Annotated in this window: 111 protein-coding genes and 1 tRNA gene (1 of these 112 running past the window's edge); 53 read left to right on the top strand and 59 right to left on the bottom strand. The window is 33.5% G+C overall.

The annotated features are described in order from the left end of the window. The 5 genes from AACZ41_RS04960 to AACZ41_RS04940 all read right to left on the bottom strand — a co-directional run. On the bottom strand, nt 1-904 hold the 5' portion of the coding sequence (locus AACZ41_RS04960; protein ID WP_339627225.1) for a glycosyltransferase. It extends 260 nt beyond the left edge of the window; 904 of the gene's 1,164 nt are visible here — the first part of the coding sequence; its start codon is at nt 902-904; its stop codon lies beyond the left edge, outside the window. A gap of 301 nt (nt 905-1,205) precedes the next feature. Beyond that, nucleotides 1,206-3,416 (bottom strand): hypothetical protein, encoded by a 2,211-nt coding sequence (locus tag AACZ41_RS04955; protein ID WP_339627223.1) that lies wholly within the window; start codon nt 3,414-3,416, stop codon nt 1,206-1,208. Nucleotides 3,417-3,635: 219 nt separating this feature from the next. Further along, on the bottom strand, nt 3,636-5,147 hold the full coding sequence (locus AACZ41_RS04950; RefSeq protein ID WP_339627221.1) for a DEAD/DEAH box helicase: 1,512 nt from the start codon (nt 5,145-5,147) through the stop codon (nt 3,636-3,638). Nucleotides 5,148-5,244: 97 nt separating this feature from the next. Beyond that, nucleotides 5,245-6,174 (bottom strand): glyoxylate/hydroxypyruvate reductase A, encoded by a 930-nt coding sequence (locus AACZ41_RS04945; protein WP_339627219.1) that lies wholly within the window; start codon nt 6,172-6,174, stop codon nt 5,245-5,247. A gap of 3 nt (nt 6,175-6,177) precedes the next feature. Next, nucleotides 6,178-6,687, bottom strand: coding sequence for a DUF6155 family protein (locus AACZ41_RS04940; RefSeq protein ID WP_339627217.1), 510 nt, complete (start codon nt 6,685-6,687; stop codon nt 6,178-6,180). Between the two features lie 172 nt (nt 6,688-6,859). Between AACZ41_RS04940 and AACZ41_RS04935 the strand changes: the two genes are divergently transcribed. Both AACZ41_RS04935 and AACZ41_RS04930 read left to right on the top strand, forming a co-directional pair. After that, entirely contained in the window at nt 6,860-7,723 is an 864-nt protein-coding gene (locus AACZ41_RS04935; RefSeq protein WP_079513021.1) for an RNA polymerase sigma factor RpoD/SigA, read from the top strand. Nucleotides 7,724-8,586: 863 nt separating this feature from the next. Next, nucleotides 8,587-9,798, top strand: coding sequence for a hypothetical protein (locus AACZ41_RS04930; protein ID WP_339627211.1), 1,212 nt, complete (start codon nt 8,587-8,589; stop codon nt 9,796-9,798). Nucleotides 9,799-9,848: 50 nt separating this feature from the next. On the opposite strand, the gene AACZ41_RS04925 is transcribed toward AACZ41_RS04930, so the two are convergent. Genes AACZ41_RS04925 through AACZ41_RS04900 form a run of 6 tightly spaced genes read right to left on the bottom strand, consistent with a single transcriptional unit; the run spans nt 9,849 to nt 19,470 of the window. Continuing rightward, the gene (locus AACZ41_RS04925) at nt 9,849-11,186 is read right to left on the bottom strand and encodes a YaiO family outer membrane beta-barrel protein (RefSeq protein ID WP_339627209.1); all 1,338 of its coding nucleotides are present in this window, start codon (nt 11,184-11,186) and stop codon (nt 9,849-9,851) included. Continuing rightward, nucleotides 11,186-13,567 carry a sulfatase-like hydrolase/transferase gene (locus AACZ41_RS04920; RefSeq protein WP_339627207.1) on the bottom strand — a complete coding sequence of 794 codons (2,382 nt, stop codon included), beginning with the start codon at nt 13,565-13,567 and terminating at the stop codon, nt 11,186-11,188. Before AACZ41_RS04920 ends, AACZ41_RS04925 begins: the two co-directional genes overlap by 1 nt. 8 nt (nt 13,568-13,575) lie before the next feature. Beyond that, entirely contained in the window at nt 13,576-15,006 is a 1,431-nt protein-coding gene (locus AACZ41_RS04915) for a glycosyltransferase (RefSeq protein WP_339627205.1), read from the bottom strand. Continuing rightward, a complete protein-coding gene (locus AACZ41_RS04910; protein ID WP_339627203.1) occupies nt 14,999-17,326 on the bottom strand; it encodes a hypothetical protein in 2,328 nt (775 codons plus the stop codon). The genes AACZ41_RS04915 and AACZ41_RS04910 overlap by 8 nt, the downstream gene beginning before the upstream one ends. Before the next feature lie 13 nt (nt 17,327-17,339). Continuing rightward, nucleotides 17,340-17,708, bottom strand: coding sequence for a response regulator transcription factor (locus AACZ41_RS04905; protein WP_339627201.1), 369 nt, complete (start codon nt 17,706-17,708; stop codon nt 17,340-17,342). A gap of 1 nt (nt 17,709) precedes the next feature. After that, the gene (locus tag AACZ41_RS04900) at nt 17,710-19,470 is read right to left on the bottom strand and encodes an ATP-binding protein (RefSeq protein WP_339627199.1); all 1,761 of its coding nucleotides are present in this window, start codon (nt 19,468-19,470) and stop codon (nt 17,710-17,712) included. A gap of 143 nt (nt 19,471-19,613) precedes the next feature. Between AACZ41_RS04900 and AACZ41_RS04895 the strand changes: the two genes are divergently transcribed. After that, nucleotides 19,614-20,903: a dipeptidase gene (locus AACZ41_RS04895; protein ID WP_339627197.1), complete on the top strand. Its 1,290-nt coding sequence runs from the start codon at nt 19,614-19,616 to the stop codon at nt 20,901-20,903. Here AACZ41_RS04895 and AACZ41_RS04890 read toward each other — a convergent pair. Continuing rightward, nucleotides 20,900-21,304, bottom strand: a complete 405-nt coding sequence (locus tag AACZ41_RS04890) for a hotdog domain-containing protein (protein WP_339627195.1) — start codon at nt 21,302-21,304, stop codon at nt 20,900-20,902. The genes AACZ41_RS04895 and AACZ41_RS04890 overlap by 4 nt on opposite strands. A gap of 278 nt (nt 21,305-21,582) precedes the next feature. Here AACZ41_RS04890 and AACZ41_RS04885 point away from each other — a divergent pair, with 278 nt between their 5' ends. Further along, nucleotides 21,583-21,987, top strand: a complete 405-nt coding sequence (locus tag AACZ41_RS04885; protein WP_339627193.1) for a glyoxalase — start codon at nt 21,583-21,585, stop codon at nt 21,985-21,987. Here the strand turns inward: AACZ41_RS04885 and AACZ41_RS04880 are convergent. Continuing rightward, nucleotides 21,979-22,659 (bottom strand): DUF2461 domain-containing protein, encoded by a 681-nt coding sequence (locus AACZ41_RS04880; RefSeq protein ID WP_339627191.1) that lies wholly within the window; start codon nt 22,657-22,659, stop codon nt 21,979-21,981. The genes AACZ41_RS04885 and AACZ41_RS04880 overlap by 9 nt on opposite strands. Nucleotides 22,660-22,753: 94 nt before the next feature. Between AACZ41_RS04880 and epsC the strand changes: the two genes are divergently transcribed. Continuing rightward, nucleotides 22,754-23,545: a serine O-acetyltransferase EpsC gene (epsC, locus tag AACZ41_RS04875; protein WP_339627189.1), complete on the top strand. Its 792-nt coding sequence runs from the start codon at nt 22,754-22,756 to the stop codon at nt 23,543-23,545. Continuing rightward, nucleotides 23,538-24,422, top strand: coding sequence for a cysteine synthase CysM (cysM, locus tag AACZ41_RS04870; protein ID WP_339627187.1), 885 nt, complete (start codon nt 23,538-23,540; stop codon nt 24,420-24,422). The genes epsC and cysM overlap by 8 nt, the downstream gene beginning before the upstream one ends. 98 nt (nt 24,423-24,520) lie before the next feature. Here cysM and corA read toward each other — a convergent pair whose 3' ends face one another. Both corA and AACZ41_RS04860 read right to left on the bottom strand, forming a co-directional pair. After that, a complete protein-coding gene (gene corA, locus AACZ41_RS04865; RefSeq protein ID WP_339627185.1) occupies nt 24,521-25,615 on the bottom strand; it encodes a magnesium/cobalt transporter CorA in 1,095 nt (364 codons plus the stop codon). Between the two features lie 34 nt (nt 25,616-25,649). Next, a complete protein-coding gene (locus tag AACZ41_RS04860) occupies nt 25,650-26,435 on the bottom strand; it encodes a tRNA pseudouridine(38-40) synthase TruA (protein ID WP_339627183.1) in 786 nt (261 codons plus the stop codon). Nucleotides 26,436-26,782: 347 nt separating this feature from the next. On the opposite strand from AACZ41_RS04860, the gene AACZ41_RS04855 reads away from it, so the two are divergent. Further along, a complete protein-coding gene (locus AACZ41_RS04855; RefSeq protein WP_339627180.1) occupies nt 26,783-27,265 on the top strand; it encodes a hypothetical protein in 483 nt (160 codons plus the stop codon). A gap of 48 nt (nt 27,266-27,313) precedes the next feature. Here AACZ41_RS04855 and AACZ41_RS04850 read toward each other — a convergent pair whose 3' ends face one another. The 3 genes from AACZ41_RS04850 to AACZ41_RS04840 form a co-directional block, all read right to left on the bottom strand. Then, nucleotides 27,314-28,783: a magnesium chelatase gene (locus AACZ41_RS04850; protein WP_339627178.1), complete on the bottom strand. Its 1,470-nt coding sequence runs from the start codon at nt 28,781-28,783 to the stop codon at nt 27,314-27,316. 7 nt (nt 28,784-28,790) lie between these two features. Continuing rightward, nucleotides 28,791-29,204 carry a hypothetical protein gene (locus AACZ41_RS04845; protein ID WP_339627176.1) on the bottom strand — a complete coding sequence of 138 codons (414 nt, stop codon included), beginning with the start codon at nt 29,202-29,204 and terminating at the stop codon, nt 28,791-28,793. A 104-nt stretch (nt 29,205-29,308) separates the two neighbouring features. After that, nucleotides 29,309-30,460: a VWA domain-containing protein gene (locus tag AACZ41_RS04840; RefSeq protein WP_339627174.1), complete on the bottom strand. Its 1,152-nt coding sequence runs from the start codon at nt 30,458-30,460 to the stop codon at nt 29,309-29,311. A 413-nt stretch (nt 30,461-30,873) separates the two neighbouring features. Here AACZ41_RS04840 and AACZ41_RS04835 point away from each other — a divergent pair, with 413 nt between their 5' ends. The 3 genes from AACZ41_RS04835 to AACZ41_RS04825 all read left to right on the top strand — a co-directional run bounded on the left by AACZ41_RS04835 (nt 30,874) and on the right by AACZ41_RS04825 (nt 32,949). Continuing rightward, entirely contained in the window at nt 30,874-31,632 is a 759-nt protein-coding gene (locus AACZ41_RS04835; RefSeq protein WP_339627172.1) for a DUF1853 family protein, read from the top strand. 165 nt (nt 31,633-31,797) lie between these two features. After that, on the top strand, nt 31,798-32,211 hold the full coding sequence (locus AACZ41_RS04830; RefSeq protein ID WP_339627169.1) for a GNAT family N-acetyltransferase: 414 nt from the start codon (nt 31,798-31,800) through the stop codon (nt 32,209-32,211). A gap of 9 nt (nt 32,212-32,220) precedes the next feature. Next, nucleotides 32,221-32,949 (top strand): class I SAM-dependent methyltransferase, encoded by a 729-nt coding sequence (locus tag AACZ41_RS04825; protein WP_339627167.1) that lies wholly within the window; start codon nt 32,221-32,223, stop codon nt 32,947-32,949. Between the two features lie 22 nt (nt 32,950-32,971). Here the strand turns inward: AACZ41_RS04825 and hisIE are convergent, their stop codons facing one another. From hisIE to AACZ41_RS04720, 21 genes are all read right to left on the bottom strand, one after another. Beyond that, nucleotides 32,972-33,580: a bifunctional phosphoribosyl-AMP cyclohydrolase/phosphoribosyl-ATP diphosphatase HisIE gene (hisIE, locus tag AACZ41_RS04820; RefSeq protein ID WP_339627165.1), complete on the bottom strand. Its 609-nt coding sequence runs from the start codon at nt 33,578-33,580 to the stop codon at nt 32,972-32,974. A 51-nt stretch (nt 33,581-33,631) separates the two neighbouring features. Continuing rightward, nucleotides 33,632-34,333 (bottom strand): aspartate/glutamate racemase family protein, encoded by a 702-nt coding sequence (locus tag AACZ41_RS04815; RefSeq protein WP_339627163.1) that lies wholly within the window; start codon nt 34,331-34,333, stop codon nt 33,632-33,634. Between the two features lie 129 nt (nt 34,334-34,462). Beyond that, nucleotides 34,463-35,218, bottom strand: coding sequence for an imidazole glycerol phosphate synthase subunit HisF (gene hisF, locus AACZ41_RS04810; RefSeq protein ID WP_339627161.1), 756 nt, complete (start codon nt 35,216-35,218; stop codon nt 34,463-34,465). Next, nucleotides 35,218-35,736 (bottom strand): DinB family protein, encoded by a 519-nt coding sequence (locus tag AACZ41_RS04805; protein ID WP_339627159.1) that lies wholly within the window; start codon nt 35,734-35,736, stop codon nt 35,218-35,220. Before AACZ41_RS04805 ends, hisF begins: the two co-directional genes overlap by 1 nt. Then, on the bottom strand, nt 35,729-36,457 hold the full coding sequence (gene hisA / locus AACZ41_RS04800) for a 1-(5-phosphoribosyl)-5-[(5-phosphoribosylamino)methylideneamino]imidazole-4-carboxamide isomerase (RefSeq protein ID WP_339627157.1): 729 nt from the start codon (nt 36,455-36,457) through the stop codon (nt 35,729-35,731). The genes AACZ41_RS04805 and hisA overlap by 8 nt, the downstream gene beginning before the upstream one ends. 5 nt (nt 36,458-36,462) lie before the next feature. Next, a complete protein-coding gene (locus tag AACZ41_RS04795) occupies nt 36,463-36,885 on the bottom strand; it encodes a GNAT family N-acetyltransferase (RefSeq protein WP_339627155.1) in 423 nt (140 codons plus the stop codon). Then, a complete protein-coding gene (gene hisH, locus AACZ41_RS04790; RefSeq protein ID WP_339627153.1) occupies nt 36,885-37,466 on the bottom strand; it encodes an imidazole glycerol phosphate synthase subunit HisH in 582 nt (193 codons plus the stop codon). The genes AACZ41_RS04795 and hisH overlap by 1 nt, the downstream gene beginning before the upstream one ends. 84 nt (nt 37,467-37,550) lie before the next feature. Then, nucleotides 37,551-38,693 carry a bifunctional histidinol-phosphatase/imidazoleglycerol-phosphate dehydratase HisB gene (gene hisB / locus AACZ41_RS04785; RefSeq protein WP_339627151.1) on the bottom strand — a complete coding sequence of 381 codons (1,143 nt, stop codon included), beginning with the start codon at nt 38,691-38,693 and terminating at the stop codon, nt 37,551-37,553. 1 nt (nt 38,694) lies between these two features. After that, a complete protein-coding gene (gene hisC, locus AACZ41_RS04780; RefSeq protein WP_339627149.1) occupies nt 38,695-39,741 on the bottom strand; it encodes a histidinol-phosphate transaminase in 1,047 nt (348 codons plus the stop codon). A gap of 43 nt (nt 39,742-39,784) precedes the next feature. Then, a complete protein-coding gene (hisD, locus tag AACZ41_RS04775; protein ID WP_339627147.1) occupies nt 39,785-41,071 on the bottom strand; it encodes a histidinol dehydrogenase in 1,287 nt (428 codons plus the stop codon). Between the two features lie 18 nt (nt 41,072-41,089). Beyond that, the gene (gene hisG / locus AACZ41_RS04770; protein ID WP_339627145.1) at nt 41,090-41,947 is read right to left on the bottom strand and encodes an ATP phosphoribosyltransferase; all 858 of its coding nucleotides are present in this window, start codon (nt 41,945-41,947) and stop codon (nt 41,090-41,092) included. A gap of 233 nt (nt 41,948-42,180) precedes the next feature. Continuing rightward, entirely contained in the window at nt 42,181-42,996 is an 816-nt protein-coding gene (locus AACZ41_RS04765) for a prohibitin family protein (protein WP_339627143.1), read from the bottom strand. Between the two features lie 10 nt (nt 42,997-43,006). Then, on the bottom strand, nt 43,007-45,034 hold the full coding sequence (locus AACZ41_RS04760; protein WP_339627141.1) for a VWA domain-containing protein: 2,028 nt from the start codon (nt 45,032-45,034) through the stop codon (nt 43,007-43,009). Nucleotides 45,035-45,103: 69 nt separating this feature from the next. Next, complete coding sequence (fabG, locus tag AACZ41_RS04755) at nt 45,104-45,853, bottom strand: 3-oxoacyl-[acyl-carrier-protein] reductase (RefSeq protein WP_339627139.1); 750 nt, start codon at nt 45,851-45,853, stop codon at nt 45,104-45,106. A gap of 107 nt (nt 45,854-45,960) precedes the next feature. Continuing rightward, complete coding sequence (gene sucD, locus AACZ41_RS04750; protein WP_091625704.1) at nt 45,961-46,833, bottom strand: succinate--CoA ligase subunit alpha; 873 nt, start codon at nt 46,831-46,833, stop codon at nt 45,961-45,963. A gap of 71 nt (nt 46,834-46,904) precedes the next feature. Continuing rightward, the gene (locus AACZ41_RS04745; RefSeq protein WP_339627136.1) at nt 46,905-47,840 is read right to left on the bottom strand and encodes a UDP-3-O-(3-hydroxymyristoyl)glucosamine N-acyltransferase; all 936 of its coding nucleotides are present in this window, start codon (nt 47,838-47,840) and stop codon (nt 46,905-46,907) included. 36 nt (nt 47,841-47,876) lie between these two features. Beyond that, a complete protein-coding gene (efp, locus tag AACZ41_RS04740) occupies nt 47,877-48,443 on the bottom strand; it encodes an elongation factor P (RefSeq protein WP_339627134.1) in 567 nt (188 codons plus the stop codon). A 48-nt stretch (nt 48,444-48,491) separates the two neighbouring features. Next, nucleotides 48,492-49,277 carry an acyl-ACP--UDP-N-acetylglucosamine O-acyltransferase gene (gene lpxA, locus AACZ41_RS04735; RefSeq protein ID WP_091625714.1) on the bottom strand — a complete coding sequence of 262 codons (786 nt, stop codon included), beginning with the start codon at nt 49,275-49,277 and terminating at the stop codon, nt 48,492-48,494. A 1-nt stretch (nt 49,278) separates the two neighbouring features. Further along, on the bottom strand, nt 49,279-50,679 hold the full coding sequence (locus AACZ41_RS04730; protein ID WP_339627129.1) for a bifunctional UDP-3-O-[3-hydroxymyristoyl] N-acetylglucosamine deacetylase/3-hydroxyacyl-ACP dehydratase: 1,401 nt from the start codon (nt 50,677-50,679) through the stop codon (nt 49,279-49,281). A gap of 2 nt (nt 50,680-50,681) precedes the next feature. Next, nucleotides 50,682-51,698: a UDP-3-O-(3-hydroxymyristoyl)glucosamine N-acyltransferase gene (gene lpxD / locus AACZ41_RS04725; RefSeq protein WP_339627127.1), complete on the bottom strand. Its 1,017-nt coding sequence runs from the start codon at nt 51,696-51,698 to the stop codon at nt 50,682-50,684. A 23-nt stretch (nt 51,699-51,721) separates the two neighbouring features. Next, nucleotides 51,722-52,951, bottom strand: a complete 1,230-nt coding sequence (locus AACZ41_RS04720) for an HD domain-containing protein (protein ID WP_339627125.1) — start codon at nt 52,949-52,951, stop codon at nt 51,722-51,724. 86 nt (nt 52,952-53,037) lie between these two features. Between AACZ41_RS04720 and AACZ41_RS04715 the strand changes: the two genes are divergently transcribed. After that, nucleotides 53,038-54,582: a PglZ domain-containing protein gene (locus tag AACZ41_RS04715; protein WP_339627123.1), complete on the top strand. Its 1,545-nt coding sequence runs from the start codon at nt 53,038-53,040 to the stop codon at nt 54,580-54,582. 63 nt (nt 54,583-54,645) lie between these two features. Here AACZ41_RS04715 and AACZ41_RS04710 read toward each other — a convergent pair whose 3' ends face one another. Beyond that, on the bottom strand, nt 54,646-55,020 hold the full coding sequence (locus AACZ41_RS04710) for a hypothetical protein (protein WP_339627121.1): 375 nt from the start codon (nt 55,018-55,020) through the stop codon (nt 54,646-54,648). 414 nt (nt 55,021-55,434) lie between these two features. On the opposite strand from AACZ41_RS04710, the gene tsaE reads away from it, so the two are divergent. From tsaE to AACZ41_RS04685, 5 genes are all read left to right on the top strand, one after another. Next, entirely contained in the window at nt 55,435-55,854 is a 420-nt protein-coding gene (gene tsaE, locus AACZ41_RS04705) for a tRNA (adenosine(37)-N6)-threonylcarbamoyltransferase complex ATPase subunit type 1 TsaE (RefSeq protein ID WP_339627119.1), read from the top strand. Nucleotides 55,855-56,071: 217 nt separating this feature from the next. After that, nucleotides 56,072-56,203 carry a hypothetical protein gene (locus AACZ41_RS04700; protein ID WP_339627117.1) on the top strand — a complete coding sequence of 44 codons (132 nt, stop codon included), beginning with the start codon at nt 56,072-56,074 and terminating at the stop codon, nt 56,201-56,203. Nucleotides 56,204-56,292: 89 nt separating this feature from the next. Then, a complete protein-coding gene (locus AACZ41_RS04695) occupies nt 56,293-56,955 on the top strand; it encodes a hypothetical protein (protein ID WP_339627114.1) in 663 nt (220 codons plus the stop codon). A 99-nt stretch (nt 56,956-57,054) separates the two neighbouring features. Continuing rightward, nucleotides 57,055-58,254: an alanine dehydrogenase gene (locus AACZ41_RS04690; protein ID WP_339627112.1), complete on the top strand. Its 1,200-nt coding sequence runs from the start codon at nt 57,055-57,057 to the stop codon at nt 58,252-58,254. 79 nt (nt 58,255-58,333) lie between these two features. Further along, a complete protein-coding gene (locus AACZ41_RS04685; RefSeq protein WP_339627110.1) occupies nt 58,334-58,717 on the top strand; it encodes a DUF4258 domain-containing protein in 384 nt (127 codons plus the stop codon). 7 nt (nt 58,718-58,724) lie between these two features. On the opposite strand, the gene AACZ41_RS04680 is transcribed toward AACZ41_RS04685, so the two are convergent. Then, nucleotides 58,725-59,891: a proline dehydrogenase family protein gene (locus AACZ41_RS04680; protein ID WP_339627108.1), complete on the bottom strand. Its 1,167-nt coding sequence runs from the start codon at nt 59,889-59,891 to the stop codon at nt 58,725-58,727. Between the two features lie 111 nt (nt 59,892-60,002). Between AACZ41_RS04680 and aroB the strand changes: the two genes are divergently transcribed. Both aroB and AACZ41_RS04670 read left to right on the top strand, forming a co-directional pair. After that, entirely contained in the window at nt 60,003-61,064 is a 1,062-nt protein-coding gene (gene aroB, locus AACZ41_RS04675) for a 3-dehydroquinate synthase (RefSeq protein ID WP_339627106.1), read from the top strand. A gap of 109 nt (nt 61,065-61,173) precedes the next feature. Continuing rightward, on the top strand, nt 61,174-61,503 hold the full coding sequence (locus AACZ41_RS04670) for a hypothetical protein (RefSeq protein ID WP_339627104.1): 330 nt from the start codon (nt 61,174-61,176) through the stop codon (nt 61,501-61,503). 2 nt (nt 61,504-61,505) lie between these two features. Here the strand turns inward: AACZ41_RS04670 and AACZ41_RS04665 are convergent, their stop codons facing one another. The 3 genes from AACZ41_RS04665 to AACZ41_RS04655 form a co-directional block, all read right to left on the bottom strand. Beyond that, entirely contained in the window at nt 61,506-62,024 is a 519-nt protein-coding gene (locus AACZ41_RS04665; RefSeq protein WP_339627102.1) for a DinB family protein, read from the bottom strand. An 87-nt stretch (nt 62,025-62,111) separates the two neighbouring features. Further along, nucleotides 62,112-62,591 carry a winged helix-turn-helix transcriptional regulator gene (locus tag AACZ41_RS04660; RefSeq protein ID WP_027066901.1) on the bottom strand — a complete coding sequence of 160 codons (480 nt, stop codon included), beginning with the start codon at nt 62,589-62,591 and terminating at the stop codon, nt 62,112-62,114. Between the two features lie 116 nt (nt 62,592-62,707). Continuing rightward, a complete protein-coding gene (locus AACZ41_RS04655) occupies nt 62,708-63,811 on the bottom strand; it encodes a M14 metallopeptidase family protein (RefSeq protein WP_339627063.1) in 1,104 nt (367 codons plus the stop codon). Between the two features lie 232 nt (nt 63,812-64,043). Between AACZ41_RS04655 and AACZ41_RS04650 the strand changes: the two genes are divergently transcribed. From AACZ41_RS04650 to AACZ41_RS04635, 4 genes are all read left to right on the top strand, one after another. Continuing rightward, nucleotides 64,044-64,433 carry a helix-turn-helix transcriptional regulator gene (locus AACZ41_RS04650; protein ID WP_339627061.1) on the top strand — a complete coding sequence of 130 codons (390 nt, stop codon included), beginning with the start codon at nt 64,044-64,046 and terminating at the stop codon, nt 64,431-64,433. A gap of 71 nt (nt 64,434-64,504) precedes the next feature. Further along, on the top strand, nt 64,505-64,882 hold the full coding sequence (locus AACZ41_RS04645; protein ID WP_339627059.1) for a hypothetical protein: 378 nt from the start codon (nt 64,505-64,507) through the stop codon (nt 64,880-64,882). Nucleotides 64,883-64,884: 2 nt separating this feature from the next. Next, nucleotides 64,885-65,694 carry a TerC family protein gene (locus AACZ41_RS04640; RefSeq protein WP_339627056.1) on the top strand — a complete coding sequence of 270 codons (810 nt, stop codon included), beginning with the start codon at nt 64,885-64,887 and terminating at the stop codon, nt 65,692-65,694. 101 nt (nt 65,695-65,795) lie between these two features. Then, on the top strand, nt 65,796-67,265 hold the full coding sequence (locus AACZ41_RS04635) for a Gfo/Idh/MocA family oxidoreductase (RefSeq protein WP_339627054.1): 1,470 nt from the start codon (nt 65,796-65,798) through the stop codon (nt 67,263-67,265). A 74-nt stretch (nt 67,266-67,339) separates the two neighbouring features. On the opposite strand, the gene AACZ41_RS04630 is transcribed toward AACZ41_RS04635, so the two are convergent. The 4 genes from AACZ41_RS04630 to AACZ41_RS04615 form a co-directional block, all read right to left on the bottom strand. Then, a complete protein-coding gene (locus AACZ41_RS04630) occupies nt 67,340-68,296 on the bottom strand; it encodes a sterol desaturase family protein (protein WP_339627052.1) in 957 nt (318 codons plus the stop codon). A 108-nt stretch (nt 68,297-68,404) separates the two neighbouring features. Beyond that, nucleotides 68,405-68,833, bottom strand: coding sequence for a large-conductance mechanosensitive channel protein MscL (gene mscL / locus AACZ41_RS04625; RefSeq protein WP_339627050.1), 429 nt, complete (start codon nt 68,831-68,833; stop codon nt 68,405-68,407). A gap of 8 nt (nt 68,834-68,841) precedes the next feature. After that, complete coding sequence (locus AACZ41_RS04620; RefSeq protein WP_339627048.1) at nt 68,842-71,505, bottom strand: DNA gyrase/topoisomerase IV subunit A; 2,664 nt, start codon at nt 71,503-71,505, stop codon at nt 68,842-68,844. 25 nt (nt 71,506-71,530) lie between these two features. Further along, complete coding sequence (locus AACZ41_RS04615; RefSeq protein WP_339627046.1) at nt 71,531-73,393, bottom strand: DNA topoisomerase IV subunit B; 1,863 nt, start codon at nt 73,391-73,393, stop codon at nt 71,531-71,533. A gap of 239 nt (nt 73,394-73,632) precedes the next feature. Between AACZ41_RS04615 and AACZ41_RS04610 the strand changes: the two genes are divergently transcribed. Beyond that, a complete protein-coding gene (locus AACZ41_RS04610; protein WP_339627044.1) occupies nt 73,633-74,529 on the top strand; it encodes a DnaJ C-terminal domain-containing protein in 897 nt (298 codons plus the stop codon). A 2-nt stretch (nt 74,530-74,531) separates the two neighbouring features. Beyond that, nucleotides 74,532-74,825, top strand: a complete 294-nt coding sequence (locus AACZ41_RS04605; protein WP_339627042.1) for a chaperone modulator CbpM — start codon at nt 74,532-74,534, stop codon at nt 74,823-74,825. On the opposite strand, the gene ychF is transcribed toward AACZ41_RS04605, so the two are convergent. Next, nucleotides 74,822-75,916: a redox-regulated ATPase YchF gene (ychF, locus tag AACZ41_RS04600; RefSeq protein WP_339627040.1), complete on the bottom strand. Its 1,095-nt coding sequence runs from the start codon at nt 75,914-75,916 to the stop codon at nt 74,822-74,824. The genes AACZ41_RS04605 and ychF overlap by 4 nt on opposite strands. A gap of 200 nt (nt 75,917-76,116) precedes the next feature. On the opposite strand from ychF, the gene AACZ41_RS04595 reads away from it, so the two are divergent. From AACZ41_RS04595 to AACZ41_RS04580, 4 genes are read left to right on the top strand one after another with little or no spacing between them, the layout of a single operon-like run. Next, the gene (locus AACZ41_RS04595; protein ID WP_339627038.1) at nt 76,117-76,695 is read left to right on the top strand and encodes a sigma-70 family RNA polymerase sigma factor; all 579 of its coding nucleotides are present in this window, start codon (nt 76,117-76,119) and stop codon (nt 76,693-76,695) included. A 57-nt stretch (nt 76,696-76,752) separates the two neighbouring features. Continuing rightward, a complete protein-coding gene (locus AACZ41_RS04590) occupies nt 76,753-77,766 on the top strand; it encodes a FecR family protein (RefSeq protein ID WP_339627036.1) in 1,014 nt (337 codons plus the stop codon). A 15-nt stretch (nt 77,767-77,781) separates the two neighbouring features. Further along, nucleotides 77,782-80,883, top strand: a complete 3,102-nt coding sequence (locus AACZ41_RS04585; protein WP_339627034.1) for a TonB-dependent receptor — start codon at nt 77,782-77,784, stop codon at nt 80,881-80,883. A gap of 59 nt (nt 80,884-80,942) precedes the next feature. Next, complete coding sequence (locus AACZ41_RS04580; protein WP_339627032.1) at nt 80,943-81,686, top strand: class I SAM-dependent methyltransferase; 744 nt, start codon at nt 80,943-80,945, stop codon at nt 81,684-81,686. Between the two features lie 14 nt (nt 81,687-81,700). Here AACZ41_RS04580 and AACZ41_RS04575 read toward each other — a convergent pair whose 3' ends face one another. Further along, a complete protein-coding gene (locus AACZ41_RS04575; RefSeq protein ID WP_339627031.1) occupies nt 81,701-82,051 on the bottom strand; it encodes a 4Fe-4S dicluster domain-containing protein in 351 nt (116 codons plus the stop codon). An 89-nt stretch (nt 82,052-82,140) separates the two neighbouring features. Here AACZ41_RS04575 and AACZ41_RS04570 point away from each other — a divergent pair, with 89 nt between their 5' ends. The 8 genes from AACZ41_RS04570 to AACZ41_RS04535 all read left to right on the top strand — a co-directional run bounded on the left by AACZ41_RS04570 (nt 82,141) and on the right by AACZ41_RS04535 (nt 89,630). After that, nucleotides 82,141-83,205, top strand: coding sequence for an acyl-CoA reductase (locus tag AACZ41_RS04570; RefSeq protein WP_339627029.1), 1,065 nt, complete (start codon nt 82,141-82,143; stop codon nt 83,203-83,205). Between the two features lie 71 nt (nt 83,206-83,276). Next, nucleotides 83,277-84,341, top strand: a complete 1,065-nt coding sequence (gene serC, locus AACZ41_RS04565; RefSeq protein ID WP_339627028.1) for a 3-phosphoserine/phosphohydroxythreonine transaminase — start codon at nt 83,277-83,279, stop codon at nt 84,339-84,341. A gap of 62 nt (nt 84,342-84,403) precedes the next feature. Next, nucleotides 84,404-85,354 (top strand): D-2-hydroxyacid dehydrogenase, encoded by a 951-nt coding sequence (locus AACZ41_RS04560; protein ID WP_339627027.1) that lies wholly within the window; start codon nt 84,404-84,406, stop codon nt 85,352-85,354. A gap of 67 nt (nt 85,355-85,421) precedes the next feature. Beyond that, nucleotides 85,422-86,054 (top strand): DUF937 domain-containing protein, encoded by a 633-nt coding sequence (locus tag AACZ41_RS04555; protein WP_339627026.1) that lies wholly within the window; start codon nt 85,422-85,424, stop codon nt 86,052-86,054. A 66-nt stretch (nt 86,055-86,120) separates the two neighbouring features. Continuing rightward, complete coding sequence (locus AACZ41_RS04550) at nt 86,121-86,591, top strand: DUF6146 family protein (RefSeq protein ID WP_339627025.1); 471 nt, start codon at nt 86,121-86,123, stop codon at nt 86,589-86,591. Nucleotides 86,592-86,621: 30 nt separating this feature from the next. Continuing rightward, on the top strand, nt 86,622-86,939 hold the full coding sequence (locus tag AACZ41_RS04545; protein ID WP_339627024.1) for a DUF6787 family protein: 318 nt from the start codon (nt 86,622-86,624) through the stop codon (nt 86,937-86,939). A 53-nt stretch (nt 86,940-86,992) separates the two neighbouring features. Then, nucleotides 86,993-87,322: a hypothetical protein gene (locus AACZ41_RS04540; protein WP_339627023.1), complete on the top strand. Its 330-nt coding sequence runs from the start codon at nt 86,993-86,995 to the stop codon at nt 87,320-87,322. A gap of 46 nt (nt 87,323-87,368) precedes the next feature. Next, nucleotides 87,369-89,630 carry a TonB-dependent receptor gene (locus AACZ41_RS04535; RefSeq protein WP_339627022.1) on the top strand — a complete coding sequence of 754 codons (2,262 nt, stop codon included), beginning with the start codon at nt 87,369-87,371 and terminating at the stop codon, nt 89,628-89,630. Between the two features lie 55 nt (nt 89,631-89,685). On the opposite strand, the gene AACZ41_RS04530 is transcribed toward AACZ41_RS04535, so the two are convergent. The 4 genes from AACZ41_RS04530 to folE form a co-directional block, all read right to left on the bottom strand. Then, on the bottom strand, nt 89,686-90,135 hold the full coding sequence (locus AACZ41_RS04530; RefSeq protein WP_339627020.1) for a monoheme cytochrome C: 450 nt from the start codon (nt 90,133-90,135) through the stop codon (nt 89,686-89,688). Beyond that, entirely contained in the window at nt 90,135-91,355 is a 1,221-nt protein-coding gene (locus tag AACZ41_RS04525) for a sulfite oxidase (RefSeq protein ID WP_339627018.1), read from the bottom strand. The genes AACZ41_RS04530 and AACZ41_RS04525 overlap by 1 nt, the downstream gene beginning before the upstream one ends. Before the next feature lie 54 nt (nt 91,356-91,409). Further along, on the bottom strand, nt 91,410-91,709 hold the full coding sequence (locus AACZ41_RS04520; RefSeq protein WP_339627016.1) for a hypothetical protein: 300 nt from the start codon (nt 91,707-91,709) through the stop codon (nt 91,410-91,412). 83 nt (nt 91,710-91,792) lie between these two features. After that, nucleotides 91,793-92,392: a GTP cyclohydrolase I FolE gene (gene folE / locus AACZ41_RS04515; protein ID WP_339627014.1), complete on the bottom strand. Its 600-nt coding sequence runs from the start codon at nt 92,390-92,392 to the stop codon at nt 91,793-91,795. Between the two features lie 233 nt (nt 92,393-92,625). On the opposite strand from folE, the gene AACZ41_RS04510 reads away from it, so the two are divergent. The 4 genes from AACZ41_RS04510 to AACZ41_RS04495 all read left to right on the top strand — a co-directional run bounded on the left by AACZ41_RS04510 (nt 92,626) and on the right by AACZ41_RS04495 (nt 96,256). Then, nucleotides 92,626-93,306, top strand: coding sequence for an ABC transporter ATP-binding protein (locus AACZ41_RS04510; RefSeq protein WP_339627012.1), 681 nt, complete (start codon nt 92,626-92,628; stop codon nt 93,304-93,306). 10 nt (nt 93,307-93,316) lie between these two features. Then, nucleotides 93,317-93,874: a CPBP family intramembrane glutamic endopeptidase gene (locus AACZ41_RS04505; protein ID WP_339627010.1), complete on the top strand. Its 558-nt coding sequence runs from the start codon at nt 93,317-93,319 to the stop codon at nt 93,872-93,874. Continuing rightward, on the top strand, nt 93,871-94,635 hold the full coding sequence (locus AACZ41_RS04500) for a TIGR02757 family protein (RefSeq protein ID WP_339627008.1): 765 nt from the start codon (nt 93,871-93,873) through the stop codon (nt 94,633-94,635). Before AACZ41_RS04505 ends, AACZ41_RS04500 begins: the two co-directional genes overlap by 4 nt. A gap of 136 nt (nt 94,636-94,771) precedes the next feature. After that, on the top strand, nt 94,772-96,256 hold the full coding sequence (locus AACZ41_RS04495) for a carboxypeptidase (RefSeq protein WP_339627006.1): 1,485 nt from the start codon (nt 94,772-94,774) through the stop codon (nt 96,254-96,256). A 9-nt stretch (nt 96,257-96,265) separates the two neighbouring features. Here the strand turns inward: AACZ41_RS04495 and AACZ41_RS04490 are convergent, their stop codons facing one another. Further along, nucleotides 96,266-96,721: a hypothetical protein gene (locus AACZ41_RS04490; RefSeq protein WP_339627004.1), complete on the bottom strand. Its 456-nt coding sequence runs from the start codon at nt 96,719-96,721 to the stop codon at nt 96,266-96,268. A gap of 149 nt (nt 96,722-96,870) precedes the next feature. Between AACZ41_RS04490 and AACZ41_RS04485 the strand changes: the two genes are divergently transcribed. From AACZ41_RS04485 to AACZ41_RS04470, 4 genes are read left to right on the top strand one after another with little or no spacing between them, the layout of a single operon-like run. Further along, nucleotides 96,871-97,293, top strand: coding sequence for a hypothetical protein (locus AACZ41_RS04485; protein ID WP_339627002.1), 423 nt, complete (start codon nt 96,871-96,873; stop codon nt 97,291-97,293). 13 nt (nt 97,294-97,306) lie between these two features. Further along, nucleotides 97,307-97,993 carry an SGNH/GDSL hydrolase family protein gene (locus AACZ41_RS04480; protein WP_339626999.1) on the top strand — a complete coding sequence of 229 codons (687 nt, stop codon included), beginning with the start codon at nt 97,307-97,309 and terminating at the stop codon, nt 97,991-97,993. Nucleotides 97,994-98,021: 28 nt separating this feature from the next. Beyond that, nucleotides 98,022-98,459, top strand: a complete 438-nt coding sequence (locus tag AACZ41_RS04475; protein ID WP_339626997.1) for a nuclear transport factor 2 family protein — start codon at nt 98,022-98,024, stop codon at nt 98,457-98,459. 56 nt (nt 98,460-98,515) lie between these two features. Next, entirely contained in the window at nt 98,516-100,069 is a 1,554-nt protein-coding gene (locus tag AACZ41_RS04470) for a M28 family peptidase (RefSeq protein WP_339626995.1), read from the top strand. A 133-nt stretch (nt 100,070-100,202) separates the two neighbouring features. Here the strand turns inward: AACZ41_RS04470 and AACZ41_RS04465 are convergent. Then, a tRNA-His gene (locus tag AACZ41_RS04465) sits at nt 100,203-100,278 on the bottom strand. A 154-nt stretch (nt 100,279-100,432) separates the two neighbouring features. Here AACZ41_RS04465 and AACZ41_RS04460 point away from each other — a divergent pair. Both AACZ41_RS04460 and AACZ41_RS04455 read left to right on the top strand, forming a co-directional pair. After that, nucleotides 100,433-102,487 (top strand): tetratricopeptide repeat-containing sensor histidine kinase, encoded by a 2,055-nt coding sequence (locus tag AACZ41_RS04460; protein ID WP_339626993.1) that lies wholly within the window; start codon nt 100,433-100,435, stop codon nt 102,485-102,487. Nucleotides 102,488-102,736: 249 nt separating this feature from the next. Next, entirely contained in the window at nt 102,737-104,827 is a 2,091-nt protein-coding gene (locus AACZ41_RS04455) for a tetratricopeptide repeat-containing sensor histidine kinase (protein WP_339626990.1), read from the top strand. Here AACZ41_RS04455 and bshB1 read toward each other — a convergent pair. Next, nucleotides 104,824-105,540 carry a bacillithiol biosynthesis deacetylase BshB1 gene (gene bshB1, locus AACZ41_RS04450; protein WP_339626988.1) on the bottom strand — a complete coding sequence of 239 codons (717 nt, stop codon included), beginning with the start codon at nt 105,538-105,540 and terminating at the stop codon, nt 104,824-104,826. The genes AACZ41_RS04455 and bshB1 overlap by 4 nt on opposite strands. A gap of 26 nt (nt 105,541-105,566) precedes the next feature. Further along, nucleotides 105,567-106,727: a PLP-dependent aspartate aminotransferase family protein gene (locus tag AACZ41_RS04445; protein WP_339626986.1), complete on the bottom strand. Its 1,161-nt coding sequence runs from the start codon at nt 106,725-106,727 to the stop codon at nt 105,567-105,569. 278 nt (nt 106,728-107,005) lie between these two features. Here AACZ41_RS04445 and AACZ41_RS04440 point away from each other — a divergent pair, with 278 nt between their 5' ends. Beyond that, on the top strand, nt 107,006-108,277 hold the full coding sequence (locus tag AACZ41_RS04440; RefSeq protein WP_339626984.1) for a M14 family metallopeptidase: 1,272 nt from the start codon (nt 107,006-107,008) through the stop codon (nt 108,275-108,277). Between the two features lies 1 nt (nt 108,278). Here AACZ41_RS04440 and ccsA read toward each other — a convergent pair whose 3' ends face one another. Continuing rightward, complete coding sequence (ccsA, locus tag AACZ41_RS04435; RefSeq protein ID WP_339627699.1) at nt 108,279-111,464, bottom strand: cytochrome c biogenesis protein CcsA; 3,186 nt, start codon at nt 111,462-111,464, stop codon at nt 108,279-108,281. Nucleotides 111,465-111,602: 138 nt separating this feature from the next. On the opposite strand from ccsA, the gene AACZ41_RS04430 reads away from it, so the two are divergent. From AACZ41_RS04430 to AACZ41_RS04405, 6 genes are all read left to right on the top strand, one after another. Further along, the gene (locus tag AACZ41_RS04430; RefSeq protein ID WP_339626982.1) at nt 111,603-112,367 is read left to right on the top strand and encodes a DUF2520 domain-containing protein; all 765 of its coding nucleotides are present in this window, start codon (nt 111,603-111,605) and stop codon (nt 112,365-112,367) included. Continuing rightward, nucleotides 112,351-112,878, top strand: a complete 528-nt coding sequence (locus AACZ41_RS04425; RefSeq protein ID WP_339626980.1) for an HAD-IIIA family hydrolase — start codon at nt 112,351-112,353, stop codon at nt 112,876-112,878. Before AACZ41_RS04430 ends, AACZ41_RS04425 begins: the two co-directional genes overlap by 17 nt. A 2-nt stretch (nt 112,879-112,880) precedes the next feature. Further along, nucleotides 112,881-113,468 (top strand): Maf family nucleotide pyrophosphatase, encoded by a 588-nt coding sequence (locus tag AACZ41_RS04420; protein WP_339626978.1) that lies wholly within the window; start codon nt 112,881-112,883, stop codon nt 113,466-113,468. A gap of 32 nt (nt 113,469-113,500) precedes the next feature. Continuing rightward, nucleotides 113,501-114,448 carry a septum formation inhibitor Maf gene (locus AACZ41_RS04415; RefSeq protein WP_339626976.1) on the top strand — a complete coding sequence of 316 codons (948 nt, stop codon included), beginning with the start codon at nt 113,501-113,503 and terminating at the stop codon, nt 114,446-114,448. Between the two features lie 4 nt (nt 114,449-114,452). Continuing rightward, nucleotides 114,453-115,031 (top strand): mechanosensitive ion channel domain-containing protein, encoded by a 579-nt coding sequence (locus AACZ41_RS04410; protein WP_339626974.1) that lies wholly within the window; start codon nt 114,453-114,455, stop codon nt 115,029-115,031. An 80-nt stretch (nt 115,032-115,111) separates the two neighbouring features. Next, on the top strand, nt 115,112-115,343 hold a 232-nt coding region (locus AACZ41_RS04405), incomplete at its 3' end, for a hypothetical protein (RefSeq protein ID WP_339626972.1).

Here is a 115,343-nt window from a genome sequence, read left to right as displayed (position 1 = left end):
TATGGTCATTTTCAATAGATCCGTTCCAATCTAAAATACCGTACATACCTTCTGCACCTACCGTGGTCGTAACGCTAGGTGTTCCGTTTTGCATAGCAGATAACAATTTACCTTTTACACCGGCACCAAATCGTAAAGGTGCTAAACATATTTTCGCCGCTTTCATGACCGCGTCAGCATCTTCTGCCCTGCCCTTAACTAAAAAGCCTTCTTTAGGGTTATGCATTTCTAGTATCTGTTGAGGTAAATATGCTCCGTAAATATTCAATTTAGCTTCTGGTAATTGCGCATGTATCAAAGGCCAAATCGTAGTTTTTAGCAGTTTTATGGCATCTATATTAGGGGCATGTTTTCCGCCACCAATGAATATAAAACCGTTTCGGTCTTCAAAAGATTTCCACTTCGTTTCTTGGGTAATTTCATCTACCATAAAAGGAAGTAACAATAGTAGACTTTTATCTATTTTTATAACATCAGTTAATAATTCCCATTCAAAACTTGAGATAATCAAAGAAAGGTCACATCGATAAATGCTAGCAATTTCACGCTTGGTTTTATCATCTTGTAACCAAGTGTTCGTAGTAAATTCAATATCCTTTCTAAAACATTGCTCACGTACATGACGAAGCGAATGCAAATCTTCGGTATCCAAAATCCGAAGTGCATCTGGACAATTTTCAGCTACCCGCCAACCAAACTGTTCTTCGGTCAGAAATCTATCGAACAATACCACACTAGGGTTTAATTTTTTTACGAAAACATCAAAAGAACAATCGTTCATTTTAATATCCTCCATCTTAAATCCTAAGGAGTGAAAATCAAAAGAAAACTGAGATTTAGACGCTGCAGAAGCTATGGTAATAGCATATCCATGCTTTTTAAATACATCTAATAACTGTATCATACGCACACCAGCAGCTGTTGAAGCAGGTTCTGGCCAAACTAATGCAATTACTAGGAGGGTTTTGTTATTTGTTTGAAAAGTATTTTTTGTTTCGATGTCCTATGGTGTTTTTTCAAAGATAGAGAGTAGAGTTCAGCTATGAATGAAAATTGTTATTTTAGTAATACTATCAAATATCAGTTCGCAATTATTAGATCAAAGGTTTTTGCGAGGAGCTTTTTGCAACGAAGCAATTGCAGAATTGATGTTACTATAGGTTTTTGACTACGCTCAGGATGGCATACTAACAAATGACCCCCACCTAAAAAGCACTAACCCCAATCTCATCAACTACCACGACCCCATAATCAGTTTGGTCGAATATGAATTTTAGACTTTTTAACTGATCCATACTAAAGTTAGGATTCTGTGACGCAAAAACAGATAAGGGAAAATGATAGGTCTGTAATTGGATTTCCCAATCATTGCCAATCATATCCTTATCTAAAAATTTGAATTTTGTGAAGCGGGTTTTTAAGGGCTTAGGAATCCCCTTTATATCACTCACTTTAATAGCGGCAGTTTGGCCAAGATTATCTGTCAACAAAATGGTAAAGTCTAATTGAGGGACTTCTCGTTCTTCATCATCCTTTTTTTGTTCAATATCCTCTTGCGTCAGATTTATAGCTAACCACTTATGATTTCCTGCCCCCAAAGTAATTTGTAAGCTTGATTCTGATACGAAAAGCGGTCTGACAGCGTTGGACAAGGTAACCTCATAAACCCCTTTCTTAGCCGAGCTTTTCAGGTCTTTATAATCCCAACCCAAGATAACCCCGCTATTCTCTTGACTATTCTCGTCACGCGTAGGTAAAATCTGTTCTTTCCATAATGCTAAATCCGTTGCCTGTAACGTAGTACTATCCGTTGCTGTAGTAATGTCTAAATCTTCCTCAAAATCAGCTATTAATTTTAAATCAGAAGACTCGAAATGCGTTAAATAATGCTCCATAGGCAACCATTGTTTTGCAACGGCCACATTCTTAAAAATAGTACGATATTCTTGCTTATTCTTAAGCGTTGCTTCTGCAAAAGCACTTACAAAAACTTTGGCGGTTTCTTGCTGTTGATCTTCTTTAAGTAAAGGATCCAGATTCAATAACCATTTAGATGGAGCACCAAAATCTGCATTGCCCCAAGTACTGTTAAACTGACCGTGATTGGCATGGTGAATATACACCCCAGATTTAAACCTAGAAATAGAATCTGTATACTGTAACCTACGGTAGGGCCGCATACCCCAAAAACTGACTTCATCAGAATCATACGAGCCTTGTATGCTTAAAAAATTAATGTCCTTTAAAATGATTTTTCGGTTATATCTGTAATCTGTTGGTGCAAGGGCAACCACAGCCTTTATGTTATAATTAAAATTAAATTTTTCCTTTGCTTCATCAGGAAAGTAAGGCAATTTATTATATGCCGCAGCGATAGACACTGCCTCTCCACCTCTAGAATGACCCACTAACATGATATTTTCCATATCAATTTTACCTGCTAGTTCATGACCTATTTCTGAATTCCAACTACTCCATTGTTCTAGGTGCTTTAAGAGCAACCAAGCTCTGGCAGGCATTTCTTTACCCATAAAATCACCAGACCAATGAGCGTTTAAGAAATTCTCATCAATAGATACAGCAATAATTCCCCTACTGGCCAATAGATTACCCAGATAGCCATACCCATCATCAGAATAATCGATCATGCTATGATTACCATGTACAATGAGTGTTAGCGGAAAAGGCCCTTCACCGTCCGGCATATATACCCGACCATTTAAAGGGAAATTTTCGGCTCCGAAGCCCCAATAGCGTTCACGCCATTTTTTCTTTTTATCCTTCCAATCGGGTATTAGCCATTTCCCGTTTACAGAGTTGGTCGTAAAGGTAACACCCGTTGCAAATTCTTCTCGTTGTTCGTCAGTACCACTACCATATGTAAACGCTTTTACCTTATACGAACCATTAGAAGCAGGGTTTTTAAATAATACTTCGGATGGTGGAAACGTAACGTCATCTGAAAAAGCCAAAGGAGCTTCTTTTTCAAAAGGATCAGAACCAGGTGAAGCCAATACAAATAGAATATAGCCCACACCAATTAGCATTAAGCCAAAAAATAAGCTAGATGGCAATGTTCTCTTTCGTTGAAACAAATACAGTGAAATGCAAAATAAAATACCCAGCGTAACAACCAAACTATAGAATAGCGTTGGCCAACCAAATCCGAATATTTTTAAAATGATAAAACCGATAATACCACTAGAAATAGCAGTGATAGATTTTACGGGGATTATATGAGACCCTTTTACGAGTAAGTTTAAGATTCCGTAAACGGTAAGGTTAATTAGTATACCTAAAATAATACCAATGAGCATCATTACAATAGGATGCCACCCTGTTAGAAAATGATAACCGACTATGCCATAAAAAATAAGTGATAATAAAATGATGAATGAGAGAAGCCGGTTTTTCATTTGAGGTACTTATTCTTAAGGTTTAAGCATATGAATTTAACCATCTTAATTGAATATTGATAACCCTTAAGTCATTTTTGAAAATTCGGTAATAGAATTTAGGTGAGATTATAGCATTGACGAGGTTATCCCTAAAATTTAAGAATACCTTATTCGAGATAACAAACATTAAGTTTTGGCTTCTTATTCATCACTTACGCCCAATCACCATTATAAAACTTACATCTTCGCTGCGAACTTCTTAGAAATCTTAGAACGTAGTTTACGCTCATAATCTTCCTCTAACCACTCTTTGTAGTTCTTGGTATTGTTCATGATACAATACGAATATTGACGAACCCTATACTTTATTTCTTCTTTCAGCTTTTTTGCCAAAATTCGGGCATCAAAAACATCTTCAGAATTTTCAACACATATTTTTGCATGTTGCTCAATACTTTTCTCCAATACCAGTTTAGATTTCTCACCATTGGCAAAACTCTTCTTGTATTCAGCTTTAATATCAAAATCAATTTCAGTTGACTTTGCAAACTCCGCCCTTAAATCAGGTGGCATTTCGTATACAAATTCCCGTTCAATTTCCTCATCATTCTTGATGTTTTCTAGATAGAAATCTGGAAAATGAAAAATCTCCTGCCAATCAATACCCGCATTCCACAATCCGAAACGAGCAACGTTGTTACCCATATCAATAACGTTGAAATTCTCTTTATGGGGCAAGTATCGAGATCCACGACCAATCATTTGAAAATAAAGGGTAAGGGAACGAGTAGCACGGTTTAGAATAATAGTTTCAACACTAGGCTCATCAAAACCAGTAGTTAAAATACTAACCGATGTCAGTATGGCATCTGGTGTTTCTTTAAACCATTTCAGAATCTCTTTACGTTCAGATGCGTTATTCTTATTATCAAGATGGCGAATATTGTACCCTGCCTTTTTAAAAATTTCGCAGACATACCTAGAAGTATTTATTCCGTTGTTAAAAATAAGTGTTTTCGTTCCTTTTGCAATTTCACTATAAGCCGCTACCAACTTATTAAGCATACTATGGTTACCATACAGCTCATCAGAAGATTTTACGGTGTAATCACCACTAATACCTAATTTTAAAGTTTGAAGGCTAACATCATAATTGTACATATTCGCCTTAGCCAAGAACTTTTTCTGAATCAACGATTCAATAGATTCGCCCACAATCAACTTTTTATAGTTGTCTTTCATGGGAAGCTTAATGTTTGAACTAAGCGGAGTTGCAGTAACACCAAGAATTACGGAGTTCTCAAAAAACTTAAATAGCTTTCGAAAAGAGTTATAATGCGCCTCATCAATAATGACAAGACCTATATTATTTATTTCTATTTTTTCTTCTTGTAGTCGGTTGTTCAACGTTTCGACCATGGCCACAAAGCACATATACTCGTTCTGGTCTTGCCACTCTTTAACTTCACTATTAATAATCTTATTCTTTACCCCAAACCCCTTTAACATTTTAGAGGTCTGTTGACTCAATTCTATACGGTGGGTAAGTACAACTACCTTTTTCTTGGTGCGTTCTATGTAACGCTTTGCAATTTCAGAGAATACAACGGTTTTACCACCACCCGTAGGTAATTGGTATAATAAGTTCGAATTATCGCCATTATCATCTAAATAATTAAAAATTTTATTTAGATCTTCCTCTTGATAATCGTATAAGGTCTTCTCAGTACTATATTTTTGTAGCTTCAAAAGGTGTGTAGGCGTTAATTATATTAATAATGCAAAAACCTTATAAAATTATGTGATTTTTATGGGTATATGAAATAAAAAAAATAAATACATAATATTAATATCCCTTGTTCATATCTACCATATTCAGAAGTTCTTCACCAGATTGCAATCGTTTATAATTCTCTATTAATTGGGGAATAACAGAATTGGTATCGGAAACACTTGCATAATGGGGAGTCATGTGTATTTTATCATGGTTCCAAAACGGATGTGAAGTGGGTAAAGGTTCTGTATGATAAACATCTAAACAAGCCCCGGATAAGTGTCCGTTATCTATCAACGCCAACAAATCTTCGTCTACCATATGTCCGCCTCTCGCAACATTGATAACATAGGCATTTTTAGGTAGCTGTAATAATAGTTCTTTATTCAGAATACCTTCCGTAGCAGGGGTTAACGGTAATAAACAAACCAAAACATCGGTAGATTCCAGAAAATCAGACAATGAATCAGGGCCAGAAAAAGTAGTTACGTTCTTTATTTTTTTAGCACTACGGCTCCACCCTTGAACCTTAAACCCATATCTGGTAAGATCAGTACCCGTAAGCGCACCTAATTCACCTAGACCTAATATACCAATGGTTACATCTTTTATCCTTAAATACTCCATTGGCTCCCAAATATTCGCTATTTGTTTTGCTTTATAGGTGTTCAGGTTTTTAAGATGGGCCAAAATTACCGCCAAAACATGTTCAGACATGTCACTAGCTAAATATGGGTCAACAATACGAGTTATAGGAATATCCTGAGGACGAGAGGCGTCTTCAAATAAATAATCTACACCAGCACCAGCCGAAGCAATACACTTTAAATTTGGATACCCTGAAAGTGAACCAGAAGGATGTTTCCAGGTGATGGCCATGGTAATTTCATCTTTTGGATGATCCTCTAAAAAACTATACACCTCTAATGAGCTGTCAGCCTTTAACAATGCTTTTTTCCAAAGCTCGATTTTGTGGTCTTGTCTAATAATTACAACTGCCATATTCTAGTCTATAATATCCAAGGCTTTTGAAAACTCATCTTCAAAAAGCCATTTTTGGTTTTGGGTTTCTGTATATATTTTTAAAATACGGTCTTTAAATTCAGGTAGTACACCATGAAGCGAAGCAAACTGTATCACTTCATTGAATGAATTCAGCATACTTCTAAAGAAAGAATCGGGCACATTTTTCTCCAATGAAAAGGTCTGGGCAATTTCGAGGTTAAAGCACATAACATCTACTATTAAATGTGGGTCAACACCTAATTTAATGAAATGCTTAAAGAATTTTTGAGCTACCGAACGTCTTGCTTTCGGTCGTTTTCTTTTTAAGGGGAAGTATTCATTTGAAATTTTAGCCTTTGCGTCTTGCACCAATTTATCCTCTTTCGGATTAAACGCAAAATCATAATACGTTTTTACCGTAGGGAATTTTTCATATAACTCTACTATCTGCTCTTCCAATGCTTTTTTGGGTAGTTTGGAGAGATATGTTTTTAAGGCCCTTTTACTCATAAAAAATGTGTGTATTAGTTCAAAAATAAGTTATACTGCTTTAAAGTCCTAAATGCATAATACTTTGTTAAACCTTATAAATAGTGTAGAAGTATAGTGCAGATTCTTTGGTAAAGACAATAATAAGTGGTATACTGTAAACTTGTAGAACTTCTAAATTCCATACACACATATGAGGCAACTAAAGATAATTAAGCAGGTAACGAATCGTGAATCAAAATCACTCGATAAATACTTGCAAGATATCAGTAAAATAGATTTGATTACTGCGAATGAAGAAGTAGAATTAGCGCAGAAGATTAGGGAAGGTAGCCAAGCAGCTTTGGAAAAATTAACTACAGCAAATTTAAGATTTGTTGTTTCCGTGGCAAAACAATATCAAAATCAGGGTCTTAAATTACCCGATTTAATAAACGAAGGAAATTTAGGTTTAGTTAAAGCAGCAAAAAGATTTGATGAAACCAGAGGATTTAAATTTATATCCTATGCCGTGTGGTGGATCAGACAATCTATTCTACAAGCTTTAGCAGAACAGTCAAGAGTAGTTCGTTTACCATTGAACAAAATTGGTTCGATCAATAAGATTAAAAAGACATTTTCATATTTAGAGCAGGCACATGAGCGTCCGCCATCTCCAGAGGAAATTGCTAAAGAATTAGAAATGACCGTTTCTGAGGTAAAGCAATCTCTTAAGAATTCAGGTAGACACGTCTCTATGGATGCACCTTTACGTGAAGGTGAAGATTCTAACTTGTATGATGTTTTGCGTTCAGGTGAATCACCTAGACCGGATAATCAATTATTACAACAATCATTAAATACCGAAATCAATAGAGCTTTAGATACTTTATCGCCTAGAGAAGCTGATGTCGTTAAGTTATATTATGGTATTGGTGACCAGCAATCAATGACTTTGGCTGAAATTGGCCAAACATTCGATTTAACTAGAGAGCGAGTAAGACAAATACGTGAAAAGGCAATACGTAAATTACGTCATGCATCTAGAAGTAAGTTATTGAAAACGTATTTAGGATAAAATTAAATACTGTAAGAAAAAAGAAAGCGCCCGTATTAACGGGCGCTTTCTTTTTTCTTAATGTTGAACGTTAAGAATAGGTCAATTTGTTGATATTGAAATTTACAAGAATTGAATTTAAATCTTGGATAAAATTTTGATAAGATGAATGATCTTGATTTTGATGTGCCATGAGAATTTAATTTTTAGGTTTTTGTTCGGTTACCTTTTTACATGTAGTCCAACTCAACTAATTCGTTGATACTTAAAATTTCGTTTAAATCTTGAAGAAATACTAAGTATTCTTCACCGTAAGTGTCGTAAAGCATTTTTGTAGGTTTAAAATTTAAAAATGATTTGGGTAAATAAATCTTGAAGTAAATATATAGGGAACATACAGGTGCAACAATTAAATGTGGTGAACCTTTTTATTTTTGTTGTAAAACCTATAAAAAAGTATGTTAGCGAAAACGATTAGTTAAACTTCCATATCTACTATATTTTCCAGGAGTGCAGTTTATCTGATTTTTTAGTATTTAGTCGATATCGGCAAAACCAATAAGATAAAACTAATTTAAACCTCAGCTATACAACTATTATTAAATTATGGTATAACTAGTATATAGTAAGAACAGGTGTTTGTGTACCTCAACGAATTTAAAACCACTATAAAAAGCCCTTATAATCATATTACTCGCTACAATATGAACCGTATAATTTCGTTTTCAATTTACAATCATAGTTGACCTTTCTGGGTATTATTTGATTGTTTTACTAAAGATGAAATTAAAATGAATGTATACTCATATATGAACTCTAATTCCCTAACATTTAAGCTTCTATTATTTTTCATATTTCTAGGAAGTGTTGCGAAAAGTAGCGCGATGGTACCCTTACACTATAATACTAAAAAAATAGTGACCGAAGAATTGATCCTGAACAGCCATAGTTTTAATACACATCAACGAAGCTCTTTTACTTTCTTGTCGCAAAAGGAAACCATAGAACGCGGACTTACTATTTTGCATTTTCAAAATGATAAAAAAATAGAGTACAAAACATATGACACCTATGGTAGTAAAGAAGAGGTTGAAGAATTTTTAGCTACACTTTCTAAAATGATAATAGCAAATTCTAAAATAGCCATACTTGCTCATGATTCTGCTGCAGCCAATTTGTTAGGGTTTGAAAAACAGTTATTCGACTTAGGGTTTATTCAATTAAGTACTCTAAAAGGCCGACAAGCATACATCATGCATAATTTAAATGGTGTTATTACTGAGCAAGTTGATGATAATTCAATTACAAAGACCTTAGATGTACCTACTATAACAGGAAGTGAAGTTGTTTATTTTCCGAAAGAGACTTACGAATTTACACCTAACAATAATAGGTACATTGCTCATGCAGGCGGTGAGGTAAACGGAATAAAATCTACCGATTCTAAAAATGCATTAGATGAGAGTTATAAAAAAGGATTCCGCATTTTTGAGTTAGATATTATAGAAACCTCGGATGGAAAATTAGTAGCGGCACATGATTGGAATATGTGGGCTCGATTTACCGATTATACAGGAACCTTACCTCCTACCCATTCTCAGTTCATGAAACAAAAGATTTATGGAGATTACACAACCATGGATATGGATGGTATAAATGCTTGGTTCAAAAAACACCCAGATGCAACATTAGTAACAGATAAGGTAAACGACCCTATTGCCTTTGCCGAGGCTTTCATTGATAAAGACCGTCTAATTATGGAACTTTTTAGTGTTATGGCAGTTGAGAAAGCATCTCAGCATGGTATACATGCAATGATTTCCCAAGAGCCTTTAATGGCTATTAAGGGTGATAAAATTAATTTCCTAAAGGTTAACAATGTAAAATATGTGGCCCTATCAAGAAGAATTATCGCCAGTCAAAAGAAACTCATGTTACAATTAAAGGAAGCCGGGATTAAGGTATATGTTTACAACGTTAATTTTGACCCAGGCAAAGACGAAAAATATGTACAGGACAACGAATTTGGCCTTATCTACGGTATGTATGCCGATAAATGGATATCTGACATGAATTCTAATAGTGCATCTAAATAATAATTAATTCTAGAAAATAATTTTATTTAGCTAAATCAACGTATCTAAATCTAAAAATTGAATTGATAGGTAAGTCCCGCAGAAATTGAATAAAAGAAACTACCTGGATCAAAAGATTGTTCTTGGCGCAAAACTCCGATATTCGTTCGATACGAACTCAAACTGTTTTTACTGGTAAACTGATATTCACAACTTAAACGTTGTGATTCAATATATAGTAGAGTTTCAGCCAAAATCTGGTCTCCCGAAGAAAATTGTCTTAACTCTGGAGAAAATCCGATTCCGAAATTAACTCCCATATAGTTTTCTGCATCTTTTAAATATTTTCTAACCAATATATTTCCGGAAGCTTTAGTTAATTTATCATCGACACCAGGTGTTATAAATGAACGCAAAGAAAAATAATAATTGCCTCGATAATAACCTACAGAGTTCGTTATCGATTTAACGTTTCTTGTTGCAAAACTAATATATCGTCCACCGCCTGAAAATTCAAAACCACTTTTGTGATTGTAATAAATATCTCCACCAACTTTATGGTTAGGGTAAAGTTCTGAACTAGAATAGCCATAATTTACATAGGCATAGAATCCTTTTGCAATTTTCGGGTATAGGTCAATATCGAATTGAAGTCCATTTTTATCCAAACGATTACTATTATTTAATCTCGGGATAATACTACCGTACTTTGTTTGGCGCTTGTACGATATACTTGAAGAAATCACCGGATCAAAACGTTGATCAAATACCGTAACGGAACTATTGACCGCTATTCTATTCTTCAGCTTTTCTTCGGTTACCGGTGTCTTTCTTAAAAGTAGCGTACTATCGGTTTCAGTCTTTTCAACCAAAGCATTCTTGGCGTTGTTATTTTTTTTGTTTGTGCTAAAGTTGGTTACTATTTTATTCTCTACATTATACCAACCATCTTTCTGATATTCTAATCCATTTACCCCAGAAAAGGCTAATGCTTTTAATCGTAATAGTTCTTTATCCTCTTTTATATGAACTAAAGCCTTATTTGACAATCCTAAAGCGGTAGCGTAATTTTTAGCATACAATTCATTTTTTATAGCAGATATCCAAACATCTTTTTCCATTTTGTTTTTAGACAGTACTGCATTAAAATCTGACCGTGCTTTATCATAATCGCCTTTCCAAGAAAATGTACTCGCTAGCAAAGATTTTGCCTCTTGATTATCTGGACTATTTTTGGTAAAAACGCCAAGCATACGATTTGCCTGTGCATTTTTACCTTCATACGCCAATTGATAAGCAGTTTCAAAGCTTGGTGCATTAAGTTCCAAAGCAATTACATCTTGCCCCTTTACACTATATACACAAGCAATTAACATGATAATTGCAATATGGAGGTGTTTTTTTTTCATTATTTTATAATTCCCGCTGTACTTTTTGCACTACTAATCGCAACTTCATTAATTTTAATATTTGCTTTTCTAGCTTGACTTCGGGCACGTGAAATTTTTTCGGAAATTTCATTGGCACTGGCACTATTCTCTTCTACTGTTATTGTAAGCTCTAAAGCTTCCTTGGTTTTATCTGACCAAAAGTAGACATCGAACAAAGCAGCATAAGAATCAATATAATTTGGGTTGATTTTAATACACTCTTTTAGAATTTCAATGGCTTTGTCATGATTACCTTTCCACGAATTCACCCGTCCCATTAAAATCTTAGTGTCAATATGACTAGGGGCTTCAGATAAATTATAGCGACACAACAATAACGCTTTGTCCCAATTTTTATTCCATGCTAATTCCCTCGCCTTAAAATATCCCTTATCAGAATCTTTACCATCATACACACTATTTAGCCATATCGTTTCTGCATCGGTGAATTTTTCTTTCTGAATGGTAAAAATGGCAAGACTATCCGGTATTATTTTATTCTCTGTAGTGACGTACTGGTTAATAGATTTGAATCTTTCAAGAGTTGCTTCTACCGAACCCCCACCAAAAGCAGAACTTATATCCATGTTTTCGTCTATCGCCATAATATCCCCATCCGTATAGAGTTTTTCTCCACTTAAATACTCTTTCAGTTCATTCTTATTTCTCATTAAAGGAATATTCTTGGTAGACCTAAAAGCAGTTTGCATATCTAAAGCACCACCCATCCAGGCTACTTTTTTCGGCATTTTTAATTCGTATTGATCTCCTAATAATGCTAAAATGGAAGGTGTAACATCGAAATGAGATGAAACCGAACTCATTTTACGGGTAGTCTTTAACATGGGACTATACATAATTAAAGGCACATGAAAACGACTTATGTTATTACGTTGCGGAATTGGTATGAGCCTGTGATCGCCAGTAATAATGAAAATAGTATTCTCGTAATTTGGTTGTGATCTATACGCCTCCATAAACCATTTTATAGCCTCATCGGTATATAACAATGTAGCAAATACATTATCATTTTTCTCTATAACCTTTTCGACTCTTGAATCGAAATTACCTTTTGAAAGAATCGTCTCAACCTCACGCTCATAGTATTCTTGACTGGGCGGAATAAAAGGTTCATGCGTACTAATGGTCATATAAACCTCTAATCTAGGTTGATTTTCTTCTCGAGGTAGACTAATACTTTTTTTGAATAATTCTTTATCGGGATATCCCCAAGACGAACCAGCTGCATCTTCTGCCTGCTGTTCATAGTTAACTCCGAATCCTGATTTATCAAGTACAAAATCAACATTCTCACTATTGAGAAACCTATCTACCTTATCGAAAGAGCTATTTGTACCTTGATAAAATGATGTGTGGTAACCGTTATTTTTTAATACGCTAAATAGGGTAAGTTTATTAGGAAATTCTTCCAATTCCATAAATCCACTTTTCCCAAAAGGAAGTGATCCCAATAACGATGGTAATACCCCAAATGTTCGACCAGTGTTGCTTAAAAAATTTTCCCAGTATAAGGATTTAGTGGTCAAAGAATCTAAATAAGGCGTAAAGCCACCATATTCGGCACCTTCACCAACGAAATCTCTACCAAGACCTTCTACCATTATAAAAACGATATTAGGCTTTTGTTCTTTTAGGGTAAAATATTCCCCCAATACGTTTTCAATATTTGGCTTTTTCACCAAAGGATATTCTTCGGTAGAAGTATATGAATTGTCTTCAGTACTACTGCTATATAGGTTAACTACCAGATACTGTGTTTTGTTCTGATTGATTGGTTTACCATCGGTAAATAAAGATGCTACAAACAAGCTGAATAATACAATAGTAAAAGGATACATTTTACTGATTCGATGATAGACTTTCGAGGTAACCCTATATAAACCTAAGAAAAGACTAATCAAGATTACAACACCGATAAATAAATAAACAGAAATCATGAATCCGCCGGAGTTGGCTATAGTTATTTTCATGTCTGAATAACTATAACCCAATAAATCTGAACCTAATGGAACCAAAGTGGTACAATAATACCCGGTTAGCATAGCTTCAATAATCAATATGAAGCTTAGCAAGGCAAAAACAAGATTAAATCCATATTTGGATCTTAAGTTCTCCCAAAAATTGAAAGGAAAAACCATAATAATCCCTGTTATCGCCGTGAACCCTATTTGATGAACAATGGCTTTCAACAAGCTTATAGAGAAAATACTATCTAACACCCCTTTATAATATAGAACGCCATATTGAAAAAGTGTCAATACCAGCAAACATCCAAAAAAGGATATCATAAGCCTAGTGTATTGCTTTAATGTATATCTATCTATTGTACTCGTGTTCATTCTTTGATTTAAGTTGCTTTAGCAAAACCTTTTCTTACTTGAGATCCCCAACCAGATTTTACATTAAATAATTTTTTATAATTTCCTCTAACAGCAGCATAAACTACTATTGGATGGAATATGAAGGGCTCTAACAAGGCTAGACCCATTAATATTAAAATATCTTTTGTTTGCCTATATTGATTGTACGAGTATACATCCCAAAGAATGGCATAAAACGAAATCATTATAGAGAATAAGTAGATCGCTAAGGTTATCATTAAAAAGAACTCCCAATTAAGGATACCTAGGTATGCAAATAATATAACCGTGAAAAAGCCAAAAAACTCTAATAACGGAGAAAGCCATTCATAGAAAAACCAATAAGGATAACTTAACAAACCTAACCTACCGAATTTTGAATTGAATAGCATGTCTTTATGTTTGAACAAGGTTTCTAGATTACCACGGGCCCAACGATCTCTTTGGTTCACAAGAATTTTCAAGTCCTCAGGAACTTCTGTCCAGCATAAAGGATCAGGAATATATTCTATGGTATATGGTTCTTTTCGTTCATGCATATATCTACGCATTTTAAAAACTATTTCCATATCCTCCCCTACTGTTTTAGTATCATACCCCCCAACAGCTAAGGCTATTTCCCGTTCAAAAAATCCGAATGCACCAGATATAATTAATAAACTATCAATTCTACCCCAAGCCATTCTTCCTAAAATAAAGGAACGGGTATATTCTAATAATTGAAATCGAGCCAACCAATTTGAAGGCAATTTAATTTCTTCTAATTGTCCGCCTGCTATTATACACGAATTAGCTACTCGTATTACACCACCTACAGCAATAACACGTTTCTTAGACCTTTGAAAGAACGATTTTACCACATGCAATAAGGCGTCTGGTTGAAGTAAACAATCAACATCTATACAACCAACATACTTACTCGTAGACAAGGAAATCCCCGCATTTAAGGCATCCGATTTACCTCCATTCAATTTATCGACTACAGTCAACTTAGAGAAGGCCATGTTTTTAGACTTATATATAGCTTTTACCGGTTTCGATTTCCAATTAGGATCCATTTCGGTGTCGATTCTCACCAAGTCGTAAGCATTCTTTAGTTTTTGTAAAGTATCATCTTTACTTCCATCATTTACCACCATAACATCATAATTCACATATTGTAATGACAATAATGATCTAATATTTTCAACAATGGTCAGGCCTTCATTATAGGCGGGAGCAATTATAGTAATTGTTGGTGCTAAAGGAGAAGCCATGATTTTCGAAATATCCGTAAAGCTGTTTTTATTTCTATAATGAATAGAGTTTTTTGTGGAAAAATATGCCATAGCAGAAAACATGATAAATAATATCATGGTAAACAGAAAGAATACAAAATTGATGTATTCTAGTACAATGCCAAACAGTTCACTATCCATTTATCTTATTATATAAGGTGTTGGACATGGAGCATAGTTGGTCAAATATTGTAGAACCATTCTCGTTCGATTTCATCATTCTTTTGGAAGCCTCACTCAGGCATAATTCAAAATCTACATTGAATAGCGGGTTATTATTTTCAACAGTATTAATTTCTTCTACATTAGCTACAACTATCTGTGATTTAATATGTTTTAATACCGCATTAGCAGATTTAGCTAAAGTTTTTGATTCGGTATTAATTATGGATTCCAATAATTGAATTTCTTTTTTATCACCGATTCTTTTAATCTCTTGTAACAATATTAGCTTAGTTTCCTTATCTGAATGATTATACACTTCAGTAAAAACACTTTCTGCTAAATCATTCTTTGATGAGAATAATTCATTAGGACGAGGTGATTGATATAAGAACCTTTGTATCAATTCATTTGTTCGGTCTAAAATTAATGGTGAGGTATTTTCAGCTAGTAATTCTTGAAGCATCGGTAATTCTCTGCAATCACCCATTTCTGCAATGTTCTCTAACAGTACCATCGTGTCAAGTTCATCCTGCAACATAAAATTGGCAGAAAAAGTAACGGTATCGTTTTCAAATGATATTAATTGCTCCTTTGAGACTTCAGCATCTTGATTAGAATCAATGTCTGAAACATTTGTCCAATCTATTTCCTCAATTACATTTTCTTGAAATGAATCAATTTGATTTTCAATTTCAATAGGTTCTATTTCTAAATCTTCATCTAAAGAAAACAAGACGACAAAGTCATTATCTTCATCATTAATTTTAACCTCTTCAATGTTTGGGTTAGAAATTATCAATGGTAAAAAGTCAAAAGTCAATACTCGTTCTTCTTCCAGAACAGTTTCAAGATCTGTGCTAATAGCTTCTTCTTCCTTAATATTATCATTATCTACTTTTGGCAAGAAGCTTAAGTCGATTTCAGAAATTGAATCAACAATAACGCTTTGTTCTAAACTTGTTATCTCTTCACTAACATTAGTATCTACCTTATATTCTAATTCATTTATTTCTTGTTCAGCAAGTTCTAAATGTTCATCAGAATTAATTCTCACAATCTGTTCATCAATAATTGGTTCATTTGCTTCTTCTACAATCAATTCTTCTACAACCTCATTTATATTTTGGGAAATGATTTCTAGTGATTGAGTAGTAACCTCATTTGCCATATCATCTTGCACATCATTAACATCCTTATCACTCTCAACTTCACTTGAGAAATAATCAGAACTAGATATATTCTTGGTAGGTAGTATACTTTCAGGGTCAATTTTGTTTAACGTCCCCAGAACTTTACTTTTTATATTAAAATTTCTTTCTTTCTTTTTTAACTTTTCTAAGAACTCTACATCTGATTTTGAACCTATTTCTCCTATAGTATCTAGAATTGCGATCTTTATGTCATTGCTAGCTTTGCCATACACCATTTTTAATGTAGGTAAGGCACTTACAAATAAGAACTCCTTAATACAATCAATTGCCTCTGCTTGTATGTCTCTCTTTTTATGCTTTAATAGCGTAATAATAGATTGTTCGGCATCACTTTGTTTATAATATTTAATTAGTCTTAAAGAGAAAAGTACAACATGAATATTGGTAGATGTAAGCCACAAACCAAATGATGGTGGCTCAAAATTGGGCTTATGCCTTAGAACGTCCAAAAGTTTTAATTGCTGCCATTCCGAAATCTTATACTTCGTATTATCAAGAAAATATCCAATACCTTCTTCCTTAAGGTTTACGACCGCTATTTCAGCTTGTTTACGAACGGTACCTTGCCTATGATTTATAAATTTAATAATCAGACTATATGATTCCATAACCTCCATAGTGGTTAATTCTAGAATTCCACTTGAAATAATTTGCCATCTTCTGCTCGCTAATTTTTCAAATGCTTCATTATGCAGACCTAAGTCTTTATAAAGCTCAATAAGTACTGTTTGTGATTGGCCAGACAAATCTTTTCGCAAATCTAGCAGTACTTCAGTTAAAACGCTTCTATCAAAGTTGTCTTTGATTAATTCCCTAATCTGAATTTTTAGGTTCAAATAGTTCATTTTTTCCTCTTTACTATTAGAGTCTTCATAAAAAAGAAACTCACTGATCATTGGAGAAAGTTCTATCTTTTTATCTTTTGTGCGACCGCTATTAGAGGTTATTCGATTTCTGATTAAAAAAATCCCAATAAAATACAATAAAGCCAATACCATAAATAAAATGGATAGCCACCAGAGATATTCCAAATTGAATTCTGGGGCAGTAATTAGCGATATTTTTATTTGTCTTGGGGGAATCAACAAACTTCTTTATTTATTTTTTATTAATTTCTCTTGCTACACGAACTAATAATTCGGTTGGACTTACAGGCTTCGTGATGAAATCATTTGCACCAAGTTCAAACGCGCTTAACACATTTTGTTCATTACCAGCAGATGAAATTATAATTATGGGTGTATTCGATTTTAATTCGTTTCTAACATAATCAATTAGCTCAATACCAGAAAAATATGGCATCATGATATCGCTAACAATGATATCAGGCATTTCAGTTTTTAGATATTCTTTAACCTCCTTACCGTTCAATGAATGGTGTACTTCATAACCACCCTTTTTTAACCTGAAGTTTAACAACGAAGCTAAAAGTTGGTCATCATCTGCTAATAGTACACGTTTACCCATATTATTTCTTATTCAATTTTTCTAAATCAATATTCAAGTTATTTTCTAACAAAGGATAATCATTTAGGAACAATTCGTACAACTCTTTAACCTTGTCAGGTTCATTTGCTTTACAATTAGCTTCTAACTCAACTATTAAGTTTCGCATACCTTTAGCCTTAAGCATAGCAAAACTAGCCTTAAGCTTATGTGCAGAAAAGGCAATTTCTACTAGATTATCCGTTTTTAGATGAATTCTGACATTTCCCATAAATTCAAGAACGTTAGTCTTAAAAAGCTTAATCAGTTCATTTAGCATTTCTAGCTCGCCAAAACAATCATCTAAAAGACTATTAAGGTCAATAACGGTAGTTTCCTTTGGTTCTATCATTTGTTTTTGAAGTATTGATTTAAACTCATCAGTTGGGGTATTCTCTCTTTTGTTACTTATTATAATTGACATTAAGTCATTTAAGGTATAAGGCTTTAATAAAAAATCATTGATACCTATTGACTCACAATCCTTACCATCTTGTTCAGTAAAATCAGCACTAAAAGCTACAATTGGCGTTTTGCTTATAATTGGGTTCTCATTTGACCTAATAACCTTAGACATTTCAAATCCGTCTAAATTTGGCATCTTTAAATCCATCAGAATCAGGTCTACTTTTTTTGCTGCTAAAATGTTCAAACCTTTTTTAAGGGTTACATTGGTATATACATTACAGCCCCATTTGGTCAACTGCTCTAATATTAAATGTTGATTCATCAAGTTATCTTCGAATACCATAATTTCGGTTCCCTCCAATAACTTCTTCGCTTCCTTAATATCAAAATCATTTGTCTTTTCAATTGGTAGGTTGTTTAAATCTCCCTTAGAAAATGGTAATGTGAAAGAAACTGTAGTTCCTTTACCTACTACACTGCTAATTTCTATTTCACCATTTTGTTTTTCAATAATTTCTTTCGTAATAGATAAACCTAATCCAGTACCACCATATTTAATGTATGTGTCATTATCAGCTTGCGAATAGCGTTCGAAAATAGAATTTATCTTTTCTTTTGAAATACCAATTCCTGTATCAGAAACAGAAAATTCTAACACATAATTATTTTCATTAACTTCCTTAACAATAACATCCAACTTTATAAATCCTCCATTTACAAATTTGATGGAGTTACCAACTAGATTTAAAATTATTTGTGAAAGTTTTGATGGATCACCCTTTATTACCTGAGGAACACTCTTATCGATATCAATAATCAGTTCTACTTTACTATCGACTAACAATGTCTCACACAAGAACATAACATCATTAAGTAAACTATGTAGTTTAAAATCTATAGATTCAAAACTTGTATTACCAGAAGATATTTTTGAATAGTCTAAAACTTCATTGATTAGCTTTAACAATGTATTGGAAGCAAACTGAATAGCTTCAACTTTTTTTTGCTGACTCGTAGTTAGTCTTTCTTCCTTAAGTAGGTTTGCAAAACCAATTATACTGCTTAATGGAGTTCGTATTTCATGACTCACATGGGTAATGAATTCTTTTTGTGATACTTCTTGTTTATCAAAAACCATAAGTGGCTCTTTTTTAAGAGAATCACTATTTTGATTTGGAGAATAAATTTGCCTTTCTAAACTAGATTTAAAACTGTTAAAAGAATTCTTTAACTCCTTGGCTTCATTAACACTTAATTCCTCAAAAGAGAAATCACTTACCGAGCGCTCTAGCTGAGATAATTGATCAAGTAAACCTGCAGTTTTAGTGATGGACATAAAATTCTATTCTTTAATTATTTCTCTAGAATGTTTTTAGAGTTTTTAAAAATGCGCCATTAAATACGTGACAACAATAAAATGTTTTCAAGGGTTGGTTATTTGTTGTGAATACCCTTAAATTGTAGGTCTAAAACTATCTAATGAAGCAGTTTATCTATTTATTTTGTTTTTTATTGGCAGTCTCTTGTGCAGAAAAGAAAGAAAAAGTAACAGAAACCACGCTTGACAAAGCAAAAAGAATACATGAAGATGTTATTACAATTGATACGCATAACGACATCAATGTCAATAACTTTACCGATAGTATTAACTACACCCAAAACCTAGAAACTCAGGTAAACTTACCAAAAATGAGAGAGGGTGGTTTAGATGTTTCTTGGTTGATTGTTTATACAGGTCAAGATACACTCACAGAGGCTGGTTATGCAAAAGCAAGAGAAAATGCCATACAAAAATTTGAAGCAATTCATAAGCTTTGTGAGGAATTAGCACCAGCCCAAATAGGTCTGGCATTGACTTCTGCAGATGTCAGGGAAATTATAGCCTCTGGTAAGAAAGTGGCAATGATCGGAGTAGAAAATGCGTACCCAATAGGTACCGACATGAGCCAGTTTAAGACCTACTTCGATTTGGGAGCACGATATATTTCGTTAGCTCACAATGGTCATAGTCAGTTTTGTGATTCAAATACAGGTGAGGCAGATGACAAATGGTTACATAATGGGTTAAGTGAATTAGGAAAAGAAGCTGTAAATGAGATGAATAGACTAGGAATCATGATTGATGTTTCACACCCATCAAAAGAAGCGATGAAGCAAATGATTTCACTTTCTAAAGCACCGATAATTGCATCACACTCTTCTGCTAGAGCTTTATGTAATCATAGTAGAAACCTAGATGATGAACAATTAATAATGATGAAAGAGAATGGCGGGGTTGTCCAAACAGTTGCATTTAGCTCCTATTTAAATACTGAAAAACACGAAGCCAGAGCGGCATATATGAAATCAATTTATCAGCAAGTAGCAGATTCATTGGGCATAGATTGGTATGAGCGTTCACAATTTTCGAGTTTAACTGATGCACAAAAGGAGAGCTTTATGGAGAATTATTCTAAAGTACTTAAAGTTGGCAAAGAACTAGTAAAAGATAAGTCGGATACACCCTCAGAGGTTAATGTTTCCGATTTTGTTGACCATATAGATTACATGGTCAAATTAATCGGTATCGACCATGTAGGTATAAGTTCAGATTTTGATGGCGGTGGAGGAATCGAAGGTTGGAATGACGCATCAGAAACTTTTAATGTAACCTTAGAACTCGTTGAACGTGGTTATACCCAAGAAGAAATTGCCAAATTATGGGGCGGTAACTTATTAAGGGTACTCGATGAGGTACAGGCCGTAGCAAAAAAAATGCTAAATAGTTAATCTATATCCCCTAAAGCGGCTAATCGATCCTTTACAAATTCAATTTTAGTTTTGCCATGTGGTGTTGGCTTTCCATTTTCACCCAAGTTCACCATAATGATGTTATCAACGGTAACGATGGTTTCATGGTTCATTTTATTACGAACCTCACAATTCAACGTTAACGATGTTTTGCCAAACTTTACAACCTCAATGCCAATCTCAATTACGTCACCTTGCTTGGCAGCACTCATGAAATTTATTTCTGACATATACTTTGTAACAATTTTCCCATTTTCAAGTTGAACTATGGTGTATAATGCAGCTTCCTCATCTATCCAAGCCAACAACCTGCCACCAAATAAAGTTCCATTTGAATTTAAATCTCCAGGCTTAACTAATTTTCTAGTATGAAATCTCATAGTCTTAAATTTTGAAAATATAGAATACAAAGTTATACCGAATATTAAAAAGTATACTACTTTTTAGAATAAGCCTTATCGATTTATCAATGCCATTGATTGTATAATCGTTTAGTTCCATTTTGATAAAATGTGCCTGACTGAAATACTATTTTCTTAATTACAAAAGGTATTATTTGAGTCTGCACCACCTTTGTTCATAACAGGTTAAAAACTAATTATGGGCTTTTCCTGTAGACTACATCTAATATGTACCTTTAAATAAAATCATAGCAAAGATGGATAGATCACAGAAATTACTATCGATACGCCCTTTAATTTCTTCTGCCAAAATAGTGCCGAACATGACCGAAGAAGAACGTTTTCAAAACCAGACCTTACGTCCTATATTAAAATTACAGAACGATTTATTATTAGCGGCATTTAAAAATTACATTAAAAAAATGAAAAATACGTTTTATGAGCTCAAGCTGGAAAAACGCATGAATTACATCACTAAATCAATTCAAAAGGATATTAAATTCCGAAATTCTTTAAAAGGTATGATAACTGGTCAATTTACGATTGAAGAATATGAGCTTTATATTCAAAATTCTTCAGCTTTAAATAAACGAATGATGAACATGGTCATTAAACGCCTACAAGATCAAATACAATATTTTGGCAATCTTGAATTAGTCTAACAACGATTCTCCATTTAAATTAGTAGTTAAAATATTACTCATCAAATCAAAATAAGGTTTTATCAATTTAAAACTTTGATCTATTCGGTCTGCGAAATTATTTGACAAAACCTCGTTATTCGAAAATTTTCTCACAAAAATAAATTGCTTTTTTCTAATGAATTCAATGTTTGGGTCTTCCTTTTCGAAACCTTTTGGTGCTGTTTTTAACTCCTCGCCTACCAACTGTCCCCAGACTTTTTTAAAAGTATCATTTTCAACAATTGCTACCAATTCAGTAGTATCTATCTCCCACTCTTTTCGTATACGTAGCAAATCCTCCTTTTCTGGATTCCAAAATCCTGTAGCAATAAAACTATTACCAGGTTCTATTTGTAAGTAATAACCACCGCGACGATGGTTACCAGCTCTAGCAAAGGAAGCCGAAAAATTACTTTTGTATGGTGTTTTATTTTTAGAGAAACGTACATCCCTATAAATTCTAAAAACTTTTAAGCGTTCAATTTCATCATGAGACTTTAGCTTTTCAAGTACGTAATTAAAAAAGCCTTTAACTTTTTCAGACTCTGTATTAAATTCTGTTTTATGTTCGGAAAACCACTCTCTATTATTGTTATTTTGAAGTGAATTTAAAAATTGGAAGGTACTCTTTGTAATATTTGTTTCTAACATACGACCTAGCTCTTGTTATTTTAAGCTAAAGTTAACCAATAGAAGAGAAGTACTTTTAGTTATTTGGTTAATTTTGACTAACTAATGTAGAACCATGGACCATCGATCAATAATCGACAAAATCAACGCTCACAAAAAACAGCCTAACCTAAGATTTCGGTTAAAAAGGAATGTAGAAAAATTCACAGACCTTCTTTTTTACACTCTCTTTGATATAGAAACCCCCGTTGCAGACAATTTAGGCATACTTCAATCCCAGTTTGATGAGCTTGTAGATTTAGCCTGCTGGCAGAGTGAAAAGCCCTGTAAAAAAGTTTGGGAGAATTATGTAGAAAAGCTACCGCAAGTTTTAGAAAGCCTAAACCTAGATGCTGAAGCAACAGTAAATTGTGATCCAGCTTCATTATCCATTGAGGAAGTTTATATGGCCTATCCAGGTTTTTATGCAATATCGGTATATCGTTTAGCACATGAACTGTATAAATTCGGGTTCCCACTTGTACCAAGATTAATGACCGAGTATGCGCATAGGCAAACTGGGGTAGACATTAATCCCGGAGCAAAAATTGGCAATTCATTTCACATTGACCATGGTACTGGTGTAGTAATTGGTGAAACTGCAGTGATAAAGAATGACGTGAAAATATATCAAGGGGTAACCTTAGGCGGACTTTTTGTCGCTAAGAATCTTCAAAAAACAAAACGTCACCCCACTATAGAGAATAACGTTACTATTTATGCAAATGCAACTATTTTGGGAGGTGACACTATTATTGGGGCTAATAGCGTAATCGGTGGAAATGCTTGGATTACAGCATCTGTTCCTCCTAATTCAACAGTTTTTCATGCCCCTGAAATTAAAATTAAAACTTTACCCAATGTCTAATTCTATACTTTCCCTAATTGGGAATACCCCTTTGGTAAAATCAAGAGTTCTTAATACGAACCCTAATGTTTCTTTATATTTTAAATTGGAGGGGCACAACCCTGGCGGTAGTGTAAAGGACCGTGCGGCTTACAATATGATAAAAACTGGAATTGAACAGGGAGATTTCAGTACAAATGATAAACTTATTGAAGCTACTAGTGGCAACACTGGTATTGCTTTAGCAATGATAGCCGGTATATACGGATTAGATATTGAACTAGTAATGCCTGAAAACGCAACAGTTGAACGCGTACAAACAATGCTCGCCTATGGAGCTAAAGTCACTTTAACTTCTAAAGAAGTTGGTATTGAAGGTGCGCGCGATTATGCAGAAAATAAAGTTGCCAATGAAGGTTACATCATGATGAACCAATTTGGAAACCCTAATAATTGGAAAGCACATTACAAAACTACTGGCCCTGAAATATGGAAAGACACAGAAGGTAAAATAACACATTTTGTCTCTTCTATGGGAACTACCGGCACAATAATGGGTACGTCAACTTTTTTGAAAGAAAAGAATAATGATATACAGATAGTAGGTGTTCAACCTTGTGATAATGCAAGTATACCTGGTATACGCAAATGGCCAAAAGAATATTTGCCGAAAATTTTTAATGCAAAAAAGGTAGATAGAATAATGGAAGTTAATGAAGAAGAAGCTAGAGCAATGGCCAAAAGACTTGCTAAGGAAGAAGGAATTTTTTCTGGTATGAGCAGTGGTGGAGCTGCCACCGTGGCTTTACGCTTAGCCGAAGAATTGGACCACGGAGTTATCGTCTCAATTGTCTGTGATCGAGGTGATCGATACCTTTCATCTAACCTATTCGATTAATCATTTTTTATTTTTTTAATATACAAAGAGAGCCAATATTGGCTCTCTTTGTATATTATTTATACTTGAATTATTATGATATATAAAGAAACGATCGCCTACAACCACTTTTTCTTTTTAAAGTAAAACATCATTCCTATAAAAAGAGCAATCATAACCGCCCAAACATAGTAGTATCCATTTTTAGTGTGTAATTCTGGCATGTGATCAAAGTTCATCCCATAAATACCTGCAATAAAGGTTAGTGGTATAAAAATGGAGGCCATTATGGTCAAAACTTTCATTACCTCGTTCATTTTATTACTCATATTACTCATGTACATCTCCATCAAACTCATAGACATTTCACGGTATATCTGTAAACTCTCATTAATTTCCATTGTATGATCGTGAACATCCCTTAAAAAGAGTTTAGTATCTTTTGTTATCAAAGAATTTTCTGAATCAATTAATCTACTAATCAATTCTTTTACAGGGTAAATCCATCGCCTAATCTTTAGTACTTCTTTTTTTAACTGCTGAATATTCTTTGCAACGATAGGTTCAGGATTATTATATACCTCTTCTTCCAAACTTTCAATTCTATTGTTTAGATTTTCGATAGCTAAAAAGTAATTATCAACTATAGCATCTAATAAAGCGAAGAATAAGTAATCTGCTCCTCTTGTTCTAATACGACCAAGTTTACCTGTTATACGGTCTCTTAATCCATCAAAAACATCTGCTTTTACTTCTTGAAAGACTAAAACGGTATTTTCAAGAAGCACAATAGCAACATGCTCGCCTATAATCTCATCTTCCTCAGATATGTAAAGCATTTTGAAAACTGCGAAGATATAATCATCATATTCATCGATTTTCGGTCGTTGTTCTGTGTTTACAATATCCTCTAATACCAAAGAATTTAATTTAAAATGTTTACCAAGACGTTCAATGAAAGGTTCATCAGAAATACCAACAACATTTACCCATGAAATTTTATCTCTCCTATCTTCTTTTATAAATTCATCGAAATCATTAAACTCCTTGGTTTCAAAATTATCAGTATTGTATGTAGTACTATAAATAACACTATTGCTAGGTTCCTTATCCCCCATATAACTAATGGTACCCGGCGCTTTCCCCATCTTATTGTGTTGGCGAGACTTTTTCTTCTTTCTTTTTGGGAAGTTTAGCTTTTTATTTGAAGCCATAGACTATTTTTTTTAAATATAATAAAACTACTATCTAACGATTAAACTTTAGTTGGTTTAAGAGCAATCCTGATCCCGGTGCAATCGATTTTAACTTTAAATCAGAGCCTGGTTGTAATGATAACTTTATTTGATTTAAGGTAAGTTCATTTTTACCTAATTGAACCAATACTCCCATTAGCATACGTATTTGATAACGCATAAAACCTTTTCCTTTAATTTTCAATATATAACTGCTTTCAGGAAAAAAATTAGCGGTTAAAACATCATTTTTTTCAATGTAACAAGATTCAATTGTACGAACTGTTTTAGTATTAGGCTTAAGACCAGCTGTGTATATTGAAAAATCATGCCTACCAACAAACAATTTGGCACCTTGCTTCATGATTTCTAAATTAAGGTCTTCGATATAATTTGTTATAAAAGGTGCACTGAACGGATGATTTTTACATCCGAAGGAAAAGAAATAAAAATACTCTTTGGTTTTACTATCCTTAATTATATTGAATTCTTGACTTACGCGCTCTATAGAGAGTAAGCGAATATCGGAAGGTAAATTTTTATTAAAATCTAGTATAAAGCTATCTAAATCTTCTAGCTCCTCTTCTAAAAAAAGTTCAAATGCACCATCTAAAGAAGAAACTTTAGCATCTGTTCTGCCAGCTCCTAGTAACTTATAAGTTCTATCTGGATATAAAAACGAAAACGTTTTGTTCAGCATACTAACAATAGTGCGTTGTTTTGGTTGCACCTGCCAACCACTGAATCTAAAACCTAAATATTGTAAACGCACCAAATAGCAAAAACGCTGAATCTTCATGATAGTAAAAATAAATACAATACATGTAAACCAATGTATTTTATTAAAATACTCTTGCGTTTACTTTTTTTTATTAATTCTAGATTAGACATTAAAACTTACCAATAACTATGATACATTTATGGGTCAAGCTGTCATAGTAGTTTCATAACCTTTCATTTTAATCTTATTACGGACTATTTATTTAGTTTCTCACTAGAAATAGTACTACTTAGGTTTGAGCTATTTAGATTTAAGGGAATGAACAACAAAATATACCGTTTATCGAATTGATTGAAATAAAGGGAATACATACCCGTTCTTGAAAGAAAACTAATGGTTCCTCAAGACCATGAAATCTATTTAATATGAATTTTGTTAAAGGAATACTTACATGGAAACGCACATTAGTTTTGTCTATTATCATTTTGGTTCTATTAGACATTTTTAATTTTTACGGACTTTACACAAATAAATTTTATTTCTTTAAAATTGACAATTATATATTTCCTTTACTGTCAATTGTACATTTTGTTTTTCTATATGTTTTATGGTTTAAGATAAAGGAAGATGAATTGAGCGATCCGCCAATGCGTACGCTTGAATATGTTCTCTACATTATCTCGTTGGTATATGTTTACAAACTTGTAGAAACCATTATCATTTTATTAAGTTATAATGACTTCGATAATCACTTAATACCCGGCACTTTTTTACCCTTAGGATATTTTATATTGCTACTATACATTTTACTCCTATTGGTTACTTATTTAGCTATAGACTATAGAAAAAAAATAGTAGGCACCTATCTTTTCGATGATATGAACCAACATGTTGATCATTGGAAGTAATCTAATAAACAAAAAGCCCTTTCAAAATTGAAAGGGCTTTTTGTTTATTTAAATATCCTTTAAAAAACTACTGTAGAGGTCTTTGAATTCAAAACCATCAGTGAATCTTTGTTTATTTAATTTTCTGTGAGATACCAAACCCCACAGTAACAATTCTTTTAGAAAATAAACATCCTTTTCATTATAATCTGGTTGATGCTCTTTTATAAGTTGATTCAATGCAGGGATACTATCTAATGCCCGCTTATATTCCTCATCAGTGAAATCATCCATTAATTCAAAACCTTCACCTTGAAAAAACCAATGCAGTAACTCATCATAAACTGTTGGTTCATCTTTACGTTCCAACTTATTTATTTTAGGGAAATATTTAGGAAAAAGTGATTTTACAGCATCATCTATCAAAATACCTGCAACTCCGTCCGCACCTTCCTGCTCTCCTTCGTATACTAATTCAATCTTACCTGTAATAGAAGGTATTACTCCTAGAAAATCACTTAAACGAACCATCGTATGGTCACCACCGTTTAATAAAGACCTACGTTCTGCAGTACTTAAAAGATTCTCAAACGCTGTTATACTAGTTCTTGCGCTTACTCCGCTTTTCGCGTCTACATATTCGCTTTCACGAGCTTCAAAACTAATCTGTTCCAATAAGTCTTTAGCCAAATCGGGCACATAAATACTTTCTACCTGTCTAGCATCTAATTTAGATTCTTGTTCGGTAATCTTACGTGCAGTTTCAATATCGTCCGGGTAATGAGTTAAAATTTGTGAACCGATTCTATCCTTCAAAGGAGTAACGATACTACCCCTATTGGTGTAATCTTCAGGGTTAGCAGTGAAAATAAACTGCAAGTCTAGCGGTAATCTCAATTTAAAACCACGGATTTGTATATCCCCTTCTTGTAAGATATTAAATAGCGATACTTGAATACGCGCTTGTAAATCGGGTAATTCGTTAATCACGAAAATACAACGGTTGGCACGCGGTATCATTCCGAAATGAATGACACGGTCATCTGCGTAGGAAAGTTTTAAATTTGCTGCCTTTATAGGATCTACATCCCCAATCAAATCGGCAACGGTAACATCTGGTGTAGCCAATTTTTCATAAAAACGGTCATCTCTATGCAACCATGAAATCGGAGTATCATCCCCTTTTTCTGCAATAAGTTCAAGAGCGTAACGTGACATTGGTTTTAGTGGGTCATCATTAATTTCAGAACCTTCTACAATTGGGATCCACTCATCTAATAGGTTAACCATTAATCTAGCCAAACGAGTTTTAGCTTGTCCTCGCAGACCTAATAGGTTTATATTGTGTCTCGATAAAATAGCACGTTCCAATTCTGGAATAACCGAATCTTCATAACCCCAAACCCCTTGAAATGAATCTTTCCCAGCTATAATATTCTCACGAAGATTATCCCTAAGTTCATCTTTAATCTTTTTGGTTTGATATCCGGCCTTTACTAATTGACCTAATGTTTTTATTTCTGTATAATTCAATTTCATATTTTTTTTAATCAAATGGTAATAAATCTGGTTCTTGGTATTCTATTTTGGCCTTTTCCGAATTAAAAATATCAAACCCATAGTGTGCATTCATCAAATCTTTAAAGTTATGTTTCAATCTTGGGAATTCAAGAATAAAATCTTTAAAAGAATCCGATTCGGATCTTAACATAAAATGATATACAACTTTTATGGCAGCTATGGTTAATGTCTTATTGTATTTATGGCCAGCTCCTAAAAGATTTACATATGCCAGCAATTGATTGTGAATATACTCCTCTGCCTTTGTAACGCCATATTTATTAATTTGTAGCCATGCCAGTCTAAGATGAGCTTCATGATCGAACAATTCTGAATTAAAAATACCTGTTTTAAACTGCTCTTCAAATTCTAAATCATTAAGGTTATAATGTGTATTCATTTGCGGTTTATAATTGCTATTTTATAATCTATACTACCTTTATATTTCCGTTTTTTAATTGAATTATTTTTAAATAGCCAATACTTTGTACTCGATACTACTTATTATTTAAGTCGCTTCTTTCTGTTCGCCTCATAATCTTCAAAAATCATTTCTCCTAAACCTTTAAGTCCGGTAAAAAAAGCCTTGCCTTTGTTGGCTTCCGTAAAATGACGGATAAATTGCATTAAATAAGGATCTTGAGCAATCATAAATGTAGTGATGGGAATATGAAGTTTGCGTGCTTGCCGAGCCATATTGTAACATTTCTCTACAATAAAATCATCTAAACCAACACTATTCTTATAATAAGTACCATCGGGCATACGTAAACAACTAGGCTTACCATCGGTAATCATAAATATTTGTTTGTTGGTATTCCGTTTTCTTCGCAACATATCCATTGCTAATTGAAGTCCCGCAACCGTATTCGTATGGTAAGGCCCAACTTTTAAATAAGGTAAATCTTTAATAGGAATCGGCCAAGCATCATTACCGAACACAAGTATATCCAAGGTGTCTTTTGGGTAACGCGTAGTGATGAGTTCTGCCAAAGCCATTGCCACTTTTTTTGCAGGAGTTATACGGTCTTCACCATACAATATCATACTATGGCTAATATCAATCATTAACACGGTACTCATTTGGGCTTTGTGTTGAGTGTCTTCAACTACCAAATCTTCCTCACTTAGTTGAAAATTACCGATACCATGATTAATTTGGGCGTTTTTAAGACTTTCGGTCATTGAAATATGCTCCAAACCATCACCATATCGATATTCTCTAAAATCGCCGGTGTGTTCATCACCTTGACCAGATTTACCGGTTTTATGATTCCCAGAGCCACTTCGCTTTATTTTTCCAAATATTTGTTCTAATGCCCGCTTACGAATAATACGTTCCATTTTAGCGGTAATCGAAATATCTCCACCACCTGATCCTTCTTCTCCTTCTTCACGATCACCGCCACCATCTTTGAATTCTTCTCGTATATAGCCCTTGGCCTTTAAATCTTCAATAAAATCATCAATGGTATACTCTTCTGTGGTAAGTTCATATTCTTTATCCAATTCTCGCAACCAATCAATTGCTTCGTCAAAATCGCCAGAAGTATGTGTTATCAACTCTTGAAAAACATCAAAAAGTTTATCAAATATTGATTGCTCGGGTGCCTCGTAAGTTTCGAATCGAAAACCATTTCTTACATTCATTGCCATAGTATAAAATTAACACATTTACATTGCATACCCTTCTAATTTAAGAAACGTTAACGTAGTTGTTCAACTTGTAGGTTAATTTTGAGTTTTAAGAATTTTGTAATGAATACACGTATTGGATTAACTATAAAAGTATAAACTATTTAGTCTATAATGAAGGCTTTTCATTACGATAGAGTATACAATATTTTTATGCAGAATTTCTAGAAATAAAGTAATATCTGATAAACACAGCTAATCCATTACTTATCATATGTAAAGATTAGGAAACAAAGTTGGTATATTATTTATAACTAATTAAATTGTACACTGAGCTTAGCCGAAGATTCATCAACAAAAAACAAAATCCCATCAACAATCAACTAATAAACTTCAATCAATTCAAAGGTTTTTTAAACACGCCGAATATATGGGTGCATACACAGTTTGAAATCGAGCAGTTTGAATTTCCATGGGTGGATTTGTCGGATTTCTCCCCTGCTCCTATCCCAAAAAATTTACGATTGGGTCATCAAATAGAAGTTGTCTGCAAACAGTTGCTAGACCATTCATTACAATATGAAGTGCTGGTTTATAATTTACCTATACGGGAAGGAAAACAAACTTTAGGGGAAATTGATTTTATACTGAAGGATGTGGCAACAGAACAAATCATACATGTAGAACTCACCTATAAATTCTATATCATAAACCCTGATATCAAAGACCCCTTACACCAACTTATAGGACCAAACAAACGAGATGCTTTCTATATGAAAATGGAGAAAATAAAGAAAAGGCAATTTACCTTATTGCACTCTGAAGCGGGTACAACGGCATTGACCAAATTAGATATTGATGCTAATAAAGTAGTGCATCAAACATGTTTTAAGGCACAACTCTTTAAACCGTATAAAGCAGATACATTACAAATTCACCCTTTAAATGAAAATTGTGTCGTCGGTTATTGGGTACGATTGTCTGACTTTAATACCGATATATTTACACTCTACAAATATTATATACCAGATAAAAGTCAATGGGTTTTAAATGCTGATAATACTTATGAATGGAATTCTCATGCAGACACACGAGTAGTAATCGATCAACACCTGGTTAAACAAAACTCACCCCTAGTTTGGATGAAAAAAAGTGAAACCGAATTTGAAAAATTTTTTGTGGTGTGGTGGTGAGAAAAAATATTCAGTAAAAAGATTTTATCTTTTTATTTTCCCATTGTATTTTTCAGTTTCAAAACGAAAATTTGAATTATAGCCTCTTTTCAATTTTTTTATTAAAATTTGTACAAAAAAGCTGAACCCCAATGCAATGAATATCCTTAAATATTTCTAAAAAAAATGATTAAGCATCAAATCAAAGAAATTTCAGCAGAAGATACTTTGCATATACGGCACCAGGTCATGTGGCCAAATCAAACTATTGATTTTGTGCGGATACCCAATGATGACAAAGGCAGGCACTTTGGCTATTTTAAAAATGAAAATTTAATTTCAGTTATCTCACTTTTTATTAGTAAAAACGATGCTCAATTTCGCAAGTTTGCTACACTAAAAAAATACCAAGGTAAAGGGTTTGGCAGTGAATTATTAAAAGAGGTGATGCTCATTTCAGAAAAAGAAAAACTTTACAAGATTTGGTGCAACGCACGAATCAGTAAAGTCGATTACTATTATAAATTCGGTATGATAGAAACTAGTGAAAAATTTGTAAAAGGAGGTATTGATTATGTAATTATGGAGAGAACATTTTAAATAAAGAATATGACAAAGGAATATGATGAAATTACTGCTTCACATTACTCGGCATACCGACCATCTTTACATTCAGAAATATTAAAAGCATTTTTTAAATCAAATAAAGAATTTGAATTGGGGCTTGATATTGGTTGTGGCACTGGTCAATCTTCAATTGCACTAGCAAGTTATTGTAAAAAGGTGGTTGGTATAGATCCTAGTATAAAGATGTTAGAAAAATCGATACACCATCCTAAAGTCAACTATCAATTAATAAGCACTAACACCCTCAATTTTGATAGTGATACTTTTCATATCATTACGTTTGCCGGTTCGTTATATTATGCAAAATCACAATCGATGCTTGATGAAATCGTAAGAGTTGCAAAGAAAAACTCAAGGATTATTATTTATGACTTTGAAATATTTCTAGAAGAAATATTTCAAAAATTAGGTCTCCAAAGTGACATAATACAAACAACTGACTATGACCATCAAACAAACTTCTCAGGGCTTGAAGAACAATCTATAAAGCTTGAAAATGAAATCCAACGTTCGGTTACTTTAGACATCCAAATTGCAGACCTGGCTCATTTAGTATTATCTTCAAAAGATAACTATGCTATTTTTGCTTCTTTATTATCAACCTATAATCTTTATTCTGAAACAAAAAAGAAATTACAGTCAGTTTTTAAAAATGAAATGACCACTTTGAAAGCAATGACTTATTTGACTTCTTATCAAGTTTTTAAATAAACTGAAAAGAAGTTCAAAGTATTTATTTCTTCCTTTTCATCAACTCTGCCTCAATATCCTTAAGCGTAAATCCTTTTGCTTGTAATAGCATTAGGTAATGAAAAAGCAAATCTGCGCTCTCGTAGAGAAACAATTCATCATTATTATCCATTGCTTCAATTACGGTTTCTACCGCTTCTTCCCCTACTTTTTGGGCAATTTTATTAATCCCCTTTTTAAACAAAGAAGCTACGTAAGATTGACTATCGTCTGCAGTTGTTCGCCTTTCTTCAATGGTACTTTCCAATTCAGAAAAGAATCCGAAGTTTGAATTATTTTCTTCAGCCCAGCAAGTATCTGTTCCTTTATGGCAAGTTGGTCCAACAGGGTTTACCGAAATCAGCAATGAATCATTATCACAATCGTTTTTTATAGAAACCAAGTTCAGAAAATTCCCACTTTCCTCCCCCTTTGTCCATAAACGCTTCTTAGAGCGACTAAAAAAAGTAACCTTCCCAATTTCAGTAGTTTTCTCCAATGCTTCTGCATTCATATAACCAAGCATCAATACATTTTTAGTACGTGCATCTTGTATAATAACAGGTACTAATCCGTCACTCATTTTCTCCCAGTTAGGTGTATTAAATTTCATATTGTCTTTATTCAAATTTCATTCTTTTTTCTTACTCAAATGGTAACTCAGCTACCTATTTAATTGCAACGCAAAATCTACAGCAGCAAATGCATGCTCTTTAGTGGTATCAATTACCATAATATCACAATCTTCTTGTTGAATTAGCAACGGAATTTCAGTACAACCCAAAATAACTCCCTGGGCGCCTTCTTTTTCAGACTTTTTAATAATTTCCAAGTACTTGCTTTTAGAATCTTTTGATATTATTCCCTTAGACAATTCTGAGTAAATAATAGCATGAACCATTTCACGGTCTTCGCTGTCAGGAACCATAACTTCAATACCGAATTGATTCTTTAGAATATCTTTATAGAAATCAAGTTCCATAGTATACTTGGTACCTAACAATAATACTTTTTGGCATCCCTTTTTCTTAACTGCCTTACCGGCAACTTCGGCTATATGCAAAATGGGCACAGACACACTTTTTTTCATCGTTGGAACACTTAAATGCATCGTATTAGCGCAAATCAAAATAATTTCTGCACCGGCATTTTCTAAACGCAAAGCTATGTCTGTCATCTGGGAATGTAGTGTATCCCAATCGCCTTCTGCTTGTTTTGAAGATATTTCGGCAAAGTTTACAGATTCAATAATACATTCACAAGAACTTTGACCACCCAATTTTTCTGCAACTTTAGTGTTCAATAGCTGATAGTATAACTGCGTAGACTGCCATGTTATTCCACCAATTAATCCTATTTTTTTCATAGCCCTAATTTTAATTTGTACCTATTTATCAGCCTGTGCACAGGGGAGCATATTTTTATCTTCCCAAGCTTTCGACTGTGCTCAGGGTGAAATTATATTATTCAGAAAACTGATACTGCCTTCTGAATACTATATCCGAACTGGAATTCCATTAGTCTTTAACTCCCTCTTTAATTCCTGAATCCCTATTTCCTTAAAGTGAAATACACTCGCCGCCAATGCTGCATCTGCTTTTCCTTCAACAAAGGTATCGGTAAAATGTTGCTTGTTGCCAGCTCCACCAGAGGCAATAATAGGAATATTCAGTTCAGTAGATAATTTAGCAAGTGCCTCGTTAGCAAAGCCGTCTTTTGTACCATCATGATCCATAGATGTAAATAAAATCTCTCCTGCTCCCCGTTCTTCAACCTCTTTGGCCCACTCGAATAATTTACGCTCTGTAGGTACTTTACCACCTACTAGGTGCACAATCCATTCACCGTCTATCTGTTTTGCATCAATAGCGACTACAATACATTGTGAACCAAATTTTGCCGATAAATCATTGATCAATTGTGGATTCTTTACAGCCGATGAATTAATAGATACTTTATCCGCTCCGTTATGAAGTAGAATGTCCACATCTTCAATAGAAGAAATACCTCCACCCACAGTAAAGGGAATATTTACCTTTTCTGCAACCCGATATACTAAATCTGCCAAAGTTTTACGTTTTTGCTCTGTTGCAGAGATATCTAAAAACACCAATTCATCTGCACCTTCTTTACTATAAATTTCTGCCAGCTCTACCGGATCTCCCGCATCTCGTAGATCAACGAAATTGACACCTTTAACAGTTCTACCGTTCTTTATATCTAAACAAGGAATTATTCTTTTTGCCAGCACTAGTTTATATTTTTTTTGTTCAAATCCATACCATCATAAAAGCCTAAATCAGTATTCTTTAACTGTTTCACCCAAAACGCAATTTGACCTGTATGATATGAATAATGCTCCACGGCATGGAGAATAATGCCTACTCCAGAAAATGAAAATCCTTGTACAGATCTAATTTTCACTAACTGACTTGATGTTGAATCGAAAACAACACGTTTCGCAGTATCGACAACATCCTCTAATTTTTTGAGCAATTCATCTTTGGTAAGTCCGCCAGTTACAGAAAACTCAGCATCGCGATTTCTTTTATCCTCCGTTTCACCTAAGGATGAGATAACGTATTGTGAAATATTACCACAAAGGTGAAGCATTAAATTGGCAATACTATTTAAAGAAGGATTCGGTTTTTGCCACACCTCGTCCTCTGAAATCTCAGAAAGACTTTTTTTGATCATCCGCGTGCTTTCATCGATACGGTAAAGCGCATTCTTAACCAACTCTTCAATTAATTGAGACTCCTTATCCATTACTTAAAATATATGTTTCTAGTTGCTTTAAACTAATTCGATTTTCATAAATAGCTTTTCCGATAATAGTACCTTCACAACCCATTGCTGCTAACTTGGGGAGTTCGTCAAAAGTAGAAATTCCGCCAGAGGCAATCAGTTTTAAATCATTTGCCTGCGCTAAAATACGTTTGTATAATTCAAACGAAGGACCTTCTAGCATGCCATCTTTACTGATATCAGTGCAAATTACATACTGTATTCCTTTTTTTTGATACGATTGTATAAATGGAATCAATTCTTCTTTAGATTCCTCTAACCACCCAGAAACAGCAACTTTCTCATCCATAGCATCAGCTCCTAAAATTATTTTTCCAGGACCATGTTTCTCGATCCATCCAATAAAAATATCAGGGTCTTTTACAGCAATACTGCCACCTGTTATTTGGCTAGCACCACTTTCAAAAGCAATACGTAAATCATCATCTGTTTTTAAACCGCCACCAAAATCAATTTTCAAACTAGTTTGAGCGGCTATTTGTTCCAAAACCTTATGATTTACAATGTGTTTGGACTTGGCGCCGTCTAAATCCACTAAATGTAAATGCTTGATACCATGTGCTTCAAACTCCTTTGCCACCTCTAATGGATTCTCATTATATATTTTTTTGGTATTGTAATCTCCTTTAGAAAGACGAACACATTTACCATCAATTATATCAATTGCGGGAATTATTCTCATTTTCTTTACTGTAATATTTGTTTATCAACGGACATCCATAATGGTGAATCCCCTATTTTATTAAATCCGTATCGCTCGTACAATTGGTGAGCATCCTTTGTTTTTAAAGCTAATGTTTTAAGATTTTTTATCGTTGTATCAGCTAGCATATGCTCAACAAGTATTTTCCCAAAACCCTGACCTTGAAACTTATCAAGGATAATCACATCCATAAAATATCCAAAATAAATATAATCGGTAACTACTCTGGCAAAACCAATTTGTTCTTTATCTGATGTATAAATTCCAAAACAATATGAATTTTCAATTGTCTTTTTTACTTCTTCCAAAGATCTATTGTTACCCCAATATGAATTGGCAATAAACTTTTGAATCGCCTTAATATCCAATAAATCTTTATCCGTTGAAATAAAATATTTCTGTTCCATTACATGTTTAAAAAATTATCAAGAATTTTCTCCCCAACATCACTACTTTTTTCGGGGTGAAATTGGGTCCCATAAAAATTATCTTTATGTAAAGCTGCACTATAATCAGTTCCGTAGGAACATTCTGCAATGGTTTCTTTACACAACGGCGCATAAAAACTATGAACTAAATAAATATGCTCATTTTCAGTTACTCCTTTGAATAAGCTAGACTTAAGTTTATTAATCTGATTCCAACCAATCTGTGGTACTTTTACTTTCGAATTAAATTTCACGACATCTACATCGAAAATGCCGAGTCCTGTAGTATTTCCCTCTTCAGATGAGTGGCACATTAGCTGCATACCTAGACAAATACCTAACACAGGTTGTTTCAAAGTTGGTATTAGTTTATCAAGACCACTATCCTTAAGCTTTTTCATAGCAGAACTTGCCTCCCCGACACCAGGAAATATCACTTTATCTGCATTTTGAATTTCAGAAACATCACTACTCAAAATAGCATCATAACCCAATCGCTTTATAGCGAACTTAATGCTCTGAATATTACCTGCACCATAATTAATAATTACTATTTTCATTAAAACAAGTATTAGTTAGTTAGTATTTAGTACAAAGCATATCTTAAAAGACTACATACTTTGTGCTCAGTACAAACTACTTTTTTAAAGAACTCCTTTCGTACTCGGTAACACCATTTTCTCTACATCTCTTTTAACTGCCATTTTTATACTCTTTGCAAAGGCTTTAAAAATAGCTTCAATCTTATGATGTTCGTTGGTACCTTCTGCCTTTATATTCAAATTAGCTTTTGCACCATCGGTAAATGATTTAAAAAAGTGATGAAACATTTCAGTAGGCATGTCCCCTACCATTTCACGTTTAAAGTCTGCATCCCACACCAACCAATTCCGTCCACCAAAATCGATGGCTGACTGAGCCAAACAATCATCCATTGGCAAACAAAAACCGTAGCGTTCAATGCCTAATTTATTCCCTAAAGCAGTATGAAAAACTTCACCTAAAGCTATACCCGTATCTTCTATCGTATGGTGTTCATCAACCTCTAAATCTCCATCTACTTTAATGGTTAAATCCATTTGACCATGACGTGCCAATTGATCTAACATATGGTCAAAAAACGCTAATCCGGTTTTAATATCACTTCTACCCGTACCATCAAGGTTTAGTTTTATGGCAATATCGGTTTCATTTGTCTTTCTATGAATTTCAGCAGTTCTGTTTTTCAATTTTAAAAACTCATAAATCTTCTCCCAATCATTGTCCTCTATAGCGATATGGGCATCTAGAGCATCTCGTTTTACAGTAATCTCACCCGTACCCAGGTTAGTTTCATCATTTATAAAAATACCCTTAGCCCCTAGGTTTTTAGCCAATTCCATATCTGTTAATCGGTCACCGATGACAAAAGAATTTTCTAAATCATACGCTTCAGAAAAGTACTCGGTCAACAAACCTGTTCCCGGTTTTCTGGTATTTGCATTTTCTTGTGGAAAAGTGCGGTCTAAAAAGACCTTATCAAAAACGACTCCTTCATTTTCAAAGGATTTGATAATAAAATTATGAACCGGCCAAAATGTATCTTCAGGGAAAATATCGGTGCCCAAACCATCTTGATTGGTTATCATCACCAACTCATAATCGAGTTCTCTTGCAATTTTTCCTAGGAACGTAAATGCCTTTGGATAAAAAATCATTTTTTCAAATGCATCTATCTGCTCATCAATTGTTTCTTTTATAATAGTACCATCACGGTCTATAAATAAAACACGTTTTTTGTTTTCCATATTAGTTTGATAGTGCTTTTAAAGCGGTAATTACAATATTATTTTCTTCGGAGGTACCCACTGTAAATCTAAGTGTATTTTCACATAAAGGTTGCGTAGTTCGATTTCTAACGACAACCCCTTTTGCCAATAATTGATTATATCGAAGAGTAGCATTATCTACTTTTGCCAAAATAAAATTAGCGTCTGTCGGATATATTTTTGAGACAAACGAAACAGTTTCTAATGATTTATTCAATTTATCACGCTCCTCTAAAATAATTGCGACTTCTGTTTGTAACGATTTTATATCAGACACTCTTTGTATCGCTCGTTCTTGAGTCAATTGATTTACATTGTATGGTGGCTTTATTTTATTGATAACAGCAATAATTTCAGCGGATGCTACGCAAATGCCTAACCGTATACCAGCCATTCCATATGCTTTTGATAATGTTTGTGTCACAATCAAATTAGGGTATTCGACTAATTTTGATGCCCAACTTTCTTCTGAGGAAAAATCGACATAAGCCTCGTCGATGACGATCAGGCCAGCAAAAGATTTCAAAAGCTCTTCGATATTATTAGTTGAAAAGCTATTTCCGGTAGGATTGTTTGGTGAACAGATGAATAACAGTTTAGTGTTGCCATCTATACTTTCTTTTATTGCAGAAACATCTGGTTGAAATGCCTCGGTCAATAAGACTTCCCTATTTTCGACCATATTAATACCAGACAAGACTTTATACATACCATACGTTGGTGGTAAGGTGATAACATTATCTTCTTTGGGCTCACAGAAAGCTCTAAACAACAAATCTAATACTTCATCGCTACCATTGCCTAAAAGAATATTTTCTTCCTTAATACCTTTCTGTTTGGCTAATATAGCTTTTAGACTACGTTGTTGTGGATCCGGATAACGATTGACTCCATTTTCAAATGGATTCTCATTCGCATCTAAAAATACCATGGTAGAACCATCGGAAACATATTCGTCGCGTGCCGATGAATACGGACTTAAGCCCTTCACGTTTTCTCTTATAATTTTATCTAAATTGAAATTCATTATTTCATGATTAGGTCTTGACGGAGCTCGACCGAACAATACTTTATTTTTTAAGGCTATTTAATCTTAGGGTTACCGCATTCTTATGAGCTTGAAGCCCCTCAGCTTCCGCCATAAGTTCTATAGCATTTCCTATCGTTTGAATACCTTTCTCTGTTATTTTTTGAAAAGTCATACTCTTCATAAAGCTATCAAGGCTTACTCCACTATATTGCTTGGCATAACCATTAGTCGGTAACGTATGATTCGTACCTGAAGCATAATCGCCAGCGCTCTCTGGCGTATAATCACCTATAAAAACAGAACCTGCATTTTGGGTTTGCTTTATATAGAAATCTTCATTTTCTACACAAACAATAAAATGTTCAGGGCCATATTCATTGATTAAATCAATTGCCGCTTGGTCATCTTTAACGTAGATAAGTTTACTGTTTGAAATCGATTGCCTCGCAATTTCTTTACGTGGCAGTTCTTCTAATTGCAGCGCTACTTCTTTCTCTACAGCATCAATCATCGTTTTTGAGGTCGACACTAAAATTACCTGACTATCAATACCATGCTCTGCCTGACTCAATAAATCGGATGCTACAAAGGCAGCATTAGCAGTATCATCTGCTACAACCAATAGCTCTGAAGGACCTGCAGGCATATCAATGGCTACACCATGTTTTGTTGCAATTTGTTTAGCAACGGTTACGTACTGATTTCCTGGTCCGAATATTTTATAAACCTGTGGAATAGTTTCTGTACCAAATGTCATACCTGCAATAGCTTGTATACCACCAACCTTTACAATTTTAGTTACGCCACATAAATTTGCGGTATATAAAATAGCAGGATTCAGTTTTCCTTCTTTATCAGGTGGAGAACAAAGCACTATCTCAGAGCATCCAGCGATGGTAGCAGGTACCGCCAACATTAATATAGTTGAAAATAAAGGTGCCGTTCCACCAGGAATATAAAGTCCTACTTTTTGAATAGGTCTTTTTTCTTGCCAACAAGAAACTCCAGGTACCGTTTCTACTTTAATTCGACCTGTTTTCTGAGCAGAATGAAACACTTCGATATTTAATTTAGCCAATTTAATAGCTGCTTTAAGCTCATCTGAAACTAGAGTCTTAGCTTCTTCAATTTCAACCTCTGTCACCAACATATTCTCTAAGGTTACTTTGTCAAATTGTTGAGTATACTTTTTTAATATACTATCCCCACTTGTTTTAACTTCCTCAAAAATACTGTTGACCAACCCTTCAATATCGGCTACTGTCTGTGTAGGACGCTTTAAAACATTCTTCCAATCCGCTCTCTTAGGATTATTTATTTTATTCATTCTTCCTTGTACTTAATACTATAATACCATCTTCTCAATTGGGCAAACTAAAATACCTTCAGCACCAGCTTTCTTTAACTCGTCTATTACTTCCCAAAATTTATCTTTGTTGATAACGGTATGAACAGAGCTCCAACCTTCATCGGCCAAAGGAAGTACTGTAGGACTGCGCATTCCAGGCAGTAATTTTAAAATTCCATCCAATTTATCATTTGGTGCGTTAAGCAATACATACTTAGAACCCCTAGCTCGTAATACCGATTGAATACGAAATTGTAACTTCTCAAGTAACTCCTTTCTTTCTTCAGATATTTTTGGTGAAACGGCTAAGACTGCTTCACTCGTTAGCATTACTTCAACCTCCTTAAGATTGTTTTTAAACAAAGTACTACCACTAGAAACGATATCACAAATTGCATCGGCCAATCCAATATTCGGTGCAATTTCTACAGAACCACTAATAATATGTAAGTCTGCGGTAACTCCCTTATCCTTTAGGTAATTTATAACCGTGTTTGGATAGGAAGTGGCTATACGCTTTCCTTCGAAATCCTTAACTGTTTTATACTTAAATGATTTCGGTACCGCTAATGAAACTTTACATTTAGAAAAGCCTAGCTTCTCAGCAATAGAAATATCCTCACCTTTTTCTATCAATACGTTTTCGCCAATAATGGCGATGTCTACTACTCCATCTCTAAGATATTGAGGTATATCACCATTTCTAAGATAGAAAACCTCCATTGGGAAATTTCTTGACGAAGCTTTTAGTTGGTCTTTTCCATTATCGATTGAAATTCCACAATCTTTTAAAATTTGAAGGGATTCCTCATTAAGTCTTCCCGATTTCTGAATAGCAATTCTAATTTTAGTCATTTTTTTAATTTAATGCTTGGCAAGCAAAACAGCGTTAAATACAAAACCCGTTTGATTGCTCAAACGGGTTTTAAATATGTTGTACTACTACAATACATTCCTACCTCGCCAGAGCGTGTGTATGAATATGATGATGTGTAGTTCTGTTCTTCATTATGCTGTAAAAGTAAAAGGTATTTTCCATTTCACAAAACAAAAGTTTAAAATGAAACAAAAATATTTAACTACGTGTTTTAGTTGTTCCCTAAAATTAAAGGTAATCCATCACCGCCACCACCAACAATGACTACTTTAGTATTTGGTGACTCAGAAAGTTTTAATGTAGCATCAATACCTTTATCTCTAAGGATTTGATCATTTAAAGAAGCACTTAAAATACGGTTGGCATCGGCTTTACCTTGTGCCTCTATCGTAACTTTTTCAGCCTCTTTTTTAGCAGTAACCAAACGGAACTCATATTCCAAAGATTCCTGTTCTTGCCTTAATTTTCTTTCGATAGCATCTTTAATAGTTGGAGGTAAAGTAACATCCCTAACCAATATTTCATTCAATTGAATGTATTGTCCAGAAACTATTTTTTGAGTCTCGTCAAAAATTTCTTGTTGAATTGCATCTCTTTTACTTGAATACAATTGTTCTGGCGTATAACGCCCAACTACAGAACGTGCAGCAGATCGTATCGTTGGCAACAATACACGTTGAATATACTCCGTTCCCTTCTCTTGGTGCAATTTCCCTAAATCACTTCGAATAGGTTCGAACCAAGCAGATGCTTCCAATTTAATATCCAAACCATTACTTGACAATACATTCATACTTTCCAGCACTTCTTGTTGTCGTACTTCATAAACAGTAACTCTATTCCATGGTGCTACTAGATGAAATCCTTCACCCATAGGTGGCTCATCGGTTACTACACCTCCACCAAAAGTCTTATACAAAACACCTGCCTGACCTGAGTCAATGGTAACAGTAGATTTTGATATTCCAATAATCAATACAATAAAAATAAATATTGCGGGTAGCGCAATCTTAGGTAACTTATCCATTAGTGTCTATTTAAATTAATCCGTTATATTTTCTGATAAACCATTCTGCCGTAAAAGCAAAGACTATGATTGCCAAAAGAAATTTGAAATCTATCAAAGATACGACATTTTCAATGCTTTTCTCTGTAGGCACATAAGAGTCATTTTCAATTAACTCTCTCTTTAAAGCGTCTATCTGTGAAGGATAAAATTGTTTTCCTCCAGAGTTTAAGGCAAGTCTTTCCATTTTTAAATTATCGCTAGATACAAACTGATTTTCTATATCAAATTCAGAAATTACAAATGACCCGGATTCAGATTTAACTTCATTTTCAACCGATACCGTAAAGTCATATTCACCAGTTAAAAGATTAGAAAGGTCTGCTTCAAAATATCCATTTTTTAATACCATAGGATTATCTTGACTAGAGTTTGTTTTCTTATCTTTTACCCTGATTTTCATCTTTGCGTTAGGATCAAACAAAAAGGCCTCATCAAAATAGGTAGCGGTTATAATGGCATTTGTACTGCCTTCATATACCTTTTCATATTCAACATTTAGTCGTGATCTATTCTTGGTACTGGTTAAGTAGCGAATCAAATTACCTATGAATTCGTCGAAATTGATAAAATTACCCGTATTTCTAAATGTTTGCATGCGCCATTTCCAAAGATTTTCGCCAACTAGCAAAGCCTGTTTTTTTGAATCGTCTTCTATTACTGATAATAAAGGCTGTTGTACATTCAATCCTTTTATTTGAGTACCAAATAATGTCTCATAAGGTTTTTGAAAAACGATAGGACCTGCATCACTTAATAATGGAGGGAAATCGGTTAAATCGAATTTAGAAATATCATATTTTGAAAATGAATTATTCAATAAAGCAAAAACTTCTTGTTGTGGATAGCCACTTTCAATCTCAAAACCAATATTTGTCTCATTCAAAAATGAATAATCAGCATGGGAACCTGTAATTATAAAAGTGTTTGCATTTTTACTTTTTGCAAAATCCAGTGATGCTTTAAAACCAACAGTTGGCTGATAAAAAATGAATAAATCCATTTCATCTAATACACTAGTGGCAACATTTGGCTTTAAAATGGATACTTCTCTTTGCTCATTACTTTCTATAGCTTTCTTAAGAGTTCCCAAATCAGGATGCAAAATATCGGAAATCAATCCAATTTTAGTCTTCTCATCAATTATCTCAATACTAGTAGACCTTCTATTGTTAGCTATATTTCGTTCTTCAGGTAATTGAGATATTTCTACAATTAAATTTTTAATTCCGACAGTATTAGCATCTATTTCAATCGAGATGGCTTTAAAATTAGATTCATTATTTAAATTTAAATTTTCGCGATGTACTATTCTATCATTCATCTTAACAGTTACAGTAGCTGAAACAGCCGTGATGCCTTGATAAGAAATATAGGTTTCTAACGGGAATTTATTTTTTAAGAATGCATACTTATTAGTTAAAATAGACCCGACTGATAAGTCCTTATACTTCGTGGTATCACCTAATACTACAGTATAAAGAGTACTATTTTGGTCAGTTTTAAAATAACTATAATCTTGCCCAATAGTCTGGTTACCGTCAGATAACAATAGAGTTACCGTCTGTTCACGACCAAAAATATCTTTTAAAGCAGAAAGCGATTTATATATATTGGTGTTCTTATCTTCAAATGTTAAGCTATCTAAAACACCTAATTCACTACCAAATCGGTAATCACTTATTTTAAATCTATTTGAAATTTCGTCTGAGGATTTTAATTTTGAAATTAGATCTTTAATTTCATCTTTATTTTCAGAAATAGAACTTGAATTATCAACTAAAATCACCAGATTTGGCTTTTCTAAACTATAAGATTTCTTTGAAAATTGAGGGTTTATAAGTAAAATCAGTAGGCCAAATATTCCTATAAATCGCAAAAAGGCTAAGAGCAAATATACATTGCTTTTAGCCTTTTGTTTATATACATATTGAAGCACAACTATACCTAGAGCAACGATAGCAGCAAGAACAATATACAATACCGTTATGGTTTCCATGGATTTAGAAAATATTATGCGCAATAGCAACAGACAAATTATCTATTAACCGAATTATTCATTTTCGGCTTAAGTTAACATACCACCGTCTACATTTAAAACCTGACCGGTTACATAACTAGAAAGATCTGATGCAAAATAAAGACATGCATTGGCAATATCCTCTGGAGAACCGCCTCTTTTTAAAGGAATACCATCTCGCCAGCTTTGAACAGTTTTTTCATCAAGTTTTTCTGTCATTTCAGTTTCAATGAAACCTGGTGCAATTGCATTACACCTTATATTTCTTGAGCCTAATTCAAGTGCCACAGATTTTGTAAATCCAATCATACCTGCTTTTGAGGCAGCATAATTTGTCTGACCCGCATTACCTTTAACGCCAACTACACTACTCATATTTATAATAGAGCCGCTACGTTGTTTTAGTAAAGTTCGTTGAACCGCCTTGGTCATGTTAAAGACCGATTTTAAGTTGATATCTATTACCGCATCAAAATCTGCTTCAGACATACGCATAAGAAGATTATCTTTAGTAATACCGGCATTATTGATTAAAACATCAATTCTACCACCGAAATCCTCTAAAACTTTAGCAACCAATTCTTCAGCTTCTTGAAAGTTAGCTGCATTACTTTTATAAGCCTTGGCATTAACGCCTTTAGCTTTCAATTCTTTTTCTAACTCTAAAGCAGGAGCTTCGCTCGAGCTATATGTAAAAGCAACATTTGCTCCATGATCAGCAAATACTTGGGCAATACCCATTCCTATTCCCCTACTTGCTCCTGTAATAATTACATTTTTATCTTCTAATAATTTCATAAGTCAATCATTTACTTAAGGTCGTTTACCAAATATACCTTTTGTTTGAATTATAGGCTAAAAAAAATCCCGCTACAAACGGGATTTTATATGATTAATATGAGTTCTTAACCCATTACTTCTTTTACTTTCAAACCAATTTCAGCTGGAGAATCTACAACGTGAATTCCACATTCTCTCATAATACGTTTTTTAGCTTGTGCCGTGTCATCACTACCGCCTACAATTGCACCGGCATGACCCATGGTTCTACCAGCAGGAGCAGTTTCACCAGCGATAAAACCGACAACTGGTTTTTTACTTCCACTAGCTTTGTACCATTGTGCGGCATCAGCTTCTAATTGACCCCCAATTTCACCGATCATTACTACACATTTAGTCTCAGGATCATTGATCAATAACTCGACCGCTTCTTTTGTAGTAGTTCCAATAATTGGATCACCACCAATACCGATAGCGGTTGTAATACCTAAACCTTGACGAACCACTTGGTCAGCAGCCTCATAAGTCAATGTACCTGATTTAGATACAATACCTACATTTCCTTTCTTAAATACAAAACCTGGCATAATACCAACTTTTGCTTCACCCGGAGTAATAACACCTGGACAGTTAGGTCCAATTAAGCGACAATCTCTACTTTTTATATAATTCGCAACCATTACCATATCAGCAACAGGTATACCTTCTGTAATTGTAATAATAACTTTAATACCAGCATCTGCAGCTTCCATTATTGCATCAGCAGCGAATGCTGGTGGAACAAAAATAATTGTCGTATCAGCACCTACCTTTTCAACAGCTTCAGAAACAGTATTAAAAACTGGTTTCCCTAAATGCTCTTGTCCTCCTTTACCTGGTGTTACACCACCCACAATATTAGTACCGTACTCAATCATTTGCTCGGCATGAAAAGTACCTTCACTACCGGTGAAACCTTGTACGATTATTTTGGAATCCTTATTTACTAATACGCTCATACTACTGTAGTTTTTATTTTTAACAGAACAAAAATATAGGTTTGTTAATGAATTTTAAAGCATTACCAAGCTTATTTCTTGTCCAATTTTTTAATTATTTCTGGAATCTTCTTTATATATGCTAATTGCTTCAATTTTTCGCGGGACTCTTCTATAGGTGTACCAAAATAACTCTTGCCGCCAGCTACCGACTTAGTAACTCCGGTTTGCCCCATAATAACCGCGTTCTTACCAATAGTAATGCCACTATTGGTACCTACTTGCCCCCATAAGGTAACTTCATCTTCTATAATAACACAGCCTGCGATACCCGTTTGAGATGCGATTAAACACTTCTCTCCAATAACCGTATCGTGACCAACATGAACTTGATTATCGAGCTTTGATCCGAAACCGATGGTAGTATCTCCTGTTACTCCTCGATCAATAGTACAAAGTGCCCCAATGTCGACATTGTTTTTCAAAACAACTCGTCCACCAGAAATTAATTTATCGAAACCTTCAGGACGTTTTTTATAATAAAAAGCATCTGCACCTAAAACACTTCCTGCATGTATAGTTACATTATCGCCAATAACACAATTATCATAGATAGATACGTTGGAATGTATTAGGCAATTATCCCCAATAGTTACATTATTACCTATGAAAGTATTTGGTTGTATAACCGTATTCTTTCCAATTTTGGCCGTAGCTGAAATAGAATGGCTATTCGGAACAAAAGGTTGAAAAAAGGTAGTCAATTTATTGAAATCTCTGAAGGGATCGTCTGAAATCAGTAGTGCCTTTCCTTCAGGGCAGTCTACATTTTTATTGATTAAGATAATCGTAGCCTTAGACTTTAAGGCTTTATCATAGTATTTAGGATGATCAACAAATACAATATCACCATTCTCAACAACGTGAATTTCGTTCATTCCCAAAACCGGAAAATCACCGTTACCAACATACGTACTAGAAATGATCTCGGCAATCTGCTTTAATGAAAATATAGTAGGAAACTTCAACTGCTAAATTTGATTAGTATATAATGCCACGTATAATTACTCCTTCACACGCTCCATGTAAGAGCAGCTAGAAGTGTCTATCTTAATCTTGTCTCCTTCATTTATAAATAAAGGTACGTTTACCTCTGCACCGGTTTCTACTTTTGCTGGTTTGGTAGCATTCGTTGCCGTATTTCCTTTTACACCTGGCTCTGTGTATGTAACTTCTAAAACTACACTTGCCGGCATGTCAACAGATAATGGCATACTATCTTCTGTATTAAACAAAATAGTAACAATTTCACCTTCTTTTAATAAACCTGGTGCATCTAAAGAACTTTCTTGTAAAGTGATTTGATTATAATCATCCGTATTCATAAAATGATACGTATCACCCTCAGGATATAAATATTGATAAGAACGTGTTTCAACTCTTACATCTTCTATTTTATGACCTGCGGAAAAGGTATTATCCAATACTTTACCAGAAGTAACACTCTTTAATTTTGTACGCACAAAAGCAGGTCCTTTACCTGGTTTAACATGCAAAAATTCTATTATTTTATAAATATCATTATTGTATCGAATACATAGTCCTTTTCGTATATCTGATGTAGATGCCATTAGTGTATTTTATTAATATTGTTACTAAATTTATATATGAAGTATGTCTTAGTTATTGCTAAAATAACCTTTCATAATTCCACGTTGAGAATCACGAATGAATTGTAGTATTTCGTCACGTTCAGGAGTTGCCTCCATTTCCGCTTCAATAATTTGTACTGCTTGTGAATTATTGTAGTTTTTTTGGTAAAGAATTCTGTAAATATTCTGAATCTCTCTAATCTTATCAGAAACAAAACCCCTTCTTCTTAAACCAACAGAATTAATACCTACATAAGATAATGGCTCTCTAGCCGCTTTAACATATGGCGGCACATCTTTTCTAACTAAAGAACCACCCGTAACAAAGGCATGTTGACCTACAGAAACGAATTGATGTACTGCAACCAAACCTGCAAGAATAACATTGTCACCTATAGTAACGTGACCTGCTAATGTTGAATTATTAGAGAAAATACAATTATCACCTACAAGACAATCGTGAGCAACATGGCAGTACGCCATTATCAGGCAATTTTTGCCGATAACAGTTTTCATACGGTCAGATGTTCCTTTATGGATTGTGGCACACTCTCGAATAGTGGTGTTATCACCAATAACTACAGTTGTTTCCTCTCCATCATACTTTAAATCTTGTGGAGATGCAGAAATTACAGCACCCGGAAAAATATTACAGTTTTTCCCGATACGAGCACCTTCCATAATGGTCACATTAGAACCTATCCAAGTACCATCACCAATTGTTACATTGTTGTGAATGGTAGTAAAAGGTTCAACTACGACATTTTTAGATATTTTAGCGCCCGGATGAATATAGGCTAAAGGTTGATTCATTCTAAGTTCTTTTAACTATTTGCGCCATTAATTCTGCTTCACTTACCAATTTGTCATTTGCGTAGGCATATGCTTGCATATGACAGATACCTCTTCTGATCGGTGTAATTAAACTACAGTGAAATATTAATGTATCGCCCGGCAATACTTGCCTTTTAAATTTTACTTTATCTATTTTCATAAACAAAGTCAAATAATTTTCTGGATCAGGTACGGTGCTTAAAACCAAAATTCCACCTGTTTGTGCCATAGCTTCTACTTGAAGTACACCCGGCATTACTGGAGCCCCTGGAAAATGACCAACGAAAAATGGTTCGTTCATCGTCACATTTTTCATACCCACTACATGTTCTTCTGATAACTCGATAATACGGTCTATTAATAAAAAAGGAGGCCTATGAGGTAACATATCCATAATCTTATGAATATCCATCAATGGTGGCAAGCTTAAATCGTACTTCGGAACTTTATTTCGTTTTTCTAATTTGATAATTTGTGAAAGCTTCTTCGCAAATTGGTTATTTACATAATGACCAGGCTTATTGGCTATTACCTTACCTCGTATTCGTGTACCAATTAAAGCCAAATCTCCAATAACATCTAAAAGCTTATGTCTTGCAGCTTCATTTGGCTGGTGTAATGTTAAGTTATCTAAAATACCATTAGCTTTTACAGACAGTTTCTTTTTATTAAAGGCCTTTTCTAACTTCGTCATTGTGTCTTGAGATATCTCTTTATCCACATAAACGATAGCGTTGTTTAAATCCCCTCCCTTTATTAGTCCATTTTCTAATAGCATTTCTAACTCGTGAAGGAAACTAAAGGTTCGGGCATTTGATATTTCAGATTTAAAATCAGAAATTTTATCTAAAGTTGCATTTTGAGTCCCTAGAACTTTGGTTCCAAAATCTACCATCGTCATCACCTGATATTCGTCTGAAGGAATAATTGTTATTTCACTACCCGTATTTTCATCTTTAAATGAAATAACTTCTTTAACAATGTATTCTTCACGAACTGCATTTTGCTCAACAATTCCGGCATTCTCCAATACTTCTACAAAAAACTTAGAGGAACCATCCATAATTGGAGGCTCTGCAGCATTCAGCTCTATTAATACATTATCTATTTCAAGACCTACTAAAGCCGCTAAAACGTGCTCTGAAGTTTGAATCTTTACGCCATTTTTCTCTAAATTGGTTCCCCTTTGCGTATTCACAACAAGGTTAGCATCAGCAGGGATAATAGGCTCTCCTTCCAAATCTACCCTTTTAAATGCATAGCCATGGTTCTCATCTGCTGGTAAAAACTTAATGGTAACATCGCTACCAGTATGCAAACCTACTCCAGTTAGACTTACCGCTTTACCAATTGTCCTTTGTTTTTTGTTTGTTGTACTCATCGTCAGTCCTTCTTTTCTAAAGTGTCGATTCTACTAATTATTTTTGATAAGTTCTTAAAGTGAACATATGATTTGTTGTAATCACCATAATTTAAAGCTGGTGAACCTTGCAAAACCTCATGGTCTTTTACATTTCTACCTATACCTGACTGTGCCTGTATTTTCACATAATCACCAATCATGATATGACCTACAATACCAACTTGACCACCGATCATACAATGCTTACCGATTTTGGTAGAACCTGCAATTCCTGTTTGAGCGGCAATTACTGTATGTTCACCAATCTCAACATTATGTGCAATTTGAATTTGATTATCTAGCTTCACTCCTTTTCTCAAGATAGTAGACCCTAAGGTTGCACGGTCAATAGTGGTACCTGCCCCTACATCTACATTATCTTCCAAGATAACATTACCTGTTTGTGGTACTTTAATGAATTCGCCATTTTCATTTGGCGTAAACCCAAATCCATCTGCACCTAAAACCACTCCACTGTGAACTACACAATTATCGCCAATAATTGTTTCTGAATAAATTTTAGCGCCTGCAAATATGGTAACATTATTACCAACCTTTACATTATCACCAATATATACATTCGGATATACCTTTACATTATCACCAAGCGTTACATTATTTCCTAAATAAGCAAATGCACCAAGATAAACATCAATCCCATAGGTTGCAGTATCCGATTTAAAAATAGGCTCCTCTACACCTAATTTATTATTTTTAACTTGGTTATAGTACTCCAATAATTTGGAGAACGATTTATAAGCATCTTCAACCTTAATTAAGGTAGTATCTAATTTATGTTCAGGAATAAAGCTTTTGTTCACTATAGTAATAGAAGCCTTGGTTTTATAAATGAACGAAGTATATTTCGGATTTGCCAAAAAAGTAAGAGAGCCTTCTTCGCCTTCTTCTATTTTAGCAAGTTTATGCACGGCTATATCTGGATTTCCATGTACTTCTCCTTCTAAAATACCTGCAATCTGACCTGCTGTAAATTTCATGGGCGTAAAAGTAAGAAAAATAGTTAAACTGCTTCTTTTGGGTAGCACATATAATATTTGGTCACGGTTTTAGAAAGTGCATTCAAATTAAAGTGGTCCGATAATTTAGCAACATCTGTTATCTTTCCATTTTTCCTCAAGATATTAATATTCTGATGTTCTCTATCATAAGCCTTATTCTTTAACTCACCTGTAAAAACAAAATAAGAGGTTTCTTCGTCCGTTAGCTTATAATGCTTCCTAATTTTATTGAACTTATTCTTAAACTTGGTTTCGTTTATTGGCTCTTTCTTAAGTTTAATTTGCAAAAGCTTTCTGTTCAAAATCATTTCACATAGTGTAGATAGCACAAAATCATCAGCGTATTGCCATTCTTTTAATGCAGCCATAATATCGACATCATCTAATTTAGCAAACTTTGATAAGGTTAATCTATCAAAATTACTTTTATCGATATTTTGCGATAAAAAATAAAGTAATGCTTTACTGCAGTTTAAAGTTGTTCCACTTTTAATTAAAAAACGTGCTCTTTTCAAAATACTGATAAGCAATTGTTCGGCGACAACCCCTGTCTTATGCAAATACACTTGCCAATACATAAAACGCCTTGCCATTAAAAATTTCTCGACAGAGTAAATTCCTTTTTCTTCGATCACAAGATTACCATCAACAACATTCAACATTGTAATTAATCTTTCGGCATTTGTATTTCCTTCGGCCACACCTGTGTAAAAACTATCTCTTTTCAAATAATCTAAACGATCCATATCTAATTGGCTTGAAACCAACTGATTCAGGAATTTTTTAGGATGCTTTCCTGTGAATATTGAGATGGCTTCCGTTAAACTTCCGTTAAATCGTTCATTGAGTTCTTCCATAAACTGAAGTGAAATGAACTCATGACTTACACCTTCAACGATACTGTGCTCCATCGCGTGAGAAAAAGGACCATGTCCAATATCATGCAAAAGAATGGCCCCAAGCAGTCCATCGGATTCAGACTCCGTTATTTCAACTCCCTTGAAACGAAGTACTTGTATCGATTTCTGCATTAAATACATGCAGCCTAGCGCATGATGAAAACGAGTATGATGTGCACCAGGGTATACTAAATAGGATAACCCCATTTGTGATATTCTACGCAACCTTTGAAAGTAAGGGTCGGCAATCAGGTCAAATACAAGGGTATTAGGGATTCTAATAAATCCGTAAATTGGATCATTAAAGATTTTCAATTTGTTTGATGTCTTCAAGATAGATTTGTCTTTTCTGAAATTAACATTTCAAAGTTATACAAAAGCATCAGCATAGAATTTGATTATCGTCAAATAATAATACAATGAACAAGATAAAAATATTATGGGTAGATGATGAAATCGATTTACTCAAACCTCATATCATTTTTTTAGAAGCAAGAAATTATGAAGTAATTACCTGTAAAAGCGGGCAAGAGGCATTAGAAGAATTAGCGGAAACTAGAGTTGACATTGTTTTTCTTGACGAAAATATGCCAGGCATATCTGGTTTAGAAACCCTTTCTGAAATAAAAATAATTGACAGTTCTTTGCCTGTAGTGATGATCACTAAAAGTGAAGAAGAATTTATTATGGAAGAAGCTATTGGTTCTAAAATAGCTGATTACCTAATTAAGCCGGTAAACCCCAATCAGATATTACTTTCCCTTAAAAAGAATCTAGACCACTCTAGATTAATTTCTGAAAAAACAACCAGTAACTACCAACAAGAATTTAGAAAGATTGCCATGGATCTTTCTATGGTGAATAGCTACCAAGAATGGGCAGATTTATATAAAAAATTAATTTATTGGGAATTGCAACTTGAAGAAATTGAGGACAGTGGAATGTTCGAAATACTAGAATCCCAAAAAATTGAGGCAAATCAACAATTTGGAAAATTTGTTGAACGTAATTACCCCGATTGGTTTACTGATGTAGATGCCCCTGTAATGTCTCATACACTATTTAAAGAATGGGTTGCTCCAGAAATAAAAGACAAAAAAACATTACTAATTGTTGTAGATAACTTACGTTACGACCAGTGGTATGCGTTTGAAGATACTGTGAATTCATTTTACAAAAAGAAGAAAGAAGACTCTTATTACAGCATTTTACCGACGGCAACGCAATACGCTCGTAATGCTATTTTCTCAGGATTGACACCGCTAGATATGGAGAAAAAGTATCCTAATTGGTGGAAAAATGATACTGAAGAAGGTGGTAAAAATTTATTCGAAGACAAATTTTTAGGCGAACAACTTAAAAGACTTGGACTTGATTTAAAATGGGAGTACCATAAAATAAGTAGTCTAAAACAAGGAAAACATTTAAGCCAAAATTTTAAGGCTCAAAAAGATAACGACCTTACCGTAATCGTGTACAATTTTGTAGATATGCTTTCGCACTCCAAAACTGAAATGGAAGTAATAAAAGAATTAGCTTCTAACGATAAGTCTTATCGGTCTTTGACCACAAGTTGGTTTAAGAACTCACCCATGTTAGAAATTATACAGCAAGCGCAGACCTTGGGAATGAAGTTGATTATTACCACGGATCATGGCACCATAAATGTAAAATCCCCTTCAAAAGTGGTTGGTGATCGTGAAACAAGCTTGAACCTTAGATACAAAACAGGAAGAAGTCTTACTTACGAAAAGAATGAAGTACTGGCAGCCAAAGACCCAAAATCAATTTATTTGCCTAGTATAAATATGAGTAGTTCATATATTTTTGCGAAAAATGATTTTTTCTTTGCATACCCTAATAACTACAATCACTATGTAAGTTATTACAGAAACACCTATCAACATGGTGGCGTTTCTTTAGAGGAAATGATTATACCTTTTGTAGTTTTGGAGCCTAAATAAACTTGAAATATTAAAGCCTTTTAAATTTATTCTCAAGTGAAAACATACTTAATTTAAAATATGTTAAACGTTGGTTTTATGTAGTTTTTTGTCAAGGTATTCACATAAAAAATAAAATACAATAGACGAAATTAACGAAGCTAAAATATCAAGGTAGTCTAAGGTTGCATTGTAAATATACTTTTGAATCCAAATTTCATAAACTACCAAACCTAAAAATGAACCCAAAGCCAATCTAATGTTACTTGGAGATTTCTTAAATGACTTTTTAAAAAAGAAATACATGGGTACTGCCCAAAAATTAGGAGCTACATCGGCAATATAAAAATCAAAATAATTATTTTCATAAATAAATTCTCTGTACGGAAATCTAAAAATTATGAATATAATAACGGATACTATTAATAATAATATATATATTTTTTGTTGAATTCTCATACCAGCCAAAATCATATCAAGTTTAAACAAATCGATGCATCCAACAATATTGTTAGAGCTAATTAATTACAGCATCTTTAATAACAGTCAACCACTCACCCTACTCTTAGTAAGAGTGAAATTTCTAATTAAAACAACTGCAACTAAACTTTGCTATTTCTTTTTAAACATAGTTTTGTGTTGAAATACCATATAAAGTGGGAACGTTTAGTTCTCTCATAGTTACCAAATATAAAGATTAGCGCTCTTAATAATCAAATTGGCTCAAGACACAACTATGTTTAAGATCATTAAATAATCCTAAATGCAAACGCTACGAAAGTTGTAATAAAAATACATATCAACATGGTGGCGTTTCTTTAGAGGAAATGATTATACCTTTTGTAGTTTTGGAGCCTAAATAAATTTAAGCATATGGAATTCATATATCGTGAAAATGAGTTGAAGAAAATTGCTCATGAGATAATTCATAATACAAAAAGCAAAATTCTCGCATTTTATGCGCCAATGGGTGCAGGAAAAACAACACTGATAAAGGCATTGGTAAAAGCATTAGGTGGCAAGGATAATGTAAGTAGCCCAACTTTTGGACTTGTAAATGAATACGAAAATTTAAACGGAGAGCTTCTAGGTTATCATTTCGATTTTTATAGGCTAGAAGATGAAAACGAAGCCATGGATATGGGTTTGGAAGATTACCTGAGTACAAATGGGTGGGTTTTTATGGAATGGCCAGAAAAAATACCTAATCTAATTCCTACTGATACACAGATTATTAAAATTGAAATACTGAGTGAGAAATCTAGAAAATTAACACTCATTAATAATTCATAAAGCTTCTGATTTTCAAGGTAAAGCGTTTTTATTTTTTTTAATATCGTTTCAACTGAGTTTTTATTGTATTTTTTCGATGAAATACGCTCAAATCGATTAAATGTTCAAAAAATCAGATGAAATGCACAATTTTAACGTTTAATAGCATTTTGTTAGTATAATATTTCTTACGTTTGTAAGGAGAACTAATTCTTGTTTAACCAAAAACCCCTTGAAAATGAAAAACAAAAGAACTTTTCTTGCCTCATTGGCATTAGGTGTATTTCTTTTAGCAATGGCTGCACCGATTATTAATGTTGATAATCAACAACTTAGCCTTGATAAAAGTAAAATCAATAAAAAGATTTAGTTTGATTAAATTTAAAGGACGATTTAACATCGTCCTTTTTTATACTATAATTTAAGTTTTTGCGTTAGAACTTGGTAATCCAAGTACTAATGACTACAAAATACAAAAAACAGAAAGCCAAGAAAAAGATTTTTCTAGAATCTATATTGGTTTTTTTTATTGCTATTTCCCCTTTTCTATATAAAGTTTATGAATATTTACCAATTAATTCAGATGGTAGTATTTCTTTGCTATGGATTACATTAGAACCAAATGGATTCGAAGATGCATCTTTCTATATATGGTTTCTAACTACTAAAATAGTTCCCTTATATCTATTAATTTTTTGGTTCTTAACTTCTAGAGATTGGTGGTATCATATTATTATCATTCCAATTGCAATGTATGCCTTCCAATTATTCGAAGTAATTTTTGATTCAGACCTTCAAATAGAAACTGATAATATTTGGTGGTTGATTCCTATTTGCCTTATAACTATTCCCTTTGTATATTTCATTCGTATCAAACTTTATGATAAGCATGTTCATGGTATAGATTTGGAAGCTATTGATGCGGAGCTAGAGGAATTAAAAAAAAAGGGATTTAAAAGCGACAGTGTCTCAACCAACGAAGAATCAATTTCAAATAATGAACCTTTGGCAATACCATCTTTGTCTGAAGAATTAAATTCAAAATTGTCAACAGGTAACATTGAACATATGTTAAAAGGATTCCAAGAACGTATTCAGGGCTGGTTAAACTTCAAGTTTTAAATGCTTACTTCCACTAATACTTTAGTTGATTATTCATTTCCTTAAAAATTGTACATTTGAGTTTCAAATACTTAATTTGAAAAACGTACATTTTTAATTATGAGCCAACCCACTTCGCCATTTAGTAAACATCAATTACTTCCTCAAGAAGAAACATTAGAAGTTTTTAGGCAAAAAGGTGAATTATTTATCGGCATTCCTAAAGAAAATCAATATCAAGAAAAACGTATTTGCCTTACTCCAGATGCTGTAAATGCTATAACATCAAATGGGCATCGTGTACTTATTGAATCAGGTGCTGGCGAAGGTGCACATTATACCGATTTAGATTATACTCAGGCAGGTGGTGAAATCACCAAGGACACTAAAAAAGTATTTGCATGTCCGCTCATTTTAAAAGTGGAACCTCCTACCCTAACCGAAATAGAATTTATTAATCCACAGACCGTCATAATTTCAGCACTTCAAATAAAAACTCAATACAAAGAGTATTTTGAAGAATTGGCAAGAAAGCGAATTACAGCGATTGCCTTTGAATATATTAGAGATGATGAAGGCAAATACCCTGCGGTAAGGTCGCTCAGTGAAATAGCAGGTATTTCATCTGTTCTAATAGCCGCAGAATTAATGGCCGCAAATAATAATGGTAACGGGCTTATGTTCGGAAACATTAGTGGTGTACCTCCTGTAGAGGTTGTAATTATTGGTGCAGGGACCGTAGGTGAATTTGCAGCAAGATCAGCAATTGGTATTGGTGCGAACGTAAAGGTTTTTGACAACTCGATAACTAAACTTAGAAACATACAGACCAACTTAAAGCAAACCGTTTATACATCAACAATACAACCAAAGAACCTCTTAAAAGCACTTAAACGTTGCGATGTTGCCATTGGAGCCACTAGAGGAAAAGATAGATCTCCAGTAGTTGTATCTAGTTCAATGGTTGAACATATGAAAAAAGGTGCCGTAATTATAGATGTAAGTATCGATACAGGTGGTTGTTTTGAAACCAGCGAAATAACCAATCATAATAAGCCTACTCGAAAAAAGTTTGATGTAATTCATTATGGCGTTCCTAATATACCTTCGAGGTATCCAAAAACAGCTTCAGTTTCAATTAGTAACATTTTCACCCCTTATCTATTAAAAATTGGTGAGGATGGCGGACTGGAAAATTCACTTCGATTTGACAAAGGCTTAAGAAACGGACTCTACATGTACCACGGAATTCTTACCAACAAATCGGTTGGCGAATGGTTTGATCTACAATACAGTGATATAAATTTCTTGATTTTTTAGAATACTAACAGTATTCCTTTTCCTATCCTTTTAAAAAGGTATAATTTCGCATTCTTAAATAATTCAATAAAGAACTATAATGGATTTTCTTAAAAGGTTAGGTTTTTTCTTAATAGGCTTGTCTATCGGCATCGTTTTTCTAACCATGTTCTTAAAAAAGAAGTCAGAAGAAACAGGTGTATATTTTTGCTATCTACCAAATTGTCGAACTCTAAAAGATATTCGTTCGAAACCGATGCATTACAGCGATGAGGCTAAGTTAAAATTAGTTGAATATCAATTAGATTCTCTTGATGTAAAGTATATTTTAACTGAAGGTGATGTCGATTTCAGTAATAGTGACACCAAATCAGTTCCTTGCAAAACCTACATAGTAGAATCTGAATTAAAGGAACGTGAATGGAAATTCACTGTTCAAAATTGTAGAAATAAAGCCACTCTTCAACAAATAGAAATGCAATAGTATATTCTTAAATTTTTCTACGCTTTCGTTCTTTTTTAAGCAACGTTAATTCCCGACTCGTTTGCCCGGCAACAGAAGTATTTTCATCTGCTCTTCTAATTAAGTATGGCATAACATCTCTAACAGGTCCAAATGGCAAATATTTAGCAACATTATATCCATTCGCAGCTAAATTGAAAGAAATATGATCGCTCATACCATATAATTGGCCAAACCAAACATGCTCATTGTTTCTAGCAATGCCTTTATTTTCCATTAAATCCATTAAAAGATAACAGCTATCTTCATTATGTGTACCTGCGAATATTGATAACGTATCAAGATTTTCAATCATATACTCAATGGTGGCATTGAAATTCTCATCTGTCTCAGCTTTAGTTTTACAGATAGGAGAAGTATACCCTTTCTCTTTGGCTCTGTCATTTTCCTTTTCCATATACGCCCCACGAACAACTTTCATGCCGATTTTAAATCCATCTTTCTCAGCACGCTCATGCAACGATTTAAGATAAGGTAAACGATCCCATCTATAGGTTTGCAGCGTATTAAATACAATTCTTTTCTTTTTATTGTATTTACGCATCATGTCTTCCGCTAAATCGTCAGCTGCATCTTGCATCCAGCTTTCCTCACCATCTATTAACAATGACACTTCAAGATCATGAGCTTTCTTGCACACTTTATCGAACCGGTTTATAACCCGTTGCCATTCGGCTTCTTCATCTTTTGTAAGTTCTTTTTTCTCAGATATTTTCTGATATAGAGCAAATCGACCAAACCCAGTTGGTTTAAAAACTGCATAAGGAATAGCTTCTTTTTCTTTAACGAAATCTAGAATCGTCAATATCATTTCAGTAGCAGCATCGAAGGGATCTTCTTCTTCTTTACCTTCTACAGAATAATCTAAAACCGAACAAACCCCTTTCTCCCACATTCTATCTACCACAGGCAGACAATCCCTTTCGTTAATACCCCCACAAAAATGGTCAAAAACCGTAGCCCTAATTAAACCTTCTACTGGTAAATGTGCTTTAAAAGCAAAATTTGTTATTACCGAACCCATTTTCACTAATGGCTCATTTGAAATCATTTTGAAGAGAAAATAAGCTCTTTCTAATTCTGAATCTGATTTTAAAGCAAATGCCGTTGCGGTATTTTCAAATATTTGGTCCATTTTTTGTTATTTCTATAGCTGGTAAATATAATCACAGATTTTATAATCCTAAGACTAAAAATAACCTTTATTTTGTGTTCAATTAGAAACAATACTTAGCCATACCATATTATGGAATCTATAATTTCAGACTCTTACGCAGTACATTTTAATGAGAATGCTTTTAAAGCGCTTAATGCCCATTTGGCTAAAAAAGCGTATTCTATCGTTTTTATTTTAGTTGATGAAAATACACATGAACTCTGCTTACCTCAGTTTATGGCAGAAATAAATGGTGACTATCAATTTGAAATCATTGAAATAGAATCTGGTGAGGTTAATAAAAATATAGAAACATGCGTAGGTGTTTGGGAAGCCCTATCTGAAATCGGTGCTGATAGAAAAAGTATTCTGATTAATCTAGGTGGTGGAGTTTTAACCGATTTAGGTGGTTTTGTAGCTTCAACATTCAAAAGAGGAATAGACTTTATTAATGTGCCAACCACATTATTGTCTATGGTAGATGCCTCTGTAGGCGGCAAAACTGGTATAGATTTAGGTTCATTAAAAAATCAAATAGGTGTAATTAATCAGCCAGTTATGGTATTGGTAGTGCCAGATTTTTTAGACACTTTAGATAATAGACAAATTAAAAGCGGATTTTCTGAAATGCTTAAACACGGTCTTATTCAAGATAGATTGTATTGGGAAACCCTAAAGCAAGCTGAAAGTTTAGAGGATATGAAAAAACATATTCTTACTTCAATTCAGATTAAGAACAAGGTTGTTTTACAAGATCCAACTGAGCGGAATATAAGAAAAATATTAAACTTTGGACACACTTTAGGTCATGCCATAGAATCCTATTTTTTAGAGAATGATTCGAAAGAAACGTTGCTGCATGGTGAAGCTATTGCTATTGGAATGATTTTAGAAGGCTATTTATCCAATAAATTAACAAATCTGCCATTAGCTGATTTAGAGGATATCAAAACTACTTTTTTAAGTAGATATGAGAAAATAGAATTCTTAGAAGAGGATTTTGATAATATACTTAAGCTTATGAAGTACGACAAGAAAAATTCGCACGGAAAAGTAAATTTTGTGCTATTGAAAGAGGTAGGTAATCCCATTTTTGACATTGAAATTCCAATAGAACTCTTTACTGAAGCTTTCGCTTACTACAAAGTTTAAAAACTTCATATACTAATAACACCACTTTCACAACTATACAAATTCAATTGACTGTATAATAACTAGTTTAGGTTAAGAAATTAAGTAACCTTCTTAAACCAAATTAGTTATGACCAGAAGACTTATCGATTATCGAAAACTAGATAACCAATTAGCATCACTTTTAATTGAAACATACCCATATGGATATGGTGATGAGGATATTATATCCTTTAAAAATATTCAAGGTGATTACGTTGAAGCTGTTCAATTAAAAACCGCGGACACACTTTATTTGGTAAAAATCAGTAAAAGCCTTTCGAACTTTATAGCCAATTTTGAAGAAAATATTGAAAGAGAGCTTGAGCCTAAAACACCTGAAGAAGTTATGCAATCAAAAGAAATGACCAATGCCTTATATCTAAACTTCGAAAATGAATTAGAACCAGATCTAGACTAAATTTACAAATAGCGTTCTTTTAATATAATTTCATGATGTCTTTGATGACCACTTATGGCAAGTCCTAAAGCGGCAACTGACCATGGTAAACCACTAGCCGTACCCATTCGTCTTAATTCTACTTCAGATAACTTCTTGAATAAATTAATTGTCGCATTTCTAACTGTAAGGTATTCTTCTAATATATCCTCTTTAGATCGTTGATGACAATTACTCTCTAAAATATAATCATCTTGCTCAAAACCTGGCAAAGGTGTTTTATCATTTCTTGAAATTCTAAAAGCACGATATTGAAATATACGTTCTGTATCAATTAAATGGACAAGAACTTCTGCTATTGTCCATTTACCTTCTCCATAACTAAAGGCTAATTGCTCAACAGTCAATTCAGCAACAAAATTCTTAAACCAATCTTTACCTGTTATTAAAGCTGATTTTAAATCTTCTTTATCTTCAAGTTTTTTTAAGTAAGTAGCATAGAAGAAATCAAATTCCTCTTTTTGCAAATCTGTAATTGTCATAATTAAGTCTATTTCTTAGTTAATTAAAAATCAAAAAAGCCCAATCATAAAAATAACTGGGCCTTTTGAGTTAGTTGAAGTTAAAGACTATAACTCGTTAAATATGGTATGCATTAATCGTTTCTTATCATTGAAACTCTCCTCTAAAGAAATCATCGTTTCAGTTCTGCTTATACCATCAATATCATCTATTTTAAAAATGATGTTTTTTGCATGAGTAGTATCCTTCGCTCTAATTTTACAGAATATATTAAATTTCCCTGTAGTAATATGCGCTATAGTTACATTTGGAATTTGATTTAAACGTTCCAATACAAATTTTGTCTGATGTGTTTTTTCTAAGAAAATACCAACATAAGCAATAAATGCATAGCCTAATTTCACATAATCTAAAGTAAGAGAAGAACCTTTTATAATTCCTGCTTCCTCCATTTTCTTAACTCTTACATGAACAGTACCTGCTGATATAAGAAGTTTTTTAGCAATATCGGTAAAAGGGGTTCTGGTGTTGTCAATTAACATATCCAGAATTTGGTGGTCTATTTCGTCTAATTTGACTTTGCCCATAGTTGTAAAATTTTTGGCAAAAATAAAAAATTATCGCATTAAATTCATTGAATATCAACTTTTTTTAATAAAAATGTAAACATTTTTAAGTTTTAAAAGAAATAAGGCAATGAAAATCAATCCAGCAGTTTTAAAATCTTATTATTTTTAAGCCACTCTAAGTCTTCTTTTACCTCTAGATTAAACATTTTATGACCAAAAATTTCTAAAGGAGTTGTTTCGTAAATATGCTTTACAGGGCTAAAAACAATCTTACCATTCTTAAGAACTTCTTTATATTGAACTGTTAACGTGCTTTTTAGAACATCATCATTATTAGCATCCATAGATTTTTTTATCAAAATATCAACAAACTGTTTTCCATTTTCCGGAATAGTTAAATATTGCTCTATTGTATAATCTTGAATTTGGTTTAATACAATAGTAGTTATACTTTTTAGCAAGGCATAAAAAATAAACTCTCTTGTCTTTTCCCTCTCATAATCTTCATAGTAATGACCTGCTTCGAATAAAATAGTAGGAGTTTCTCTCATTTGAAATGCATCACCAACACAGTTAGCATTAAAACCATCATCATATCTACCGACCTGACCAGGTATTAACTCTTGCAACTTAGAATTCATTGCAGCAATTAACTGCATACTTAATTTACGTGAAGGCGAATTATTTCTTTCAACATCAAAGGCAGGCGCTAAAAAAGAAACTGTCGCCGGTTTATTGGTTTTACCAACATTGAAAATTGTACGTTGGTCATGCAGGTTAAAACAAAAATCTGGATGAAAAAAATCATACTCTTTTTTGAGTATTCGACTTTCTGGTTGCGTTAAATCCTGCGCATCTCTATTTAAGTCTATCCCTTTTGCATTTAATCTGGTATAATCTCGTGCTCCATCTGGATTAAGAATTGGTATAATTTTTAATGTACATTGTTTTGCAATTTCCAAAGCATTAACTGTATCATGCTGCAAATAATTCAATAAATCAATTACAGCTTTCGTGGTCGTTGATTCATTACCATGCATTTGAGACCACATTAAAATACGTGTAGGACCATTGCCAAAAGTTATACTCTTTATAGATTCATCGCGCACAGATTTACCAATAGTAATAACCTTAAAATTTTTAGAAAGACCTGAAATAAATTTGCTCAGATGATCATAAGTAATATATCTACCCTGAATACTTGATACATAAATTTGACAATAATCAATTGCCTTCATATTCCTCGTTTAATTATTAATGACAAAAATAACACAGCTATAGTTTACATTTGTAAACAGTTTGTTTTGTGATTTAAAGACAAAACAAACCTGAAATGTTTACAAAATTAACTTTTTATTATATTAAAAAATAAAATACTATATATCAATATTTTATATATTATAATTTAAACCATAACTTTTAAATATTTTATCGCTTTTACATGATTTAATATTCCATTAATAATAAACATTGCAAGAATACATTAGTTTTGTAAACATGTTAGATACTACCTCATTTATAGCAAGGCTGAAGACTATTTTAAACCATCATGAACTTTCTTCAGCTTCTTTTGCTGATTTAATTCACGTGCAACGCTCTAGTATTTCCCACTTATTAAATGGTAGAAATAAACCAAGTTTAGAATTTATAATGAAAATAAATGATGCTTTTAAGGAAGTGGATTTACAATGGCTTTTGTATGGTGAAGGAGAGTATCCAAATAAAAATTTAGACCATAACAAAAAATCTAACGAGCGATCAAACACAAATGCAGTTACAAAGCCAATTCAAAAAAAGAACATTGAGCGTATCATAATCTTTTATACCGATGGTACATTTAAAAAATATGAAGAGCAATAAGAATATTTTTTAGCATAAACTATTATTGTATTTTTAAATAAACTTCCCTCCTATTTTCTTTATTTTGCACCATGGTAAAAAAAATTTCTTCTCTTTTAATTACATGCCTACTTTTTAGTTCATGTTACCAACCGGAACGTAATTGCGAAAAGTACAAAACAGGCTCTTTTAAGTTTACTTATGAGCTAGGAGAGATTGTTAAAGAAGGTAAATTCACGAGAGATGAAAAGTATAGTGTCGATTATTATGAGAACAAAATTGATAGTGCCACAGTACGTTGGTTTAATGACTGTGAGTTTGTTTTACAAGATATTCATAGTAAAACAGCCATTCATTATAAAATAATCAGCACTACAGATTCATCTTACACCTTTCAATACAAGAGTGCCGTAAAAGACCCAAACAAGGAACTAATCGTTAAAACGGGAACCGCTTTTAAAATCAAATAATCATGTTCGATATTTTCGCCAACGCCGATGCATGGGTGGCTCTACTAACCCTTACATTTCTTGAAATTGTTTTAGGAATAGATAATATTATTTTCATATCAATTGCTGCCGGAAAACTTGAACCTGGTCATCGAAAAAAAGCCACGAATTTAGGCTTAGTATTAGCAATGGCAATGCGTATTTTGCTGCTTTTTGGCATATCGCTACTTACCTCTATGAAAAAACCTTTCTGGGTATTCGATAGTGATTGGATTACCGGAGGTATCAGTGGTCAAGGAATTATTTTATTCCTAGGCGGTTTGTTTCTGCTCTACAAAAGCACAAAAGAAATTCATGAAAAGGTTGAAGATAAAGGTCATGACGAACGCGAAGTAAAGAAAGCAAGATCCACATCATTAATGAACGCTATTCTTCAAATAACGGTTATTAATATCGTTTTCTCCTTTGACTCGATTCTAACCGCGATAGGAATGACCAACGGCATTTCACCTAACCCTAACGATGCCCTTGTACTAATGATTGTAGCAGTTGTTATCTCAGTAGTAATTATGATGCTTTTTGCAAATCCTGTTGGAGAGTTTGTCAACAGACACCCATCCATTCAAATTTTAGGATTATCCTTCTTAATTTTAATTGGATTTATGCTCATTGCAGAATCTGCTCATTTAAGTCATCTTATTGTATTTGGTAACGAGGTAGGTGTAATACCTAAAGGATACCTCTACTTCTCTATCGCATTCTCACTTATGGTTGAATTTTTCGACCTGCGCATGAAAAAAAATAAAGATGATATTGTCGATATTGAAAAATAGTGCATTAAAACATTCAGCACATAGCCCCCTGTATCTCAATTGTTTTATAGGGGGCTTTTCATTACCTTGGTTAACCAATCAAACTTAAATCAAGTGCAATTATGAAAAAACCCAACGAAAACAAATCCACCAATCTTAATCGGCGTGATTTTGTTAAAAAGACTGCATTAGCGTCATCTGTATTTATTATACCTAGACATGTTTTGGGCGGCCCGGGCTTTATTGCCCCTAGCGACCGTCTCAACATTGCAGCAATTGGTGCTGGCGGTAAAGGCATAAGCGATATTAAAAACGCCTCAGTAATGGGAAGAGAGCGTGTAGCGGCTTTATGTGATGTCGATTTTACCGGTACTGCGGCCAAAAGTGTAGAAAATTTCCCCAAAGCCAAGCTTTACGATGATTTTAGGGTCATGTTGGATAAAAAAAAGAATATTGATGCTGTAACCATATCAACCCCAGACCATGTTCACGGGCCCGCAGCTAAATGGGCAATGGAAAGAGGTATTCATGTATATGTGCAAAAACCCATGACACATAACATTAAAGAAGCTAGAACTTTAACCCAAATGGCACGCACCAATAAGATTGTAAGTCAAATGGGAAACCAGGGCGGCTCTAACCCCCTTTTAGGCATGGTACAACGTTGGATAGATGAAGATAAGATCGGAGCGATATCAAAAGTTCAAGTATGGACGAATAGACCCGTATGGCCACAAGGAATTGAAATGCCTAAGCCAGATGCTAGCTTAAAACCAGCCGGTTTAAATTGGGATTTATGGCTAGGACCAGCAACAGAACGAGAGTTTGTTCCTAATCTTCACCCATTCAATTGGAGAGGTTGGTGGGATTATGGAACAGGTGCCTTAGGGGATGTAGGATGTCATTTAATAGACATCCCTTTCAGAACATTAAATTTAAAATACCCTATAGATGCAGAATGTAGCGTTGCATCGGTATTTTCCAAAATGTGGACTCCTGATTATTATCCAGAAGGCTGTCCTCCATCCTCATTTATAACCTTACACTTTGATGCTACCGACAAAACAAAATCACCTATAGAAATGACTTGGAGCGATGGTGGTATTCGACCATCACACCCAGATATTATTCCTGCAAACGACGATATAGGCGGTAAGAATAGCGCAAACGGTGTATTAATTATAGGTGAGAAAGGAATTATATCCACTAATATTAATGACAGCTCACCGCTAATGCCAAAATTATACTTAAACGATGGTACTACAGAATTCGGGCCAGAGGTAGAGGAAGATTTGGAACCAGAATATGGTCACCAACGTAAATGGGTCGATGCTTGTAAAGCTGGTTTTGGTAGCCCTGAGCATTTAGCGCTTACATCCTCTTTCGATTACGCCGGACCTATGACAGAAACTGTTCTAATGGGTAATTTAGCCATTAGAAGCTATATGCTTCAAAGAGAAAACGCTGAAGGCGCTATGGAATTCTTTGCCCGTAAAAAATTATTATGGGATGGAGAAAATATGAGAATCACCAATATGGAAGAAGCCAACCAATTTGTTGGCAGAACATATAGAAAGGGATGGGAGGTTTAACACCTTTTCCTGTTGGCAGTAAATAAAAAAAGGAAGGAGCAACACCTTCCTTTTTTTATTTATATAACAATGCTTTAATTCGGTCTATTGAAAGCTACCCTTGGATTTGTTTGTTTTTGCTCTTCAAACAATCGCTGTTGCTGCTTAACAGTCATGGTGCTACCATCATGACTCCAGCCTGGAGGTCCGAAAATATACATTAGTTTGTGACTAAATTTCTTAGACTTCTTCATATCCGCCCAAATATCGGTGAATTCGTGAGTTAAAATTACAATAGGGTTATTAGAATTAGGTGCATGTATAACACCGAATTTTACATCAATTTCTTCATCATATTCTTTCCAAGTACCAAATATCTTATCAAAGAAATTTAAAAATCCACCATGGTTCTTATCTAAGTATTCTACATTTTGTGCATGATGCACTTGATGCATAGTATGTGTATTGAATATTTTTTCAATGAATCCCATTTTAGGAACATATTGAGAATGTAATTGAAATTGCCAAAATGATTCAATAGCTAAGCATACCACAACCATTTCTACAGGAAAGCCAATAATTGGCATCCAGACGTAGAAAAAAGGCTTATAAAGCAGCGTAAACCAACCATTTCGAATAGCAGTTCCCAGATTAAAATTATCTGATGAATGATGTACTATGTGTGCCGCCCAAAGGATACGAATTTCGTGATTAGCTCTATGAAACCAGTAATACGTAAAGTCATCTGCCAATTGACAAAGCAACCAAACATACCAGGCATAACCAAATGACTTATATCCCATTATATTAGTTCTTACTCCATCGACCAAAGGGTTAAAAAACTCATAAGCATATTCGAAAAGCACAACTAACAATATCACCTTAAGTAAAGGTCCGATTATAGCTGAGCCTATACCCATAACACTACTTGCCGCAAAATCTTTCCAATCATAAAGATCATCATCTCCATGAGTTTTACTATAGGTTAATTCTAATAAAATAAAGGCTATAAAAGCTGGCGCACCGTATACCAAAGGGTTGGTAAAATCCATTATTTAAAAATTTTTGTAAATGTAGTTATAAAAACATCTATTTTTTAAGTTGTCTAATCTTAACTTTCTATTTTGGAATAAGACAATACAATCATTAAACAGATTTTATTATCGCTTACTTCTAAGAATTTCATTCTGCTCTTTCAATAAACTCTCAACACTTGCAAGCAATGCAATGTTTTTTGGCGTTTCAACTTCTTTATTTGCCGGGTCTTCAGATTTTTCTTTGAATCGATTTATAAACTTAACCATAACAAAAATCGTAAAAGCGATAATACAAAAATCAACCAATGACTCTATCAATTCTCCATAACCAATAGCTACTTCTTCCATCTTTTCACCAGACTCCCTAAGCACCCATTTTTTATTGGACAAATTCACATCATCCGTCATTAATGAAAGTGGGGGCATTATAACTTTAGACACCAAAGCACTTACAACCTTATTGAACGCTGTACCGATAATGATACCAATAGCCAGATCAATCATATTGCCTTTAATGGCAAAATTTTTAAACTCTTCAAAGAATTTTTTCATATCAATAATTAATCAAACAATGTTTTAGGTTCATCTGGTGACAGTCCATCATCTAATTCTTCACCGTCATTTTTATCATTAGATTCAATAGCCTCTTCATCCACTACTTCAATATCCTCTGGCTTTTCAGGAACCGCAGGCTCAAAAGGCAATGGATCTAATAAATTAATATTTTTAACCTTCTCAGTTATGAATTGATTACCTAAAGCTTTAATTCCTTTTATCGATATAAAATTCTCTATATCAATAGATTCATTATCTTTCGCTTCCTTGCCTCTAGGTTTTGGGAATTCAATCTCCACCAATGGTCGCCAGTCCGTCGAAACTAACTCTAAATATGATTTAGGGTGGTCAGAAATAAACAATTCCTCTTTATTCTCGTTCTCAATAAAAAACCTTTTAACATAAAAGCGCTCTTTTTCACCCTCCCAATAAATAGCTGAAATTGGCTTCTCTGGAATCCATTTTTCAAGCACAATCATATCGTCATCGAAGTGAGATGTCAACACTGGTAAAAATGTTTTAGCAACACCTTTTTGATTGATCACCAACAACAAGTCATCACCTTTAAATTCACCAAGAAGTTCTCCCCTGCCATCTACATTTAATCTTCTAACTACATCATCGAACCAAATTTTTCTTGGCTTTAAAGTTGATACGCCCTTCTCTTTTAACTCAATTCGTTTTACCGAGTACTTTGTGACTATATTTCCTTTTGATGCTCTACCCTTGATTATTACATCAGAAAAATCAATATCCCATTTCAACTTCTTAATACTACCTACTTGGCGTAACAACACTGTAATTACTTCAGCCTCACCATTTGGGTTAGCAGAAAAATACAATACTTGAGAACCCGGCTTACCAGTCGTTAAGTCATAAATTCTATCCCTGGTGATACTTGTAACATTAAAACGCTTGATATATGTAGGGCCCCCTTTCCCATCTTTATAGACCAAATTATAGGTAGTTCGCTTATCCTTTTTCTTAAAAACAGCAACGTGAATAATACCTTTACCAACAAAAATCTTGGAATCTACTTTAGACACCATCATTTTTCCTTCATTGGTTATCACTATAATATCGTCAATGTCACTGCAATCAGTAACATATTCATCTTTTTTGAGTGAGGTTCCGACAAAACCTTCATCCCTATTTACATATAGCTTAGTATTTCTAATAGCCACCTTTGTAGCTTCAATATCGTCAAATACTCTAATTTCGGTTAAACGACCTCTATCCTTACCATAAGTTTCTTTTAGATTCTTAAAATAAGTTATGGCGAACTCGATTAGATTAGCCAAGTGATTTTTTACTTCTGCTATACGCTCTTGCAAACTCTCAAGATATTGCTGAGCTTTATCCAAATCAAATTTTGAAATTCTTTTAATTCGAATTTCTGTAAGCCTAGTAATATCCTCTTCAGTTACCGCACGCTTTAAATGCTTGGTAAATGGAGCCAATCCTTTATCGATAGCACTAATTACACCTTCCCAAGTTTCTTCATCCTCAATATCTCGGTAAATTCGATTTTCAATAAATATTCTTTCCAATGATGCAAAATGCCACTGCTCTTCTAATTCACTCAATTGAATCTCAAGCTCCATTTTCAAAAGCTCTACAGTTGAATCAGTAGATCTTTTAAGCATTTCTGTCACACCAATAAACAAAGGTTTATTATCCTCAATGATACAGCCTAGCGGAGATATTGAAGATTCACACGCCGTAAAGGCATAAAGTGCATCAATTGTTTTATCTGGCGAAATCCCAGAAGGAAGATGAATTAAAATTTCAACATCAGCAGCTGTATTGTCTTCAATTTTTTTGATTTTAATCTTGCCTTTATCATTAGCTTTCAGAATTGAATCTATTAAACTTCCAGTATTAGTACCATATGGTATCTCATTGATTACCAATGTATTTTTGTCAATTTGAGCTATCTTAGCACGAACCCTAATTTTACCTCCTCTTAAGCCATCATTATAATTTGTAATATCAATAATGCCGGCCGTTGGAAAGTCAGGATATAATTTAAATCGCTGGCCTTTTAAATGCTTTATAGAAGCATCGATAAGTTCAATGAAATTATGAGATAAGACTTTAGTGGAGAGTCCAACAGCAATACCTTCGGCTCCTTGAGCTAATAATAACGGGAACTTCACCGGTAAATTTACAGGCTCTTTCTTTCTACCATCGTAGGAAGATTGCCATTCAGTGATTTTTGGGCTAAAAACAACTTCAAGCGCAAATTTAGAGAGCCTTGCTTCGATATATCTGGATGCAGCAGCCCTATCGCCTGTCAATATATTACCCCAGTTACCTTGGGTATCTATCAGTAAATCTTTCTGTCCAATCTGTACCATGGCATCTGCTATACTAGCATCACCATGTGGATGATACTGCATGGTATGCCCTACAACATTAGCAACCTTGTTATACCGGCCATCATCTAACTCTTTTAAAGAATGCATAATTCTACGCTGCACTGGCTTAAAACCATCTTCAATTGCAGGTACCGCTCGTTCTAAAATTACATAGGAAGCATAATCCAAAAACCAATCTTTATACATACCACTGACCCTAGTCAAGGCATCAGAAGAATCTGAATTAGTAGTATTCTCTTCGGAAAGGTTTTCGTTAATATCTTCGTTCAAATCGTCATTTTCTTCCATTCAGAAGCAATCGTATTTATTTAGTTTATACTACTTTATCCTTAATCAAATCAACTTCAACTTTAAGATTATTGATAATGAATTTTTGTCTATCAGGAGTGTTTTTTCCCATATAAAAACTTAATAATTCTTCAATAGACATTGCCTTATCTAACATTATAGGTTCCAATCGAATATCATCACCAATGAAGTGCCTAAATTCATCTGGCGATATTTCTCCTAAACCTTTAAATCTGGTGATTTCTGGTTTACCTGACAGCTTATTTATGGCATGTTGTCGCTCTTCATCACTATAGCAATAAATGGTTTCCTTTTTATTACGCACCCTAAATAGAGGTGTCTGCAAAATATATAGGTGATTTTCTTTTATCAATTCTGGAAAAAATTGTAAAAAGAAAGTAATCAGCAACAATCTAATATGCATACCATCTACATCTGCATCGGTAGCTATAATAATATTATTATACCGTAAATCTTCAATAGTCTCTTCAATATTCAATGCAGCCTGCAACAGGTTGAATTCCTCATTTTCGTAGACAATTTTCTTAGACATGCCATATGAATTCAAAGGTTTTCCTTTTAAACTAAAAACAGCTTGCGTGTTAACATCTCTCGATTTAGTAATAGAACCCGATGCGGAATCACCTTCGGTAATGAACAAAGAACTTTCTAACCTACGATCATTTTTCATATCACTTAGATGAACTCTACAATCTCGCAGTTTCTTATTATGTAAACTTGACTTCTTTGCTCTGTCACGCGCCAACTTACGAATACCCGAAAGTTCCTTTCGCTCCTTTTCGGCCATCATAATTTTTCGCTGAAGCTTATCTGCTGTATCGGTATTCTTATGAAGGTAATTATCTAAATATTTACCGATAAAATCGTTAATATAGGTACGAACGGTAGGAAACTCTCCACCCATATCGGTAGAACCTAATTTAGTTTTAGTTTGACTTTCAAAAACTGGCTCTGTTACTTTTAATGCGATAGCGGAAATTATAGACTTTCTAATATCGGACGCATCGTAATCCTTTTTGTAAAATTCTCTTATGGTTTTAACTATAGCTTCTCTAAATGCAGCTTGGTGCGTACCACCTTGTGTAGTATGCTGCCCGTTAACAAACGAATGATACTCTTCGCTGTATTGCGTTTTGCTATGAGTCATCGCAACTTCAATATCCTCTCCTTTTAAATGTATAACAGGATAAAGCATGTCTTCCATATTATTATTATCCTCTAGAAGATCTTTTAATCCGTTTTCAGAGTAGAATTTCTCACCATTAAATACTATAGTAAGACCTGGATTTAGATACACATAGTTTTTCAGCATGCGTTCTACATACTCATTTCTATACTTATAATGTTTAAAAATCGCCTCATCAGGAACAAAAGTAACCTTGGTACCTTTTCTTTTACTGGTTTCTTCTGGTCCAACTTCATTTTCTAAATTACCAGAACTGAACTGAGCGGTCTTTAATTGATTATCCCGTGAAGATTGAACTTCAAAAAAACTAGATAGCGCATTTACCGCCTTAGTACCAACACCATTAAGTCCAACAGATTTTTTAAATGCTCTACTATCATATTTACCCCCAGTGTTCATTTTAGAAACCACATCTACAACTTTTCCAAGCGGTATACCACGGCCATAATCTCGCACCTTAACGACTTTATCTTTAATTGTAATTTCAATGGTCTTACCAGCGCCCATCACAAATTCATCGATACAGTTATCGATAACTTCTTTTAGTAAAATATAGATTCCATCATCTGCCGATGAACCATCTCCCAATTTACCGATATACATACCAGGTCTTAATCGGATATGTTCTTTCCAATCAAGCGAGCGTATGTTATCTTCAGTATAATGAGTGTCTTGGGACATTAAATAATTTTTTAGAAAGTGTTGCTAAAGATAGCACCACTCGGCAAAAGATAAAACCCCTAAACGTTAAAGTAATTAACAATGAATTCCACATTTTTGTTGATAGCAGCGACAATAGCTTATAATTACTGACAAATACTTCATCGTGAAACCTACTTTAAATTGCCAAATATTTGATGATATCTATCATAGGAAACACCTCATGGTTTTCATATCTTTAGTTTAGATTTTTAAGACCTATGGAATTTATTGATTATTATAAAATTCTTGAAATAGACAAGAAAGCTTCTCAAGCAGACATTAAAAAAGCCTACAGAAAGTTGGCCCGAAAACTGCATCCAGATTTAAACCCTAATGACAAAAGCGCACAACAAAAGTTTCAGCAGGTAAATGAGGCAAATGAAGTTCTAAGTGATCCTGAAAAAAGAAAGAAATACGACCAATACGGTAAAGATTGGGAGCATGCAGAGGCTTTTGAAGAGGCGAAAAGAAATCAACGAAGTTCATCGGGAGGCCGCAGAAATACTTATAGAACATCAGGCGGAAGCAATGAGGATTTTTCTGATTTCTTCGAGTCAATGTTCGGTGGGGCCGGTTATAGTGGCAGACGAAGAAGATCTACTCAGTTTAAAGGTCAAGATTTAAATGCTACTTTAAAATTGAATATGCTCGATATCTTAGAAGACCAAAAGCAAACATTAGACCTTGGGACTAAGAAAATAAGAATCACAATACCCGCAGGAGTTGAAGATGGCCAAACCATTAAAATCGCAGGTTATGGTGGCGAGGGAGTAAATGGAGGCCCAAAAGGGGATTTATACTTAACATTTGAGATTAACAACAATACGCCTTTTAAAAGAGTCGGTAATGATTTGTATAAAAATCATATCATCACTCTATATGATGCCATACTAGGTGGTGAAATTGAAGTGGGAACTTTAACCGGAAAAGTAAAATTAAAGGTTAAGCCCGAAACGCAAACTGACACAAAGGTGAAGCTAAAAGGAAAAGGTATGCCGGTATACAAAAAAAAAGGCGCTCATGGAGATTTATACATAACCTATAAAGTATCAATGCCAACAAACCTTTCAGCGAAGGAAAAAGAATTATTCAAACAACTTTCAGAATTGCAATAAATATGGATTCAGAAAATTTTATTCTAATAGAACATTATTGTGAACAGACACAAACCCCAATAGATTTTATTAACGACCTATTGGAATATGGTATGATCGAGATTCAATTAATTGAGAACAAAACTTATGTTGAATCACATTACATTATAGAAATTGAAAGAATCTACAGATTACGCCAAGATTTAGGCATTAATATGGAAGGTATAGATACTCTCAACCATATGCTAAAAAAAATTAACCGATTAGAACGAGAATTAAAATTGTTAAAAAACCGCTTAACTATTTATGAGCATTAAACATTAAACCTGAAATGCATTACATCGCCATCTTTAACAATGTATTCCTTGCCTTCTACTCTCATTTTACCAGCTTCTTTTACTTTTGATTCACTCCCAAAAGCAACATAATCATCATAGGCAATTACTTCTGCCCTAATGAATCCTTTTTCGAAATCGGTATGTATAACACCTGCTGCTTGGGGAGCTGTTGCACCTACTGGGATGGTCCAAGCACGAACTTCTTTAACTCCTGCAGTAAAATATGTTTCTAAATTCAATAATTTATAAGCGCCACGAATCAATTTTGCGGAACCCGGCTCTTCTAAACCTAAATCCTCCAAAAACATCTTTCGTTCTTCATAAGTCTCCAATTCTGTAATATCAGCTTCTGTACCTACTGCAAGAAAAATAACTTCCGCATTTTCGTTGGCAACCATTTCTTTCACCTTCTCCACATAAGCATTCCCTTTCGCAGCTGCATCTTCATCTACATTACACACATACATCACCGGTTTGTCTGTTATAAACTGCAGTGGTTTCACATATTCAAGTCTAGACTCTTCATCAACTCGAATTGCCCTTACAGAAACCCCTGCTTCTAGTCCACTCTTTATTGCCAATAAAGTAGCCTCCTCTTTTTGAGCTTCTTTATTACCTGTTCGTGCCGCTCTTTTTACTTTTTCAAGTTTTTTATCTACGGTCTCTAAATCTTTCAATTGAAGCTCCATGTCTATAGTCTCCTTATCTCTTATAGGATCTACACTACCATCTACGTGCACTATATTGTCATTATCAAAGCAACGTAAAACATGTAAAATAGCATCCGTTTCACGAATATTACCTAGAAACTGGTTTCCTAAACCTTCACCTTTACTTGCTCCTTTTACCAATCCTGCGATATCCACGATTTCAACAGTTGCAGGTAATACCCTTTCAGGATTCACTAATTCTTCTAATTTTTCTAATCTAGCATCAGGCACATTAACAACACCAATATTTGGTTCAATAGTGCAAAATGGAAAATTTGCACTTTGCGCCTTAGCATTGGACAAACAATTAAAAAGTGTTGATTTACCTACATTTGGCAACCCTACTATACCTGCTTTCATAATAAAGAATATTTAAAGGGTGCAAATATAGTTTTTACTTAAACATTCTACATTCAATTTCTACTCTTATGTTCAATTAAAACTTATAATGAATATTTATATTATTTTCAAAATTTTTAGACCAATGATGACTATTATTTGATGTTTTAACTCTTTTTAAGAAAATTTTTAATACTTTACGCCAAGAACCGTAAGAATAAATGGAACTTCACTCTGACGAAACACTTTGGTATTTTTTTAAAAAGGGAGAGGTCAATGCTTTTTCACTTCTTTTTAAAAAGTATTATCCCCAATTACATGTCTATGGAATAAAATTGAGCAATGCTCCTGCCCTCACTGAAGATTGCCTTCAAAACTTTTTTATTCAACTTTATGAAGAAAGGGAGAAAAAAGGAACCATAAAAAATCTTAAAGGATACTTATTTGTTTCTTTTAAAAGAAGACTGATAAAACAACTTCAAAAAAATCAGAAAAACATTCCAATTTCAGAAGCTCAATTATTTAAATCAAACTTCACATTTTCTGCAGAAGAAATTTCTATACATCAAGAAATTCAATTTCTATGTACTACGACCTTGTCTCAATTAATAAATCAACTTTCTCCAAGACAAAAAGAAGTTATCTATTTAAAATATTACAGTAATATGCGTAGCACTGATATCGCTGAAATAATGGACATGAATTACCAAAGCGTATTAAATGTACTCCAAAAAGCACTATCTAAATTAAGATTGGCATCTGAAAATCAACAAATTAATTCTATTTTGAAAAAAAATTGAAAATAGTAGGGTATATTTTATAAAATTAAACCTCTTATAAATGGAACACCTTACTAAATGGACAATACAAACAAATTCGATTTAAAGTATTTCTTAACAGATACGTCATTTAAGAATTGGGCTAAAGGTTTAAATAAAAATGATATAGCTTACTGGAATAATTGGCTACAAAATAATCCTCAGCATATTGAAATTGTTGAAAATGCCAAATCTATAGTTGTTGGCATAAAATTTAAGCCGCAATTTCCAAGTAATGTGAAGGTTGACCAAGAGTTAACCAAAATTTTACCTAAAATAGGATTGAAAAATTCTACAAAAAATCCTATAACAAAAATACAATCATTAAATAAGGCTATTTATTTTTCAGCCGCAGCGGTTGTTCTTATTTTATTAAGCTGGACAAGTTTGTCACTTTTCAATGTTCACAATACAACAACGCATAAAACGAATTTTGGTGAGATCATAGACCTAAAATTACCTGATGGTACTTCTGTGGTTTTAAATGGCAACTCAGAAATATCTTATGAAAAAGATAATCCACGATTTATAAATCTTAAAGGTGAGGCATATTTTAGGGTTAAATCTATACCGAGTACCAATGCGAAATTCTGGGTGATTACCAATGATCTTAAAGTAGAGGTTCTTGGAACTCAGTTTCATATAAATACTAGAGAACAAAAAACGAATGTTGTTTTAGATGAAGGATCCATTCATTTAGAGTTTAAAAATGGTGATGTCACTAAAATGATTCCTGGTGAAATGGTATCATTTTCAAATAAAAGCAATGAGGTTGTTCATAAAAAGGTCACTATTGAAACACCATATGCTCTATGGCGCGGCGGTACTTATGTTTTTAATGAAATTCCGCTTAAAGAGGTGATGTTAAATTTAGAACTTACTTATGGCCTAGAAGTTAGATATTTATCTGATCATTTAAAAGATATACCCATATCGGGTGGTATACCTAATCAAAATTTAAAAATATGCATTGCCGCAATTGAAAAGGCAACTGGAACTAGAATCATTAACAAAGGAAATATTTTACAAGTACAAGAAAACCCTATTTATTAACTAAACTATTTATTTATGAAAACGAACAAACTAATGAGAATGCTGATCGCAGTATTGCTTTTTTCTAGCAGTACTAGTATGATTGCATCCAATGAACTCAAAAAAGAGGTGACTCTAAGTGAGTTTCTAAATAAGATTAGTGCAAAGCACGAAGTGTTTTTCACATACAACCCTACCCTGGTTTCTACCACCAGTTTAAATCCTGAGGAATATGAATTTCCTTTATTGGATAAGATTATCAATAAATTGGAACGTAAAACAAGTTTCGATTTTGAATATTTAGGCAACAAATATTACGTGGTTTACCATAAAAAAGCAGAAAGAGCGAAGGTTTTAAAAGTTAATTCTGTGAACAATGATATTACAGCCTTAACACTAAATGAAGTAATTCAAAATAGTATTTCTGGTAAAGTTACCGATGATTCTGGAATGCCTTTAGCAGGAGTGAATATTATCGAAAAAGGAACTACCAATGGTACTACTTCAGATTTTGATGGTAACTATTCGATAGATGTTACCGATGACACAAAATTGGTATTTAGCTATATAGGTTTCGCTACTCAAGAAGTATCTACAGCTGGGAAAAACATTATTAATGTTCAGTTATCTGAAGGTATGCAATTAGACGAGTTTATTGTTGTTGGTTCTCGTACAGCACCAAGAAGTAATGCTGACACACCTTTACCTGTTGATGTTATTGGTGCTAAAGACCTTACTTCTACAGGTCAGGTTACTTTTGATAAAGCCTTACAATATAGAATTCCTTCATTTAATACGGTTCAGACTCCGGTAAACGATGCGACCTCTTTATTAGATCCATATGAAATTAGAAACATGGGACCTAGTAGAACGTTAATTTTGATTAACGGAAAACGTAAAAACTTAAGTGCCTTATTATATACTCAAACATCACCAGGACGTGGTGAAACCGGTGCTGATATTTCTGCAATACCAACAGATGCAATTAAAAGGGTTGAAATTCTTAGAGATGGAGCATCTGCTCAATATGGTTCTGATGCAATTGCCGGTGTAATGAACATTATACTTAAAGATTCTCCAAATGACGGTTCAGCAACAGTAAGAACAGGTATCACTTCAGAAGGTGATGGCGAAATGTTCGGGGTAGCGTTGAATAATGGTTCATCAATTGGTGACGATAAAGGGTTTGTCAACTATACAGTTGATTTATCTAAGGTTAATCAATCAAATAGACCAGGTACAGTTGATGCGGCTGGTGAAGCAGGTGATTTTGGAGCTGACATTGCAGATGTACAATCGTTCTTATCAAGAAGACCTGATGCTGGAAACATTAATGGATCTCCTGAAACAGCTGCAGCAAAATTTTCTTTAAACATGGGTTATGATTTAAGTGAAAATACTTCTCTTTACGCAAATGCTGCCTATGTATACAAATCAGTAAATAGTTTTGCAAACTACAGAACTCCTTACTGGAGAACAGTAGATGACTTTCCATATTTAGCTGATTTTTTCCCAGGGGACAATCCTAATACCGCAGGTGGTTACGATGGTTACGTTCCAACTTTTGAAGGTTTATTAAGTGACTATAATGGTACTGTAGGCTTCAAATCAACTATCGACGATTGGAATATTGATGCTAGTTTTACTACAGGTGGAAACACTCAGACGTATAAAGTAAATCAAACTCACAACAGAAATGTTGTTTACTCTCCATCAACTTGGGTTGATGCTAACGGTAACGGTTCTGTTGATGATGGCGAACTTACCGAAGGATCTCAATTATACAGAGAGAACAGTCAACAATCTTTTGATCCAGGAGGAACTAAGTTCTCTCATAATGTTGGTAATATCGATATTTCAAGAATACTTTCTGATAAGGTAAGTATAGGTGTTGGTGCAGAGTTTAGAACAGAAACTTTCGAAGTTATAGAAGGTGAATTAGCTTCTTATGACGGTGGTGGTGCAGATTCATTTGCAGGTGCTTCTCCTCAAAATGCCGGTAAATTCAACCGTTATAACATCGGTGGATATTTAAGTTTAGATTATGATGTGTCTGATGCCTTTTTATTAAGTGGTACTATCAGATCAGAAAACTATTCTGATTTTGGTAATGCTTTTGTTTACAAATTCAGTTCACGTTATAAAGTTAACGATGCTTTTACCTTAAGAGGGTCTATATCTTCAGGATTTAGAGCTCCTACCTTACACCAAATTTATACCCAAAAAGCACAGTACAGTTTTGTACCAGGACAAGGTATTCAAGTTGGTGGTTTAATTAACAACGTATCTACACAAGCCAAATTATTGGGTATTCCTCAATTAGATGCTGAAACTTCTACCAACTTTACTATTGGATTTGGTGGGAAAATTGAAAACAAATTCAGCTATACATTTGATTATTACAACATCGCCGTAAAAGACAGAATCGTATTAGGCTCTGAAATAGGGCCAAGTGGAGACCCAACAAACCCACTTGATATTCTTTTAAATAATAACAATTTAAGTGATGTAAGTTTCTTTTCAAATGCAATAGACACTAAAACTTCTGGTATTGATGTGGTTCTTGCTTATAAAGGAATAGAAATAGGTGAAGGTAACCTTGATTTAAATTTATCTGGAAACTACACTATTCAAAACGAAAGAGATGGAGCTGTAAAAGATGTACCATTAGTAGCAAATTCAGGTCAATCTGTAGTTAATGAAACTCAAGAAGCTTTATTCTTTACTTCTAGACCAAAAACAAAATGGATTTTAGGTGCTAATTATGACATCAATAAATTTGGTTTTTCTTTGAATAACACTTATTTCGGAAAAACAACTTTTCAACAACAAGGTTTGGACAATAATTTATTCACAGAATTTACTCCAAAAATTGTTACAGACTTAGGTGTTAACTTTAGTGCGACCGACAAATTAACGTTGGCATTAAACATCAACAACTTGTTGAATGTTTTACCTGAATGGAGTTTTCAATCTAAAAATGCAGCAGGCGATGCTATATTGGCCGATGCAGCTCAGACGCAAAATCAGTCTAACTTAATTACCTTCAATCAACGTTATTCTCAAATGACATATGATGGTTATCATTTTAGCCAACTAGGTACTATGTTCAACCTTTCGTTGAACTATAAGTTCTAATATTAAAATCATATTTATTGTAAAAAGCTACCTATATTTAGGTAGCTTTTTTTTGTGATATGGGTGAGTTATATAATGAAAACCTAGCTTGGGTTTACGATGAAATTTATCAAGGTTTTATTGATTATAGTGCTGAATACGAATTTTACAAGTATTTGTGTAATGACTACAATTGCAACCGAGTATTAGAAATTGCGTGTGGCACAGGTAATTTAGCAAAATCATTTACTTCAGATTTTAGCACGTATGTTGGCTTAGATTTTAGCGAATCGATGCTCAATATTGCAAAGGAAAAATTTCCTGCTGGAAATTTTATCCAGGGCGATATGCGGCATCTAAATTTTGTCAAACACTTTGACACTATACTCATTACGGGCAGATCTACAAGCTATTTACTTAATAATACAGATCTAAAAAAAACTTTTAAATCTGTACACAATGCCCTTGAAGATAAAGGTATTTTCATATTTGATTGTATCAATGCTAATTTATTTATATCATATATTATAAAAAATAGTAGTGTAGTTCATAAATCAACCTACAATAAGAAACAATTTGAAAGAGATTCTTATTGGGTTAAAAACAAAAACAATAATTATCATCTAATTGATTGGAAATCTACCTATTACCAATTAAATGATTCCGAAAAAAAGGTATTGGGCGAAGACTCAACCCTATTTAGGGTTTTCTCCATAAAAGAAATAACCGAAGCATTACAGCATTCCGGATTTAATATTTTAGAAATTAAGGATAGAGAAACTTATGCTTTTGATACCAATGTATATATCTGCCAAAAAAAATAAAGATATAAAACTTATTATTCAGGGTGCATAAAACGTTGCTTTGCCAAAAGCTCTTCTTCTGATTCTACATGATCATCATCAGGCACACAACAGTCAACAGGGCATACAGCTGCACATTGTGGCTCTTCATGAAAACCCATACACTCTGTACATTTATCTGGTGCTATATAGTAAACTTCATCACTAATCGGCACCTGAACTTCATCTGCATCTACTTCTTTACCGCTAGGCAAAACAACTTTACCTTCTAATGATGTACCATCGCTATAACGCCATTCATCAGCACCTTCATAAATTGCAGTATTGGGACATTCTGGCTCACAGGCCCCACAATTGATACATTCGTCAGTTATTATAATTGCCATAATTTCTTCTTCATTAAAATGCCCAAAAAAGAACGGGCATGCTTATTTTTGCACAAAGGTAATCCCTACTAATTGAGTATACAAATATAATGACCCATCACAACCTTACTATAGAAGCTTTTGTTAAACTTGGAGATTTTCTAAGAACATTTTGTGAATTTATAAAATCAGACAAAAATTCTGAATATATAATTAATGAATGGACTGCATCATTTAAGGCTGAAATTGAAATGGCCAAACATTATAATGGTTGGTTCTCAGAAGAGAATTGCATTTATGCATTTCAAGAATGGGGAAATTTATTGTCAAGAGAAAATCTCGAAGCTTGGTTGAAAAATTATGATCTAACAAGCAACAAAGAAAAGGTAGTTGCCCTAATTATGGCTGGTAACATTCCACTCGTTGGGTTTCATGATTTATTATGCGTGCTAGTTACGGGCAATAAAGCTTTGGTTAAACTATCAAGTAATGATCAGAAATTAATTCCCCTAATAATTAATTATCTAAAAAGTATACAGCCATACTTTGAAGAAAGGGTGAATTTTACCAAAGAAAAACTTGAACATTATGATGCTGTAATTGCAACAGGTAGTAATAATACGGCAAGGTATTTTGAATACTATTTTGGCAAAAAACCACATATTATTAGAAAAAACAGAAATTCTATTGCCGTTTTGAATGGAAATGAATCAGGAGAAGAGCTAACCGCTTTAGGTGAGGATATTTTTAGATATTTCGGTTTAGGCTGCAGAAGTGTCTCTAAAATATTCATTCCCATCAATTATGACATTGATACTTTTTTCAAGGCAATATTTCCATATAACCACATTATAAATCATAATAAGTATGCTAACAATTATGATTACAATAAGGCTGTTTATCTCATGAGCGAATTTAAAATATTGGACAATGGCTTCCTTATTTTAAAGGAAGAAGATAGCTACGGATCCCCTATCGCATCACTTTTCTATGAGCATTATGAAAATTTAGAAGAGTTAAGATCAAAATTAAAGCTAGAAAAAGATAAAATACAATGCATTGTTTCATCAGGTTTTGTAGATGACGAAATTTCATTTGGACAAACACAAAAACCGTCTTTATCTGATTATGCTGATGGAATCGATACGGTTAATTTCCTGTTGGGAACATCATAGAATTAAATACCTTTCAGTATCGTAAATTCTTGAAAAAATCCTGACATTTACATCTTTAAATTACAATCAAAATGAAAAAACATAATTTTAGCGCAGGCCCTTGTATATTACCGAAAGAAGTATTGTTAAAGGCTTCTGAAGCTGTTGTGGACTTCAATGGCTCTGGACTTTCCCTTATCGAAATTTCACACAGAAGCAAAGATTTTGTCGCTGTTATGGAAAATGCTAGGTCATTAGCCTTAGAATTACTTGATTTAAACGATAAAGGTTATAAAGCCCTTTTTCTACATGGTGGCGCCAGTCTTGAATTTTTAATGGTAGCCTATAATCTTTTAGAAAAAAAGGCAGGTTATCTAAATACAGGTACTTGGAGCGACAAGGCAATTAAAGAAGCTAAATTATTTGGTGAGGTTGTTGAGGTTGGTTCATCTAAAGATGAAGATTTCAATTATATACCAAAGGGTTATTCAGTACCTGCTGGACTTGATTATTTACATATTACGTCGAATAATACCATTTATGGAACTCAATTCAAGAAATTTCCAAAAACTGACGCTCCATTAGTGTGCGACATGAGTTCAGATATATTTTCTAGAAGTTTAGATTTCTCTCAATTCGATTTAATATATGCTGGGGCTCAAAAGAATATGGGTCCTGCAGGTGCAACTTTAGTTGTTATTAAAGAAGATATCTTAGGAAAAGTATCAAGGAAAATTCCTTCGATGTTAGATTATCAAGTACATATCAGCAAAGACAGTATGTTTAATACACCTCCTGTTTTTCCTGTTTACACTTCGATGTTAACCTTAGAATGGCTTAAGGGTCTTGGTGGTATTGCGGCAATTGAGGAAATTAATGAAAAGAAAGCCAGATTATTATATTCAGAAATAGACTTAAATCCTGTCTTTGAAGGATATGCAAATATTGAAGATCGTTCGCTTATGAACGCTACATTTAATTTAACAGATGAAAGCTTAAAATCCACTTTTGAAAACATGTTAAAGGAAGCTGGTATTATTGGACTAAACGGTCACCGTTCGGTTGGTGGGTATAGAGCTAGCATGTACAATGCACTTTCTTTAGAAAGCGTAGGTGCCTTGGTAGACGTCATGAGTGAAATGGAAAGAAAAGGATAATTAATATAATTGTTAATTAACGTAATAAGTATTTCATTCAATCATAAAACAATAATTTTACTATGAAGATTTTAGCTAATGATGGCATTTCCAAAAATGGCATTGTCACAATGGAAAAAGCCGGATTTGAGGTATTAACAACTACTGTAGCACAAGAACAATTAGCCAATTATATAAATGAGCATAAAATAGATGCTTTATTGGTTCGTAGCGCAACTAAAGTTAGAAAAGAATTAATTGACGCTTGTTCTACATTAAAACTTATTGGCCGTGGCGGTGTTGGTATGGACAATATAGATGTTGCCTATGCAAAATCTAAGAATATTCATGTAATCAATACTCCTGCAGCATCATCAGAGTCAGTTGCTGAATTAGTATTCGCTCATCTTTTCGGAGGTGTTCGTTTTTTATATGATGCCAATAGAAATATGCCATTAGAAGGTGACAGCAATTTTAAAGAATTAAAAAAGTCCTATTCAAAAGGTACCGAACTAAGAGGTAAAACTCTTGGTATTTTTGGTTTTGGAAATATAGGTCAAGCTACTGCAACGCTTGCTATAGGTGTAGGTATGAATGTTGTCTATTGTGATCCCGAGGTAGAAAATGCAACTATTAAACTAACATTTTTTGACGGACAAAAAGTAACCTTCACACTGAAGAATACTGAAAAGTCTGAATTGATAAAAAATGCCGATTATATTTCATTACATATACCTGATCAACAGAATTATGTAATTGGTAAGGAAGAATTTTCACAAATGAAAAAAGGCGTAGGTATCGTAAATGCCGCTCGAGGAGGAGTTTTAGATGAAGTTGCTTTAGTGGAAGCATTAGAGAATGGTACGGTGTCCTTTGCTGGCCTTGATGTTTATGAGTCAGAACCTAAACCTGAAATGAAAATTCTCATGCATCCTAGCATATCACTTTCCCCTCATATTGGTGCTGCTACATTAGAAGCACAAGAGAGAATTGGATCAGAATTGGCCGAACAAATAATAACGATATTAAAATAAATGCTTATGGCATATTTTAGTAACTCTTTTTGTATTTTACGGCATAAACATTAAATTAACTATTATAATGGCAGGATTATTAGATTTATTGAATAGCCCAATGGGTCAACAATTAATTAGCGGAGTAGCAGGTCAAACAAATCAACCTGAAGATAAAACCGCAAATGTACTTAGTATGGCTATGCCACTAATATTGGGTGCAATGAAAAAAAACGTTTCTACTCCCGAAGGTGCTCAAGGTTTAATGAGCGCATTATCAAGCAATCATAGTGGAGGAATTTTAGACAATATAGGCGGTCTTTTCGGCGGTGGTGTTGATGATAGTGTAATATCTGATGGCGCTGGCATTTTAGGTCACGTTTTTGGCAACAAACAACCTCAAGTAGAAAATGCATTAAGTCAAAAATCAGGCTTAGATGCCGGTACTGTAGCTCAAATATTAAAAATCGCTGCTCCTATTGTAATGGGTTACCTTGGTAAACAAACAGCTCAGAGCAATGTAAGTGACGGATCTGGTATGAATGCTTTGTTAGGAAGCATGTTAGGTGGTCAACCACAAGAAAACCAAAGCTTAATCACTACACTATTAGATGCTGATGGCGATGGCAGTATTTTAGATGATGTTGCCGGTATGGTAATGGGATCAAACAAAAAATCAGGTGGTTTAGGAGGCCTATTAGGAGGACTATTCGGTAAATAAATCGATTTTTACAATTTAACATAAGCCGTTTGCTACCGCAAGCGGCTTTTTTGTATCTTATATTTTATGAAAAAGAGAAAAAATAAATCCATCCTACTTAATTTCATTATCATTCTTATTTTTGCCATAATCTTAATAAGCTGTGGGTCAACTAAGGAATCATTATCTATTTCAAATGATGAAAAAAAAGCTTTTGAACTAGTTGAAGGTGATACTATAACTATTTCGAGTGACAAAACTGAATATGAAATTATAATCATTGAACCAGGGTTTTATACTTGGCTAAACTCTATAGCCAAACCTGAAGGTTATTATTCTCAAAGTTTTCTCGAAAATCGAAATTATTTAATGGTATTAGAATGGAACCAAAGAGTATTACAACCTATGCGGTATAACCCGAATTTATATGAGCTTCAGATTGACTATTCTCAAAATATAGATTATGGCTATGAAGTAAATTATAAACTCTACAATTACTTCATCTATTTTCAAAGAAAGTATAATCAACGATTGGGGCCTTTTATCCCACGCATATAAAAAGTATATTTACGCGCTTTAAAAATTATTATGCAAAAATTAAAAGAACGCTGGGGTGTTTCCAGTAATTTTCAATTAATAATCATTTTCTTCGTTTTTTCGATAACAGGCTCTTCCTCTGTTTTTGCTGCAAAGCCATTTTTAAACTTGATAGGATTACAACAAGCAAATTTTCCAGATGCTTGGTGGGGAAGCACATTATACTGGATTTTACGAATTCTATTAATTTTTCCCTTTTATCAAGTACTATTAGTAATTTATGGTTGGCTATTTGGTCAATTTAAATTCTTTTGGGGCTTTGAGAAAAAGATGCTCAAGAGAATTGGCCTTGGGTTTTTCCTAAGTTAATTTAATAGTTTCTTAACAGGTCTTTCCAAAAAGCATTGATTAGATTTGCAAAGATGAGTTTTTCAAAAAACAAATTTATAAACCCGATTATAGCCATCATTTTATTGGCAGGCTTATTTGGACCTTACTTTGTGAAAATTTCGCATGCACTATCTGAACATGAAGAATTACATTGTGTTTCGAAAGGTGAATTACATATTCACGCCGTAGAGTTTGATTGTGATTTTGACCACTATCAGTTATCATCTTTTTATTATCCAGAATTCGATTACCCGCAGTTTATTGAACTAGCTCCTATTACAGAGGCTATTATTAACAACTACTACTTTTTAAGTAAATATCAACAACTTCATTTTGTATTAAGAGGACCTCCTTCTTGTTAATTATTTTTTTAACAAAAAAAGTCTAAAAACCTTAATACAATTTAATATGAAAAATATTTATATTACGATGCTATTGGCATTGTTAGTTCAGTTTACATTCGCTCAAAACACCTTAAAAGGCAAAATCACTAATCAAGAGGACCAAACACCTTTAGAACAGGTTTCTATATATTTTCCTCAATTAGAAAAAGGTACGGTTACAAATGCTGATGGTTTTTATGAAATTAATAATTTACCATCAGGAAAGTTCAAAATCGTAATTTCTTTTATAGGATTTCAAACCTATTCGCAAACCGTTGATTTTTTAGAGCCAATAACCCAATTATCACTTGAGCTTATGCCTAGTGCCATTGAAATGGAAGAGGTCATTGTTTCTACTCCCTTTCACAAATTACAACGCGAGAATGTAATGAAAGTCGAAAGAACCAGTATAAAAGATCTAAAATCTGCAGGAGCTGTAAATTTATCTGAAGGTATTACCAATATTCCTGGAGTAGAAAGTGTTTCTACCGGAGTCGGTATAGGAAAACCTGTTATACGTGGCCTAAGCTCAAATAGAGTTTTGACTTATACACAAGGGATACGCTTAGAGAACCAACAATTTGGTGATGAACACGGATTAGGAATTAGTGATGCAGGTATAGAAAGCGTTGAAGTTATAAAAGGGCCAGCCTCTTTGTTATATGGTTCTGATGCCCTTGGTGGTGTACTATATTTAAACCCTGAAAAATTTGCCAACTCTAATGATGTAGAGGGTGACATAAACTTAAATTATTTCACCAATACCGAAGGTTTAAATGGAAATGGCGGATTTAAAGCGTCTTCTGAAAAATTAAAATTTTTAGTTCGCTTAGGTGGAAGTTCACATGTAGATTATAAAACTGGAAATAATGAACGAGTAACAAATTCTAGATTTAACGAAAAAGATTTAAAAACCGGTTTAGCATATCAACTTACTAATTTTAAAACTGAGTTACGTTACAATTATAATAATTCTGAATTGGGTATACCCGAAGAAATAAGAGAACAATCAACTGAGCGCTCTGCTATAGAACCATTTCAAGATATTACCAGTCATATTTTAAGTTCGAAATCAAATATCTATTTCAACAATTCTAGCCTACAAGCTATTTTAGGTTTTACTAGAAATGATAGAAAAGAATTTGAAGACCATGACCTTGGGGCGGAAGGGAATATAGAGGAAACGGAGCATGAAGAAGGAGAAGCGCCTGCTCTAGACATGAAATTAGAAACCTTTAGCTACAACCTACAATACAATTTGGCTAAGATAGGAGCTGTTGAAACAATTATCGGATTACAAGGAATGAACCAAATTAACAGCAATTTTGGTGAAGAGGTTTTAATACCTGATGCTACAACCAACGATATCGGGCTTTTGGCCACATCACATGTTCATTTGAACAAAAGTGATGTACAACTCGGAGTACGTTATGATAAAAGAACTATTGATTCAGATGAAAATGGCCTTGTTGGTGATCAAAACTATATTGAAGCTATAGATAGAAATTTCAATAGTTTTAATATCGCTGCAGGTTATAAGGTAGATGTTTCTGAAAATTTTATAACCCGTTTAAATATCGCCTCAGGATTTAGAGCTCCTAACTTGGCCGAGTTAACTTCAAATGGTACACATGAAGGAACAAATAGATATGAAATTGGAAATGCCAATTTAAATAATGAAAGAAATGTGCAAACAGATTTATCATTAGAATTTAAGAATGAGCATTTTGAATTTTATGTAAATGGGTTTTATAATTCCATTTCAGATTATATTTATTTAGAACCAAACGGTACTGCTATAGAGGGTAATGCCGTATATCTTTACCAACAACAAGATGCGAATTTGTTTGGTGGCGAAGCAGGTCTACATTATCATCCACACCCATTAGATTGGCTGCATATGGAAAGCAATTTTTCTACCGTAACCGGTCAGTTAAAAAACGATGGTAATTTACCTTTAATACCAGCAAACAATTGGGCAAATACCTTACGATTTGAATTTAGTAAGATTAATAAAGACTTTGATAACGGCTATGGTTTTCTGACTTTGAAATCGTTTTTCGCCCAAAATAAAGTAAGTGATTTTGAAACTTTTACAGATGGGTATTCGCTATTGAATTTAGGATTGGGAGCTACTGTTACAATTTCCAATCAACCAATTGATTTTAAATTAAGCGCTAATAATGTTTTGGACAAAGAATATATTTCACATTTATCGAGACTAAAGAGTGATGGCATTTCAAATATCGGAAGAAATATTAATCTTGGAATTAGCATACCTCTCTAATATTATAATAAAGAATGTAAAAAAGCCCCATATATATGGGGCTTTTTTTAAAATATCACTTACCCTCTAATTGATACCAGTCAATATTAGTCAACGGTGGTCTTCTTCCTTTTTCTAAAACAGGATAATTTTTCGTCAAATAATCTACAATCACTTTTTGATTTTCACCTAAAGGCCATAAACCCTGAGTTTTCTGCATCCATCGTATGGTTGCATTCCATTGCTCCTCCCCCATTCTATTTTGAATAATCAACTTAGATGAGTGACACGAAGTACAGTTCGTAATTACTGTTTGTAATCCGTCCGCTTCAATTAAACCTGTTCGAACATGAATACCATCTTCAATTAATTCTGGTTCTTCTTCACCTATTTCAACTTCAGATTGTTTTGGTCCAAAGAAAATAATAGCCAAAGCCCCAAATAGTATAAAGCTTGTAAAAATCAATAATATAATCTTAAATATGGGCTTAAAAACGATTCCATCGTTATTTTCCTTCTCTTGCATTACACGACTTTTATAGCAATCCTATGACAGGCATTATTCAAATAACCTTTTGGGTTCCAACCAGGCAAAACCATCGGTTGCTTATTACCGTTAGAATCGGTGGCTCTAGCCCAAATTTCATAATATCCTATTTTGGGAAAAGATACCGTTGCATTAAAATGTTGCCATGCCAATCTATTCACAGGCTTTTCTAAGATGGCAGATTTCCAAGAAGTTCCATAATCAATGGAGTACTCCATCTGATGTATACCCAATTCACCCGCCCATGCGTGTCCGTTTATTTTTACTGGTTTTCCTTCATTAATAATTGCTCCAGACTTTGGATATGTAATTAATGATTTTACAGGCATAGATTCAATGATACACATATCTTCATCTGCAACAGTTTCACCGGGCGCAACAGTTTCACAAGGTACTCGGTAAGAACTACCTTGCATTTTTTCACCATCATGCACCTTATTTCTAATACTAATGGTGTGCAACCATTTACCTGAAGTTGAAGCTGGCCAACCGCCACAAACTAATCGTAATGGAAAACCGTGTACTAACGGTATAGCTTCTCCATTCATAGAGAAGGCCAGTAATGTTTCATCTTGTAATGCCTTAGACATAGGTATTCCTCTTGAAATAGGTTCTTTAGTAGGGTTTCTACTTAAATGCATATCTGCAGCGTGATAACCAATGTAAACCGCATTATCCTTTATTCCTGCATCAGCTAAAACATCCTTTAGTCGAACCCCGGTCCATTTAGCACAAGAGACTGCACCAATGGTCCATTGATTACCTTTCGCTGGCGGATTGAATTCACTTCTTCCATTACCACCGCATTCCAATGTAAGCTGATAGGTATGATGTTTAAACTTCGTTTTTAAATCGGATAAAGAATAAGATTTCGGTTCAACTACCGATTCACCATCAATCTTAAGTTCCCAAGAACTCTCTTCAATATTTTCGGGTAGTAGTCCATTATTTCGAATGAACATGTATTTATTTGGAGTAACAGTATCATTTAATAGATGCGCTTGTGCCTCCATATTCCACGGTTTATCGTTTAAAACGACCATGGCTTCATCTTTTTTAAATAAGGCAAATGGGTCTATTTCCTGTAGCGCTACCGGAATATAACCTTTCGGTATTAACTCTTTATAAACAATATCAACACCAAGTAAAGTAGCGAGTGTACTTAAACCTGATTTTGCAACAAAACTTCTTCTCTTCAAAACATACTAGATTTGAGATAAAGTTAAGTTATTTAGTAAGAAAATATGCGCTATTTAAACTTCAATGGTCTGCTCTTTTTTGACGCCTTTAAAAACATAGGTATATAACCACATTAATGTAAATGACGGTATAATGTCAAAACCCGGAATAATTTCTTCAACGAAATTAAATATACCAGCGGCCTGCCCTACTTTGCCTTTATACATTCTGGTCATTAGCCAACCGGAGAAAGGTGCCCACACAATGTCTGAAAATTCACCTAAAAATGGTATAGCAAATGATAGCATACCTATACCATCAAAAAGCAACCCCATTAAAAGTTGCTTATATTTTTTATTCTTTGAAATTGACATACTTAAAAAGTAGTTATTCTTTAATTGGAATGCAACAAAGATGCCATAATTTTAAAATAAATAATTACTGAATGTGACCTGTTTTAAGAAAGTTTGGTGCCAATTAATTTAAGAAATTCGTTTCTTGTCTCGATCTTTTCGAACTGACCTCTAAAACCAGAAGTGGTAGTAACAGAGTTTTGTTTTTGAACACCTCGCATCATCATACACATGTGAGAAGCTTCAATTACAACTGCAACACCCTTAGGTTTTAATGTATTATTAATACATTCTAAAATATCATGGGTTAATCGTTCTTGTACCTGTAGTCTTCTTGCAAAAACATCAACAACACGTGGTATTTTACTAAGACCAACTATATGACCATTGGGAATGTAAGCAATATGTGCTTTACCGAAAAAAGGAAGCATGTGATGTTCGCATAAAGAATAAAGTTCAATGTCCTTTATAATAACCATATCATCATAAGACTCTTTGAACATTGCCCCTTTTAGTATATCAACCGCGTCCTGTTGATAGCCTTGGGTTAAAAAAAGCATTGCTTTGGCAGCTCGTTCTGGTGTTTTTACCAAACCCTCTCTACCAACATCTTCGCCAATTTCGTTAATAATTGAAGAATATCTACTTTTAACTTCGTCGGTAATCTCAAGATTGTATTCTTCTAAATTTCTATAAGGGGACATACTCTTTATTTTATGTTTAATATATTTATACTTATCTTAAACAAAATTAATGTTTTCTTTTATCAACAACATTAAAATTATCATAAATACGAAAAGCAAAACTACTTAATTTGAATTTTACATATATTTTAAAATTCCATCTATAAAGTAAAACCTAAATACAATTTTTACCATGCTCCTTTTTCATTAATTTTGAAGATATCAATAAATTAAAATAACACAACCCATTTCAAATGATAAAAGCTTCTAACATTCATAAGTATTACGGCAAGTTAGAAGTATTAAAGGGCGTAGACCTTCATATTAAAAAGGGAGAAATCGTTTCTATAGTTGGGGCTTCTGGCGCAGGTAAAACTACCTTATTACAAATTCTTGGCACCTTGGATGTTCAATCAAATAAAAGTGATAGTACATTATTAATCAATAGTATTGAAACCACTAACCTAAGTGATAAAGATTTAGCCAAGTTTAGAAATGAACACATTGGTTTTATATTTCAATTTCATCAGTTACTTCCAGAATTTAGCGCAATAGAAAATGTTTGCTTACCTGCATTCATTAAAAAAACGCCTAAATCTGACGCTGAAAAAAGAGCTAAAGAACTTTTAGATTTTTTGGGGTTATCTCACCGATATAATCATAAGCCCTCAGAATTATCAGGAGGTGAACAACAACGTGTAGCTGTTGCACGTGCGTTAATAAATAACCCTTCTATAATATTTGCAGATGAACCAAGCGGTAATCTAGATTCTGAAAGTGCAGATAATCTTCATAAATTATTTTTTGATTTAAGAGAAAAATTCGGACAAACTTTTGTTATTGTTACCCATAATGAAGAACTAGCTGAAATGGCAGATCGTAAATTAACTATGGTAGATGGCAAAATAGTAGATAAAGCAGTAATAGAGGCATAACGAAAATTGTATGCTTGAAGAACTTATTGCATTCGTTAAGAAACCTATTTATGAGCAAGATGTGAATTCACAGACCGCAGATAAATTGAGGTTGTTTACTAAACTATTAGTATTGGCACTTGGCTCAAGTATTCTTTTGTTAATTATAGCGAGCGTAATTCAAAACATATTTAATATAGAAGTAGGTAAGCATGCCATTGATGATTTATTCGATAATAATTCAGAAATTAAAATCTTTGTCTTAGCTGTTATCCTTGCTCCTTTTCTTGAAGAATTAATTTTCAGAGGTCCTTTACTATTTTTTAAAAATTCCAAGTATTTTTCTACCGCTTTATACATATTTACGATTGCCTTTGGTCTCGTACATATTAGTAATTTTGAATTGACAACTCAGGTTTTATTACTTTCTCCTTTACTGGTTGCGCCACAGGTTAGTGTAGGTTTCATACTAGGATATATTCGTGTGAAATTTGGATTAATTTGGTCAATGGCACTTCATGCCTGTTACAATATGGTACTAATAATTCCTTTATTACTAGTTAAGTTTTTAGATATTCCAATAGAATGACAAAACATGAATTAAAAGTATTTCTAGATGAAAAGGTTATTCAATATAATAACCCTCAATTTTTAGATACCGATCCCATTCAAATACCACATCTATTTATTAAAAAAGAGGATATAGAAATCAGTGCCTTTTTAACTGCCACTATAGCTTGGGGCAATAGAAAAAGTATCATTAATAATTCTCACAAATTAATGGAATTAATGGGGCATAGTCCTCACGACTTTGTTTTAAACCACAACGATGATGATTTAGATAATTTGGCAAATTTTGTGCACAGAACTTTCAATGGCAATGACTTAAAGTATTTTATTCAAAGCCTTAAAAACATTTATTCAAATCATAATGGTTTAGAGGGCATATTTACTGAATACCAAGAAAAGACTTCTTTGCAACCTTCTATTGCTAAATTCAAAGAATTATTTTTTGAATTACCATTTGAACAGCGCACTACTAAACATGTTTCTGACCCTTTAAAAGGTTCAGCTGCGAAAAGAATAAATATGTTTTTACGATGGATGGTAAGAGATGCATCAACACATGTAGATTTTGGTTTATGGAAAAATATTGACCCTTCAAAGTTGTCATGTCCATTAGATGTACATTCGGGTAATGTAGCCCGTAAACTTGGTTTACTAAAACGAAAACAAAATGATGCCAAAGCACTTGCCGAGCTAGATAAAAATTTAAGAAAACTGGATCCAAAAGATCCAGTTAAATATGATTATGCATTATTTGGTTTAGGTGTTTTTGAGAAATTTTAATTACATTTTTAAAGATTTAACGATAAAAAAGTTACTAGAATTAATGAAATAATATTTTCAGCGTATTCAACTATCCTAAAACTAGGATTAACATTATTATTCTTATTTTCGTTTATCAACAGAACCTTAGAAAACCATGAAAAAAATTTTACAATTATCCCTTTGCTTGGTAACTACCATTACCCTGGCACAGTCTAGAACATTACCGATTGACACCGTTATTACTACACAGCACAATGCTACTATTAACGGCGCAACTTTTTCTTACACTGCGCAAACAGGAACACAACCTGTATGGGATGAAAATGCAAAACCAATTGCCTCGTTACATTATACCTATTACACAAGAAATAATATTAAAGACCGTGCTTCTAGGCCTTTATTAATTTCTTTTAATGGCGGACCAGGTTCTGGCTCTGTTTGGATGCATCTTGCATACACAGGCCCTAGAATATTGAAAATCGATGATGAAGGCTATCCAGTTCAGCCATACGGAGTTAATGAAAATCCGTTTTCAGTTCTTGATATTGCGGATATTGTCTATGTGAATCCTGCTAATACTGGTTATTCTAGAACAATTCCTGAATCTGGGGATGAAGTAGACCGTAAAAAATTCTTCGGTATCAATGCAGATATTACTTATTTGGCAGAATGGCTGAATACGTTTGTAACCCGTAACAACCGATGGAGTTCGCCCAAATATTTAATTGGCGAAAGTTATGGTGGTCCTAGGGTTATGGGTCTTTCATTAGAACTGCAGAATAAGCAATGGATGTACCTAAACGGTGTAATTCTAGTATCTCCTGCCGATTATAAAATTTTACGAAACGAAGGCCCAGTGGCAGAAGCAATAAATCTTCCTTATTTTACGGCTGCAGCTTGGCATCACAAAGCATTACCAACTGAATTACAAGGGAAAGACCTTTTGGATATTCTCCCAGAATCAGAAGACTATACAATTAATACCTTGATTCCTGCATTGGCAAAAGGAGGATTTATATCTGATCAAGAAAAAGCATCAATTGCTAAAAAGATGTCCTTTTACTCTGGCTTGGAAACGAAAGATATAATAGATCAAAACCTTTCTGTACCTACCTCTTTTTTCTGGAAGAATTTATTAAAGGAAAAAGGCGGTTATACCGTTGGAAGATTAGATTCAAGATATTTAGGCATGGATAAGCAGCTTTTGGGCATGCGACCTGATTACAATTCTGAGTTGACCTCTTGGCTACATAGTTTTACCCCAGCAATAAACTATTACTTACAAGAAGAACTGAAATTTAAGACCGATGTAAAATATAATATGTTCGGCCCTGTGCATCCTTGGGACAACTCTGACGAGAATACCCGTGAAAGCCTAAGACAGGCCATGGCACAAAATCCATATTTAAACGTAATGGTACAATCAGGTTATTATGATGGTGCAACAACTTATTTTAACGCTAAATACCTAATGTGGCAAGTAGATCCAAGCGGAAGAATGAAGGATAGGTTTAGCTTTAAAGGCTATCGTTCTGGTCACATGATGTATTTAAGAAGAGAAGATCTTAAATCTGCAAATAATGATATTCGCGATTTTATCGAAAAAACTATGACTAATGGTGAGAGTGCTAAATACTAACGTATAAGTTTACTTTTCCATAACCGTTTTAGACATTCCTAATAAAGACAAAGAATTAATTTCAGCGTTTTCTATTAGGAATGTTTTTTTTATTTCTAATTCAGAATAGCCGACAGCTTCTTTAAAAAGCTTATCTCGTTTGCGCTGCTTTCTTTTTTTAAAAATATCGATGGTAACCCCCACTGTTGCCCCACCCAACACAGTAGCTAACAAATCGGCATTGTCCCAACCACCATATTGCTTTTGGTCAATACTTTCTTTTGCCAAGCCAATAAGTAAACTACCTCCTATAGCCCCAATAAAGGTCCAAGTTCTATCGCCATCTGAAATTTGACTAGCTACTCCTGCGCCAACTAAACCATATAAATTGCCTCCGAGAAAGTGAAGCACCTTATCTTGCTCTACTTGACTATAAGTGCTTTGTAGCGATATTAAAACAAAGAAGAAAGCAAATATTTTTTTCATAGTTGCCAAAGATAGAGATTCTAAAACATTGGTCGACTTAAAAAAAGGTCATGATCACTAAACTAAATCTATACTAATTTTAATTTATAGTATCTTAGAATTTTTAAAAATATATGGAATTAAAGAACTTTATTAAAAGCTTAAAAATCATGCACCTCTTTTTGGTTGCTGGTCTCAGCATTTTTACCATTTGGGTCATACTTCAAATTAACAGCTTTAACACCAGTACTAATGGTGACAATTTGTACTTATATTTAGTTCCCGTTCTCGCCTTGTTGGGTTATTTTGGAAGTCAAATGATTTTTAAAAAAATGACAGCGAGAATAAAATTAGAAAGTCAATTAACGGATAAATTGAAGAAATATCAATCTGCATTGCATCTTAAATATGCTCTTATTGAAATTCCTGCTTTTCTAGGCCTTTTTGTTTATTTTAATACTGGCAATGCCTTACCTGTTGTAATCACTATATGTTTATTGGCTTATTTATTCGTACAAAAACCAAATAAAGAAAACATAGTCAATAGCTTACAATTAACTTCTGAAGAAAAAACTCTAATTCAAAATTCATAACAATATTCAATTAATGAAAAATTTAAATAATATAATATTAGCCTATATGTTATCTCTTTTTGGGTTAACTCATTCATATTCACAAGATTGGGCCGACTTAAATCGATTTAAAGAGGAAAACACCAAAATACCAAATGTTCTAGAAAATGAAAATCGCATCTTATTTATGGGGAATTCCATTACTATCGGCTGGTTAAATCTTAGACCAGAATTCTTTGCAAATAAACCTTATGTTAACCGTGGCATAAGTGGCCAAACTACTCCACAGATGTTGGTGAGATTTAGACAAGATGTAATTGATTTACATCCGAAGGTAGTAATCCTATTAGCTGGCACTAATGATATTGCTGGTAATACAGGACCTTCGACATTAAAAATGATTATGGACAATATTAAAGGAATGTCTGAAATGGCGAAAGTAAACGACATCAAGGTTATTCTATCTTCTACCCTACCTGCATATGATTATCCATGGAAACCAGGTTTAGAACCTTCTGGCAAAATTATCGCCCTAAATAAAATGATTAAGGAATATGCAGAATTAAAAGGTCATATTTATTTAGATTATTTCTCTGCCATGGTTGATGAACGTAACGGATTACCTAAAAAATATGCTGAAGATGAAGTACACCCAACCGTTGAAGGCTATAAGGTAATGGAACCTTTAGTAGAAGCTGCAATCGCTAAGGCTTTAAAGTAAAAAGGCGATAAGTCTCACCATAATTATTATGAAATCAATTCTCTTATCTGTTATTATTATTATTATTATTTCAAGTTCATGTGTCAATAAAAACAATAGCGTTCAAGACAAAGAAGAAATAATTGCTGTTTTAAATCAGCAACAAAAAGACTGGAGTAATAATGATTTAGAGTCTTTTATGGATGGGTATTGGAAATCAGATTCACTTTACTTTTATAGTGGCAAAAAGCTGAAATCTGGTTGGGAAAACACATTAAATAGTTATTTAAAAAATTATCCCGACAAGTCTTATTCAGGTACTTTAAAATTTACTATTGCAAAAATTTCTGCCATTACTCCTGATTCTTACTTTGTAATGGGAGAATATAACTTAACACGAGAAGTTGGCAATGCAACAGGAACGTTTATGATTATTTTTAAAAGAATAGATGGAGAATGGAAGATCATTGCCGATTCTTCTTGTTGATTACTTAAAGTAGTTATCTTTTGATTATTTTTGGCAAATTTTGATTAAAAGATAAAATGAAAAAAGCACTAACCTTATTGGTCACTTTGGCCTTATCCTGTAACTCTTCTCAAAAAACGGTTAAAGAAGCGACTACTGAAACTGTTTCAAATGAAGTGTCAGAAATTAGTTTTGCAGAATCCATTACCGAAAAAGAATTAAAAGAACATTTATTCACCTATGCATCAAATGAATTTGAAGGAAGAGAAACTGGTGAGCCAGGTCAAAAAATGGCGATAGCCTATATCAAGACCGAATATGAAAAATTAAAAATTCCTGCTGCGAAAGCCGATGGTGAATATTTTCAAGAAGTACCTTTAGAAATAAGGAAATTACCTATAGGTAAAATAAAAGTAGAAGATAAAGACTTTCCTATTGGCGAGCATGTTTTAACTTTTTCCGCAGCCAATATCTCTACTAATGAAATTGCATATGTTGGATATGGTATCGAAGAACCAAATTACTCAAACTACAAAGACATTAATGTAGAAGGAAAAATTGTATTACTTAAAGCAGGAGAACCTATAAACTCTGATGGGACCTACAAAATTTCAGGAACTAACGAAGCTTCTATATGGAGCAACATGTCTGAATCACTTACTAAAAGAATTCAAATAGCCGTTGATAAAGGCGCTACAGGAATTCTTTATTATGATACCGACAATTTTAACAGATATAAACGCAGATTCGAGTCTATGAAAACGAACAACAATGACCGAATGGAACTTGTTGATACTAACACACCAGAGTTTTATAGCCTATACATAGATCAGGTGTTGGCTAAAGACATATTATCATCAATTGATACTGATGACACTTCTAAAGTACTTATTAAAGCATTGCAATTAAGTTTTGAAAGTTCTAACGATAAAATAACCTCAGAAAATGTAGCGGCACTTATTAAAGGAACAGAGAAACCAAATGAATACTTAGTGATATCCTCACACTTAGATCATATAGGCATTTCTCCGAATGGCGACATAAATAATGGAGCCGATGATGATGGCTCTGGAACCGTTGCTTTATTGGAAATCGCAGAGGCATTTAAATTAGCATCGGATGCTGGTAAAGGACCTAAAAGATCAATACTATTTTTACATGTTACTGGTGAGGAAAAAGGACTGCTAGGCTCTCAATATTATACAGATATGGAGCCTATTGTTCCATTAGCGAATACCGTAGCAAACCTAAATATTGACATGATTGGTAGAATAGACCCAAATCGTGAAGGAGACCGCAACTATATTTATCTTATAGGATCAGATAAATTGAGTTCAGAGCTTCATCATCTTTCAGAAGAAGTGAATACGAAATTTGCAAATATTGAATTGGACTATACCTATAATGATGAAAATGACCCTAATCGTTTTTATTACAGAAGTGACCACTATAACTTCGCAAAAAATAATATTCCAATTATTTTTTATTTTAATGGCACTCACGACGACTATCATCGACCAAGTGACACACCAGATAAAATAAATTATGACTTATTACAAAACAGGGCACGACTTATCTATTATACTGCTTGGGAGATTGCCAATAGAGAACAAAGAATTATAGTAGACTAATTACTATCAAACAAAAAGGCCTGTTAAAAAGTTAGTTAACAGGCCTTTTTGTTTAAATTAAACATACTTTGTTAATAACGGATATAAAAACAAAAAAGCCTTAGAATAAATCCAAGACTTTTAGTTTGCTCTAGGGTGGAAGACCGGGTTCGAACCGGCGACCCTCGGTACCACAAACCGATGCTCTAACCAGCTGAGCTACAACCACCATTTGTAAGCGAGTGCAAATGTAATTTTTTTAAATAGTACTCACAAATAATAAATGATATTTGAATAAATATTTCTATTATAATCATGCTTAAAAATTTTCTAATTAAATTGTTAAACATTTTCATAAGCTTACTTTTTATAATTTGACAATTAATGATATTTAAACTTACGCGTAAATACATTTTTTTACTTTTCGCCTTTATATGCATTAATGTCAATACGACTGTTGCACAAGTGGATAGTATTCAGTTTTTTAAAGAAAAAATAAAGACATTCTCTCAAGGTTCAAATAATTCAGAAAATAGTACTTCCTACATTGACCTCATTAATAATTTATCATATCAATTAAGATATTCTGGTTTAGATACCATGAAAATTGTTACAGTAAGAGCTTTAGAACTAAGTAATTCAATTAATTATAAAGAAGGAGAACTAGAAGCTTTAACAAATTTTTCTGCATTTTACCTATATCGAGGGGATACTAAAAATTCTATAGAATACTGCCAAAAATTATTAAACGATAAAGAATTGATAGATTATCCAATCATAGGAATGAAAGTTTATAATCATTTAGGTCAAGCATATTTCATTAAACAAGATTACCCTTTAAGCTACACTTATTTTTTGCAAGGTTTGGCACTTGGTGAAAAGCATAAAAATGAGTTCTATACCTTTTTAATGAACATGAATTTAGGCACCATGTTTAATCTTTTAGAAGACTATGATGAAGCCATGTTATTTTACACATCTGCTTTTGAGTCATCAAAAAAAACAATGAATGCGAATATGGATGCTATGTTGTCAAGCAATTTAGCTTTTCTATATATTCAAACTGGGGATTTTGATAAAGCGAAAAACTACTTAAATAAAAGTATTGATTATTTTGAATATTCCAAAAACAAAGAATGGTTAGCATTTTCTCTTTCTACTTTAGCCCAATTATACTTGAAATTAAAAAATTATAATGATGCCATAAATAACTACCAAAAAGCACTAAGTGTTCACAGTTCTGATACTGATATAAAAGGAAGAGCAGATATTTATTATGGCTTGGCTAGGTCATATTTTGAGATTAATAACCTTACGAAGGCTGAAGAGAATATAAATAAAAGTCTTAGTCTTTATTCATCATTTAATCTTAATACTGGTTTAGAAAAATGCTATAGAATCTTATATCAAATTAAAAAAGAGCAAAATCAAATATCAAAATCTTTAGAATACTTTGAATTAACTGAAAAACTGGCTAATGACATTTTTATAGAAAAAAATAAAAGAAATTTAAACATGCTCAATACAAAGTTGAATTTCGAAAAAGAAAAAGATGATCTGAAAGCAAAAAATGAATTAGCAATTGACCAACAACGAAAATATGTAAAATGGTCATTGGCAGCCTTGTTAACATCATTTATAATAGTTTTAATAATTTTAAATTCTGTTAAAAGAGAAAAATTATTAAACAGGAAACTTGAGAATCAAGCTATCGTTTTAAAGGAAAACCAAAAAACCCTTTCAAATATTAATCAAAATCAAGACCGTCTTTTTTCTATAGTAGGTCATGACTTACGTGGGCCAATAATTTCACTAAAAGAATTACTTATTTTATACATAGAAGATCCAGAAGGCAAAATGTATTTTGAGAAATTTGCTCCTCAGTTAAGAGATGATTTAGAACAAGTTCAATTTACTATGGACAACCTTCTGCATTGGGGGAAAAATCAAATGATAGGAAGTTCGATTAAATTAGAAAGAATTTCTGTCAGCCATGAGATAGAGAATATCTTACATTTCTTCAACAAAGAAATTAAAAAGAAATACATTAAAATCGACAACCAAATAATCGAAAATCATTGCGCCTTTGCAGACCTCGACCAATTTAATGTGATTTTCAGAAATTTGATAAGTAATGCTATAAAATTCACTCCTAACGAAGGTAAAATAACCCTTACCTCTAAAATAAAATATGCAAACTTATTAATTAAAATTTCTGATACTGGTGTGGGAATGAGTGAATTGACATTAAGTAAATTATTTAAAGACACTGAACATATATCGACTTCAGGCACCAATTTAGAAAAAGGCACAGGCCTTGGATTACGACTTGCAAAAGAAATGATTATCAAAAATAATGGGGAAATATCTGTAAAAAGTAAAATAAATGAAGGAAGTCATTTTATTGTAGAACTACCTTTGTCAATTACTCGATTTTAGTCAATAATATTTGAAAAACAATCTTAATAGTTTGTACTCTTCTCTTATGTGTCAACACATTAATATTTATCGATCAATCATATCTTCTAGAGAATCTATTTTGCTAATAATTAGGAGTTAAAACAATAATTCTTCGATGAAATACATCATTAAATCGATAAAACACACAATAATTGACGTTTCACAACAATAATTGCTAATACCATAAGTTCTATTCTAAATTTATGAATTCAATAGTAGAGCTTATCTATGATTAGTAATATTTCAAGAACGTTTTTATTTTTCGGCCTTAGCAGAAGCTGTCTTCTTGTAATATTACTTTTCAGTTTATCTAACAATACTTTATCTGCTCAAGTTTCTAAAAGAGATAGCCTTTTAAGACTTATAAATCTAAGCAAAACTCAAGCAAATAAAAATTCAAAAGATACCCTATATATTCATAACCTTATCGAACTAGCATCTGAATATCGGTTTCATAATTTAGACAGCTTATTATCCTTAAGCAAAGAAAGTCTTAGTCTAAGTAAAAACAAAGATTACATAAACGGAATAATTCGCTCTTATTCTAATTTTGGCAGTTACCACTCGAACAAAGGTAAAATTGATGAAGCGATTTCATATTTTAAAAAAGCTTATAAGCTTTCAAGTCAACACAATAATCTTTATTTAAAAGTAAACGCCTTAAATGACCTAGCTAAAGAATATGGTTATAAAGGAGATTATGCACTTTCTTTAAAAAGATATTTAGAAGCTATTGAAATTGCAGAAGAATTAAATTATAAAAAATTGCTCTCAATTGTAAATGAAAACATAGCTCATCTATACCTTGAGCAAAAAGATTTTGAACAAGCAATGGTTTTCTTTAAAAAAGCGAAAGCATTTAATAAAGAAATCGGTAATCCCATTTACATGGCCGAAACCATGAGTAATATAGCTTCTACCTATGCTGAAATGAATGAACTTGAGTATGCTATGTTCAATATTAATAGCAGTATAGCCATTTTTGAAAAAGAAAGGATACTTGATTGGTTGGCATACTGTTATGAGGTTAAAGGCAAGATTTATTTGAAAAAAGAAAAAAACACTTGGGCTCTCTATTGGTACAAACAAAGTGAGTTGCTACATCAAGAAATTGAAGATGACAGAGGTAAAATTGATTTATTAAATGGTATGACCCAAGCTTTTTTAAACCTAAAAAAGGATAGTATTGCAGAGGTATATTCTTTAAATTCGTTTGAATTATCAAAGAAAATTGGACTTCTCACAGGAATTAAGGATTGTACCTACCAATTATTCGAAATTTATAAAAAGAAAAAAGAATTCCAAAAGTCTTTATGGTATCATGAAATCTTTCAAGTAACGTCTGAATCTTTAGCCAAGACAAGCAATGAGAAAGCTTTGAACATGTTAAAGACAAAAATGGAATATGATCAACAAAAGCAACAGCTAATAATAGAAAATGAAAAAACATTAGCAAAAAAAAATATTTACATCTACATATTTATTATTATTCTAATAATCTTTTCTATAATAGTATTCATAATACATAGAAACGAGCAGGTACAGAAAAAATTAAATTTAGAACTACGTTCCAATAAATCTGACTTAGAAGAGAAACAGGCGTATCTCAACGAGTTAAACCAAACTAAGAATAAATTATTCTCAATTATAGGGCATGATTTAAGAGGCCCAATTGGTGCCTTTCAAGGGCTTCTAAAGTTATTTAAGGAGGGTGAAATGACGAAAGATGAATTCTTAAATTTCGTGCCAAAACTTAAAGTAGATATTGATTCTATATCTTTCACTTTAAATAACTTATTATCATGGGGGCAAACCCAAATGAATGGATCAACCACCAGACCATCGTCAACCAAACTAGATGGCATCGTTGAAGAAAATATTCAGCTTTTATCTGAAATTGCAGAATCTAAATCTATTAAATTAATTAATAGAATTGAGACAAATTGTCAAATTTGGTCAGACCCTAATCAGGTTGATATCATCATTAGGAACTTATTAAGCAATGCCTTAAAATTCACACCCAATAACGGTCAAATTATTATTGGGGCTATTCAAAAACTAAAAACTTGCGAAATTTACGTAAAGGATAATGGTATGGGTATGACCGAAGAAACTATGGCTAAAATTTTCCAAAAAGATTCTACCCATACCACTTATGGCACAAACGACGAAAAAGGAACAGGTTTAGGCTTATCTTTATGTAAAGAAATGGTTGAAAAAAATAATGGAAAAATATGGGTGCATAGTGCTTTAGGAAAAGGTTCTAGTTTCTATTTCACTATTCCAAGAGTTATACAACCTGTTAAAAAATCTGCTTAAATTAAATGTTCTAACGAATCTACAGCTATTACTCTTTCAACTGTAAAACCTTCGCCATAATCTACACCTATTAAACGACCTAAATCTTTAGCTCTATAATGTACGCTTTCGATAAAAGTTTTACTACTTATAGGTGTCTCTGGCTCGTTACTATTAGGATCATGAAATTGAGAAGTATATGCTAATATGGCATTTGTCTTAAATTCAATAAAATCACTTATATCAACCACAAAATCTGGAGTCAAATTTTTCCATTGTATGTAATGATAAACTAGTTTAGGCCTCCATTCTACTTGATTCTCCCCTCCTATTTTAGTTTCAATACGCCTTAATCCACTTAAAAAGCATGCATCACTTACTAATTTACTTCCCTTACCGTGATCAATATGTCTATCATCAATAGCATTACATAAAACAGTATGAGGCTGGTACTTACGAATCATTTTAATTATTTCAAATTGATGGGTTTCATCATTGACAAAAAAACCATCTCTAAACTTTAGGTTCTCACGCACGGCTACACCTAAAACTATAGCCGCAGCAGCAGATTCCTTATCTCTAATTTCCGCTGATCCTCTTGTGCCCAATTCTCCACGGGTTAAGTCAACAATTCCGACTTTTTTACCTAAGGCTATCTCTTTGGCAATTGTACCACCCGCTCCAAGTTCTGCATCATCGGGATGCGCTCCAAAAACTAATATATCCAACTTCATGCTTTCCTTTTTTTATCTAATGATGCTTATGCTATCTTTTTAATAGCTTCTAGGGCCTGTCTAATATCTTGTATCAAATCTTCAGGTTCTTCAATCCCTACAGAAAAACGAATCAACCCATCAGCTATACCTTGTTCTTCACGTACTTCGGTACTCATTAATGCATGAGAAGTTTTAGTAGGCGATATTACCGTACTTTCAACACCAGCTAAACTCATCGAGGATTTTATCAATTTTAATGATTTTTGAAATAGAGATGCATCTAAACTTGAATTCAATTCGAACGATAACATTCCGCCAAATCCTTTCATTTGTTTCTTTGCAATTTCATGATCTTCATGCGTTGGCAAACCAGGATAATAAACCTTTTCTATGTCTTTGTTCTCTTGAAGAAAATATGCCATAGCAAGCGCATTATCATTTTGGGCTCTTACACGTATACCCATGGTCTTCATACTTCTTTCTAATAGCCAAACGGTATAATCACTTAAACTACCTCCGAAATTTTTTGCCAGATGGAAAATACGCTCCATATTCTCTGTGGTAGAAGCAACTGCCCCTGCACAAATATCAGAATGACCACCCATATATTTTGTAGCGCTATGGATTACAATATCAATTCCAAAATCAATAGGATTTTGGTTCACGGGGCTCGCAAATGTGTTATCGATCATAGTTACTAATCCGTGCTTCTTAGCTATAGTTGCAACCGCCTTCAAATCTGTAATTGTTAATAATGGATTTGATGGTGTCTCTATATAAATTACCTTGGTATTCTCTTTAATTTGTGCCTCAAAAGCTTCGGCCTTCCATCCTTCAGTAAAGGAATATTCAATTCCATATTTACTGAATTCTTCATTTACCAAGTTATACGTACCACCATATAAAGTTTGCTGTAATACTACATGATCACCTGCCTTCAAAAATGCCATTAATGATGTACTAACCGCCGCCATACCACTACCAAAAATAAGAGCTGCTTCTGCATGCTCTAATGCTGCTACTTTCTTGCAAAGTCCTTCTTGATTTGGTGTATTGAAATATCTTGGGTAACGCTTAACATCAACATCTTCATATGCATAAGAAGTACTCATATAAAGTGGTGATATCGCCCCACGATGTTGTTTGTCCTCTAATTCACCAACGTGGGTACAAATGGTGTTCAATCCTTTTTTATTCGAATTCATATGAGAAAATTATAAAAAATAAAGGTAAGAAATAGTCATTAAAGAATTTTGATGTACGAACCCAAGGTTTACTATCTAATAAATATTATTCACGACACTGTAATATTATTTTATAGGACATAAAATTAACGTTTATCAATTTTATCTGTAAAAGAAATTGAATATGATTCATGTAAAAAATAATCTCTTTAAATATTAGTTCATAGTTTTACATATAGTTGTTAAAATTTTAAATTAAAGACCACAATAATATTGTAAATAATTACACCCCATAAGTTATGATATCTAGAAAATTAACATATATACCTTTTATTTTAATATTGCTTATCGCCTGTAAGAATCAAAAACCTATAGCTATAGGGTATCAAGGTCAAGGAAAGAGCGCCATTGTGTCTACTTTGTCTAAACCGGTACAAAAACAGTGGAAAGGTTATTGGTCTTTTGAAAATGACAGTCTATTTTTTAGTAATGATTTTGAGAGTGGTCGTTTAAATGGGATCACTTCTGATGGCGAAAATCATTATACTGCGTTGATAACAGCAGAGAATACTCCGGTAAATGTGAGTCCGTGGTATGCGTTTAAAGTTTGGTCTAACACCCCTAAAACGATTACCATAAAAATGACCTATCAAGATTCGAGAAGTAGGTATTATCCTAAAATCAGCACTGACGGAGAGAACTTTACTCCCCTGGACAGTGTGAATTTTACAGTGTTAAATAAAGGCACTGGCACATTCGGCATCAATGCCGCACCAGAGTTTGTAGAATTAAAAATTAATGTTGGTGTAAAACCGACCTATATTACCGCTCAAGAACTATATGGATCAACCAGAACAAAAAAATGGATAGATTCTTTGTCCACAAAAAACTATATCTCCAATTATGCAATTGGCGAGAGTAGAGAGAAAAGAGCAATGAATTTATTGGAAGTCAGTAATGGACCACATAAAAAAGCTGTAATGGTAATTTCAAGACAGCACCCACCTGAAGTTACAGGATTTTTAGCAATGAAATCTTTTATTGAAACCCTAGCCGGAGATTCGCCTAAAGCTCAAAAATTTAGAGATAATTATGATTTATTTGTTGTCCCTTTGATGAATCCTGATGGAGTCGATAATGGTAACTGGCGGCATAACATGGGTGGCATTGATCTTAATAGAGATTGGCAAGATTTTAATCAACCAGAAACAAGAAGTGTCAGAGATTTTCTAGTGAAAAAGGAAAACGAAGGATACGAGTTTGTTTTTGGAGCTGATTTTCATTCTACTTGGGATGATATTTATTACCCTATTGATTCTACCATCATTGGCAAAAAAGGAGATATCGTTTTTAACTGGATTGATAACATTACCAAACGCCTGCCTCAAAAACATACCAATATTAAACCATCAATCGAAATAAAACCTACCATGGTATCACGTAATTACTTCTATGTTAATCATGGTATGCCTGCTATTGTTTTTGAACTAGGCGATAATACGCCAAGAGACTTTCTTAAACTGAAAGGTAAAATAGCCGCAGAAGAATTAATGGATTTGTTGTTGGAATAATTTACTTACCAAAATTCACTTTATATCTCCAGTAACTAATTCCGCCTAATGCTAAAACACCTGCTACAAGGTAATAAATAAACATCGGTGTAATTACTTGTGCGCCACTGGCATAGCTATGTAAACCTACCAAATAAAAGTTAACTCCAAAATAAGTCATCATAATACTACCAAAAGCTACAACGCTCATAAAATTAAAGGTCCATTTTCCTCTTAAACCAGGTACTAATCGAGTGTGTATTACAAAGGCATAAATCATAATCGAAATAAGGGCCCAAGTTTCTTTTGGATCCCATCCCCAATAACGCCCCCAACTTTCATTTGCCCATTGACCTCCTAAAAAGTTACCAATGGTCAACATAACAAGTCCTGTTGTAATAGCCAATTCGGTTATTATCGTCAATTCTTTTATATTAATTGCCATACGTTCCTTATTCTTCTTTGTGGTCAAAATCATTAGAATTAACGAAACTAGCCCCAATATCATACCAACGGTTAAAGGCCCATAACTACCCACAATTACGGCAACGTGAATCATTAACCAATAGCTATCCAATACAGGTTGCAAATTGGCAATCGAAGGATCAATCCAACTCTGGTGTGCAATCCATAATAACATTGCAGTAACAAAGGCAGAAGCGGCAAAGGTCATATCACTTTTACGACCTAATGCCAAGCCTATACCCATGGTGGACCAGGCTACATACAAAATGCTTTCATAAGCATCGCTCCAAGGTGCATGACCAGAAATATACCAACGTAAAACTAAACCGGCAGTATGCCATAAAAAGAACATAATTATGGTTCCTTTAAAGAAATATATAGCCACACGCCAAATAGAGCGGTCTTTAAATATTTGAAAAATAAGTGTAAAAAACATTAACAGGCCTACCAAGGCGTAGTACTTATACAATCTATTAAAAATGTTCAATCGATTATAAATTATCTCAGTGTCAATTTTATTTTGCGATGGTAAAACTTCGCTACCATGATTCAACTGGTTTTGTTGAAACGCTGCCAACAATTTATCCGCCTGTGTGTAATCACCACTTTGTTGCGCTTTACCCAAAGTCATTAGGTAATAAGGCATAGCATTTTTCACGAAATTAGCATAGAGAGAATCCCTTATCTCGTACTGCCCTCCCCTAAATTCTATGGCCGAAATCCATTTATTATTTTCATCATCCAATAAGGGGAATATTTTAACAATATCTTGACCTAATGCTTGGTTCAACAAACTCAATCGAATATTGGCATCTTTAAAATCTTGTTGAAATTTATTCGGATTAGTTGTAGATGTTGCTTCAACTAAAAACGGCTCTAATTTATACTGCCCTTTTTCATCAAAAAAATCGGTTGCTTTAACATATTTCTGTCCAGATGGAATTCCAATTATTTTCCTGATACTATCATTCTGAGCTTTTTTATCCAAAGCGATAAACTCTGTATTATACCATACTGCAGGGTTCATCATCATAGATAGTAAAATTTGATCAGAATTATAATCCAAATACGTATCCTTAAGACTTAATTTTCGAAGTAATTCTGATGAAAAGGTATTGATAGGCTTCATTCGCCCACCATCATCTTGTATGACCAATTTGCCAAATTTATCAGCATGCTCTTTAGCAACCATATTTGATTTCAACAAAGAATCGATTTGCATTTTGGTCGGTGCCGGCTGATGCCCATGCCCATCATCAACAGAATGTTGGTCTTGCCCATATGAAGAAAAAGAAAACGCCATTAAAAGAGCGATGGCACCAAACATTTTTTTCTTTTTCACTTTTATATTATCTAAAGAGTCTGCTAAATCTTTAAAACGCGTTTTACCAAAAAACATAATACCCATCAACCCTATATACAATAGAAAATAACCAATGTACGTAATCCAAGTACCCCAAAAATCATGGTTTACAGATAACGTTGTTCCTTTTTCATCAGGATCAAAACCAGATTGAAAAAAACGATAACCTTCATGGTCTAAAACATGATTCATAAAAATATCGTAATCAAAAGGACGCTCATCAGCAATCGTTACTCTACTCATAAAAGAAGCATAGCCTTTTTCTGTACCAGGATATTTTTCGGCAATAAAGTCATTCAATTTAATACCGAAAGGCAATTCATAAATTTTAGAACCATATCGAACTGAAAAATCTAGCCCACCTACTTTTATTTTTTCACTAAAATCTGACGGTCCCTTACCTCCTAAAACTTTTACTTGTTTGGTTTCTCCATTTGCAGAAACATCCAGTATCATTGCATCTTGGTCAAATTTAGTTTTCTCTGCATCAGGAATTTCAACGATACCATACGATCCACGAGTTAAAGAATCTGGCAGTACAAATTGCATACCAGCAGTATTATAGAGCGAACGTAGTTGTAAGGGCTGTAAACTATCTTTTACCAAAATACCTTGAAATTGGTCTGCCATTCTCATAAAATTACCTTCGAACGGAGCCAATATCTGATAAATAGAATCGGTAGTTTTTATATTTATAGCACCTTCCGTATTATTATTCAAAGCAAATAACACATTGTGTATACTAGCTACTTTACCATCTTCTAGATAATGCTCATGACGTTGACCGTCACCGGCTTCTACAATTTTTAGGTAGTTTTTACCTGATGGGTCAGGCAAAAGGCCTTCTTTAGCACCAGAAATAAAATCAACATAAGAAACTTTAAAATCTTCTCCATTAAAGTCTTCCTTCCATGGTAAGTTAGATTTTATAGCTTCAGGAGTAACAATCAAATCATCTTCCAATACCTTTCTACGTGGTTCTCCTTCAATATCACCATCAACATATACCGTTAAATAAGTTTTATCGGAATAAAAAACCTTTTCTGTTTTTCCTTCACGAATCGGCATCATCCCTTCAAAACTTATATATCTGGTTACAAAAGCCCCAATAATAATTAACACCCAAGAAAGGTGAAGAACAAGAACTGGCCATTTTTCTAATCGCAATAAACGATATCTAGAAATGTTTCCTAGAAAATTAATCACGAAGAATACCATTATGACTTCGAACCATAAGGCATTATAAATCCAAATACGTGCAGTTTCTGTGCTATACCAACTTTCTATGAAAGTACCGAATGCCATTGCAGTTGCAAAAACAATAAACAGAATTGACATTAAACGAGTAGAAAAAAATATTTTTTTGAACATTTCCGTCATTGAAGCGAGGCGTTGATTTTCAAGATGCAAAAATAAGGTCTTTTCATCATTTATGTGTGCCTTTTGTTGCTTTTAAACAACCTGAAAACTGTTAATATTAATACAACGCTACTTCAATAAACTTTGTATTTTTGCGGCATGATATCGGTCGTTATAGTAGGAACAGGCAATGTCGCTCAAAATCTTTTTCAAGCTTTTGACAAAGTTGCCGATGTGGAGATAAAACAGGTACAAGGAAGAAATGAAAATCATTTGGCCTTTGCCAAGGATAAAGTATCTATTAACACAGATTTTACTCAGTTACCTTCAGCAGACATCTATATCTTAGCTATATCAGATGATTCTATTGGTTTAGTAGCTGAAAAATTTAAAGATATAGATGGCATGATTGTTCATACTTCGGGTGCAACATCTTTAGAGATTTTAAGTAAATGTAAACGAACTGGAATTTTTTATCCCCTTCAGACATTTACTAAAGGTAAAATCATTTCTTTCGAAAGTATACCCATATGTATTGAGGCGAACAATAAAAAAGACCTTGATCTTTTACGAAATTTGGGAGAAACTCTAAGCGATACTGTTATAGAAGTAAATTCTGAACAACGTAAAATTTTACATGTAGCAGCAGTATTTGTAAATAATTTCACCAATTACATGTATACTATTGGTGCAGAAATTTGCAAAGAAAACAATATCGATTTTAAACTATTACAACCCTTAATAAAAGAAACTGCGGCTAAACTAGATGATTTAACCCCATACGAATCTCAAACTGGGCCAGCAAAACGTGGCGACCAAAAAACATTACACAAACACTTACAATTAATTAAAAACACACATCAAAGGGAGCTTTATACCCTATTGAACAACGCAATTAAAGAGAAACATGGAAAAGAGCTATAAGGAGTATTTGAAAGACATTACAACATTCGTTTTTGATGTAGACGGGGTATTCACGGATGGAAGTCTTTTAATTACTACCGATGGTGAAATGCTTCGTAAAATGAGTGTTAAAGATGGTTATGCCTTAAAAGTTGCTCTTAATAAAGGATATAATGTGTGTATCATAACTGGTGGCACCAATGAAGGTGTTCGCAGCAGATTAAAAGCACTTGGCGTAACTGATATCTATATGGGTGCCCACCATAAAATTGATGCTCTCGAAGAGTATATGGACATTTATCATATTGAAGCAGAAAACATTTTATATATGGGTGATGACATACCTGATATTCCACCTATGAAAGTGGCAGCCTTGGCCACTTGTCCTCAAAACGCGGTTGCCGAAGTAAAAAACATAAGTAATTACATATCACATATTAATGGAGGTCATGGTTGCGTTCGAGACGTTATTGAACAAGTTTTAAAAGTGCGTGGCGATTGGATGAGTCATTTTAGCGCTGCAAACGATTAATTATGTTGAAAGAAAAACTTAAAAAGCATAATGTAATTTTGGCTTCAGGGTCCCCAAGAAGACAACAGTTTTTTAAGGAAATGGAACTGGATTTTGAGGTACGGCTAAAATCGGTAGAAGAGGTTTATCCATCTAAATTAAAAGCGGCTGAGATATCAGATTATTTAGCTAAATTAAAGGCAAGTGCTTTTAAAAATGAGTTAGAAACTAAAGATATATTAATTACGTCAGACACGGTGGTCTGGTATAATAACGAGTCATTGGCAAAAGCAGCAAATAATACTGAGGCTGAAGTAATGCTTAAGAAATTATCTGGAGATTGGCATCAGGTAATTACTTCTGTTTGTTTTACTACAATGGAACGACAAATTATATTGAATTCAATAACTGAAGTTAAATTCAAGAATTTAACGCACGAAGAAATTCAGTTTTATATTGAAAAGTTCGCTCCTTTTGATAAAGCAGGTGCGTACGGTATTCAAGAATGGATTGGCTTAATAGGCATTGAAGAGATAAAAGGCTCATACACTAATGTAGTTGGACTACCAACTACATTAGTGTATGAGACATTAACTAAGATGGTAGAGTAAAATTAAGATTAATACTTTAAAACATAGTGATAATGAATAATCTAAAACACAATTCGATACTTAACATTATTTTCGGAATAGTATTATTACTAGCCTCATGCAAAGAAAAATCTTTAGAAAAGAGCGATTCGGTGACTATAGGTACCATGGAAAAAGAAACCCAAGCACCTAAAAAGCAGCTTTCACAAGAATTCAAAGATTATTGGTACAATGGCACAGCAGAAATAACATCTTATTCATTACAACAAGCTAGGTATGGCGAAATAAGAGAAGGAAATGCTGTTATGATATTCGTTACCGAACCATTCTTACCCGGCCTACAGGTGAAAGCTGATACTAACGATAGTAATAATATTCCCGTACTTAAACTGAATGCTACTAAAAATTATATCACAGGAATTTACCCTTATTCCATTATGACAAGCAGTTTTTACCCTGTTCATGATAACCAACATGCGCTGAAACTTTCATTTTCTTCTCAAGAATGGTGTGGTCATGTTTATGCCCAACTTAACAACAGGGAAGATTTTGAAATTATGTCACACTCCTATTTTGGCTCTGAAGCAGATCAAGATTATCATTTAGGCAAAGCTAATCTTGAAAATGAACTTTGGAATAAAATCAGAATCAATCCTGCGGATTTACCTATTGGTGAATTGACAATGATTCCTTCCTTAGAATTTGTAAGGTTAACACATAAAGAACTTAAGGCATACAAGGCAATCACCACCATAACGAAAGCTGATGATATATATACATATGAAATTACCTATCCGGATTTAGAACGTACTTTAAAAATTAATTACAGCAGTAAATTTCCTTACACGATTGAAAGTTGGACGGATACTTATAAAGATGGTTTTGGAGAAAAAGCTAAAGTTTTAACCTCTACAGCAACAATAATTAACAGGATTACAACACCCTATTGGCAGCAAAATTCGAATAAGGATTTATCTTTGCGGGACAGTTTAGGATTATAACTTTATGAAAAACTTTATTGCCAATCATCACAACGAGCTTATCTATAGCCTTGTTGTTTTTATCGTTATTCTTATATTAAAATTTCTTTTTTCCACTGCGGTAAGAAAAGTTAGCAAAATCAGTGATTTCAATCCTGTTCGCACCAATTTAATCCTCAAATTCATTAATATTGGGCTAACTATTATTGCTGTTGTCGCACTCACTTTAGTGTGGAGTGTAAATTATAAGGATTTAGGAGTTTTGTTATCCTCGGTATTTGCTGTTATAGGTGTTGCACTATTTGCACAATGGTCAATACTTAGTAATATCACCGCAGGCGTTATCATCTTTTTCTCCTTTCCTTTTAAAATAGGAAACACCATCCGTATTTTGGACAAAGAATTAATCGACCCAAATTCGACGGAGCTAGATTCTTTTGTAATTGAAGATATTAGGGCTTTTCACCTTCATTTAAGAAGAAATAATGGGGAGATTCTTACCTATCCAAATAACTTAGTTCTTCAAAAAGGTGTTATTCTTATTTCAACCTATCGCCAAGGTGAGTTTTTAAATACCGATGAAGATGAAGAACCAACAATTTGATTCTGTTAAAGAAGTCGTAAAAAAGCCCTGTTAGGTACTAATCTTATTATATTTGGATTTACGACCAAAACCATCCAAAAATGCGCCAAATATTAGGGTTGATAACCTGTTGCCTATTTGTTTTAAACACTCTTTCCTCTCAGGTACCAAGAAATAGTTCGCCTGCAGATATTTATCATTCCATTGAAAAATTGAACTTTTTAGGTTCTGCATTATATATTGCCGCTCACCCAGATGATGAGAACACACGTTTAATTTCCTTTTTATCAAATAATAACAAGGCAAGAACAGGATATCTTTCGTTAACAAGAG

The sequence above is a fragment of the uncultured Maribacter sp. genome (genome assembly GCF_963974015.1).
Classification (GTDB): Bacteria; Bacteroidota; Bacteroidia; order Flavobacteriales; family Flavobacteriaceae; genus Maribacter.
The sequence above is the reverse complement of the archived record's forward strand: the minus strand, read 5'-3'. Positions and strand labels throughout refer to the sequence as shown.

What these genes read in the sequence shown, in the direction of transcription:
- AACZ41_RS04430 (WP_339626982.1), top strand. Translation starts at nt 111,603, where the DNA reads ATGATATCGGTCGTTATAGTAGGAACAGGCAATGTCGCTCAAAATCTT.
- serC (WP_339627028.1), top strand. Translation starts at nt 83,277, where the DNA reads ATGAAAAAACATAATTTTAGCGCAGGCCCTTGTATATTACCGAAAGAA.
- bshB1 (WP_339626988.1), bottom strand. Translation starts at nt 105,540, where the DNA reads ATGAAGTTGGATATATTAGTTTTTGGAGCGCATCCCGATGATGCAGAA.
- AACZ41_RS04420 (WP_339626978.1), top strand. Translation starts at nt 112,881, where the DNA reads ATGTTGAAAGAAAAACTTAAAAAGCATAATGTAATTTTGGCTTCAGGG.
- folE (WP_339627014.1), bottom strand. Translation starts at nt 92,392, where the DNA reads ATGTCCCCTTATAGAAATTTAGAAGAATACAATCTTGAGATTACCGAC.
- corA (WP_339627185.1), bottom strand. Translation starts at nt 25,615, where the DNA reads ATGGCTTCAAATAAAAAGCTAAACTTCCCAAAAAGAAAGAAGAAAAAG.
- hisB (WP_339627151.1), bottom strand. Translation starts at nt 38,693, where the DNA reads ATGGAAAACAAAAAACGTGTTTTATTTATAGACCGTGATGGTACTATT.
- aroB (WP_339627106.1), top strand. Translation starts at nt 60,003, where the DNA reads ATGGAATCTATAATTTCAGACTCTTACGCAGTACATTTTAATGAGAAT.
- AACZ41_RS04895 (WP_339627197.1), top strand. Translation starts at nt 19,614, where the DNA reads ATGAAGCAGTTTATCTATTTATTTTGTTTTTTATTGGCAGTCTCTTGT.
- AACZ41_RS04535 (WP_339627022.1), top strand. Translation starts at nt 87,369, where the DNA reads ATGAAAAATATTTATATTACGATGCTATTGGCATTGTTAGTTCAGTTT.
- hisG (WP_339627145.1), bottom strand. Translation starts at nt 41,947, where the DNA reads ATGACTAAAATTAGAATTGCTATTCAGAAATCGGGAAGACTTAATGAG.
- AACZ41_RS04860 (WP_339627183.1), bottom strand. Translation starts at nt 26,435, where the DNA reads ATGAAGATTCAGCGTTTTTGCTATTTGGTGCGTTTACAATATTTAGGT.
- AACZ41_RS04670 (WP_339627104.1), top strand. Translation starts at nt 61,174, where the DNA reads ATGACCAGAAGACTTATCGATTATCGAAAACTAGATAACCAATTAGCA.
- AACZ41_RS04550 (WP_339627025.1), top strand. Translation starts at nt 86,121, where the DNA reads ATGAAAAAGAGAAAAAATAAATCCATCCTACTTAATTTCATTATCATT.
- AACZ41_RS04925 (WP_339627209.1), bottom strand. Translation starts at nt 11,186, where the DNA reads ATGAAAAAAAAACACCTCCATATTGCAATTATCATGTTAATTGCTTGT.
- AACZ41_RS04930 (WP_339627211.1), top strand. Translation starts at nt 8,587, where the DNA reads ATGGTACCCTTACACTATAATACTAAAAAAATAGTGACCGAAGAATTG.
- AACZ41_RS04805 (WP_339627159.1), bottom strand. Translation starts at nt 35,736, where the DNA reads ATGGATAAGGAGTCTCAATTAATTGAAGAGTTGGTTAAGAATGCGCTT.
- AACZ41_RS04530 (WP_339627020.1), bottom strand. Translation starts at nt 90,135, where the DNA reads ATGCAAGAGAAGGAAAATAACGATGGAATCGTTTTTAAGCCCATATTT.
- AACZ41_RS04445 (WP_339626986.1), bottom strand. Translation starts at nt 106,727, where the DNA reads ATGAATTCGAATAAAAAAGGATTGAACACCATTTGTACCCACGTTGGT.
- AACZ41_RS04855 (WP_339627180.1), top strand. Translation starts at nt 26,783, where the DNA reads ATGAATTTTGTTAAAGGAATACTTACATGGAAACGCACATTAGTTTTG.
- AACZ41_RS04540 (WP_339627023.1), top strand. Translation starts at nt 86,993, where the DNA reads ATGAGTTTTTCAAAAAACAAATTTATAAACCCGATTATAGCCATCATT.
- AACZ41_RS04560 (WP_339627027.1), top strand. Translation starts at nt 84,404, where the DNA reads ATGAAGATTTTAGCTAATGATGGCATTTCCAAAAATGGCATTGTCACA.
- AACZ41_RS04795 (WP_339627155.1), bottom strand. Translation starts at nt 36,885, where the DNA reads ATGGAACAGAAATATTTTATTTCAACGGATAAAGATTTATTGGATATT.
- AACZ41_RS04640 (WP_339627056.1), top strand. Translation starts at nt 64,885, where the DNA reads ATGTTCGATATTTTCGCCAACGCCGATGCATGGGTGGCTCTACTAACC.
- lpxA (WP_091625714.1), bottom strand. Translation starts at nt 49,277, where the DNA reads ATGAATCAACCTTTAGCCTATATTCATCCGGGCGCTAAAATATCTAAA.
- AACZ41_RS04580 (WP_339627032.1), top strand. Translation starts at nt 80,943, where the DNA reads ATGGGTGAGTTATATAATGAAAACCTAGCTTGGGTTTACGATGAAATT.
- AACZ41_RS04880 (WP_339627191.1), bottom strand. Translation starts at nt 22,659, where the DNA reads ATGTTAGAAACAAATATTACAAAGAGTACCTTCCAATTTTTAAATTCA.
- AACZ41_RS04850 (WP_339627178.1), bottom strand. Translation starts at nt 28,783, where the DNA reads ATGAAATTGAATTATACAGAAATAAAAACATTAGGTCAATTAGTAAAG.
- AACZ41_RS04645 (WP_339627059.1), top strand. Translation starts at nt 64,505, where the DNA reads ATGGTAAAAAAAATTTCTTCTCTTTTAATTACATGCCTACTTTTTAGT.
- fabG (WP_339627139.1), bottom strand. Translation starts at nt 45,853, where the DNA reads ATGAAATTATTAGAAGATAAAAATGTAATTATTACAGGAGCAAGTAGG.
- AACZ41_RS04570 (WP_339627029.1), top strand. Translation starts at nt 82,141, where the DNA reads ATGACCCATCACAACCTTACTATAGAAGCTTTTGTTAAACTTGGAGAT.
- AACZ41_RS04630 (WP_339627052.1), bottom strand. Translation starts at nt 68,296, where the DNA reads ATGGATTTTACCAACCCTTTGGTATACGGTGCGCCAGCTTTTATAGCC.
- AACZ41_RS04655 (WP_339627063.1), bottom strand. Translation starts at nt 63,811, where the DNA reads ATGAAGGCAATTGATTATTGTCAAATTTATGTATCAAGTATTCAGGGT.
- AACZ41_RS04455 (WP_339626990.1), top strand. Translation starts at nt 102,737, where the DNA reads ATGATTAGTAATATTTCAAGAACGTTTTTATTTTTCGGCCTTAGCAGA.
- AACZ41_RS04815 (WP_339627163.1), bottom strand. Translation starts at nt 34,333, where the DNA reads ATGAAAAAAATAGGATTAATTGGTGGAATAACATGGCAGTCTACGCAG.
- hisC (WP_339627149.1), bottom strand. Translation starts at nt 39,741, where the DNA reads ATGAATTTCAATTTAGATAAAATTATAAGAGAAAACGTGAAGGGCTTA.
- AACZ41_RS04660 (WP_027066901.1), bottom strand. Translation starts at nt 62,591, where the DNA reads ATGGGCAAAGTCAAATTAGACGAAATAGACCACCAAATTCTGGATATG.
- AACZ41_RS04765 (WP_339627143.1), bottom strand. Translation starts at nt 42,996, where the DNA reads ATGGATAAGTTACCTAAGATTGCGCTACCCGCAATATTTATTTTTATT.
- hisH (WP_339627153.1), bottom strand. Translation starts at nt 37,466, where the DNA reads ATGAAAATAGTAATTATTAATTATGGTGCAGGTAATATTCAGAGCATT.
- AACZ41_RS04760 (WP_339627141.1), bottom strand. Translation starts at nt 45,034, where the DNA reads ATGGAAACCATAACGGTATTGTATATTGTTCTTGCTGCTATCGTTGCT.
- AACZ41_RS04545 (WP_339627024.1), top strand. Translation starts at nt 86,622, where the DNA reads ATGCAAAAATTAAAAGAACGCTGGGGTGTTTCCAGTAATTTTCAATTA.
- AACZ41_RS04940 (WP_339627217.1), bottom strand. Translation starts at nt 6,687, where the DNA reads ATGAGTAAAAGGGCCTTAAAAACATATCTCTCCAAACTACCCAAAAAA.
- AACZ41_RS04460 (WP_339626993.1), top strand. Translation starts at nt 100,433, where the DNA reads ATGATATTTAAACTTACGCGTAAATACATTTTTTTACTTTTCGCCTTT.
- AACZ41_RS04415 (WP_339626976.1), top strand. Translation starts at nt 113,501, where the DNA reads ATGAATAATCTAAAACACAATTCGATACTTAACATTATTTTCGGAATA.
- AACZ41_RS04425 (WP_339626980.1), top strand. Translation starts at nt 112,351, where the DNA reads ATGGAAAAGAGCTATAAGGAGTATTTGAAAGACATTACAACATTCGTT.
- AACZ41_RS04730 (WP_339627129.1), bottom strand. Translation starts at nt 50,679, where the DNA reads ATGAGTACAACAAACAAAAAACAAAGGACAATTGGTAAAGCGGTAAGT.
- AACZ41_RS04610 (WP_339627044.1), top strand. Translation starts at nt 73,633, where the DNA reads ATGGAATTTATTGATTATTATAAAATTCTTGAAATAGACAAGAAAGCT.
- AACZ41_RS04955 (WP_339627223.1), bottom strand. Translation starts at nt 3,416, where the DNA reads ATGAAAAACCGGCTTCTCTCATTCATCATTTTATTATCACTTATTTTT.
- efp (WP_339627134.1), bottom strand. Translation starts at nt 48,443, where the DNA reads ATGGCATCTACATCAGATATACGAAAAGGACTATGTATTCGATACAAT.
- AACZ41_RS04685 (WP_339627110.1), top strand. Translation starts at nt 58,334, where the DNA reads ATGGATTTTCTTAAAAGGTTAGGTTTTTTCTTAATAGGCTTGTCTATC.
- AACZ41_RS04440 (WP_339626984.1), top strand. Translation starts at nt 107,006, where the DNA reads ATGATATCTAGAAAATTAACATATATACCTTTTATTTTAATATTGCTT.
- sucD (WP_091625704.1), bottom strand. Translation starts at nt 46,833, where the DNA reads ATGAGCGTATTAGTAAATAAGGATTCCAAAATAATCGTACAAGGTTTC.
- AACZ41_RS04715 (WP_339627123.1), top strand. Translation starts at nt 53,038, where the DNA reads ATGAACAAGATAAAAATATTATGGGTAGATGATGAAATCGATTTACTC.
- AACZ41_RS04500 (WP_339627008.1), top strand. Translation starts at nt 93,871, where the DNA reads ATGACAAAACATGAATTAAAAGTATTTCTAGATGAAAAGGTTATTCAA.
- AACZ41_RS04495 (WP_339627006.1), top strand. Translation starts at nt 94,772, where the DNA reads ATGAAAAAAATTTTACAATTATCCCTTTGCTTGGTAACTACCATTACC.
- AACZ41_RS04585 (WP_339627034.1), top strand. Translation starts at nt 77,782, where the DNA reads ATGAAAACGAACAAACTAATGAGAATGCTGATCGCAGTATTGCTTTTT.
- hisA (WP_339627157.1), bottom strand. Translation starts at nt 36,457, where the DNA reads ATGAGAATAATTCCCGCAATTGATATAATTGATGGTAAATGTGTTCGT.
- AACZ41_RS04885 (WP_339627193.1), top strand. Translation starts at nt 21,583, where the DNA reads ATGGATAGATCACAGAAATTACTATCGATACGCCCTTTAATTTCTTCT.
- ccsA (WP_339627699.1), bottom strand. Translation starts at nt 111,464, where the DNA reads ATGACGGAAATGTTCAAAAAAATATTTTTTTCTACTCGTTTAATGTCA.
- AACZ41_RS04490 (WP_339627004.1), bottom strand. Translation starts at nt 96,721, where the DNA reads ATGAAAAAAATATTTGCTTTCTTCTTTGTTTTAATATCGCTACAAAGC.
- lpxD (WP_339627127.1), bottom strand. Translation starts at nt 51,698, where the DNA reads ATGAAATTTACAGCAGGTCAGATTGCAGGTATTTTAGAAGGAGAAGTA.
- AACZ41_RS04595 (WP_339627038.1), top strand. Translation starts at nt 76,117, where the DNA reads ATGGAACTTCACTCTGACGAAACACTTTGGTATTTTTTTAAAAAGGGA.
- AACZ41_RS04485 (WP_339627002.1), top strand. Translation starts at nt 96,871, where the DNA reads ATGCACCTCTTTTTGGTTGCTGGTCTCAGCATTTTTACCATTTGGGTC.
- AACZ41_RS04900 (WP_339627199.1), bottom strand. Translation starts at nt 19,470, where the DNA reads ATGTCCATCACTAAAACTGCAGGTTTACTTGATCAATTATCTCAGCTA.
- AACZ41_RS04605 (WP_339627042.1), top strand. Translation starts at nt 74,532, where the DNA reads ATGGATTCAGAAAATTTTATTCTAATAGAACATTATTGTGAACAGACA.
- AACZ41_RS04830 (WP_339627169.1), top strand. Translation starts at nt 31,798, where the DNA reads ATGATTAAGCATCAAATCAAAGAAATTTCAGCAGAAGATACTTTGCAT.
- AACZ41_RS04915 (WP_339627205.1), bottom strand. Translation starts at nt 15,006, where the DNA reads ATGGATAGTGAACTGTTTGGCATTGTACTAGAATACATCAATTTTGTA.
- cysM (WP_339627187.1), top strand. Translation starts at nt 23,538, where the DNA reads ATGTCTAATTCTATACTTTCCCTAATTGGGAATACCCCTTTGGTAAAA.
- AACZ41_RS04695 (WP_339627114.1), top strand. Translation starts at nt 56,293, where the DNA reads ATGACTACAAAATACAAAAAACAGAAAGCCAAGAAAAAGATTTTTCTA.
- hisD (WP_339627147.1), bottom strand. Translation starts at nt 41,071, where the DNA reads ATGAATAAAATAAATAATCCTAAGAGAGCGGATTGGAAGAATGTTTTA.
- AACZ41_RS04665 (WP_339627102.1), bottom strand. Translation starts at nt 62,024, where the DNA reads ATGACAATTACAGATTTGCAAAAAGAGGAATTTGATTTCTTCTATGCT.
- AACZ41_RS04410 (WP_339626974.1), top strand. Translation starts at nt 114,453, where the DNA reads ATGAAAAACTTTATTGCCAATCATCACAACGAGCTTATCTATAGCCTT.
- AACZ41_RS04905 (WP_339627201.1), bottom strand. Translation starts at nt 17,708, where the DNA reads ATGGGTAAACGTGTACTATTAGCAGATGATGACCAACTTTTAGCTTCG.
- epsC (WP_339627189.1), top strand. Translation starts at nt 22,754, where the DNA reads ATGGACCATCGATCAATAATCGACAAAATCAACGCTCACAAAAAACAG.
- AACZ41_RS04505 (WP_339627010.1), top strand. Translation starts at nt 93,317, where the DNA reads ATGCTTGAAGAACTTATTGCATTCGTTAAGAAACCTATTTATGAGCAA.
- tsaE (WP_339627119.1), top strand. Translation starts at nt 55,435, where the DNA reads ATGGAATTCATATATCGTGAAAATGAGTTGAAGAAAATTGCTCATGAG.
- AACZ41_RS04520 (WP_339627016.1), bottom strand. Translation starts at nt 91,709, where the DNA reads ATGTCAATTTCAAAGAATAAAAAATATAAGCAACTTTTAATGGGGTTG.
- AACZ41_RS04475 (WP_339626997.1), top strand. Translation starts at nt 98,022, where the DNA reads ATGAAATCAATTCTCTTATCTGTTATTATTATTATTATTATTTCAAGT.
- AACZ41_RS04845 (WP_339627176.1), bottom strand. Translation starts at nt 29,204, where the DNA reads ATGAATACACATTATAACCTTAATGATTTAGAATTTGAAGAGCAGTTT.
- mscL (WP_339627050.1), bottom strand. Translation starts at nt 68,833, where the DNA reads ATGAAAAAATTCTTTGAAGAGTTTAAAAATTTTGCCATTAAAGGCAAT.
- AACZ41_RS04555 (WP_339627026.1), top strand. Translation starts at nt 85,422, where the DNA reads ATGGCAGGATTATTAGATTTATTGAATAGCCCAATGGGTCAACAATTA.
- AACZ41_RS04470 (WP_339626995.1), top strand. Translation starts at nt 98,516, where the DNA reads ATGAAAAAAGCACTAACCTTATTGGTCACTTTGGCCTTATCCTGTAAC.
- AACZ41_RS04935 (WP_079513021.1), top strand. Translation starts at nt 6,860, where the DNA reads ATGAGGCAACTAAAGATAATTAAGCAGGTAACGAATCGTGAATCAAAA.
- AACZ41_RS04680 (WP_339627108.1), bottom strand. Translation starts at nt 59,891, where the DNA reads ATGGACCAAATATTTGAAAATACCGCAACGGCATTTGCTTTAAAATCA.
- AACZ41_RS04510 (WP_339627012.1), top strand. Translation starts at nt 92,626, where the DNA reads ATGATAAAAGCTTCTAACATTCATAAGTATTACGGCAAGTTAGAAGTA.
- AACZ41_RS04690 (WP_339627112.1), top strand. Translation starts at nt 57,055, where the DNA reads ATGAGCCAACCCACTTCGCCATTTAGTAAACATCAATTACTTCCTCAA.
- AACZ41_RS04890 (WP_339627195.1), bottom strand. Translation starts at nt 21,304, where the DNA reads ATGAGATTTCATACTAGAAAATTAGTTAAGCCTGGAGATTTAAATTCA.
- AACZ41_RS04945 (WP_339627219.1), bottom strand. Translation starts at nt 6,174, where the DNA reads ATGGCAGTTGTAATTATTAGACAAGACCACAAAATCGAGCTTTGGAAA.
- AACZ41_RS04825 (WP_339627167.1), top strand. Translation starts at nt 32,221, where the DNA reads ATGACAAAGGAATATGATGAAATTACTGCTTCACATTACTCGGCATAC.
- AACZ41_RS04840 (WP_339627174.1), bottom strand. Translation starts at nt 30,460, where the DNA reads ATGGCAATGAATGTAAGAAATGGTTTTCGATTCGAAACTTACGAGGCA.
- AACZ41_RS04635 (WP_339627054.1), top strand. Translation starts at nt 65,796, where the DNA reads ATGAAAAAACCCAACGAAAACAAATCCACCAATCTTAATCGGCGTGAT.
- AACZ41_RS04480 (WP_339626999.1), top strand. Translation starts at nt 97,307, where the DNA reads ATGAAAAATTTAAATAATATAATATTAGCCTATATGTTATCTCTTTTT.
- hisIE (WP_339627165.1), bottom strand. Translation starts at nt 33,580, where the DNA reads ATGAAATTTAATACACCTAACTGGGAGAAAATGAGTGACGGATTAGTA.
- AACZ41_RS04920 (WP_339627207.1), bottom strand. Translation starts at nt 13,567, where the DNA reads ATGAACACGAGTACAATAGATAGATATACATTAAAGCAATACACTAGG.
- AACZ41_RS04620 (WP_339627048.1), bottom strand. Translation starts at nt 71,505, where the DNA reads ATGGAAGAAAATGACGATTTGAACGAAGATATTAACGAAAACCTTTCC.
- AACZ41_RS04575 (WP_339627031.1), bottom strand. Translation starts at nt 82,051, where the DNA reads ATGGCAATTATAATAACTGACGAATGTATCAATTGTGGGGCCTGTGAG.
- AACZ41_RS04710 (WP_339627121.1), bottom strand. Translation starts at nt 55,020, where the DNA reads ATGAGAATTCAACAAAAAATATATATATTATTATTAATAGTATCCGTT.
- AACZ41_RS04615 (WP_339627046.1), bottom strand. Translation starts at nt 73,393, where the DNA reads ATGTCCCAAGACACTCATTATACTGAAGATAACATACGCTCGCTTGAT.
- ychF (WP_339627040.1), bottom strand. Translation starts at nt 75,916, where the DNA reads ATGAAAGCAGGTATAGTAGGGTTGCCAAATGTAGGTAAATCAACACTT.
- AACZ41_RS04590 (WP_339627036.1), top strand. Translation starts at nt 76,753, where the DNA reads ATGGACAATACAAACAAATTCGATTTAAAGTATTTCTTAACAGATACG.
- AACZ41_RS04700 (WP_339627117.1), top strand. Translation starts at nt 56,072, where the DNA reads ATGAAAAACAAAAGAACTTTTCTTGCCTCATTGGCATTAGGTGTATTT.